Source organism: Arthrobacter sp. ISL-5 (genome assembly GCF_018613835.1).
Taxonomy (GTDB): Bacteria; Actinomycetota; Actinomycetes; order Actinomycetales; family Micrococcaceae; genus Arthrobacter.
Genome location: NZ_JAGGPM010000014.1, coordinates 1 through 93811 on the forward strand (window position 1 = coordinate 1; position 93811 = coordinate 93811).

104 protein-coding genes and 1 tRNA gene are annotated in these 93811 nt (G+C 63.2%); 62 read left to right on the forward strand and 43 right to left on the reverse strand.

The features are described from left to right. Window positions 1-197: 197 nt before the first annotated feature. The 11 genes from asd to J7I89_RS07475 all read right to left on the reverse strand — a co-directional run bounded on the left by asd (window position 198) and on the right by J7I89_RS07475 (window position 10711). On the reverse strand, window positions 198-1328 hold the full coding sequence (gene asd / locus J7I89_RS07425) for an aspartate-semialdehyde dehydrogenase (protein ID WP_214968748.1): 1131 nt from the start codon (window positions 1326-1328) through the stop codon (window positions 198-200). Window positions 1329-1412: 84 nt separating this feature from the next. Then, on the reverse strand, window positions 1413-1814 hold the full coding sequence (locus tag J7I89_RS07430; protein ID WP_214968750.1) for a hypothetical protein: 402 nt from the start codon (window positions 1812-1814) through the stop codon (window positions 1413-1415). Continuing rightward, window positions 1801-2454, reverse strand: a complete 654-nt coding sequence (locus J7I89_RS07435) for a hypothetical protein (RefSeq protein WP_214968752.1) — start codon at window positions 2452-2454, stop codon at window positions 1801-1803. The genes J7I89_RS07430 and J7I89_RS07435 overlap by 14 nt, the downstream gene beginning before the upstream one ends. Before the next feature lie 9 nt (window positions 2455-2463). Continuing rightward, window positions 2464-3537 carry a WXG100 family type VII secretion target gene (locus J7I89_RS07440; protein WP_214968753.1) on the reverse strand — a complete coding sequence of 358 codons (1074 nt, stop codon included), beginning with the start codon at window positions 3535-3537 and terminating at the stop codon, window positions 2464-2466. Window positions 3538-3678: 141 nt separating this feature from the next. After that, window positions 3679-3897, reverse strand: coding sequence for an NF038396 family protein (locus J7I89_RS07445; protein WP_056629959.1), 219 nt, complete (start codon window positions 3895-3897; stop codon window positions 3679-3681). Window positions 3898-3900: 3 nt separating this feature from the next. Further along, window positions 3901-4485 carry a dihydrofolate reductase gene (locus J7I89_RS07450; RefSeq protein WP_214968755.1) on the reverse strand — a complete coding sequence of 195 codons (585 nt, stop codon included), beginning with the start codon at window positions 4483-4485 and terminating at the stop codon, window positions 3901-3903. Next, window positions 4482-5285, reverse strand: coding sequence for a thymidylate synthase (locus J7I89_RS07455; protein WP_214968758.1), 804 nt, complete (start codon window positions 5283-5285; stop codon window positions 4482-4484). The genes J7I89_RS07450 and J7I89_RS07455 overlap by 4 nt, the downstream gene beginning before the upstream one ends. 168 nt (window positions 5286-5453) lie before the next feature. Further along, window positions 5454-6425, reverse strand: a complete 972-nt coding sequence (locus J7I89_RS07460) for an NUDIX hydrolase (protein WP_214968759.1) — start codon at window positions 6423-6425, stop codon at window positions 5454-5456. Window positions 6426-6435: 10 nt separating this feature from the next. Continuing rightward, window positions 6436-8682 (reverse strand): RNA degradosome polyphosphate kinase, encoded by a 2247-nt coding sequence (locus tag J7I89_RS07465; protein WP_214968761.1) that lies wholly within the window; start codon window positions 8680-8682, stop codon window positions 6436-6438. A gap of 105 nt (window positions 8683-8787) precedes the next feature. Further along, a complete protein-coding gene (gene mshD, locus J7I89_RS07470) occupies window positions 8788-9759 on the reverse strand; it encodes a mycothiol synthase (protein WP_214968763.1) in 972 nt (323 codons plus the stop codon). 253 nt (window positions 9760-10012) lie between these two features. Then, a complete protein-coding gene (locus J7I89_RS07475; RefSeq protein ID WP_056629983.1) occupies window positions 10013-10711 on the reverse strand; it encodes a response regulator transcription factor in 699 nt (232 codons plus the stop codon). A 368-nt stretch (window positions 10712-11079) separates the two neighbouring features. On the opposite strand from J7I89_RS07475, the gene J7I89_RS07480 reads away from it, so the two are divergent. The 6 genes from J7I89_RS07480 to J7I89_RS07505 all read left to right on the forward strand — a co-directional run bounded on the left by J7I89_RS07480 (window position 11080) and on the right by J7I89_RS07505 (window position 16590). Next, window positions 11080-11814: a permease gene (locus J7I89_RS07480; protein ID WP_214968881.1), complete on the forward strand. Its 735-nt coding sequence runs from the start codon at window positions 11080-11082 to the stop codon at window positions 11812-11814. Between the two features lie 170 nt (window positions 11815-11984). Next, the gene (locus J7I89_RS07485) at window positions 11985-12617 is read left to right on the forward strand and encodes an FABP family protein (protein ID WP_214968765.1); all 633 of its coding nucleotides are present in this window, start codon (window positions 11985-11987) and stop codon (window positions 12615-12617) included. A gap of 122 nt (window positions 12618-12739) precedes the next feature. After that, on the forward strand, window positions 12740-13462 hold the full coding sequence (locus J7I89_RS07490) for a flavodoxin family protein (protein ID WP_214968767.1): 723 nt from the start codon (window positions 12740-12742) through the stop codon (window positions 13460-13462). A gap of 89 nt (window positions 13463-13551) precedes the next feature. Then, the gene (locus J7I89_RS07495; protein ID WP_214968769.1) at window positions 13552-14637 is read left to right on the forward strand and encodes a folate-binding protein YgfZ; all 1086 of its coding nucleotides are present in this window, start codon (window positions 13552-13554) and stop codon (window positions 14635-14637) included. Beyond that, complete coding sequence (locus tag J7I89_RS07500) at window positions 14634-15068, forward strand: ankyrin repeat domain-containing protein (protein ID WP_214968770.1); 435 nt, start codon at window positions 14634-14636, stop codon at window positions 15066-15068. Before J7I89_RS07495 ends, J7I89_RS07500 begins: the two co-directional genes overlap by 4 nt. A gap of 4 nt (window positions 15069-15072) precedes the next feature. Further along, a complete protein-coding gene (locus J7I89_RS07505) occupies window positions 15073-16590 on the forward strand; it encodes a DHA2 family efflux MFS transporter permease subunit (RefSeq protein WP_214968771.1) in 1518 nt (505 codons plus the stop codon). Window positions 16591-16600: 10 nt separating this feature from the next. Here J7I89_RS07505 and J7I89_RS07510 read toward each other — a convergent pair whose 3' ends face one another. The 5 genes from J7I89_RS07510 to J7I89_RS07530 form a co-directional block, all read right to left on the reverse strand. Next, window positions 16601-17317 carry a GNAT family N-acetyltransferase gene (locus J7I89_RS07510; protein WP_214968773.1) on the reverse strand — a complete coding sequence of 239 codons (717 nt, stop codon included), beginning with the start codon at window positions 17315-17317 and terminating at the stop codon, window positions 16601-16603. A gap of 176 nt (window positions 17318-17493) precedes the next feature. Then, the gene (locus tag J7I89_RS07515) at window positions 17494-18519 is read right to left on the reverse strand and encodes an ATP-dependent 6-phosphofructokinase (RefSeq protein ID WP_214968774.1); all 1026 of its coding nucleotides are present in this window, start codon (window positions 18517-18519) and stop codon (window positions 17494-17496) included. Window positions 18520-18716: 197 nt separating this feature from the next. Then, window positions 18717-18971 carry a PspC domain-containing protein gene (locus J7I89_RS07520; RefSeq protein WP_214968776.1) on the reverse strand — a complete coding sequence of 85 codons (255 nt, stop codon included), beginning with the start codon at window positions 18969-18971 and terminating at the stop codon, window positions 18717-18719. A 3-nt stretch (window positions 18972-18974) separates the two neighbouring features. Continuing rightward, window positions 18975-19253, reverse strand: coding sequence for a hypothetical protein (locus tag J7I89_RS07525; RefSeq protein WP_214968778.1), 279 nt, complete (start codon window positions 19251-19253; stop codon window positions 18975-18977). Window position 19254: 1 nt separating this feature from the next. Then, on the reverse strand, window positions 19255-20967 hold the full coding sequence (locus J7I89_RS07530; RefSeq protein WP_214968780.1) for a PspC domain-containing protein: 1713 nt from the start codon (window positions 20965-20967) through the stop codon (window positions 19255-19257). Between the two features lie 124 nt (window positions 20968-21091). On the opposite strand from J7I89_RS07530, the gene J7I89_RS07535 reads away from it, so the two are divergent. Both J7I89_RS07535 and J7I89_RS07540 read left to right on the forward strand, forming a co-directional pair. After that, window positions 21092-22579: an ATP-binding protein gene (locus J7I89_RS07535; RefSeq protein WP_214968782.1), complete on the forward strand. Its 1488-nt coding sequence runs from the start codon at window positions 21092-21094 to the stop codon at window positions 22577-22579. Then, a complete protein-coding gene (locus J7I89_RS07540; protein WP_214968784.1) occupies window positions 22576-23262 on the forward strand; it encodes a response regulator transcription factor in 687 nt (228 codons plus the stop codon). The genes J7I89_RS07535 and J7I89_RS07540 overlap by 4 nt, the downstream gene beginning before the upstream one ends. 171 nt (window positions 23263-23433) lie before the next feature. Here J7I89_RS07540 and J7I89_RS07545 read toward each other — a convergent pair whose 3' ends face one another. Then, window positions 23434-24651: a pyridoxal phosphate-dependent aminotransferase gene (locus tag J7I89_RS07545; RefSeq protein WP_214968786.1), complete on the reverse strand. Its 1218-nt coding sequence runs from the start codon at window positions 24649-24651 to the stop codon at window positions 23434-23436. Between the two features lie 273 nt (window positions 24652-24924). Between J7I89_RS07545 and J7I89_RS07550 the strand changes: the two genes are divergently transcribed. From J7I89_RS07550 to rplL, 9 genes are all read left to right on the forward strand, one after another. Further along, window positions 24925-24997, forward strand: a tRNA-Trp gene (locus tag J7I89_RS07550). A gap of 83 nt (window positions 24998-25080) precedes the next feature. Further along, entirely contained in the window at window positions 25081-25365 is a 285-nt protein-coding gene (secE, locus tag J7I89_RS07555) for a preprotein translocase subunit SecE (protein ID WP_214968788.1), read from the forward strand. Window positions 25366-25480: 115 nt separating this feature from the next. Next, the gene (nusG, locus tag J7I89_RS07560) at window positions 25481-26332 is read left to right on the forward strand and encodes a transcription termination/antitermination protein NusG (RefSeq protein WP_214968790.1); all 852 of its coding nucleotides are present in this window, start codon (window positions 25481-25483) and stop codon (window positions 26330-26332) included. A 131-nt stretch (window positions 26333-26463) separates the two neighbouring features. After that, complete coding sequence (rplK, locus tag J7I89_RS07565) at window positions 26464-26895, forward strand: 50S ribosomal protein L11 (RefSeq protein WP_003803853.1); 432 nt, start codon at window positions 26464-26466, stop codon at window positions 26893-26895. Between the two features lie 175 nt (window positions 26896-27070). Next, window positions 27071-27778 carry a 50S ribosomal protein L1 gene (rplA, locus tag J7I89_RS07570; protein WP_214968792.1) on the forward strand — a complete coding sequence of 236 codons (708 nt, stop codon included), beginning with the start codon at window positions 27071-27073 and terminating at the stop codon, window positions 27776-27778. A gap of 185 nt (window positions 27779-27963) precedes the next feature. After that, entirely contained in the window at window positions 27964-29055 is a 1092-nt protein-coding gene (locus J7I89_RS07575) for a GNAT family N-acetyltransferase (protein WP_214968794.1), read from the forward strand. A gap of 81 nt (window positions 29056-29136) precedes the next feature. Beyond that, on the forward strand, window positions 29137-30252 hold the full coding sequence (locus J7I89_RS07580; protein ID WP_214968796.1) for a GNAT family N-acetyltransferase: 1116 nt from the start codon (window positions 29137-29139) through the stop codon (window positions 30250-30252). Between the two features lie 327 nt (window positions 30253-30579). Further along, on the forward strand, window positions 30580-31170 hold the full coding sequence (gene rplJ, locus J7I89_RS07585) for a 50S ribosomal protein L10 (protein WP_011692822.1): 591 nt from the start codon (window positions 30580-30582) through the stop codon (window positions 31168-31170). 80 nt (window positions 31171-31250) lie between these two features. Next, window positions 31251-31622 (forward strand): 50S ribosomal protein L7/L12, encoded by a 372-nt coding sequence (rplL, locus tag J7I89_RS07590; protein WP_214968798.1) that lies wholly within the window; start codon window positions 31251-31253, stop codon window positions 31620-31622. Window positions 31623-31736: 114 nt separating this feature from the next. On the opposite strand, the gene J7I89_RS07595 is transcribed toward rplL, so the two are convergent. Both J7I89_RS07595 and J7I89_RS07600 read right to left on the reverse strand, forming a co-directional pair. After that, window positions 31737-32264, reverse strand: coding sequence for an aminoacyl-tRNA deacylase (locus tag J7I89_RS07595; RefSeq protein WP_214968800.1), 528 nt, complete (start codon window positions 32262-32264; stop codon window positions 31737-31739). After that, the gene (locus tag J7I89_RS07600) at window positions 32264-33463 is read right to left on the reverse strand and encodes an acetyl-CoA C-acetyltransferase (protein WP_214968802.1); all 1200 of its coding nucleotides are present in this window, start codon (window positions 33461-33463) and stop codon (window positions 32264-32266) included. The genes J7I89_RS07595 and J7I89_RS07600 overlap by 1 nt, the downstream gene beginning before the upstream one ends. A 463-nt stretch (window positions 33464-33926) precedes the next feature. On the opposite strand from J7I89_RS07600, the gene rpoB reads away from it, so the two are divergent. The 8 genes from rpoB to J7I89_RS25570 all read left to right on the forward strand — a co-directional run bounded on the left by rpoB (window position 33927) and on the right by J7I89_RS25570 (window position 48779). Further along, the gene (gene rpoB, locus J7I89_RS07605; protein ID WP_214968804.1) at window positions 33927-37433 is read left to right on the forward strand and encodes a DNA-directed RNA polymerase subunit beta; all 3507 of its coding nucleotides are present in this window, start codon (window positions 33927-33929) and stop codon (window positions 37431-37433) included. Window positions 37434-37532: 99 nt separating this feature from the next. After that, window positions 37533-41432 (forward strand): DNA-directed RNA polymerase subunit beta', encoded by a 3900-nt coding sequence (locus J7I89_RS07610; RefSeq protein ID WP_214968805.1) that lies wholly within the window; start codon window positions 37533-37535, stop codon window positions 41430-41432. A 395-nt stretch (window positions 41433-41827) separates the two neighbouring features. Next, window positions 41828-42202, forward strand: coding sequence for a 30S ribosomal protein S12 (gene rpsL, locus J7I89_RS07615; protein WP_018773658.1), 375 nt, complete (start codon window positions 41828-41830; stop codon window positions 42200-42202). 1 nt (window position 42203) lies between these two features. Beyond that, window positions 42204-42674 (forward strand): 30S ribosomal protein S7, encoded by a 471-nt coding sequence (gene rpsG, locus J7I89_RS07620; RefSeq protein ID WP_011692813.1) that lies wholly within the window; start codon window positions 42204-42206, stop codon window positions 42672-42674. A 69-nt stretch (window positions 42675-42743) separates the two neighbouring features. Beyond that, a complete protein-coding gene (gene fusA / locus J7I89_RS07625; protein WP_214968807.1) occupies window positions 42744-44858 on the forward strand; it encodes an elongation factor G in 2115 nt (704 codons plus the stop codon). A 246-nt stretch (window positions 44859-45104) separates the two neighbouring features. Continuing rightward, entirely contained in the window at window positions 45105-46295 is a 1191-nt protein-coding gene (gene tuf / locus J7I89_RS07630; RefSeq protein WP_214968809.1) for an elongation factor Tu, read from the forward strand. 149 nt (window positions 46296-46444) lie between these two features. Then, a complete protein-coding gene (locus J7I89_RS07635) occupies window positions 46445-47884 on the forward strand; it encodes a hypothetical protein (RefSeq protein ID WP_214968811.1) in 1440 nt (479 codons plus the stop codon). Between the two features lie 769 nt (window positions 47885-48653). Then, window positions 48654-48779, forward strand: coding sequence for a hypothetical protein (locus J7I89_RS25570; RefSeq protein WP_285290191.1), 126 nt, complete (start codon window positions 48654-48656; stop codon window positions 48777-48779). 10 nt (window positions 48780-48789) lie between these two features. On the opposite strand, the gene J7I89_RS07640 is transcribed toward J7I89_RS25570, so the two are convergent. Beyond that, the gene (locus J7I89_RS07640; RefSeq protein ID WP_214968813.1) at window positions 48790-50253 is read right to left on the reverse strand and encodes a GH1 family beta-glucosidase; all 1464 of its coding nucleotides are present in this window, start codon (window positions 50251-50253) and stop codon (window positions 48790-48792) included. A 395-nt stretch (window positions 50254-50648) separates the two neighbouring features. On the opposite strand from J7I89_RS07640, the gene rpsJ reads away from it, so the two are divergent. The 32 genes from rpsJ to J7I89_RS07800 all read left to right on the forward strand — a co-directional run bounded on the left by rpsJ (window position 50649) and on the right by J7I89_RS07800 (window position 69898). After that, a complete protein-coding gene (rpsJ, locus tag J7I89_RS07645) occupies window positions 50649-50957 on the forward strand; it encodes a 30S ribosomal protein S10 (protein WP_003803825.1) in 309 nt (102 codons plus the stop codon). Between the two features lie 17 nt (window positions 50958-50974). After that, window positions 50975-51625 (forward strand): 50S ribosomal protein L3, encoded by a 651-nt coding sequence (gene rplC / locus J7I89_RS07650; RefSeq protein ID WP_056626643.1) that lies wholly within the window; start codon window positions 50975-50977, stop codon window positions 51623-51625. 4 nt (window positions 51626-51629) lie between these two features. Further along, on the forward strand, window positions 51630-52250 hold the full coding sequence (gene rplD / locus J7I89_RS07655) for a 50S ribosomal protein L4 (protein ID WP_214968815.1): 621 nt from the start codon (window positions 51630-51632) through the stop codon (window positions 52248-52250). After that, complete coding sequence (gene rplW / locus J7I89_RS07660; RefSeq protein ID WP_056626639.1) at window positions 52247-52552, forward strand: 50S ribosomal protein L23; 306 nt, start codon at window positions 52247-52249, stop codon at window positions 52550-52552. The genes rplD and rplW overlap by 4 nt, the downstream gene beginning before the upstream one ends. Before the next feature lie 29 nt (window positions 52553-52581). Beyond that, a complete protein-coding gene (rplB, locus tag J7I89_RS07665) occupies window positions 52582-53421 on the forward strand; it encodes a 50S ribosomal protein L2 (protein ID WP_214968817.1) in 840 nt (279 codons plus the stop codon). A gap of 12 nt (window positions 53422-53433) precedes the next feature. Then, the gene (rpsS, locus tag J7I89_RS07670; protein ID WP_003803803.1) at window positions 53434-53715 is read left to right on the forward strand and encodes a 30S ribosomal protein S19; all 282 of its coding nucleotides are present in this window, start codon (window positions 53434-53436) and stop codon (window positions 53713-53715) included. A 38-nt stretch (window positions 53716-53753) separates the two neighbouring features. Further along, the gene (gene rplV, locus J7I89_RS07675) at window positions 53754-54119 is read left to right on the forward strand and encodes a 50S ribosomal protein L22 (RefSeq protein ID WP_003803798.1); all 366 of its coding nucleotides are present in this window, start codon (window positions 53754-53756) and stop codon (window positions 54117-54119) included. Beyond that, entirely contained in the window at window positions 54120-54965 is an 846-nt protein-coding gene (gene rpsC / locus J7I89_RS07680; protein WP_078027237.1) for a 30S ribosomal protein S3, read from the forward strand. Next, the gene (rplP, locus tag J7I89_RS07685; protein ID WP_056626634.1) at window positions 54966-55382 is read left to right on the forward strand and encodes a 50S ribosomal protein L16; all 417 of its coding nucleotides are present in this window, start codon (window positions 54966-54968) and stop codon (window positions 55380-55382) included. It abuts the gene before it with no gap. Window positions 55383-55384: 2 nt separating this feature from the next. After that, the gene (rpmC, locus tag J7I89_RS25575; RefSeq protein WP_056626632.1) at window positions 55385-55720 is read left to right on the forward strand and encodes a 50S ribosomal protein L29; all 336 of its coding nucleotides are present in this window, start codon (window positions 55385-55387) and stop codon (window positions 55718-55720) included. Next, window positions 55717-56025: a 30S ribosomal protein S17 gene (rpsQ, locus tag J7I89_RS07695; protein WP_056626630.1), complete on the forward strand. Its 309-nt coding sequence runs from the start codon at window positions 55717-55719 to the stop codon at window positions 56023-56025. The genes rpmC and rpsQ overlap by 4 nt, the downstream gene beginning before the upstream one ends. Before the next feature lie 483 nt (window positions 56026-56508). Then, window positions 56509-56877 carry a 50S ribosomal protein L14 gene (gene rplN, locus J7I89_RS07700; protein ID WP_056626628.1) on the forward strand — a complete coding sequence of 123 codons (369 nt, stop codon included), beginning with the start codon at window positions 56509-56511 and terminating at the stop codon, window positions 56875-56877. A gap of 3 nt (window positions 56878-56880) precedes the next feature. Continuing rightward, window positions 56881-57240 (forward strand): 50S ribosomal protein L24, encoded by a 360-nt coding sequence (gene rplX, locus J7I89_RS07705; protein ID WP_078027233.1) that lies wholly within the window; start codon window positions 56881-56883, stop codon window positions 57238-57240. Then, entirely contained in the window at window positions 57240-57821 is a 582-nt protein-coding gene (gene rplE, locus J7I89_RS07710) for a 50S ribosomal protein L5 (protein ID WP_214968818.1), read from the forward strand. Before rplX ends, rplE begins: the two co-directional genes overlap by 1 nt. 82 nt (window positions 57822-57903) lie before the next feature. Continuing rightward, window positions 57904-58302, forward strand: coding sequence for a 30S ribosomal protein S8 (rpsH, locus tag J7I89_RS07715; RefSeq protein ID WP_056425243.1), 399 nt, complete (start codon window positions 57904-57906; stop codon window positions 58300-58302). Window positions 58303-58320: 18 nt separating this feature from the next. Next, window positions 58321-58857, forward strand: a complete 537-nt coding sequence (gene rplF / locus J7I89_RS07720) for a 50S ribosomal protein L6 (protein ID WP_056626620.1) — start codon at window positions 58321-58323, stop codon at window positions 58855-58857. A gap of 2 nt (window positions 58858-58859) precedes the next feature. Further along, the gene (gene rplR / locus J7I89_RS07725) at window positions 58860-59243 is read left to right on the forward strand and encodes a 50S ribosomal protein L18 (RefSeq protein ID WP_214968820.1); all 384 of its coding nucleotides are present in this window, start codon (window positions 58860-58862) and stop codon (window positions 59241-59243) included. Next, window positions 59240-59968: a 30S ribosomal protein S5 gene (rpsE, locus tag J7I89_RS07730; protein WP_214968822.1), complete on the forward strand. Its 729-nt coding sequence runs from the start codon at window positions 59240-59242 to the stop codon at window positions 59966-59968. The genes rplR and rpsE overlap by 4 nt, the downstream gene beginning before the upstream one ends. A gap of 5 nt (window positions 59969-59973) precedes the next feature. Next, window positions 59974-60180, forward strand: a complete 207-nt coding sequence (gene rpmD, locus J7I89_RS07735) for a 50S ribosomal protein L30 (protein ID WP_056626615.1) — start codon at window positions 59974-59976, stop codon at window positions 60178-60180. Beyond that, window positions 60181-60666, forward strand: coding sequence for a 50S ribosomal protein L15 (gene rplO / locus J7I89_RS07740; RefSeq protein WP_214968824.1), 486 nt, complete (start codon window positions 60181-60183; stop codon window positions 60664-60666). A 194-nt stretch (window positions 60667-60860) separates the two neighbouring features. Beyond that, window positions 60861-62171 carry a preprotein translocase subunit SecY gene (secY, locus tag J7I89_RS07745; RefSeq protein ID WP_214968826.1) on the forward strand — a complete coding sequence of 437 codons (1311 nt, stop codon included), beginning with the start codon at window positions 60861-60863 and terminating at the stop codon, window positions 62169-62171. A 5-nt stretch (window positions 62172-62176) separates the two neighbouring features. After that, window positions 62177-62746, forward strand: a complete 570-nt coding sequence (locus tag J7I89_RS07750; RefSeq protein WP_214968883.1) for an adenylate kinase — start codon at window positions 62177-62179, stop codon at window positions 62744-62746. A 125-nt stretch (window positions 62747-62871) separates the two neighbouring features. Further along, complete coding sequence (map, locus tag J7I89_RS07755) at window positions 62872-63699, forward strand: type I methionyl aminopeptidase (RefSeq protein ID WP_214968828.1); 828 nt, start codon at window positions 62872-62874, stop codon at window positions 63697-63699. Window positions 63700-63835: 136 nt separating this feature from the next. Beyond that, the gene (locus J7I89_RS07760) at window positions 63836-64771 is read left to right on the forward strand and encodes a P1 family peptidase (RefSeq protein ID WP_214968830.1); all 936 of its coding nucleotides are present in this window, start codon (window positions 63836-63838) and stop codon (window positions 64769-64771) included. A gap of 211 nt (window positions 64772-64982) precedes the next feature. Continuing rightward, entirely contained in the window at window positions 64983-65204 is a 222-nt protein-coding gene (infA, locus tag J7I89_RS07765) for a translation initiation factor IF-1 (protein ID WP_011775571.1), read from the forward strand. 70 nt (window positions 65205-65274) lie between these two features. Next, entirely contained in the window at window positions 65275-65388 is a 114-nt protein-coding gene (gene rpmJ, locus J7I89_RS07770; RefSeq protein WP_009358722.1) for a 50S ribosomal protein L36, read from the forward strand. A gap of 173 nt (window positions 65389-65561) precedes the next feature. Further along, window positions 65562-65936, forward strand: a complete 375-nt coding sequence (gene rpsM, locus J7I89_RS07775; protein WP_003803743.1) for a 30S ribosomal protein S13 — start codon at window positions 65562-65564, stop codon at window positions 65934-65936. A gap of 102 nt (window positions 65937-66038) precedes the next feature. Beyond that, window positions 66039-66440 (forward strand): 30S ribosomal protein S11, encoded by a 402-nt coding sequence (gene rpsK / locus J7I89_RS07780; protein ID WP_011692779.1) that lies wholly within the window; start codon window positions 66039-66041, stop codon window positions 66438-66440. Window positions 66441-66571: 131 nt separating this feature from the next. After that, a complete protein-coding gene (locus tag J7I89_RS07785) occupies window positions 66572-67582 on the forward strand; it encodes a DNA-directed RNA polymerase subunit alpha (RefSeq protein ID WP_214968832.1) in 1011 nt (336 codons plus the stop codon). A gap of 77 nt (window positions 67583-67659) precedes the next feature. After that, window positions 67660-68235: a 50S ribosomal protein L17 gene (rplQ, locus tag J7I89_RS07790; protein ID WP_214968833.1), complete on the forward strand. Its 576-nt coding sequence runs from the start codon at window positions 67660-67662 to the stop codon at window positions 68233-68235. Between the two features lie 31 nt (window positions 68236-68266). Beyond that, window positions 68267-69157 (forward strand): tRNA pseudouridine(38-40) synthase TruA, encoded by an 891-nt coding sequence (gene truA, locus J7I89_RS07795; protein WP_214968835.1) that lies wholly within the window; start codon window positions 68267-68269, stop codon window positions 69155-69157. A gap of 339 nt (window positions 69158-69496) precedes the next feature. Further along, the gene (locus tag J7I89_RS07800; RefSeq protein ID WP_251045053.1) at window positions 69497-69898 is read left to right on the forward strand and encodes a hypothetical protein; all 402 of its coding nucleotides are present in this window, start codon (window positions 69497-69499) and stop codon (window positions 69896-69898) included. Window positions 69899-69920: 22 nt separating this feature from the next. Here the strand turns inward: J7I89_RS07800 and J7I89_RS07805 are convergent, their stop codons facing one another. After that, entirely contained in the window at window positions 69921-70202 is a 282-nt protein-coding gene (locus J7I89_RS07805) for a DUF4190 domain-containing protein (RefSeq protein WP_214968837.1), read from the reverse strand. A 201-nt stretch (window positions 70203-70403) separates the two neighbouring features. After that, a complete protein-coding gene (locus tag J7I89_RS07810; protein ID WP_214968839.1) occupies window positions 70404-71159 on the reverse strand; it encodes a class I SAM-dependent methyltransferase in 756 nt (251 codons plus the stop codon). 222 nt (window positions 71160-71381) lie between these two features. Between J7I89_RS07810 and J7I89_RS07815 the strand changes: the two genes are divergently transcribed. After that, the gene (locus J7I89_RS07815; RefSeq protein ID WP_214968841.1) at window positions 71382-72191 is read left to right on the forward strand and encodes a response regulator transcription factor; all 810 of its coding nucleotides are present in this window, start codon (window positions 71382-71384) and stop codon (window positions 72189-72191) included. A gap of 99 nt (window positions 72192-72290) precedes the next feature. Continuing rightward, window positions 72291-72776 (forward strand): sensor histidine kinase, encoded by a 486-nt coding sequence (locus J7I89_RS07820; protein ID WP_214968842.1) that lies wholly within the window; start codon window positions 72291-72293, stop codon window positions 72774-72776. Between the two features lie 88 nt (window positions 72777-72864). Here J7I89_RS07820 and J7I89_RS07825 read toward each other — a convergent pair whose 3' ends face one another. Then, a complete protein-coding gene (locus J7I89_RS07825; RefSeq protein ID WP_308159829.1) occupies window positions 72865-74448 on the reverse strand; it encodes a HAMP domain-containing sensor histidine kinase in 1584 nt (527 codons plus the stop codon). A 328-nt stretch (window positions 74449-74776) separates the two neighbouring features. On the opposite strand from J7I89_RS07825, the gene J7I89_RS07830 reads away from it, so the two are divergent. Then, the gene (locus J7I89_RS07830) at window positions 74777-75565 is read left to right on the forward strand and encodes a response regulator transcription factor (RefSeq protein WP_214968887.1); all 789 of its coding nucleotides are present in this window, start codon (window positions 74777-74779) and stop codon (window positions 75563-75565) included. Between the two features lie 8 nt (window positions 75566-75573). On the opposite strand, the gene J7I89_RS07835 is transcribed toward J7I89_RS07830, so the two are convergent. The 20 genes from J7I89_RS07835 to J7I89_RS07930 form a co-directional block, all read right to left on the reverse strand. Then, on the reverse strand, window positions 75574-76026 hold the full coding sequence (locus tag J7I89_RS07835; RefSeq protein ID WP_214968846.1) for an Hpt domain-containing protein: 453 nt from the start codon (window positions 76024-76026) through the stop codon (window positions 75574-75576). Window positions 76027-76132: 106 nt separating this feature from the next. Continuing rightward, entirely contained in the window at window positions 76133-77017 is an 885-nt protein-coding gene (locus tag J7I89_RS07840) for a type II secretion system F family protein (protein ID WP_214968848.1), read from the reverse strand. Window positions 77018-77024: 7 nt separating this feature from the next. Beyond that, window positions 77025-77957: a type II secretion system F family protein gene (locus J7I89_RS07845; RefSeq protein WP_214968850.1), complete on the reverse strand. Its 933-nt coding sequence runs from the start codon at window positions 77955-77957 to the stop codon at window positions 77025-77027. A gap of 5 nt (window positions 77958-77962) precedes the next feature. Then, window positions 77963-79579 carry a CpaF family protein gene (locus tag J7I89_RS07850; RefSeq protein ID WP_374102006.1) on the reverse strand — a complete coding sequence of 539 codons (1617 nt, stop codon included), beginning with the start codon at window positions 79577-79579 and terminating at the stop codon, window positions 77963-77965. Next, window positions 79580-80773, reverse strand: a complete 1194-nt coding sequence (locus tag J7I89_RS07855; protein ID WP_214968852.1) for an AAA family ATPase — start codon at window positions 80771-80773, stop codon at window positions 79580-79582. Then, entirely contained in the window at window positions 80770-81489 is a 720-nt protein-coding gene (locus J7I89_RS07860; protein WP_251045054.1) for a Flp pilus assembly protein CpaB, read from the reverse strand. Before J7I89_RS07860 ends, J7I89_RS07855 begins: the two co-directional genes overlap by 4 nt. A gap of 98 nt (window positions 81490-81587) precedes the next feature. Further along, window positions 81588-82568, reverse strand: a complete 981-nt coding sequence (locus tag J7I89_RS07865; RefSeq protein ID WP_308159831.1) for a Tad domain-containing protein — start codon at window positions 82566-82568, stop codon at window positions 81588-81590. Window positions 82569-82603: 35 nt separating this feature from the next. Further along, window positions 82604-82978: a TadE/TadG family type IV pilus assembly protein gene (locus J7I89_RS07870; protein ID WP_214968857.1), complete on the reverse strand. Its 375-nt coding sequence runs from the start codon at window positions 82976-82978 to the stop codon at window positions 82604-82606. A gap of 107 nt (window positions 82979-83085) precedes the next feature. Beyond that, window positions 83086-83322, reverse strand: coding sequence for a Flp family type IVb pilin (locus J7I89_RS07875; RefSeq protein WP_214968859.1), 237 nt, complete (start codon window positions 83320-83322; stop codon window positions 83086-83088). A 67-nt stretch (window positions 83323-83389) separates the two neighbouring features. Beyond that, the gene (locus tag J7I89_RS07880) at window positions 83390-83626 is read right to left on the reverse strand and encodes a Flp family type IVb pilin (RefSeq protein WP_214968861.1); all 237 of its coding nucleotides are present in this window, start codon (window positions 83624-83626) and stop codon (window positions 83390-83392) included. A gap of 315 nt (window positions 83627-83941) precedes the next feature. Beyond that, a complete protein-coding gene (locus J7I89_RS07885) occupies window positions 83942-84571 on the reverse strand; it encodes a type II secretion system F family protein (RefSeq protein WP_308159832.1) in 630 nt (209 codons plus the stop codon). Between the two features lie 278 nt (window positions 84572-84849). After that, window positions 84850-85794: a type II secretion system F family protein gene (locus J7I89_RS07890; protein WP_214968865.1), complete on the reverse strand. Its 945-nt coding sequence runs from the start codon at window positions 85792-85794 to the stop codon at window positions 84850-84852. Further along, a complete protein-coding gene (locus J7I89_RS07895; protein WP_374102007.1) occupies window positions 85791-87167 on the reverse strand; it encodes a CpaF family protein in 1377 nt (458 codons plus the stop codon). The genes J7I89_RS07890 and J7I89_RS07895 overlap by 4 nt, the downstream gene beginning before the upstream one ends. A 65-nt stretch (window positions 87168-87232) precedes the next feature. Then, window positions 87233-88429 carry an AAA family ATPase gene (locus J7I89_RS07900; protein WP_214968869.1) on the reverse strand — a complete coding sequence of 399 codons (1197 nt, stop codon included), beginning with the start codon at window positions 88427-88429 and terminating at the stop codon, window positions 87233-87235. Beyond that, the gene (locus J7I89_RS07905; protein ID WP_214968871.1) at window positions 88426-89187 is read right to left on the reverse strand and encodes a Flp pilus assembly protein CpaB; all 762 of its coding nucleotides are present in this window, start codon (window positions 89185-89187) and stop codon (window positions 88426-88428) included. The genes J7I89_RS07900 and J7I89_RS07905 overlap by 4 nt, the downstream gene beginning before the upstream one ends. 32 nt (window positions 89188-89219) lie before the next feature. Next, window positions 89220-90197, reverse strand: a complete 978-nt coding sequence (locus tag J7I89_RS07910; RefSeq protein WP_214968873.1) for a Tad domain-containing protein — start codon at window positions 90195-90197, stop codon at window positions 89220-89222. Window positions 90198-90223: 26 nt separating this feature from the next. Beyond that, window positions 90224-90664 (reverse strand): TadE/TadG family type IV pilus assembly protein, encoded by a 441-nt coding sequence (locus tag J7I89_RS07915; protein WP_214968875.1) that lies wholly within the window; start codon window positions 90662-90664, stop codon window positions 90224-90226. Then, window positions 90664-90867 (reverse strand): Flp family type IVb pilin, encoded by a 204-nt coding sequence (locus J7I89_RS07920; protein WP_308159833.1) that lies wholly within the window; start codon window positions 90865-90867, stop codon window positions 90664-90666. Before J7I89_RS07920 ends, J7I89_RS07915 begins: the two co-directional genes overlap by 1 nt. Window positions 90868-91066: 199 nt before the next feature. Beyond that, window positions 91067-91276, reverse strand: coding sequence for a Flp family type IVb pilin (locus J7I89_RS07925; protein WP_214968876.1), 210 nt, complete (start codon window positions 91274-91276; stop codon window positions 91067-91069). Between the two features lie 267 nt (window positions 91277-91543). Then, window positions 91544-92209, reverse strand: coding sequence for an A24 family peptidase (locus J7I89_RS07930; RefSeq protein WP_308159834.1), 666 nt, complete (start codon window positions 92207-92209; stop codon window positions 91544-91546). A 307-nt stretch (window positions 92210-92516) separates the two neighbouring features. On the opposite strand from J7I89_RS07930, the gene rplM reads away from it, so the two are divergent. Next, the gene (rplM, locus tag J7I89_RS07935) at window positions 92517-92960 is read left to right on the forward strand and encodes a 50S ribosomal protein L13 (protein WP_011692756.1); all 444 of its coding nucleotides are present in this window, start codon (window positions 92517-92519) and stop codon (window positions 92958-92960) included. Window positions 92961-92998: 38 nt separating this feature from the next. Continuing rightward, entirely contained in the window at window positions 92999-93505 is a 507-nt protein-coding gene (rpsI, locus tag J7I89_RS07940) for a 30S ribosomal protein S9 (RefSeq protein WP_104136643.1), read from the forward strand. Window positions 93506-93811 lie beyond the last annotated feature (306 nt).

Below are 93811 nucleotides of genomic sequence, written 5' to 3' on the forward strand. Positions count from 1 at the left end.
AAGCTCCATTTTCCTTGAAAAGGCGGGCATTCTCGGTTTAAATCGCCGACCGAAACCCAACCAACATCGGTGGATCAAGGCTTAGGCGTCGGCTGCTGGCCACCCTGGCCCGGGCTGAAACGCAAAAGCGGCCCCGCACCGCATGAGCGGCCCCGGGCAGGGCCGTTCGTGCGGGGCAGGGCCGCCAGAGCTGGTGGCTATAGAGTGCCGGTCGCGATGTTCAGCATGCGCCGGAGAGGCTCGGCTGCACCCCACAGGAGCTGGTCGCCCACAGTGAAGGCGCTGATGTACTGCGGGCCCATCTCCAGCTTGCGGATGCGGCCCACCGGGATGTCCAGGGTGCCGGAGGCAGCCACCGGGGTGAGGTCGGCCATCGACGCTTCCTTGGTGTTGGGGACAACCTTGGCCCACTCGTTGTCTTCATCGAGCAGCTTCTCGATTTCGGCAACGGACAGGTCTTCGCGCAGCTTGAGGGTGAGCGCCTGGGAGTGCGAACGCATGGCGCCGATCCGGATGCACAGGCCGTCCATGACGATGTGGTTCTCATCGGAGGTGCCGAGGATCTTGTTGGTCTCGACACCTGCCTTCCACTCTTCCTTGGACTGGCCGTTCCCCAGGTCCGCGTCGATCCAGGGGATCAGGGAACCGGCCAGCGGAACGCCGAACTGCGTGGCGTCGATGTCGGTGCGCTGGTGGGCCAGGACCTTGCGGTCGATGTCCAGAATGGCCGACGCCGGGTCGTCCAGTTCCGTGCTGACCTCGGCATTGAGCGTGCCGAACTGGCTGAGGAGCTCGCGCATGTGCCGTGCACCGCCGCCGGACGCAGCCTGGTAGGTCATGGACGTGCCCCACTCGACGAGGCCGTTCTTGAACAGGCCGCCGAGGCCCATCAGCATGCAGGACACGGTGCAGTTGCCGCCGATGAAGTCCTTGGTGCCGTTGGCGAGGCCTTTGTCGATGACGTCGCGGTTGATCGGGTCCAGCACGATGATGGAGTCATCGTTCATGCGCAGCGTCGAGGCGGCGTCGATCCAGAGGCCGTCCCAGCCGCGGCTGCGCAGCTCGCCGTGGACCTGCTTGGTGTAGTCGCCGCCCTGGGCGGTGACGATAATCGGCAGCTTCGCCAGCGTCTCGACGTCGAACGCGTCTTCGAGCTTGCCGGCCCCGTCTGCAAACGACGGGGCGGCACCTCCTGCGTTTGAGGTGGAGAAAAATACCGGGTTGATGTTGGCGAAGTCGCCCTCGTCCTGCATGCGCTGCATCAGGACGGAACCGACCATGCCACGCCAACCGACCAGTCCAACGGACGGAGTAGCTGCTGTAGTCATTGGGCCAGTTTAGACTTTGGAACCGGCCGGGCGCAGTCGGTTACGTCACTCCCTGGCTCAGCCGGATTCGTCGGAGGGGTAAAGCTACTCAACGGGGCGGGCCAGGTTGCTGGCTTTCCGCAGCTTCTCGGCCCGCCGCTCCTTGAAATAGCTGGCCCAAGCGAAAGTGAAGGGATAGAGGCATGCGGGAAACACCCACCATACTTCGCCCAGAATGTGCCACGTACCCTGGATGGCGATCTGGACGACGCCGTAGATGAGGCCTCCCATGCAGGCGGTGAGGAGGATGGCAAGGAAGAGCAGGCCGCCGGAGCTGTTGACGGGCTTGACCAGGCCGCCGCCGTCGTCTTTGCGGACTCCGTATTCGGCCGGCGTGTAGCCGACCATCTCGCCGTTCTCCGCCCTGCGGTAGATCAGCTGGTCGTTTGAATTGCGGGACGGCACGTAGCCGGGGTCCTGCGGAACTCCCTGGCTACGCCGCGCCACGGGTATCCTCGATCGCGGCGAGCAGCCCGGCGTCGTCCAGGCCCGCGGTTTCAGCGACCTCATCCTTGTCGAAGTCCGGGATGCCGGTAGTCCAGGTGTCGTCTTCACGCCGGATCAGCAGGTGCTGTTCCGAACCCACGGTTTTGAATACGAGATACGCGGAACCGCCTTGGTTCTGCTCGACATGCTGCCGCACCACTCGAAGAGTCGCTTCCGCGGGCGTGATGGCGGGGTCTTGGGCAAAGACGAACCAGGTTCCCAGCAGCCGTGGCTGGAGCATCAGGGACACTCCCGGTGCTTCCAGGAGAGCCACGTTGTCCATGGTTTCGCCGGTCAGAAGGGAGATTTCCGTCCAACGGGTCGCTTTTCCGAGGGCTGTGGCGACTGCGGCTGCGACTCCGGTCACGCCCAGGTCCCCGTCCTCGTCGACGGTTGCCATGTCCCGCGCCATCAGCGACGAGGCGCCGGCGGTGGACAAGGTAACGTCGTCCACCATTTCCTCGGCACGGAAGACGCTGACGGATCGGTCCCGGGCCGGCCCTTCGAAAACATTGAGCAGATAGGCAAACTCGCCCACACCGAAGCCGATGACGTCGACGCCGAGGCGAGGCTCCTGCTGGGTCTGGTCCTGAACAGTCATGCTGGTCTCCTAATCGCCGAACCCGAAGAACTTACCCACGGACTTGCCCGCGTCTTTTAGCGTATCCGCCGTATCGCTGACGAACTTACCGGGATCCTTCACAGCGTTGACGATGCCCTCGCCGACGTTCTTTCCTACGCTGCTGATGGTGTCCCAGTTCTCGTATATGGCAATACCGACGCTGGCGACCTGGCAGACGGTCCCGGCCGGTGGCGGCAGGAAGCATCCGATGCCGAGGGCTGTCTTGCCCACGCCGGCAAGTCCACCCTGGACATCGCCCGTGGAAAAGCTCTTGTACGAGTCGTAGGCACTGAACCCAACGCCGGCCCAGCCAAGTCCCCGGGCGAGCCCAGACTTGCCGAGCCATTCAAGCTTCGTTCCCGCACCGATCAAGGCCTTTTCTTCCAATACCGGGGCGAGCCTCTCCAGCGGCCCAAAGTGCTTGTTGAGGTTCTTCAGGGAGGTAATGTCCGAAGCCTTCTCGGCGAGGCCGACCCCGCGGCTTGCTTTCGAGGACTCCCTCAGGAGGTCCTCGAGAGCGCGGGTCCCTTTTGTGGACTGCAGCAGGTTGCGGCTATCAAAAACGGGGCCGCCGAGCCGGTGCTGGCCCTTGGTCAGCGCCTTGATGAAGTCCGCCCGCTGGTTCTTGAGCACCCAACCGTATTGGCCTACGTGTTTGGCCACGGTGAAGGGTGCCTTGATGAGCTTGTGGATGTTCATTGCGTTGGCAAGCAACAGGCCGCCCGCTGCGCCTGCCAGCGTCCCGCCGGGGTCGCTGATGGTGCCCGGTCCGCCGCCCGAGCCGGGAGCGGCGTCACTGGCCCTTTCCTGCTCGTTGGCATTCTCGAGGAGCTTCCGGGATTCCTGTTTCAGCCGGGACGCTGTTTGCTGGATGAGGGTCCGGTGGCTGCCGTTCCAATCGGAGCGGAACTGGCTGGCGTCTTGGCCCTTCCATGAAGGGTTGTTGTTGATCTGGTTGGTCAGCTGCGTCGACGTCTGCAGCAGGTTGTCTGAGACCTTCCCGAACTGCTGAGCGAGCGTCCGCAGCTGGGCGACATCCGCGCCCCACAAGTCACCTGCCACGTGGCATCTACCCCCAAATAAGTGTGCGCCCGGTTTTGCGCGCTGGCTGCTGAATTCTTGGACCACTCTAGTTCCGGCTGGCCGAGGCCGCGATGGGCAGCGCTCCCCATCGCGGCCTTGGCCAGCCGGAACGGGCCGGGACTACTGGTGGTCGGTCTCCTCCAGCAGGGCGCTCTTGCGGGCGCGCAGCGCGAAAAAGGCTCCGAAGGCAAACACCTGTGTCACCACGACGAGCACTATGATGCCCGCTATCTTGTTTCCGCCCAGGATCATGGTCAGACCAACGATCGCGGACAGCAGGGCCAGCAGCGGCAACAGCATGTAGCCGAGCACAAAGAGGGTTTCCGGTTTCCTGAGCATGTCTCAGCCTTCCCTGCGGTTCCACTTGGTGAAGCGGTAGCGGGTGCCGTTGGCTGCCGTCAGCCAGCCTTCGCCGGGTACCGAAGCGCCCGGTTCCCAGGCGTCGTCGAGCTCCGGGGCGTGCGTATCGCCGTCGGCCTCGACGTCGATGGTGGTGACCACCGCAACGTTCGCAAGTTCTGTCGACTGCTCGAAGATTTCGCCGCCGCCCACGATCCAGACGGCCTCAAAGCCGGGCGCAAACTGAGACTCCAGCAACGCGTCGTCCAGGGATTTAACGACGACGGCGCCCTCCGCCTCGGGCGTCTCGCCCCAGCCGTCCTGGCGGGTTATGACGATGTTGGTCCGGTTTGGCAGCGGGCGGTACTTCTCGGGGAAGGACAGCCACGTCTTGCGGCCCATGATGACGGGATGCCCGCTCGTCACCTTGGTGAAATGCTTCATGTCCTCCGGCAGGTTCCAGGGCATGTCGCCATCTTTGCCGATGACTCCGGACGTGGTCTGCGCCCAGATCAGCCCGATTCCGGCCGTGTTCGCAGCGATCTCGTCGCTGAAGGTCTGCGGGTCCATGATCTCCTCGGTGCTCATACGGCGATCGGCGCCTTGATCGTGGGGTGGTGCCGGTAGCCGACCACTTCGAAGTCGTCCAGCGTGTAGTCGAAGATCGAGTCGGGCTTCCGGGTGATCTTCAGCTGCGGGTATTCGTACGGTTCCCGGTCCAGCTGCTTCAGGACCTGGTCCATGTGGTTGTCGTAGATGTGGACGTCGCCGCCGGTCCAGACGAATTCGCCGGGCTCGAGCCCGGTCTGCTGCGCCAGCATGCAGGTCAGCAGGGCATAGGAGGCGATGTTGAATGGCACGCCCAGGAACATGTCCGCCGACCGCTGGTACAGCTGGCAGGAGAGCTTGCCGCCGGCCACGTAGAACTGGAAGAACGCGTGGCAGGGCGGCAGGGCCATGTCCTTGAGTTCCGCGACGTTCCAGGCCGACACGATGTGCCGGCGTGAATCCGGGTTGGCCTTCAGGTTTTCGACGAGCTCCGCCATCTGGTCGATGTGGCCGCCGTCCGGGGTGGGCCAGCTGCGCCACTGGACGCCGTACACCGGCCCGAGTTCGCCGTCGGCGTCAGCCCATTCGTTCCAGATGGTGACGCCCTGGTCCTGCATCCACTTCACATTGGTGTCGCCCCGCAGGAACCACAGCAGTTCCACGGCAACGGACTTGAAGTGCACCCGCTTGGTGGTGATCAGCGGGAAACTCTGGCTCAGGTCAAAGCGCATCTGACGCCCGAATACGCTGCTGGTGCCCGTTCCAGTGCGGTCGGATTTGTGCGTGCCGTTGGCCATGACGTCGCGCAGAAGGTCTTCATAAGGCGTAGGGATGCTCACGCGTCCAGTCTACTAACACGTTTCGCTGGCGCAGTTTGCGCCGCGTTATGCCCGTGTCACGGTTGCTGCGCCGTGCCACGGCCCGGCGCAGAGGAGGAGTTCCGGGGCCCGTCATCGGACGCGTTCCAGGAGGGAACGGGCCAGAAAGAGGGAGTGGACCGGAAGCCCTCAGTCGTCGAACGGCTTGAACTGTTCCACGGCCACGACCTTGCTCTTGCTGCCGTGTGCCACGTGGCAGATCACCATTTCCCCCGGCGCCAGGTACGGGTCGGCGCCCGGAAGCAGGCCCTTCAGCCTCGTGTTCATGTACACGCCGATCTGGTTCAGGACGGTCGGCAGCGCGGGCCGGTGCGTGCACAGCACCACGGCGCGCTGCTTGTCGAACAGGGCCTCAACAGTCGCCGCCGTTTTCCGGGGGTTCCGGGCGTGACGGTGCTCCGTCAGCGCGTCCACGAGCTTCACCTTCGCGTCCGCGGCCTTGGCATACGGCGCGATCGTGGCCACGCACCGCTCCCAGGGGCTGCTGACCACACGCAGCGGCTTCCATACCCTCAGCAGCCGGCGCACGGCCTGGGCCTGCCGCAGGCCAGTGGCGGCCAGCGGCCGCTCGCCCTCGGCCTTGGTCCACGAGGACCTCGGCTTCGCCTTGGCATGGCGCACGATCACCAGCGGCCAGGTATGCAGTTCCTTCCGGGAATGCGCCGCCACCAGGAACTCAAGGGGCCCTATGTCGGAGGGGTTGGACAGCATCGACGCCGCCCGCTCCGGGGTGCACCACATGACGCTGTCCACTTCCTTGCCGTCGGGGCGCAGCGGAGAGCCGGTCACTTCCACGGCCCAGTAGTGCACTACCTTCAGCCCCGCCGGAACGTGATAGTGGATGGGCGGGAGCGGAATCCCCAAGGGCGCCTGCAGCCCGATCTCCTCCTCCACCTCGCGGGAAGCGCATTCGGGCACGGTTTCGCCGGCATCGAGCTTGCCTTTTGGCCAGGACCAATCGTCGTAACGGGGCCGGTGGATCAGGAGGACTTCCAGCTGGTCCTTCTTGACACGCCAAGGCAGGGCGCCGGCCGCCGTGACGGCGATCGGCTCGCCCGGGTGGTCGGTCTGATCCGCTGTGGGTGAGTCGCTGCTCTTCAAAGGCCGGGTCCTACCGCCTGGCGAGGGCGCGCTGCCGGGAGCGTGAAGCCAGGAGCCAGGACTGGACGTCGTCAAGATTCCCGTCCTCGCCAATGTGGTGGCGCGCCCATTCTCCCTGGCTGTCGAGGTGCCAGCTGGATGTCTCGGGGTCCATGTACCGGGCCAGCAGATCGGTGACGTATGCGGTGTCCTCACCGCCGGACAGCTGGACCAGCGCCTCAACCCGGCGGTCCAGGTTCCGGTGCATCATGTCCGCCGAGCCGATGTAGACCACGGGGTCACCGGCGTTGGCGAAGGCGAACACGCGTGAATGCTCCAGGAAGCGGCCTAGGACGGACCGCACCGTGATGTTCTCGCTCAGCCCGGGAACACCCGGACGCAGCGAGCAGATGCCGCGGACAATAACGTCCACCTTCACGCCCGCCTGGGAGGCGCGGTAGAGGGAATCGATGATGGCCTCGTCCACGATGGAGTTGACCTTGATCTGGACGCGGGCCGGTATGCCGGCCCGGGCGTTCCGGATTTCCCCTTCAATCCTGTCGATCAGGCCGGAACGCACCGAGCGCGGAGCCACCAGGAGCCGCTTGAACGTTGACTTCGGGGCGTAGCCGGAGAGCTGGTTGAAGAGCTTGGACAGGTCCTCGCCCACCTGCTCGTTGGCCGTCAGGAGCCCGAGGTCCTCGTAGTAGCGGGCCGTGCGGGGATGGTAGTTGCCCGTTCCGATGTGGCAGTACCGCCGCAGTCCGTCCACTTCCTGGCGGACCACCAGGGACAGCTTGCAGTGCGTCTTCAGGCCCACGATGCCGTAGACCACGTGGACTCCGGCCTGTTCGAGCTTGCGGGCCCACGAAATGTTGGCCTGCTCGTCGAAGCGTGCCTTGATCTCCACGAGCGCCAGCACCTGCTTGCCGGCCTCGGCGGCGTCGATGAGGGCATCAACGATGGGGGAGTCGCCCGAGGTGCGGTACAGGGTCTGCTTGATGGCCTGGACCTTCGGATCCGCCGCGGCCTGTTCCAGGAAGGCCTGGACGGAGGTGGAGAACGAATCGTAGGGGTGGTGCAGCAGGATGTCCCGGCGGCGCATCGCAGCGAAGACGTTCGCGGCCTTGGACGTTTCAGATTCGTTGAGGTACCGGGAAGTGTGCGGCACGTGCTTGGGATAGTGCAGGTCCGCGCGGTCAATGCCGGCAATCACCGACAGCCCGCGGAGGTCAAGCGGCGCGGGAACGGAGTAGACCTCCGATTCCTCCACACCCAGCTCGCGGATCAGCAGGGCCCGGATGTTCGGGTTGATGTCATTGGTGACCTCGAGCCGGACGGGCGGGCCGAACCGGCGGCGCAGCAGTTCCTTCTCGAGGGCCTGCAGGAGGTTTTCGGCGTCGTCTTCCTCCACCTCCACGTCCTCGTTGCGGGTCACACGGAAGGTGTGATGTTCCAGGACTTCCATGCCGGCGAACAGCTGGTCCAGATGGACGGCGATGACTTCTTCAAGGGCGATGAACCGGGCAACCCGGCCCGGCACGGACCCGGCCCGCGGCCCGTCGATCGAGATCAGGCGAGGCAACTGGTCCGGCACCTTGACGCGGGCGAAGAGTTCCTTGTCGCTGACAGGGTTCCGGACCACCACGGCAAGGTTCAGCGAGAGCCCGGAGATGTACGGGAACGGGTGCGCAGGGTCCACAGCCAGCGGGGTGAGGATGGGGAAGACCTTTTCAGCGAACATGGCGCTGAGGCGGTGCTGGGCCTGGTCGTCGAGTTCGTCCCAGTGCATGAGATGGATGTGCTCATAGGCCAGTGCGGGCCGGATCTGCTCGGCGTAGACCTGGGCGTGCCGCTGCTGGAGCCGGTGGGCGGCGTCGCCGATCTGCTCGAGGACCTGCACCGGGCTGAGGCCGGCAGGGGAGGGGACGGCCAGGCCGGTGGCGATTCGCCGCTTCAGGCCGGCCACGCGCACCATGAAGAATTCGTCCAGGTTGGACGCGAAGATGGACAGGAAGCTGACCCGCTCGAGGAGGTAGAGGTCGGGGTCTTCCGCGAGCTCCAGGACTCGGGCGTTAAAGGCCAGCCAGCTCAGTTCGCGGTCCAGGAACCGGTCCGGGCTGATTTCGCCCTCAGGCTCCAGGATGGCCGCGAATTCCGGGATGTCGATCCGGTCCTGGGTGGCGCGGGACGCCGGCACTTCGGAAGAACCGAAACGGGCGCGCGCTGGGGCCGCCGTGATTTCGGTGGTGGCTGTTCCGGCGGATTCCGGTTGCATGCGCTCTCCTTGATGCTGACGGGATTTAGCTTCAACCTTACAAGCTTTCGCCCCGGCGGGACCCGCAGATTTCAGCGGGTCCGGCCTGTGCGTCGAATGACTTGATTAATGTCCGGCCAGGGGCCCGTACATGACGTCAACGTCCCAGCGGGTGAAGCCGAGCCGCCGGTACAGCGAAACGGCCGGGGCGTTGTCCGCATCCGTGTACAGCATCACCGCGTGGAGCCCCTGCTGCTGGAGATGCCTGATTCCGGCCACGGTCAGCGCCTTGCCCAGACCCATGCCCTGCGCGGCCGGCGTAACGCCCACCACGTACACTTCGCCGATGGCCGGGTGGCTTCCGTGCCGGGGGTGCACCTTGGTCCAGTGAAAGCCAAGGAGCTGCCCCTCGCGGTCTTCGGCCAGCAGGAACCCCGCGGGGTCGAACCACGGCTCCTCCATCCGGGCCTCGAGGTCCGCCCTGGTCATGGAGCCCTGCTCGGGATGGTGCGCGAAGGCGGCGCGGTTGGCCGCAAGCCAGGCGTCTTCGTCCTTGCCCGGCACAAAGGCGCGGAGCGCCACACCGTCCGGAAGAACGACGTCGGGCAGTTCAGCGGCCGCGGTGGTGAGCCGCATCTTCCACAGCTCCCTGACGGGGCCGTAGCCGTAGCGGGCCGCCAGCACCGCTGCTCCCTCGTGGTTGCCGTGGGACCAGGCCCTGAGGCCGTCGAATCCGCGCGAGGACTTCAGGGTGCCCACGAGCCGGTCCGCGACGCCCTGGTTCCGGTAACTGGGATGGACGGCGATTTCAAGGACGCCCGTGCCGTCCGCCTCGTCCACCACCACGGCGAAACCCGCGAGGTCCTGTCCGGTTGCGGGATCGGAATCCTCATCGGGGGCGTAGAGGGCCAAGGTCAGCACCGAGTGGGGGCCGGTATCCGCGGCACGAAGCGTCACGAGGGTCTGTTCCGAGATGGAGGGATTGCCGTCGGATTCCTCGGCGGCAGCCAGCAGGGTTTTGATGTCCCGCAACAGCTCTACATCACCACCGCCTTTGACGACGAGTACGGGCCAATTCTCCGGATGCGCAGGACTCATGCTGTAAGGCTATACGCCCGGCAGGCGGGGGCGCCTGATTTGTGGCCTGCCCCGTTGGCCCGTATAGTCGTTATCTCATCCGGCTTCCCGGAGCAGTTTCCAGGAAGAAGTTTGTGAGGGGGATCCACCACTGGGGTGGCCTCGATACGTTCGACCCGTATGTCCTCCACTGAAGCGTGACGCAACGCGAAACGGCCCGGACTCGAAAGAGTCCGGGCCGTTTCGCGTTAATCCGCGTGTGGCTTTGAGGCCCTCAGGCCTCGGTGAGTTCGTCCTCCTGCTGCCGCACCAGGGTGAGCCGGTAGCCGACGTTCCTCACGGTGCTGATCAGGTTTTCGTGGTCGGCGCCCAGTTTGGCCCGCAGCCGCCGGACGTGGACGTCCACGGTCCTGGTGCCGCCGTAGTAGTCGTAGCCCCACACCTCGGTCAGCAGCTGCTGGCGCGTGAACACCCGGCCGGGGTGCTGCGCCAGGTACTTGAGGAGCTCGAACTCCTTGAATGTCAGGTTCAGGATGGCGCCGTTGACCCGCGCGGTATAGCTTGCCTCGTCAATAACGACGCCGGCGGCCCGGATTTCGGTGGGAAGGTCTTCCTTCTCCGGGACTGCCCGGGCAACGGAGAGCCTGATTCTTGCCTCCACCTCGGCGGGCCCTGCGGAGTCCAGCACGATGTCATCGACGGCCCACGCGGAGGACACGGCGGCCATCCCGCCTTCGGTGAGGATCAGCACCAGCGGAGCGCTGAGGCCCGTTGCCTTCAGAAGCTGGGTCAGGGAGCGGGCTCCCACGAGGTCTTTCCGAGCATCCAGGAGCACGATGTCGCAGGGATCCGTCTCCAGCAGGGCGGTGGGCTCGGCGGGGAGGATGTGCACCCGGTGGTTCAAGAGCTCCAAGGCAGGCAAAATGTCCACCGATGATCCGGTGCTGTTCGTCAGTAACAGGATGTGCGACATTGTTCCTCCAAGGGGCCGTCCGCGCATCATTGGGCGACTGAACCGGGCTTTCACCGGCCGGTACTGTGCTGGCTGCGGCGGGGCGGCAACGCTGGCAAACCAGCGCGTCCGGTTCCTGTCGCAGGAAGCGTAGCTGAGCTTTGAGTATACCTAACGGTCCACTGACAGACACTGATCCGCGCCCGCAGCGCGCCGCATTTGCGACATATGGCAGTCACATAGGGCAGGATTGAAACCGTCAGGGCGCGCAGCCCTGCCCGTCAACGGCACAGCCAGGATGAGGACGCAGCGAAGTTGAGTGCAGAGTCAGAGATGAGTACGCCATGGCCGCGCCTGAGGTGAGCGCTCCGGCCGCCGCCGGCCGCACGCTGAAGTCCTGGAGCATCGGTGTCATTGGCCTGGCAGGCCTGACCACCATCATCGCCAGCGTCTACCGGACGCAGGACGTCCTCCTGGCGGTGGCAATCGTTGTCGCCCTGGCTGTCGGCATCGGCTGGCCGCACTATCTGGGAATACCCGCCAAAAAAACCCTGGCCGCCGTGATCGGCCTGCCGGGTGCCGGCTCCGCCGTGGCCGCTGCCTATGTTGCCGCCCCCGGCTACCTCGACTGGACCCCCGGATTCATCGCCCTGGGCGTCACGGCAGTGTTCGTGGTCCAGCTGATTCGGGGGACCGGCCAGGCGCAGCGGCTGGAATCGATCCTGGGCTGCTGCGTGGGCGTCCTCCTCTCCTGTCTGGGAGCGGGCTGGATCGCGGGGGCACGGTTCAACGGGGTCAAGGAAATGCTGCTTGTCGCCGGCGTAAGCGCCGCCGTCGCGCTGCTCGCTGGCCTCATCCGCTGGCCTGACCGGATCATTGCGCCGCTCGGAATCGCCCTTGCCGGGCTGGCGGGACCGCTGGCCGGGCTGGTGTTTTCCGACATCGCCGTCCTCCCTGCCGCGGTGTTCGGCGTCGTAGTGGGGGCGGTCCTGGTCAGCTTCCGCCGGCTTGTGACCCTCCGCGGGACCCCGCTGAACTTCCCGGCCGCCCTGGGCATGGGCCTGGCGCCCGTTTCGGCGGTCGGTTCATTGGCTTACTTCATAGACAAACTACTCATCTCCTGACGCGTTAGGATGGCATCATGTCCGTACTTGCATATGAAATTTTCTTCCTTGTCCTGCTCGGCGTCGCCAGCCTGTCCATGGCCTGGTTTGCCGGTTTTGTGGTCTACCGCCTGTTCAAAGGCCAGAAGTAGAACCGCTTTCCCTGCTAGCAGTTTCCAGAGGTAACAGCTGTGCCGATTGAGATCCCCACAGACCTGACCCCCGAACTGGTTCCGCTTTCCTGGCTCATTGGTGAGTGGGAGGGCCGCGGCCGACTCGGGTCCGGCGACGAAGATTCAGAACACTTTTTCCAGCACGTCTCGTTCACCCAAAACGGTCTGCCCTACCTTCAGTACCGTGCGGAGAGCTGGCTGACCGACGACGACGGCACCAGACTTCGGCCGCTCACCGTCGAGACCGGCTTTTGGGCGCTTGAGCGCAAGCAAATTGAAGCCGACAGCGGCCCCGGCCTGATCCCCGGGGACATTGTTCCGGCACTCAGGAGCGCTGACGAGGTGGAGGCCCTCCGGAACACGGACGGCGGATTCGATATTTCCGTCTCCATTTCCCATCCGGGCGGGATCTCGGAGCTCTACTACGGCCAGATCAAAGGGCCGCAGATCCAGCTGAGCACCGACATGGTGATGCGCGGCAGCCACTCCAAGGAGTACAGCGCCGCAACCCGGATCTTCGGCCTGGTGGACGGAAACCTCCTCTGGCGCTGGGATGTCGCCGCCGGCTCGTCCTCGACGCGCGACGCCTCGTCGGAACCGGGCAACGGCCTCGAAGCCCACGCCTCGGCGTTCCTGAGAAAAGTTTCCTGAAAGGTTTCCCGGCAGGATTCCTGACAGTCGGAGCCGCTGGCTCTGTCCCGTCTGCCGTCCCGTCCGCTACGTTGGACTGAGGTCCCATATTCCTCTGCCCGCAGCGACCCAGGGAGCACCACGTGGATGAAGCGACAAGCCCGGCGGACTACAGCGACCTCAAGGCCGTGTACTTCAACGGCACGCTCAAGCGCTCGCCCCAGAAGAGCAACACCGAGGGGCTGATCACCGTGAGCCGGCTGATCATGGAGAAGCAGGGCGTGGCAACGCGGGTCATCCGGACGGTCGACCATGACATCGCCAGCGGCGTGTATCCGGACATGCGCGAGTACGGCTGGGAAACCGACGAATGGCCCGAGCTTTATCCCGCCGTTAAAGAGGCCGACATCGTGGTGGTCGCGGGGCCCATCTGGCTGGGGGACAACTCATCGCAGACCAAGAAACTCATCGAGCGCCTCTACGCCCATTCGGGGGAGCTCAATGAGAAGGGGCAGTGGGCGTACTACCCCAAGGTGGGCGGCTGCCTGATCACCGGCAACGAGGACGGGATCAAGCACTGTGCCATGAACGTCCTCTACAGCCTCCAGCACGTCGGGTTCACCATCCCGCCGCAGGCCGACGCCGGCTGGATCGGTCCGGTGGGACCTGGGCCCAGCTATCTGGATGAAGGGTCCGGCGGCCCGGAGAGCGACTTCACCAACCGGAACACCACGTTTATGACGTGGAATCTCCTGCATCATGCCCGGATGCTCAAGGATGCCGGCGGGATTCCCGCTTACGGCAACCTTCCGGAAGAATGGAAAGCCGGATCAAAGTTCGGTTTCGAAAACCCGGAGTACCGCTGAGTGAACCAATCCGGTGGCCGGGACCGCCGGGACCGGTCCCCGATTCCGACCAACCGGAATACCCGCCAAGCCAAGGACGTTCCCTTCATATGACTATCAAGAGCACTCTTTTGTCGCGCCCGGGAGCCGTCGAGGCGGCCGGCGCCGATGCCGGCGTCGCGTCCCACTACGGTGAGCCGCTGCGCGAGCAACGCGCCCTCGCGGCCGGTACCGCCGTCGTCGACCTGTCCCACCGCGGAGTGGTCACGGTCACCGGACCCGACCGCCTGAGCTGGCTCAACACGCTGTCCTCCCAGCAGGTCACCAACCTCCAGCCCGGTGAGTCCAGCGAGCTGCTGCTCCTGACCATCCAGGGACGCATCGAATTCGATGCCCGGGTAGTGGACGACGGCGGCACCACCTGGCTGATCGTCGAGGCCGCCGAGGCTGCCCCGCTGGCGGAGTGGCTGAACAAGATGAAGTTCATGCTGCGTGTCGAAATCGCTGACGTCTCGGACGCCTGGGCCGTGCTGGGATCCGCCAGGGCGGTGCCCGAGTGGTCCGGCCTGAAGGTCTGGCAGGACCCCTGGCCGCACGTCGGTGCCGGCGGGTACGCCTACTCGGTGGTTGACGAGGACCACCATCCCGGCGCTGAGCGCCCGTGGTTCGAATACCTGGTGCCGGCGGAGGAGCTTGAAGCAACGCTGGGCGACCGTCCGCTGGCCGGAGTCTTGGCGGCCGAGGCCCTGCGCGTCGCGGCGTGGCGGCCGCGGCTCGGCGCCGAAACCGACGACAAGACCATTCCGCATGAACTGGACCTGCTCAGGACGGCCGTGCACCTCTCCAAAGGCTGCTACAAGGGCCAGGAGACCGTCGCGCGGGTCCACAACCTGGGCCACCCGCCGCGCCGCCTGGTGTTCCTCCAGCTCGACGGCTCGCAGCACACGATGCCCGCTCCCGGAAGCGAAGTGCTGCTGGGGGAGCGCAAGGTGGGGACCGTTACGTCCGTGGCCCAGCACCACGAGATGGGACCCATTGCGCTGGCGGTCATAAAGCGTTCCGTCGCGCCGGATGAAATACTGACGGTCATGGACGGAACCGAACCGTACACAGCCGCGCAGGAAGTGATCGTGGCTCCCGACGCCGGACAGGTGGTCGGCAGGCAGACCGGATTCCTGAGGGGGACCCACAAATGACAGACTCCACCGCACCCGGAGCGGAACCCGCGCCGTCGCCCGACGCGTCGCAGCAGCCCGACGAGGAAACCCTCGCGCTGGCGCACACCCTCTTCGATGCGGCCCGCAACGGCGAGACCGAGGTGCTCCGCAGCTACCTGAACGCCGGCGCGCCGGCCAACCTGACGAACGCCGCCGGCGATTCGCTGCTGATGCTCGCGGCCTACCACGGCCACGCCGAGACTGTTCAGCTGATCCTGTACCACGGCGGTGACGCCAACAGCGCCAACGGCCGCGGACAGACTCCGCTGGCCGGAGCGGTCTTCAAGGGATACACCGATGTTGCCCGCGTGCTGCTCGACGCCGGTGCGGATCCCGACGCCGGCACCCCCTCCGCGCGCGCCGCAGCGGAGATGTTCGCCCGCGCCGACATCAAGGCCCTGCTGGGCTGAGTCCTTGGAGAATGTAGCCAGGCCCTGGCCCGCCCTCTGGTCCCTCGTCATCGGGTTCTTCATGATCCTGATCGACACCACCATTGTCTCCGTGGCCAATCCGAGGATCATGAAGGGGCTGGACACGGACATCAACGCCGTCATTTGGGTCACGAGTGCCTATCTGCTGGCCTATGCGGTCCCGCTCCTCATCACCGGGAGGCTGGGTGACAGGTTCGGCCCCAAGCGGCTGTATCTCTCCGGGCTCGTCGTGTTCACGCTGGCCTCGCTCTGGTGCGGCCTGTCCGGCACCGTTCACATGCTCATTGCGGCCCGCGTCCTGCAGGGCCTCGGTGCGGCCCTGATGACGCCCCAGACCATGGCCGTGATCACGCGCATCTTCCCGCCGGACCGGCGCGGCGCCGCCATGGGCCTGTGGGGGGCCACGGCGGGCGTGGCAACGCTGGTCGGTCCCATCCTCGGCGGCGTGCTGGTGGACGGGCTCGGCTGGGAGTGGATCTTCTTCATTAACGTCCCCATCGGGATCGTGGGCTTCATCCTCGCCTGGCGCCTGGTCCCGTCCCTCACCACCCATCCGCACAGGTTCGACATCCCCGGCGTGGTGCTCAGCGCCGTCGGGCTTTTCCTGCTCGTGTTCGGCCTCCAGGAAGGCGAGACGTACAACTGGGGCACCATCACGGGCCCCGTGACGGTCTGGGGCCTGATCGTCAGTGGCATCGTGGTGCTGGCGCTGTTCGTGGGCTGGCAGGCGGTGAACAAGGGCGAGCCGCTGCTCCCGCTTTCCCTGTTCAAGGACCGCAACTTCTCGCTCGCCAACATCGGGATCACCACGGTCGGTTTCACGGTCACCGCCTTCGGCCTGCCCCTGATCTTCTACTACCAGATGGTGCGGGGCATGACCCCCACGCAGTCGGCCCTCATGATGGTCCCCATGGCGCTGATTTCCGGCGGGCTGGCACCCGTGGTGGGCCGCATCATCGACCGCGTCAACCCGAAGTACATCACGTCCGGCGGGCTCCTCCTCATGGCCGTGGCGCTGTTCTGGAACTCCGCCCTCATGCATCCGGACACTCCGGTGTGGCTGTTCCTGCTGCCGAGTGCTGTCCTCGGTTTCTCGAATGCCGGGATCTGGGCGCCGCTCAGTTCAACGGCCACCCGCAACCTGCCGCCGCGGCAGGCGGGCGCCGGCGCCGGCGTCTACAACACCACGCGCCAGATCGGGGCGGTGCTGGGCAGCGCCGCGGTCGCGGTCCTCATGCAGGCCCGGCTCGCGGCCGAACTTCCTGCGGCGCCCGGTGCCTCGGGTGGCGGCGCCGGTCAGCCCGTGAGTTTCGGCGGCCAGCTGCCGGATGCCCTCCACGAGGGGTTCTCGACGGCGATGAGCCAGTCCATCATGCTGCCCGCGGCCGTGATCGTGCTGGGCGCCGCCGTGGCCCTGTTCTTCGCCCGTCCGAAGCCCGTGCAGGGCTGGGGCGGTCAGCAGCCTGCGGCGGCTGAGACCTCAGACGCCAAGACGCCATAGCCGGGCGTCCTCAGCCGAGCAGCACGCTGGTCTGGATGCCGCCGGTGGAGAAGCCCAGGCTACGTGCCGTTGTGAGCGAGCCCTTGTTGCTGACATCGGAGCGCCACTGCAGCGTCAGCCCGGAAGCCAGGGCCTCGTGCGCGGCGATCGAGGCCGCAAGGGAACCCAGGCCGCGGCGCCGCCACTGCGGTGCCACGAGAACGCCCATGTGGGCCAGGATCCCCTCCCATTCCGAGTACGCGCCGCAGGCCACCGGCACCTTGCGGCCGTCCTCGTCATGCATGACCGTGTAGCGGTTCTCGAGGTCGGAGAGCCCTACTTCGTTGACGTCGTCCGGCGGGCAGAGGCCCTCGAGCTCGATGGCCTCGGGGTTGCCGTGCGAGACCGTCAGTTCCGCGGAGAGCTGCAGCAGGGGGAGATCGTCCGCGAAGAAGAGCGCAGCCGAGCCCAAACCGTGCCCGCCGTGCCGGCGGGTGATGGTCAGCAGGGTGACGTGCTGTGCCATTTCCTCATCGGAGATCGCGACGGCGGCGTCCAGTGCCCACTGCGGGCCCACCAGGGCGGAGCTGCCGAAGAGGCGGACGAACTGGACGGAGCGCGCCGAGTCGTCGACCCTGGTGAGCCGCTCCCCGGTTTCCAGGGCAAGGGCGAAAGCGCCGTCGTCGAGACCCAAGCGGCGCGCCCAGGCTAGCTGGATGATGGCGGCGGAACCGGGCTCAAGACTCATGCACCAAGCCTACCGACCCCCGCCAACCCCGCCTCAATAAGCGCGAACGAACACTTAAGCCCCCGCCGGAAAGCGCGAACGGGCAGCTAATGCCCCCGCCGGAAAGCGCGAACGGGCAGTTAATGCCCTCAAAATGCGGAAATGAGGGCATTAACTGCCCGTTCGGGCCAAAGGGGTTAGCCGAAGAGGACCGCGGCTTCGTCGTACCGGTGCTGCGGGACGGTCTTGAGCTTGCCCAGGGCAGCTTCGAAGCCAACGTGGTCGATGTCTGTTCCGTTCAGCGAAACCATGGTGCCCCAGCGGCCCTCGACCACGGAGTCGATGGCGGCCATGCCCAGCCGTGTGGCCAGCACGCGGTCAAAAGCAGAGGGGACGCCGCCGCGCTGGATGTGGCCCAGGATGGTGGCGCGGGTCTCGATCCCGGTGCGGGCCTCGATCTCCGGTGCCAGCTGGTCGGCGATGCCGCCAAGCCGGGGACGGCCGAACGTGTCCAGGCCGCGTTCGGAGTGCGGCGATTCCATGTGGGCCGGAACGAAGCCTTCGGCCACCACGACCAGCGGGGCGCGGCCACGGTCGTGGGCTTCCTGCACCCATTCGGTGATCTGCTCGATGCTGACCCGCTGCTCCGGGATCAGGATGGCGTGGGCGCCGGCGGCCATTCCCGCGTGCAGGGCGATCCAGCCCACGTGGCGGCCCATGACTTCGGCGATCATGCAGCGGTGGTGCGACTCGCCCGTGGTCCGCAGGCGGTCGATGGCTTCGGTGGCGATCTGGACGGCGGTGTCGAAGCCGAACGTGTAGTCCGTGGCGTCGAGGTCGTTGTCCACCGTCTTGGGCACGCCGACGATTTTCAGGCCGGCGTCCGTGAGGCGCTTGGCTGCGGCGAGGGTTCCTTCGCCGCCGATGGCGATAATGGCATCGATGCCGAGCCGGTCCAAGTGGCCCTTGATAACTTCGGGCCCGCCGCCGTTTTCGAACGGGTTGGTCCTGGACGTACCCAGGATGGTGCCGCCCTGCTTGGCGATGCCTCGGACCACGGTGCGGGGAATGGGAATAATGTCACCCTCGACCACGCCGCGCCAACCGTCGAGGAACCCCACGAATTCGTGGCCGTGGATGGCGATGCCCTTGAGGACGGCGCCGCGGATCACGGCGTTCAGTCCGGGGCAGTCGCCGCCGCTGGTGAGGATTCCAATTTTCATTTCTCGGCTCAAATCCTGGTTCGAAGGTATACAGGCAGAGCGCCACGCTGAGCTCACCTAGAGTCTAATGGGCAGTGTGGGGCAGGACACAAACGGTTACTACGCGCCCCGCGGTGACGTATAAGTGCCCCCGTTCCGGCGGGAACGGGGGCACTTATGGTTAACGGTCGACGGCGGTCACCGGCCTTGCGGCGGTCCTACCGGTTCATGGCGCGCTTCTCGAGGAAGGTCTCGAGCGCGATGCCGTTGTTCTGGTTCGGCAGGATCAGCCACGCCAGAAGGTAAAGCACGACGGCCGGTCCGGGCAGGAGGCAGAAGAGGAGGAAACCGATCCGGACGAAGGCAACGTCCACGTTCAGTTTCTCGGCGATACCGCCGCACACGCCGCCCAGCCAGCGCTCCGGACCCCGCCTCAGGCCGAGGCCCCTGACAATGCTGAAGAATTTTTCCATGGTTCAAGACTTCCCGGTTGTTGAGCCGTTGTCACGTCCGCGGGCTGAAAGCAGGCCGCCGATCACCAGCGCGGCGCCGGCGCCGATCATCAGCCCGATCAGCACATACGTTCCGTTCAGGACCACAATCCCGAGCTGGGAGATGATGATGAGCGCGGCCAGTGCGAGCACCACAAGCCCCCAGACGATGGTGCCGACGCGGGCCGGGGCGGGCTCACGGCCGTCCGCTGGGTCGGATGCCGGCGCCGGAGAGGTCTTCGGTGTGGGGTCATAGCTGCTCATGTCAGTTGCCTTCCTGGATGGTGATGTTGCTGACGGTTCCGTCGATCTGCAGGATCAGGTGGGCGCCGGGCTTGTCGGAGTTGTAGCTGCTCTGCCTGGATGTGATCCCGCTGCGGCTGCCCGCGCCCTCGTTGAGGTTGCCCAGCGTCATGTCCGCCCTGACATCCACCGGAACCGTGCCCGGGATGATGACCGTCACGTTGCTGGCGGTTACGTCGAGGGGGACCACGACGTCGGTGCCCATCGGCGGGTTCAGGTTCAGGCCGGTCAGGTCAACAGTTCCGCGGCCTCCGGTGATCTGGAAGCCCTCCCGTGCCTGTTCGATGCTGGCGGGGTTCCAGTCCGCGTTCTGGAAGCGGAAGCGGTCGCCGTTCGGCACGGTGTTGAAGATTCCGCCGACGATCAGTGCGACCACGGCGAAGAATCCGAGGATGCCCGACGTCCTGCCCCGGAGACCGGACAGGAGGATGCCCAGGCCCAGGACGGCCGCGCCGCTCGCCCACACCACGGCGTTGGCGGAGTCGCCGAGATCGACCACGTTGCCGGCGTCGAGAGCCTTGAGGGTGCCGCCGACCAGCAGGGCCAGGCCCGCGGTGATTGCGACGGCGGGTGCCCCGGGGCCGTTCGGCTTTGACTTCGGAGCGGGTAAGGGAGCTGGCACCGGTGCGGGCCCGCGGGGCGGAACGCTCCCGAAGCCGCCGTAGGGGGAGGATGGGATGTTACCCGAGCTGGCGGAGCCGTAGGGCGGCGTGGGTGCTGACGCCGGCCGTGCACCGTGCTGGGCCGTGGCGGTCTGGGTGCCGGCCGCGAACGGTCCCGCCGCCGGTGCGCTGTCAGTGGCGGCGTATCCATAGGCAGGCTGGGTGCCGGCCTGGGTGGCATTCATAGGTGCTCCGATGCTGTTCTTATTGCGTTGGGTGAGGAAGTAGATGAGGTAGATGACGCCGCCTACCCAGAAGAGGGCCCAGAAGAAGCCGAAGCCGTCGTGCCCCCAGCCCCAGAATCCGCCGCCCATGCCGGTGAGGCCGATGATGGTGGTGATGAGCGCGCCGGTCATGCCGCTGGTCCAGCGTCCGGCACCGGCTTCCTGGGTATGGATTCGGCCGTCCGGCTCAGGCAGGAGCGCCCAGGCGAGGCCGTACAGCAGGACGCCGATGCCGGCGAACAGCGTCAGCACGATGAACACGCCCCGCACGATCAGCGGGTCGATGCCCATGCGCTCCGCGATGCCGCTCGAGACGCCGCCGATCCAGCGGTCGCGTCCCCGGTGGATGCCGTGGCTGCGGATCCAGTCGAAGAAGTTCAGCTGCTGGGGCGGCTGGCCGTTGCCGGGGTGACCGGCACCGAAACCGGGGCCGCCCGGGCTGCCGAGACCGGGACCGCCGGGACCGCCGAAACCGGGGCCGCCCGGACTGCCGAATCCGGGACCGCCCGGCGGCGGGGTGCCGGGAATTTCCTGTGTGGGACGGAGGGGCGGGGGCAGCTGCTCAGTCGGCTGCTCCGTCCGCCGCCCGGTCTTCGATTCGGCCGGCGTTTCGGCCTGGGGTCCGCCGGCCTGCGCCGCACTGGACGCAGCGGTCTGGGATTCGGCGGGACGTTCTGCCTGCGGCTCGGTCCCGGGTTCCGGCCGAGGTTCGGAGCCGGATCCTGACTGGTCGTCGGACGGGTTGGCGGGCTGTTGCCCTTCAGCTGGGGTGGGGTTCTGCGAGTTCATACTTCGATCCTGCCGCGTGGGGCCAGAAGCCTCTATTGGGGAAGACCCTGAGCCGTCCCTGACTTACCCCTGGTCCACCCTCAAAACGGGCTCCCGAAACCCTGATCCGTGTTTGGATTGATGCATGACCACAGTCCCCGTCCGCCCGCCGCTGGTCCGCAGCAGCGACCGCATTGTCGCCGGCGTGTGCGCGGGCCTCGCGGAGCACCTGGGCTGGCCGGTGCGCATGGTCCGGATCGGCATGGCGGTGGCCTCGCTCGCCGGCGGGGCAGGCCTGGTGTTCTATGGATGGCTCTGGATCATGGTTCCCACCGCAGACGAGAGCGCCAAGCGCAATGCCAGGCGGCCGGCGTCGCCGATTGCCCCCGCGGTGAGCATTGCCCCCTCGGCGAGCATGCCGCCCAAGCACGCCGCCGCCGTCGACCCCCCGTTGTGGACCGGTGCGTACTCGCCCGGCTACCCGCCCGGCGCGGTTTCAACGCCTCCGGGCGGCTCCGCCCCCGCTGCGGGGCCGGGTGGCTACACCCCTGCGGCGGGTCCCGTGCCGTCCGTACCGTACGACGCCGGGGCCCCCTCCCAGCCACAGGAACCGTCGGCTGTTCCGAGCACCGGTGCCTGGTTCCGCGTCCGCAATATGCGCTACGGCAAGGAAATCCTGCTCGGCGCAGGGCTGCTGCTCGTTGCCGCGATCCTGATCGCCAGGCTGCTCGGCGTCGAGGTGCCGCTGGGGACCCTGATCCCGGCGGCTGCCATCCTCGGCGGTGCCGCCATCGCCTGGATGCAGCTCGATGAAACGCGCCGAGCGGGCCTGGTGGACAAGACCAAAGCGGACCAGGCCGGCGGATGGGCGCGGCTGGCCGCCGGCCTCGCCCTGGTGGTGGCCGGAGTGCTGGTGATGGTGTCCGGGTCCGGATCCTGGGAGCAGACCTGGCTGGCGCTGCTGGCGTCCGTGGCTGTTCTTGGCGGAGTGGCGCTGGTGCTGCTTCCCTGGGGCCTGAAATTCTGGCGGGACCTTGAGACCGAACGTGCCGGCCGGGTGCGCGAGACCGAACGGGCGGAGATCGCCGCACACCTGCACGATTCAGTGCTGCAGACCCTCGCGCTGATCCAGCGCCGCGCCGCCAACGAACACGATGTCGTGAGGCTGGCACGGGCGCAGGAACGCGAACTGCGCGGCTGGCTCTTCAGGGACCCAGCAAGGGACGCCGGACAGCTTTCGGACCGGATCAAAGCGGCCGCCGCGGAGGTCGAGGACGGCCTCGGCAATGCGGTGGACGTCGTGAGCGTGGGTGATACGGCCATGACGGACAGGCATGAGGCGCTGGTCCAGGCGAGCCGGGAAGCCATGCTGAACGCCTCCCGCCACGGCGGCGGCCCGGTCTCCGTGTACTTGGAGGTGTCCGACGGCGGCGCGGAAGTTTTCGTCAAGGACCGCGGCTCCGGCTTCGAACTCCACGCGGTCCCGGAGGACAGGATGGGGGTCCGCGAGTCAATTATTGGCCGGATGAAACGGCACGGCGGAACGGCCGAGATCAACAGCAGTCCTGACGGCACGGAGGTCCGGCTCAAGCTGCCGGCGGCCGCGGAGGACAACGGGGAAGGGAAGTCATGAGCACTCCAGCACTGGACGGCACGGCCGGGGATCGGGGACGGACCGTCCGGGTCGTGATCGTGGACGACCACGCGATCTTCCGTTCCGGACTGAAGACGGACCTGGACCCGCGCATTGAGGTGGTCGGCGAAGCCGGAACGGTGGAGCGGGCCATCGAGGTGATCGGCCGGACCCGCCCGGAAGTCGTGCTGCTGGACGTCCACCTGCCGGGCGGTCTGGGCGGGGGAGGGCGTGAAGTCATCGCCGGCTCCGCGGCGCTTCGGGGAACCACCAAGTTCCTGGCCCTCAGCGTGTCGGACGCGGCCGAGGACGTCGTGGCCGTGATCCGTGCCGGCGCTCGCGGCTACGTCACCAAGACGATTTCAGGGGCCGAGATCACGGACGCCGTGTATCGGGTCGCGGGCGGCGACGCTGTCTTCTCGCCGCGGCTCGCCGGCTTCGTGCTGGACGCCTTTGGTACCGCCCCGGCCGACATTGCCGACGACGAACTGGACAAGCTCTCAGCCCGCGAGCTCGAGGTGATGAGGCTCATTGCCCGGGGCTACTCCTACAAGGAAGTGGCCAAGGAGCTGTTCATTTCCATCAAGACGGTGGAAACCCATGTGTCGGCGGTGCTCAGGAAGCTGCAGCTCTCCAGCCGCCATGAACTGACCAAGTGGGCGGCCGAGCGCCGGCTCCTCTAGCCCCACCCATCCGGACGCTCTCTCACTTCCTGTCGCCCAAGCACAAACGCTCTCTCACCACCTGTCGCCCAAGCACAAACGCTCTCTCACCACCTGTCGCCCCAACACAAACGCTCTCTCACCAGGTGAGAGAGCGTTTGTGTTTTTCCGGCGGAAGGTGAGAGAGCGTGCCTACTTGGCCTGGCCCAGGAAGTCCTGCAGCCGCGCCACTCCGGTGGCGAGGTCGTCGTCGCCCAGGGCGTAGGACAGCCTCAGGTATCCGGACGGGCCGAAGGCTTCGCCGGGCACGACGGCAACCTCCACCTCGTCGAGGATCAGCGCCGCGAGCTCCGCGGAGGTCGAAGGACAGACCGGACCGTTCGCCGTCGGGAATTCCTTGCCGAGCAGGGCGCGGACGTCCGCGTAGACGTAGAAGGCGCCCTTCGGCGTCGGGCATTCAACGCCGTCAATGGCATTGAGCCCGGCGACGATCGCCTTGCGGCGGCGGTCAAAGGCGACCTTCATTTCGTCGACGGCGGTGAGCGGACCCGATACAGCGGCAAGGGCGGCGATCTGCGGGATGTTGGACACGTTTGACGTGGCGTGCGACTGCAGATTGGTGGCGGCCTTGATGACATCGGCCGGGCCGATCATCCAGCCCACGCGCCAGCCGGTCATCGCGTACGTCTTGGCCACGCCGTTGAGGATGACCACTTTGTCGCCCAGCTCGGGGACGGCCGTGGCGATGGACGTGAACGGGACGCCGTCGTACGTCAGGTGCTCGTAGATTTCGTCGGTGACTACCCACAGGCCCTTGGAAGCGGCCCACTGGCCGATTTCCGCCACCTGCTCGGGGGAGTATACGGAGCCCGTCGGGTTGGACGGCGAGACGAACAGCAGGATCTTGGTGCGGTCGGTGACGGCCGCTTCCAGCTGCTCCACTGTCACCAGGTAGTCCTGCTCCGGCCCGGCGAAGACCTCCACCGGCACGCCGCCGGCGAGGCGGATGGCTTCAGGGTAGGTGGTCCAGAACGGCGTGGGGACGATCACTTCGTCGCCCGGGTCCACGAGGGTTGCGAAGGTGTTGTAGACGGCCTGCTTGCCGCCGTTGGTGACCAGCACCTGGGAGGCATCGGCCTTGTACCCGGAGTCCCGGAAGGTCTTCTCGGCAATGGCCTTCTTCAGCTCGGGCAGGCCGCCGGCGGGGGAGTACCGGTGGTACTTCGGCTGGCTGGCCGCCTCGATGGCGGCCTGGACGATGTATCCCGGGGTGGGGAAATCCGGTTCGCCGGCGCCGAAACCGATCACGGGCCGGCCGGCCGCCTTAAGTGCCTTGGCCTTGGCGTCGACAGCCAGGGTGGCGGATTCGGCAATGGCGGAAATGCGTTGGGAAACGCGGGCGGCAGACATGGCGGGTCCGTTCTTCGCTTGCAGCTGGTTAGCTGAATGGTGGAATTCGACGGAATCTACTCTATGCTGTTCACCGGATCGTTCGAGGTGGGGCATGGCTTTGTGACTGCGGCGCAGTCAGGAATCCACCGCCGCAGGACGGTCCGAAACGAGGCTGGTTCGACGTACGCGAAGTTGTTGCGTAGACTAGTTCTCCGGTGTTGAAAACACAGATGATGACGTGTGCCTCAGGAATCCTGGGTGAAGCGCGGCCTCGATCGGTTTTTGATCCATAGGGTAGTGGCGCAATTGGTAGCGCAGCGGTCTCCAAAACCGCAGGTTGCAGGTTCGAGTCCTGTCTGCCCTGCGCAAGCTGTTCCGGCGGAAAGCCGGAGCAAGCGCAGCAACCATGGTTCAGTTCAGAGCCGGGCAATCCGACATTTTGCGAGGATGAGTGAGGAACAGGTGACCGAAACAGCTGCAAGCAGCTCCAAGGGCCGCCCCGCAAAGAAGGCCGACAAGGCCCGCTTCTTCGCTCGAATCGCGCTCTTCGTCCGCCAGGTCATCGGCGAGCTGAAGAAGGTTGTCGCACCGACCCGCAAGGAACTGATTAACTACACGCTCGTGGTGCTGGTATTCGTGGTCATCATGATGGTCATCGTCACCTTGCTGGACCTGGGCTTCGGGACCGCGGTGAACTGGGTCTTCGGCGGTACAGGCGCCACGGACCGCTAAGGCGATCGGTCCGCAGACTGCGTGGGTCGTTCCGGAAATCGGAACGGACTGCGGAGTGTGCGGAATTGAGCCATTTAAATAGGCATGTTAGGCAATGAAGGAAGCAGGAGACCAAGTGTCTGAGCAGGAGCTCGAGGTAACTGAGACTGAGCTGGATGAAACCAAGGACGCAGCGGCTGAAGCCGTTGTAGGGTCTGAGGTTGAGTCTGCTGCACCCGATTCCGACGACGAAACTGACGCTGACGCCGAAACTGACGCCGACGACGATGCAGATGTAGCAGACGACGAAACTGACGCCGAGGACGACTCCGAGGAAGCTGACGCCGAAGAGGCAGACGCCCTCGCAGCCGCGGCCGCAAAGGCCGACGTCGATCCCGCCGAGGAGTTCAAGGGCAAGCTGCGCCGCCAGGAGGGTGACTGGTACGTCATCCACTCCTACGCCGGTTACGAGAACCGCGTGAAGGCCAACCTTGAGACGCGCATCCAGACCCTGGACATGGAAGATTACATCTTCGAAATCCAGGTTCCGATGGAAGAAGTCGTTGAGATCAAGAACGCCCAGCGCAAGGTCATCAACCGCGTCCGCATCCCCGGCTACGTGCTGGTCCGCATGGACCTGACCGACGCCTCATGGGGCGCCGTCCGCCACACCCCGGGTGTCACCGGCTTCGTGGGCAACGCCCACAACCCCGTCCCGCTCCGCCTCGACGAGGTCTTCTCCATGCTCGCCCCCGTCTTCGAAGAGGAGCAGGCCGAGAAGGGCAAGCCGGTCAAGCACGCCGCCGCCCCGGTGGACGTCGACTTCGAGGTCGGCGAATCGGTCATCGTCAAGGAAGGTCCGTTCGAGACGCTCCCCGCCACGATCTCCGAAATCAAGGTGGACTCGCAGACCCTCGTGGTGCTGGTGTCCATCTTCGAACGCGAGACCCCGGTCACGCTGGCCTTCAACCAGGTCACCAAGATCTAGCACCACCCACAGAATTCGCTCCGGGGCTGCCCGCTTAGCAGCCACGAAGCGGCAGACCGCCTCGCCATGGCGGTCAACCACCTGAGGCACGCTCCTGTGTCCCAGGACGCAATTGAGAGAAGGACCCTACATTGGCTCCCAAGAAGAAGGTCACCGGCCTCATCAAGCTGCAGATCCAGGCAGGTGCCGCCAACCCGGCCCCGCCGATCGGTCCTGCGCTTGGCCAGCACGGTGTCAACATCATGGAATTCTGCAAGGCGTACAACGCTGCGACGGAAGCCCAGCGCGGCAACGTTATTCCTGTTGAAATCACGGTTTACGAAGACCGTTCATTCACGTTCATCACCAAGACCCCGCCGGCTGCAGAGCTCATCAAGAAGGCTGCAGGCGTCGCCAAGGGTTCAGCTACCCCGCACACCGTCAAGGTTGCCAAGCTGACCCAGGCCCAGGTCAACGAGATCGCCTCCACCAAGATGGAAGACCTCAACGCCACGAGCCTCGAAGGCGCAGCGAAGATCATCGCCGGCACCGCCCGTTCCATGGGTATCACCGTCGAGGGTTAATTCCCTCACCGCTGATGCGGCGCCGGGTTCGGGAAACCGACGACGACGCCGGGCAGCACCGCCGGGAAACCGGCACCACGAAACATTGAAATGTTGGTAATCCACGCCGGACTACTGACTGTGGCAGGGCCCAGCGCGGTCCGCAGACCACAACTGCACAAGGAGAATAAGCAGCATGGCAAAGCGCAGCAAAGCATATGAGGCAGCCGCCGCCAAGATCGACGCGGAGAAGTTCTACGCGCCGTTCGAGGCAGTGACGCTCGCCAAGGACACCAACCCGTCCAAGTTCGACGCCACCGTTGAGGTCGCTTTCCGCCTGGGTGTCGACCCTCGCAAGGCCGACCAGATGGTTCGTGGCACGGTCAACCTGCCGCACGGTACCGGTAAGACCGCCCGCGTCCTCGTCTTCGCAACCGGCGACAAGGCAGAGGCAGCAATCGCTGCCGGCGCCGACTTCGTTGGTTCCGATGACCTGATCGAAAAGATCGCAGCCGGCTGGACCGACTTCGACGCCGCCGTCGCCACCCCTGACCTCATGGGCAAGGTTGGCCGCCTCGGTAAGGTCCTCGGCCCGCGTAACCTGATGCCGAACCCGAAGACCGGTACCGTGACCGCTGACGTCACCAAGGCCGTCAACGACATCAAGGGTGGCAAGATCGACTTCCGCGTCGACAAGCACTCCAACCTGCACTTCATCATCGGCAAGGTTTCGTTCGACGCCATCAAGCTGGCCGAGAACTACGCAGCCGCTCTCGAAGAGGTGCTTCGCCTGAAGCCGTCCGCTTCCAAGGGCCGTTACATCCAGAAGGCGACTGTTGCCACCACGTTTGGTCCCGGCATCTCCGTCGACCCCAACGTCACCAAGGTGCTGACCGAGGCCTAAACCTCGCGAAACAGCCGCCGGTAATCCGGCAGGCATGAAAGGACCGCCCGGCACTGCGCCGGGCGGTCCTTTGCTTTGCTGCAGGACGCCGCCCGACGCGCACGCTGCGCCCGGAACCCTGCGGGACCCTGCGGGACCCTGCCGGACTCTGGAGGGTGGAAGGGCCATGAGGCTAGGCTGATCCGGTGACGACACCCGCGTACCGCATAGAGCCGCTGGTTTTGCCTGCTTCCCTCGATTCTCCGGACGCCGCAGATTTCCTCGAGTTCAGCGATCTGAGCGATGCCCTGGTGCTGCAGACCTGGGGGAACCTTGACCGGGCCAGGCCGTGGAGTGCCCGGCTCGAAGCGTGGCGCGACGATGACTACGCGCAGCTCCGTCTCTTCTTTGTGCGGCTGGACGGCCGCATGGTGGCGACCTCCTGGGTCAGGCTGCCGCAGCAGGAAAACCTCCAGGACGCCATGGTGCGTGTGGTCGTCCTGAACGAGTTCACGGGCAGGGGCATCGGCCAGGCACTCTTGCGGCACGCCGAGGCCCTTGCCGCTGGCCACGGCCGCAGCACCCTGCAGAGCTTCACCGAGCATGTTGCAGGGTTTGATCCTGACGGCGCCGGCATCCTGAAACCAGGAACCGGGACGGGCGGGATTCCGTCCGATTCGCGTGCAGTGAAGTTCGCGACGGCGGCCAGCTACACGCTGGAGCAGGTGACGCGTTTCAGCGCACTGGACATGCCGCCGTCGGAAGCGGTCCTGGACGCGCTCGAGCGCGACGCGTACTCCATAGCCGGCGACCGGTACGAGCTCCTCGCCTGGACGGACAGCTGCCCGGACGAATATGTGGACCAGCTTGCCGTGCTCATGTCGCGCATGAGCACCGACACCCCCGCCGGGGCGCTCCATTACGACCCCGAGGTGTGGGACGCCAAACGCGTCCGGCACGTCGAGGACGAGTGGAAGCAGACCGGCCAGGAGTCGCTCGTGGCGGCGGCGAGGCACAGGGCCAGCGGCGAGCTCGCCGCGTATTCGGTCCTGCAGTACTCGGCGTCGAAGCCCTGGCTGGCGGAGCAGGACGACACCCTGGTCGCCAAGCCCCACCGGGGCCGCCGCCTGGGCATGCTGGTCAAGGTGCTGAACCTTCGGCGCATGATGGAAGCGCATCCCTCGGTGGAACGGATCCTCACGTTCAACGCCGCGGAGAACGACCACATGCTCGCCATCAACATTGCCCTGGGGTTCCGCCCGGCAGGGTACGACGGCGAGTGGCAGCGCCGGTGCTAACCGGCATATGCTGGCGACGGATGCACCGCGTGGACTCGAGCCCGCAGCCCGGAAGGGCGAGCGGCGGAAACGGCTGGGATGATGGCAAGTGAAGTGCGGATCGAGCAGCTGTGGATCCCGGATTCCATTGACGCTCCCGACGCAGCGGACTTTCTGGCCGCCGTCGAGGTAGGGCGCAAGGTCCGGATGCAGACGTGGGGCAGCGACGACCTCGCGTACGCGCCCTTGGAGAAGCTCCTCGAACTGGATGATCCCTACGAGCGGCAGGTCATCCTGGTGGCCAAAATCGATGGCACCATAGTGGGCGCGGTGGACATTGCCCTGCCCCTGACCGACAATCTGGACCTCGCGGAGTTCACCCTGGACATCCTGCCGGAGTATCAGCGCCAGGGCGTGGGCAGGCAGCTGCTGGAGGCGGCCGAACAGTTTGCCCGGGACGAGGGCCGCTCGATGATCCTGGTGGACACCAACCATCCCGGGGCCTCGCTCCATGAATTTGACCCCGAGCAGCTGGTGCCGGGCTCGGGGCTGGGCTTCGTGCCGCTCGGCAGCCGCGAAGTGGAGTTCGCCCGGCGCACCGGCTACACGCTCCAGCACATCGAACAGTTCAGCTCGTGCGCCCTGCCGCTGGACAGCAAGCTCGTGGCGGAGCTCGAAGCCGAGGCCGAGGAAGCGAACAACGGCCGTTACCGCCTGCACCACTGGACGGACCGCTGCCCCGAACGGTGGCTGGAGGCCGTTGCCGTGCTCGAAAACCAGGCCGGAGGGGATGTCGAGCCCGCCGCCGTGGGCGAAGAGGACACCATGGTGTTTGACGCGCGGATCCTGCGTGAAGCGGAGGAAGTCACCATCGCGCAGGGACGGCGCACGGTGGTGACCGCCGTCGAGCATATTGCCACCGGCATCCTGGTGGGGCTGACCACCATCAGCGTCCTGGCGCAGCGCCAGGACGTTGTGTTCCAGGACGACACCGTGGTGCTGCAGGCACACCGGGGCAACAAGCTCGGCCTGCTGATCAAGGTGGCCAACATGGAGCGGCTGACGGAGCAGTTCCCGGACGCGCGCGTGATCTACACCTGGAACGCCCCGGAAAACCGGTATCTCCTCACGGTCAACCGGCAGTTGGGATTCACGACGGCGGGCGTCACCGGAATCTGGCAGAAGGAACTCCCGGACCTGGGGCCCAGCACCAGCTGAGCCGTGCCGGTTGGAAGGCTGCCGCCGGGCCGCCGATTTGGCGGACCGGTGCGGCGTCCCGTAAGCTTGAGCTACCAAAGACCGTCGGTTGTTGGAAATCCACTCTCTCGAGCTCAGCTCAACTCTGCAGTTGTGTGCGGGAGGGTCAGTGGATTTCTGGACGAAGGACCCTGAACATAGGGCGGCCGGCGCAGGTGAACGAAGCAGAAGCTCCGCGGTGATGAACCGTGTTGAGCCAAGCCCCGTGCATCTGCGCGGGGCGTTTTTAGTTTTTAGCTCACCTGAGCGGGGACCCGGAATACCGGCACTATCCCCGGAAGGAGGGTTATGGCAACGCCTACCAAGGTTTCAGCAGTAGCTGAGATCACTAACGATTTCAAGGAATCGAACGCCGCTGTCCTGACCGAATACCGTGGGCTCACCGTTGCACAGCTCAAGCAGCTGCGTGTTTCTCTCGGCCAGGACACCAAGTTCGCGGTCGTCAAGAACACCCTGACCGCCATTGCAGCCAAGGAAGCTGGTGTCGAAGCATTCGACGGCCAGCTCGCCGGCCCCACTGCAATCGCGTTCATCAAGGGTGACGCAGTTGCAGCTGCCAAGAGCCTGACGGATTTTGCCAAGACCAACAAGCAGCTGGTTATCAAGACCGGTTACTTCGAGGGCAAGGCACTGAACGCCAGCGAAGTTGCTGCCCTGGCAGCACTCGAGTCCCGCGAGCTGCAGCTCGCCAAGGTTGCAGGCATCCTCAAGGCTCCTGCTGCCGCTGCTGCACGCATCATTGACGCCCTGCGCCTCAAGCTTGAAGAAGAGAACGGTGCACCGGCAGCTGCCGAAGCGCCCGCCGCTGAAGAAGCCCCGGCCGCGGAAGCAGCAGAGACCGAAGCTCCGGCCGAAGCCGCAGCCACCGAAGAGAACTAATTTTCTCTTTCAAACCAGACTCCGGTGTGAAGGCACGGCACAACGCCGCCAAGCACCACCTATAGGAAGGACGCCACACCATGGCGAAGCTCACCAACGAAGAGCTCATTGAAGCTTTCAAGGAACTGACCATCATCGAGCTCTCCGAGTTCGTCAAGCTCTTCGAAGAGACCTTCGAAGTTACCGCTGCCGCTGTTGCCGTTGCTGGCCCGGCTGCCGCTGCTGAAGAAGCCGAAGAGAAGACCGACTTCGACGTCATCCTCGAAGCTGCTGGCGACAAGAAGATCGCAGTGATCAAGGAAGTTCGCGCCATCACTTCCCTGGGCCTCAAGGAAGCCAAGGACCTGGTTGACAGCGCTCCCAAGGCTGTCCTCGAAGGTGCCACCAAGGAAGCTGCCGAGAAGGCCAAGGATCAGCTCGAAGCTGCCGGCGCCCGCGTTACCCTCAAGTAATACAGGCTCTGCCTGGAATCCCCGTCCACTCCGGTGGGCGGGGATTCCTGCATTTAACCCAACTGGGTAGCAGCAGGCGCCCTTTTGACGGCTGAAAACGACGCCTGCTGCGACCTAGTTGGGATCGCTGATGTCCGCGATGACTGCGCCGAGCGCCGCGGTCAGGGCGTCGGCGTCCACGAAGGCGCTGTAGCCGTGCTGGCCCGCACCCATGGAAATGCGCTTGCCCGAGATGTTCTTGTCCGCGTAAACGGGCCACGCCGTGGTGCTGCCGAGCGGCGTGATGGTCCCGCGCTCATAGCCGGTGGCTTCGAGGGCGACGTCGGCCGCGGGCATGGACAGCTTGTTGACGCCCACCAGGCTGCGCAGCTTCGGCCAGGAGATCTGGCGGTCGCCGGGGATGAGGGCGAACAGGAAAGTCCCGTCCTTGTGCTTGACCACGAGGGACTTCACGATGTCCGCCGGGGCGATGCCGAGGATCCGCGCCGCTTCCTCGAGGCTGTGGGCGGCAAGCCGCTCCACGATCTCGACGTCCAGGCCGCGGGCGGCGGCGTCGGCAAGGAATCGCTCCCTGCCGGCGCCGCCCGCTCCGGCGCCGCCCGCTCCGGTACCGGCCGTGCCGGCAGCGGCTGGGCCGGTCATTAGTCCCGGAACAGCAGGAGGGCTTCGCCTTGCCCGCCGCCGCCGCAGAGCGAAACCGCGGCCTTGCCTTGGCCGCGCCGTTTCAGCTCATGCGCGGCGTGCAGTGCCAGCCTCGCGCCGGATGCGCCGATGGGGTGGCCCAGGGCGATCGCGCCGCCGTGGATGTTGCACTGCTCCAGCGGGTAGTCCAGGTCCTTGAGGGATTGCACGGCCACGGACCCGAACGCCTCGTTGATTTCGATGAAGTCCAGATCGGCCGTGGTCCAGCCGGCACGGTCCAGGGCGTTCCGGATTGCGTTGGAGGGCTGGGAGTGCAGGGAATTGTCCGGACCCGCCACCTGCCCCGGCTTGCCGACCACCGCCAGGTACTCGAGTCCGTTCTCCTCGGCGAATTTGCGGGAGGTCAGGACGAGGGCGGAGGCGCCGTCGGACAGGGGAGAGGAGTTGCCGGCCGTGATGGTGCCGTCGGTGACGAACGCGGCCCGGAGGCCTGCCAGTGTTTCGACGGATGTGTTGGGGCGGACGCCTTCATCAGTGGCCACGACCACCGGATCGCCCTTGCGCTGCTTGACGCTGATGGGGGCGATCTCGTCGTCGAAAACCCCGTTCTTTGCGGCGATGGCCGCGCGCTGGTGCGACTGTGCGGCGACGTTGTCCTGCGATGCCCGGTCGATGCCCAGCGTGAGGTTCTTGGCTTCGGTGGACAGGCCCATGGACTGGCCGTCGAAGGCGTCGGTCAGGCCGTCGTGCGCGGCAACGTCGAGGGCCTGGATGGCGCCGTAGGTCCAGCCCTGGCGCGAGCCCGGAAGGACGTGCGGGGCCCGTGTCATGGACTCCTGGCCGCCGGCGACGACGACGGCGGCATCGCCGCTGCGGATCATCCTCGCGGCGTCGATCACCGCGGTGAGACCCGAAAGGCAGACCTTGTTGATGGTCACCGTGGGGACGTTCCAGCCGATTCCGGCACCGATCGCGCTCTGCCTTGCAGGGTTCTGGCCTGCACCGGCCTGCAGCACCTGGCCCATGATCACGGCGTCGACCTGCTCCGCCTCAACCCCGCTCGCAGCAAGGGCCGCCTTGATGGCGTGCGCCCCAAGTTCGACGGCGGTGAAGCTCGCCAATTGCCCGTTCAGCCGGCCCTGCGGTGTGCGCGCGCCGGCCAGGATGACAACATCGTTGTTGTCCGCGGAGTTGCCCATGGTTTATCTCTTCCGATCGTGTCGATATACGCCTAGGTTATCGTGAGCCCGATCACCTATCCATTCAAACGCTGCGGCGGCGGGCTGAATTCCGGCGCGGCCGCATTCCGGGACTTGTCCCTCGGGACCCCGCACGGCGACCGTCGGCCGCGGGACCGAGGTGGCGTACGATAGATGCCCTCGGCAACGGTGCTTGCAATCTGCTGGGAAGTGGGGTAGACACGCGGGAAGTTTTGCCGTATCGTGGATATTTGCGTCTTCCCTGTTTACCTTCAGCCTTCATATAGCGGTGGGCTTCGCCTGGCAGCTGCTCCATCAATGTGCCGTATACAACGTCACCAGCATGGGCAGACCAGGTCCCGGGTCATATAGCGGAACCGGATGGTAGCACTGCGGAGTCACTCCGCAGGGTACATAGCGGGGGAGATCTGAAAACGCCTGAAGGTCTGTGGAAGGATCCCTCTTGGTCGCCTCGAGCACCTCTAATAACGAAACCGCTAACACGGCAAGCACCGATGGTGCCACTCGCCGGCTCTCATTCGCAAAGATTCACGAACCTCTTGACGTTCCGAATCTGCTTGCCCTGCAGACGGACAGCTTCGACTGGCTGGTCGGAAATGAACGCTGGCAGGCAAGGGTAGCGAAAGCCGTCGAAGAAGGCGACCTCAGCGTCGCCACCACCTCCGGTCTTTCCGACATCTTCGAAGAGATCTCCCCGATTGAGGATTTCCAGGGCACCATGTCCCTGAGCTTCTCCGATCCGGAGTTCGCTGATCCCAAATACACCATGGCTGAGTGCAAGGACCGGGACGCTACGTACTCGGCTCCGCTGTACGTTAAAGCCGAATTCATGAACAACAACACGGGCGAAATAAAGCAGCAGACCGTGTTCATGGGTGACTTCCCGCTGATGACCGAGAAGGGCACCTTCGTCGTCAACGGCACCGAGCGTGTCGTTGTCTCCCAGCTGGTGCGTTCCCCGGGCGCCTACTTCGAGCGCACGGCCGACAAGACCAGCGACAAGGACATCTTCACCGCAAAGATCATCCCGTCCCGCGGTGCATGGTTCGAGCTGGAGATCGACAAGCGCGACCAGGTCGGCGTTCGCCTCGACCGCAAGCGCAAGCAGTCCGTCACCGTGCTGCTGAAGGCCCTCGGCTGGACCGAAGGCCAGATCCTCGAGGAGTTCGGCCAGTACGACTCCATGCGTGCAACGCTGGAGAAGGACGCCACCGAAACCCGCGAAGACGCGTTGCTGGATATCTACCGGAAGCTCCGTCCGGGCGAGCCGCCCACCGTCGAGGCTGCCCAGTCGCTGCTGGACAACCTGTACTTCAACTCCAAGCGCTACGATCTGGCCAAGGTCGGCCGTTACAAGATCAACCGCAAGCTCGGCATCGACCGCTCCCTTGGTGACAAGGAAGCGTCTGTCCTGCACGTTGAAGACATCGTCGCCATGATCAAGTTCCTGGTTGCGCTGCACGCCGGTGAGAAGACCCTCACGGGCAAGCGCGACGGCCAGGACCACGAACTGCGCGTCGAGATCGATGACATCGACCACTTCGGCAACCGCCGCATCCGCGCCGTCGGCGAGCTCATCGAGAACCAGGTCCGCACCGGCCTGTCCCGCATGGAGCGCGTCGTCCGCGAGCGTATGACCACGCAGGACGTCGAGGCCATCACGCCGCAGACGCTGATCAACATCCGCCCGGTGGTGGCAGCCATCAAGGAGTTCTTCGGAACGTCCCAGCTGTCCCAGTTCATGGACCAGAACAACCCGCTCTCGGGTCTGACCCACAAGCGCCGCCTGTCTGCGCTTGGACCGGGCGGTCTGTCCCGTGACCGTGCAGGCATGGAAGTCCGAGACGTTCACCCGTCGCACTACGGACGTATGTGCCCCATCGAAACCCCTGAAGGCCCGAACATCGGTCTGATCGGTTCGCTGGCTTCCTACGGACGCATCAACCCGTTCGGCTTCATCGAGACCCCGTACCGTCTCGTGGCCGAGGGCGTCGTGTCCGACGAAGTCCAGTACCTGACGGCCGATGACGAAGCAGAGGTCCTGATCGCACAGGCCAACGCTCCGCTCGACGCCAACAAGAAGTTCGCTGAAGAGACCGTCCTGGTCCGTGCCCGCGGTGGTGGAGGCGAGCCCGTTCTCGTTCCCGCAGCCGACGTGCAGTTCATGGACGTCTCCCCGCGCCAGATGGTGTCCGTGGCAACCGCCCTGATTCCGTTCCTCGAGCATGACGATGCTAACCGCGCACTCATGGGTGCCAACATGCAGCGCCAGGCTGTGCCGCTGGTCCGTTCCGAGGCACCGTTCGTCGGTACCGGCATGGAACGCGCCGCTGCTGTCGACGCCGGTGACGTTGTCATCGCGAAGAAGGCAGGTGTGGTTACCGAGGTCTCCGCTGAACTCGTCATCATGCTTAACGACGACGGCACGGAAACCAACTACCGCATCAACAAGTTCGCCCGTTCCAACCAGGGCAACTGCTACAACCACCGCGTTCTGGTGAGCGAAGGCCAGCGCCTGGAAGTTGGCGGCATCATTGCTGACGGCCCGGCAACGGACCAGGGCGAGCTCGCCCTCGGTAAGAACCTGCTCGTGGCATTCATGTCATGGGAAGGCCACAACTTCGAGGATGCCATCATCCTGTCCCAGCGCATCGTGGCTGAGGACGTTCTTTCCTCCATCCACATCGAGGAGCACGAGATCGATGCCCGCGACACCAAGCTTGGTGCCGAGGAAATCACCCGTGACATCCCCAACGTGTCCGAGGAAGTCCTGGCTGGCCTGGACGAGCGCGGCATCATCCACATCGGTGCTGAAGTTGAAGCCGGCGACATCCTGGTCGGAAAGGTCACCCCGAAGGGTGAAACCGAACTGACCCCGGAAGAGCGTCTGCTCCGCGCCATCTTCGGCGAGAAGTCCCGCGAAGTGCGCGACACCTCCCTGAAGGTTCCGCACGGCGAGTCCGGCACCGTCATCGGCGTGCGCGTCTTCGACCGCGACAACGACGACGAACTGCCCCCGGGCGTCAACCAGCTGGTCCGTGTCTACGTGGCCGCCAAGCGTAAGATCACCGACGGCGACAAGCTCGCCGGCCGCCACGGCAACAAGGGTGTTATCTCCAAGATCCTGCCGATCGAGGACATGCCCTTCCTTTCCGACGGTACCCCCGTTGATATTGTCCTGAACCCGCTGGGTGTTCCGGGCCGTATGAACGTCGGCCAGGTGCTCGAAACGCACCTCGGCTGGGTCGCCAAGACCGGCTGGAAGATCGAAGGCGAGCCTGAATGGGCCAAGCAGCTGCCGAACCTGCCGCGCGAGAGTGGCCAGACCACTGTTGCAACGCCGGTCTTCGACGGTGCCCGTGAAGAGGAAATCACCGGTCTGCTGGACTCCACCAACGTGACCCGCGACGGTGACCGCCTGATCAACTCCTCGGGCAAGACCCGCCTGTTTGACGGCCGCTCCGGCGAGCCGTTCCCGGATCCGATCTCGGTCGGCTACATGTACATCCTGAAGCTCCACCACCTGGTGGACGACAAGATCCACGCACGCTCCACCGGCCCGTACTCCATGATCACGCAGCAGCCGCTGGGTGGTAAGGCACAGTTCGGTGGCCAGCGCTTCGGTGAAATGGAAGTGTGGGCGCTCGAAGCTTACGGCGCCGCCTACACGCTCCAGGAGCTCCTCACGATCAAGTCGGATGACATCCACGGTCGTGTGAAGGTCTACGAAGCCATCGTCAAGGGCGAGAACATCCCGGAGCCGGGCGTTCCTGAGTCCTTCAAGGTCTTGATCAAGGAAATGCAGTCGCTGTGCCTGAACGTGGAAGTACTTTCCACGGACGGAACCACAATTGAAATGCGTGACTCTGATGACGCAGTCTTCACGGCTGCGGAAGAACTGGGCATCGATCTGTCTCGTGCAGAGCCCAGTTCCGTAGAAGAGGTTTAGCAGGGCGTCCGACGGCGGGTGACCACCCGCCGTCGGGCCCTCGCCTCTTCCCGTAACCAAGACTTCAGAATTTAGAGAACAAGAGAGAACAGGGACCCTATGTCCAGCGAATCCTCCTTCGGCCTCATGCAGATCGGCCTCGCCACCGCGGAAGACATCCGTGGCTGGTCGTACGGCGAGGTTAAGAAGCCGGAAACCATCAACTACCGCACGCTCAAGCCCGAGAAGGACGGCCTCTTCTGCGAGAAGATCTTCGGCCCGTCCCGGGACTGGGAATGCTACTGCGGCAAGTACAAGCGCGTGCGCTTCAAGGGCATCATCTGCGAGCGGTGTGGCGTTGAGGTCACCCGTGCCAAGGTGCGCCGTGAGCGCATGGGCCACATTGAACTGGCTGCGCCCGTAACCCACATCTGGTACTTCAAGGGTGTTCCCTCCCGTCTGGGCTACCTCCTTGACCTGGCACCGAAGGACCTCGAAAAGGTCATCTACTTCGCTGCCTACATGATCACGAGCGTCGACACCGACAGCCGCCACGAGGAACTGCCCAACCTTCAGGTTGAGCACGACATCGAGAAGAAGCAGCTGATCGACAACCGCGACTCCGACATCGCCACGATCGCCCGCGACCTTGAGAACGAGCTTGCCCGTCTCGAAGGCGAAGGCGCCAAGGCTGCCGACAAGAAGAAGGCCCGCGACTCCGCCGACCGCCAGATGGCCAACGTGCGCAAGCGCGCCGACGCCGAGATCGAGCGCCTCGAGCAGGTCTGGGACCGGTTCAAGAACCTGAAGGTCGCTGACCTCGAAGGCGACGAAGGCCTCTACCGCGAACTGCGCGACCGCTACGGCATGTACTTCGAAGGCTCCATGGGTGCCGAAGCCATCAAGAAGCGCCTTGAGAACTTCGACATGCAGGCCGAGTCGGACTCACTGCGCGACATCATCGCCAACGGCAAGGGCCAGCGCAAGACCCGCGCCCTGAAGCGCCTGAAGGTTGTCAACGCGTTCCTGACCACCAACAACAGCCCGCTCGGCATGGTGCTGGACGCCGTCCCGGTGATCCCGCCGGAACTGCGCCCGATGGTCCAGCTGGACGGTGGCCGCTTCGCGACCTCCGACCTCAACGACCTCTACCGCCGCGTGATCAACCGCAACAACCGGCTCAAGCGACTGCTTGACCTGGGTGCTCCGGAGATCATCGTCAACAACGAGAAGCGCATGCTTCAGGAAGCTGTTGACAGCCTCTTCGACAACGGCCGCCGCGGCCGTCCGGTCACCGGACCGGGCAACCGTCCGCTGAAGTCCCTGAGCGACATGCTCAAGGGCAAGCAGGGCCGTTTCCGCCAGAACCTCCTCGGCAAGCGCGTCGACTACTCCGGCCGTTCGGTCATCGTCGTCGGCCCGCAGCTGAAGCTGCACCAGTGTGGCCTGCCCAAGCAGATGGCGCTGGAGCTCTTCAAGCCGTTCGTGATGAAGCGCCTGGTTGACCTCAACCACGCGCAGAACATCAAGTCGGCCAAGCGCATGGTCGAGCGTTACCGTCCGCAGGTCTGGGACGTGCTCGAAGAGATCATCACCGAGCACCCTGTGCTGCTGAACCGTGCACCTACCCTGCACCGCCTCGGCATCCAGGCGTTCGAACCGCAGCTTGTTGAAGGTAAGGCAATCCAGCTCCACCCGCTGGTCTGTGGCGCCTTCAACGCTGACTTCGACGGCGACCAGATGGCAGTCCACCTGCCGCTGAGCCCCGAAGCCCAGGCCGAGGCACGCATCCTGATGCTCTCCTCGAACAACATCCTGAAGCCGTCCGACGGCCGTCCGGTGACCCTGCCTTCGCAGGATATGATCATCGGCCTCTACCACCTGACCACCAAGCGTGTCGGTTCAGCTGGCGAAGGCCGGAACTTCGGTTCGGTTGCGGAAGCCATCATGGCCTACGACCTGCACGAGCTGCACCTGAACTCCAAGGTCAAGATCCGCCTTGAGGGCTTTGTCCCTTACGCCGGCTGGGAAGCCCCGGAGGGCTGGGAGCCGGGTCAGACCGCGCTCGTTGAGACCTCCCTCGGCCAGGTCCTCTTCAACGAGACCCTGCCCGACGACTACCCCTGGGTTGAGGACGTTGCCGACAAGGGCGAACTGTCCCGGATCGTCAATGACCTTGCAGAGCGCTACCCGAAGGTCGTCACAGCAGCAACGCTGGACAACCTGAAGGATGCCGGTTTCTACTGGGCCACGCGTTCAGGCGTCACGGTCGCCATCTCCGACATTGAGGTGCCCAAGGACAAGCCGGTGATTCTGGCTGGTTACGAGGAGCGCGCCGCGAAGATCCAGGGCCAGTACGACAAGGGCCTGATCGACGACGACGAGCGTCGCCAGGAACTGATCGAGATCTGGAACAAGGCGACCAACGAAATTGCCCAGGCAATGCGTGACAGCCTCTCGCCGATGAACACCATCAACCGCATGGTGTCATCCGGTGCACGTGGTAACTGGATGCAGGTCCGTCAGATCGCGGGTATCCGTGGCCTGGTGGCCAACCCTAAGGGTGAGATCATCCCGCGTCCGATCAAGTCCTCCTACCGCGAGGGCCTGTCGGTGCTGGAATACTTCATCGCCACGCACGGTGCCCGTAAGGGTCTGGCCGACACCGCCCTGCGTACCGCCAACTCGGGTTACCTGACCCGTCGTCTGGTGGACGTTTCGCAGGACGTCATCGTCCGCGAAGAGGACTGCGGCACCGAACGCGGCCTGGTGACGCCGATCGCGGTCGCCGACGCCAACGGTGAGCTGGTTCTGGACGAGAACGTCGAGAACAGCGCCTACGCCCGAACGCTGGCCGTGGATGTCGTTGACTCCAAGGGCAACGTCCTGGCAGCCGGCGGCACCGACTGCGGCGACGTCGTGATCGCCGAGTTGTTCGCAGCCGGCATCACCGAGGTCAAGGTCCGCTCCGTGCTCACCTGTGAGTCCAGCGTCGGCACCTGCGCCCTGTGCTACGGCCGTTCACTGGCCACGGGCAAGACCGTCGACATCGGTGAGGCAGTGGGCATTATCGCCGCGCAGTCCATCGGTGAGCCGGGCACCCAGCTGACCATGCGTACGTTCCACACCGGTGGTGCTGTTTCCGCCAGCGGTGGCGACGACATCACCCAGGGTCTGCCCCGTATCCAGGAGCTCTTCGAAGCCCGTACTCCGAAGGGTGTGGCGCCGATTGCGGAAGCAGCCGGACGCATCGCCATCGAAGAGTCCGAGCGCCAGATGCGCCTGGTCATCACTCCGGACGACGGTTCCGAAGAGATTGCGTACCCGGTACTGCGCCGTTCACGTCTCCTGATCGAAGACGGCCAGCACGTCACGGTGGGCCAGAAGCTCATCAACGGCCCGGTCGATCCGAAGCAGGTCCTGCGCATCATGGGTCCGCGTGCGGCACAGAAGTTCCTCGTGGACGAAGTGCAGGGCGTGTACCGCAGCCAGGGCATTGGCATCCACGACAAGCACGTGGAGGTCATCGTCCGCCAGATGCTGCGCCGCGTCACGGTCATCGAATCCGGCGATTCGGATCTGCTGCCCGGCGAGCTCGCCGAACGCAGCCGCTTCGAAGAGGCCAACCGCCGTGTTGTCTCCGAGGGCAAGACGCCGGCTTCCGGCCGTCCTGAGCTCATGGGCATCACCAAGGCGTCGCTGGCCACCGAGTCCTGGCTGTCCGCGGCTTCCTTCCAGGAAACCACCCGCGTCCTGACGCAGGCGGCCATGGAAGGCAAGAGCGATCCGCTGCTCGGCCTCAAGGAAAACGTCATCATCGGTAAGCTCATCCCGGCCGGCACGGGTCTCCCGCGCTACACCGAGATCGCTGTGGAACCGACTGAAGAAGCAAAGGCCAACCTGTTCACCGGCCCGAGCGCGTTCAGCGACTTCTCCTACGACACCCTGGGCGGCGACGGAGCTCCTGAGTTCCACGCCATCCCGCTGGATGACTACGACCTCGGCAACGACTTCCGCTGACGAGTCGGTCTCCTGAACTGACGGGCCCCGTTTCCACAACTGTGGGAACGGGGCCTTTCAGTCCCCGGATTCCGCGCCGATTAAGGTCTGGCGGCAGTCCATGTTAGACTTGTGACCAATTGTTATTGTGGCAGTGGATGAGAGCGCCGGACCAGCCGAAAGGCCGGTCCAGAGCGACGTTTCCGGTTTGCAGGGTTCTTGTGCAACGTATGCCACATTTTTGCATGCCTAGGGACCTTTGAAGACGAGAGTCAGGTCATTCCCCATGTGTGCGATCCGACTATTAAGGCTTCGCCTCAGCTGCTCTGGAGACTTCTTCAAAGCTCGGGCGGCGGGGCAAAGCAAAAGGAGAGCGGCCGTAAGAGGCCGCTCCGGATAAAACGGAGAACACGAAAGTGCCTACGATTAACCAGCTGGTCCGCAAGGGCCGCACGCCGAAGGTCAAAAAGACCAAGGCTCCCGCGCTTAACGGCAGCCCGATGCGCCGCGGTGTTTGCACCCGCGTGTACACCACCACCCCGAAGAAGCCGAACTCGGCTCTGCGTAAGGTTGCACGTGTGCGCCTTAACGGTGGCATTGAAGTCACCGCCTACATCCCCGGTGTAGGCCACAACCTCCAGGAGCACTCCATTGTGCTCGTTCGTGGTGGTCGTGTGAAGGACCTCCCCGGTGTCCGCTACAAGATCGTCCGCGGCGCCCTCGATACCCAGGGTGTCAAGAACCGTAAGCAGGCCCGCAGCCGCTACGGCGCAAAGATGGAGAAGAAGTAATATGCCTCGCAAGGGTCCGGCCCCCAAGCGGCCGCTCGTACTAGATCCCGTTTACGGCTCCCCGCTGGTCACCCAGCTGATCAACAAGGTGCTGGTTGACGGCAAGAAGTCCACCGCAGAGCGCATCGTTTACGGTGCCCTTGAAGGTGCACGCGCCAAGTCCGGCGGCGACCCCGTTGCCGCCCTCAAGAAGGCCATGGAGAACGTCAAGCCTTCCCTCGAGGTCCGCTCCCGCCGTGTCGGTGGCGCAACCTACCAGGTTCCCGTTGAGGTCAAGCCGGGCCGCTCCACTGCCCTCGCCCTGCGTTGGCTGGTCGGCTACTCCAAGGCCCGCCGCGAAAAGACGATGACCGAGCGCCTCCAGAACGAAATCCTGGATGCCTCCAACGGTCTCGGTGCCGCTGTGAAGCGTCGCGAAGACACCCACAAGATGGCCGAGTCCAACAAGGCCTTCGCACACTACCGCTGGTAATACTTCCCGGACGCCGCCGGCTCAGACGAGCCGGCGGCGAACGTGCAGTCCATCCGAAAGGGAGACACCGTGGCACAGGACGTGCTTACCGACCTTAGTAAGGTCCGCAATATCGGCATCATGGCCCACATCGATGCCGGCAAGACCACCACCACCGAGCGCATCCTGTTCTACACGGGTGTGAACCACAAGATCGGCGAAACGCACGACGGCGCTTCGACCACCGACTGGATGGAACAGGAAAAGGAACGCGGCATCACCATCACGTCTGCCGCCGTGACCTGCTTCTGGGAAAACAACCAGATCAACATCATCGACACCCCCGGCCACGTGGACTTCACGGTTGAGGTTGAGCGGTCCCTGCGCGTCCTCGACGGTGCAGTTGCCGTCTTCGATGGCAAGGAAGGCGTTGAGCCGCAGTCTGAGACCGTTTGGCGCCAGGCTGACAAGTACAACGTTCCGCGTATCTGCTTCGTCAACAAGATGGACAAGCTGGGCGCTGACTTCTACTTCACCGTAGACACCATCATCGGCCGCCTCGGTGCCAAGCCGTTGGTCATGCAGCTGCCGATCGGTGCCGAGAACGACTTCATCGGCGTCGTGGACCTGCTCTACATGCGTGCATTGGTGTGGCCCGGCGACTCCAAGGGTGACGTCACCATGGGTGCGAAGTACGAGATCCAGGAGATCCCGGCTGACCTCAAGGAGAAGGCCGAGGAGTACCGCGCGGCACTCGTTGAGACCGTTGCCGAGGCTTCCGAAGAACTCATGGAGAAGTACCTCGAAGGCGAAGAGATCTCGATCGATGAGCTCAAGGCCGGCATCCGCAAGATGACCATCAACTCTGAGCTGTACCCGGTGTTCTGTGGCTCCGCGTTCAAGAACCGGGGCGTTCAGCCGATGCTCGATGCTGTCATCGACTACCTGCCGAACCCGCTCGACGTCCCCCCGATGATCGGTCACGATCCTCGCGACGAAGAGAAGGAACTGACCCGCGCGCCTTCATCCGAAGAGCCGTTCTCGGCTCTGGCGTTCAAGATTGCGGCTCACCCGTTCTTCGGCCAGCTCACCTTCATCCGCGTGTACTCCGGTCACGTGGAAGCAGGCGCCCAGGTGGTCAACTCCACCAAGGGCAAGAAGGAGCGCATTGGCAAGCTGTTCCAGATGCACGCCAACAAGGAAATGCCTGTTGAGGGCGCTACCGCCGGCCACATCTACGCAGCGATCGGTCTGAAGGACACCACGACGGGTGACACCCTGTGTGATTCCAGCAACCAGATCGTCCTCGAGTCCATGAGCTTCCCGGAGCCCGTGATCTCGGTTGCCATCGAGCCCAACACCAAGGGTGACCAGGAGAAGCTCTCCACGGCCATCCAGAAGCTCTCCGCTGAGGACCCCACCTTCCAGGTGTCCCTCAACGAAGACACGGGCCAGACCATCATTGCCGGCATGGGCGAGCTCCACCTGGACATCCTGGTGGACCGCATGCGCCGCGAGTTCAAGGTTGAGGCCAACGTCGGCAAGCCGCAGGTCGCTTACCGCGAAACCATCAAGAATGTTGTTGCGCGTCACGACTACACGCACAAGAAGCAGACCGGTGGTTCGGGCCAGTTCGCAAAGATCCAGATTGCCATCGGGCCGTTGGACACTTCCGAAGGCGAGCTGTACGAGTTCGAGAACAAGGTGACCGGTGGCCGTATTCCGCGCGAATACATCCCGTCGGTTGACGCCGGTATCCAGGATGCACTGAACGACGGCGTCCTGGCCGGTTACCCGGTTGTTGGCATCAAGGCAACGCTGATTGATGGCGCTTACCACGACGTTGACTCTTCGGAAATGGCGTTCAAGATCGCCGGCCGTATGGCTTTCAAGGAAGCTGCACGCAAGGCGAACCCCGTCCTGCTCGAACCGCTGATGGATGTCGAGGTCCGCACCCCTGAGGAATACATGGGTGAAGTAATCGGTGACCTCAACTCCCGCCGTGGCCAGATGCAGTCCATGGAAGATGCACAGGGTGTCAAGGTCATCCGTGCACACGTCCCGCTGTCCGGCATGTTCGGCTACATCGGCGACCTGCGTTCAAAGACCCAGGGCCGCGCTGTGTACTCCATGACGTTCCACAGCTACGCCGAGGTCCCGAAGGCATTTGCCGACGAGATCATCCAGAAGAACCGCGGCGAGTAGTCCACCGGACTTTCAAAGCGACAAACTCGGGTGCGTTTCCGGTTCCGGAAACTAGCCCGGTGCAGATGGTCGGTCCCAGGCCAGCCCGGTTTCCGGCCATCTGCACGAACAGGCTCGAGGGACTAGTATTAGTTCCTGAATCTGCAATTTCACCAATCCAAGCCCCCCAAGTAGACTTACTGGAGTTTCGGCCGCGACAAGCGCGACTGAAGGGTAAGTCATTTGAAAACGTTCTAGGAGGAACCTGTGGCAAAGGCAAAGTTCGAGCGGACTAAGCCGCACGTTAACATCGGTACCATTGGTCACGTTGACCACGGTAAGACGACGTTGACGGCCGCCATTTCCAAGGTGCTGTACGACAAGTACCCGACTCTCAACGAGCAGCGCGACTTCGCGTCTATTGACTCTGCTCCCGAAGAGCGTCAGCGCGGCATTACCATCAACATCTCCCACGTTGAGTACCAGACCGAGAAGCGCCACTACGCACACGTAGACGCTCCGGGTCACGCTGACTACATCAAGAACATGATCACCGGTGCTGCACAGATGGACGGTGCAATCCTCGTGGTTGCCGCCACTGATGGCCCGATGGCTCAGACCCGCGAGCACGTTCTGCTCGCCCGCCAGGTTGGTGTTCCCTACCTGCTGGTCGCGCTGAACAAGTCCGACATGGTCGACGACGAAGAACTCCTGGACCTCGTTGAAATGGAAGTTCGTGAGCTGCTTTCGGCTCAGGGCTTCGATGGCGACGACGCTCCGGTTATCCGCGTTTCCGGTCTGAAGGCTCTCGAAGGCGACCCCGTCTGGGTCAAGTCCGTCGAGGACCTCATGGCAGCAGTCGACGAGTCCGTTCCGGACCCCGTACGTGACCGTGACAAGCCCTTCCTGATGCCGATCGAAGACGTCTTCACCATCACCGGTCGTGGCACCGTTGTGACGGGTCGCGCCGAGCGCGGTACCCTCGCGATCAACTCTGAGGTTGAGATCGTCGGCATCCGTCCGGTTCAGAAGACCACCGTTACCGGTATCGAGATGTTCCACAAGCAGCTCGACGAAGCATGGGCCGGCGAGAACTGTGGCCTCCTGCTCCGCGGTCTGAAGCGCGATGACGTAGAGCGTGGCCAGGTTGTCGTCAAGCCGGGTTCCATCACCCCGCACACCGACTTCGAGGCTAACGTCTACATCCTCTCCAAGGACGAAGGCGGACGTCACAACCCGTTCTACTCCAACTACCGCCCGCAGTTCTACTTCCGCACCACGGACGTAACCGGCGTTATCACCCTGCCGGAAGGCACGGAAATGGTTATGCCTGGCGACAACACTGAGATGACCGTTGCGCTCATCCAGCCCATCGCTATGGAAGAGGGCCTCGGCTTCGCTATCCGCGAAGGCGGCCGCACCGTTGGTTCGGGACGCGTTACCAAGATCAACAAGTAGTACTTGCTGATCAGAGGTCGAGGGCCCGCAACGGCCTGACATGATCTTCTAAAACAGCCCCGCTGCACTAGCAGCGGGGCTGTTTTTTCAACGCCCTGTCGGGGCGAGCCCTGCAACGCGCAGAGTTCGACTCCGGTATTGTGCCTGATATGGCCGAACCACGAAGCGTCCAAGCAGGGAAAAGCACTCTGTCGCCTTCCGCTATCGGGCATCAGACACCCACAAAATTGTGGATCTTTGCGTGGCTCGCGTTCTTGCCAGTTGCACTTGGCAGGGCAGAAAACTTCGGTGAATCAGACACTTTTTGGCAGATACGTACCGGCCTTCGCACCCTGGAGGACTGGCAGATCCCTGCCGTCGATCCCTTTTCCTGGACGGCGGCCGGTGAACCCTGGACCCTGAACTCTTGGGGCTTCAATATCATTCTGGCCACGGTATACAGAATGGGTGGCCTTGTCGGAGTGGCCCTTGCCTGTGCCTTGCTCGTGGTCGCCATTATCGGCCTTGTTTTGTTCTTGGCCCGGGATCTTCAAGCTTCCCCGGTCGTCGCCGGTTGGGTGCTGCTGCCCACGGCCGTGTTGCTCATTATGTGGTTGTCAGCCCGTCCTCACCTGGTGGACTATCTGGCCGTGCTGATACTAGTAATCATCCTCAGGCGCATGCTTGAAGGACCTTCTATATGGCAACTGTGCGCTCTGGCCGTACTCACGGCCGTGTGGGTCAACTTGCATGCGGCGTCCCTGCTGGGCGTGGCCATAGCCGGCGCTACATTGGTGCTGGCCAGCCTGCAAAGAACTATACGAAGTCGTATCGGCTGGTTTGCCGGCGCACTGGCCGTAGCGCTGTTGTGCAGCCTGGCCAATCCTTATGGCATCGCAATCTTCTCCCAAACAGCACAAGTGAAGCATGCCTCAACAGTCATCACAGAATGGCAACCCCTTAACGTGGCTGACCCGCTTCAGCTAGTTCAATTTGTTCTAGGGCTGGCTGCGCTCATTGTTGCCGCACGCCGGCGTGAAGTGGTGTTCTCCGCTGCACTTCTGGTGACCCTAGCAGGGTCTGTCGCCGCCATGAGGATCCTTCCCATCCTTGTTCTCGTGTCCATGCCGGTCCTGATGTCCGCCGCCTCACACCCGGTCGTACTGCGCTACTTTTTGAGCCGCCGCAAGATGTTCGCCCAGTGCGGCATGCTGACTATCAGCGCCGTGACGGTGCTGGTGGCAATTAATCTTCACGCCGTCGGCCGCCCGGATCCAGCGGTCTATCCGTCCAGTGTGATTCGAGCCATTCCAGAGGGCTGCACATTGTTCAATGACTACATGGTGGGCGGTCTCGTCATTCTGGAGCGCCCGGACGTGCAGGTGTCGATGGATTCCCGCAACGACCTGTACGGAGCTGAGCGCGTCAACAATTTCATGCGATTCATTGAACAGGGGGACGGTGATCTTGCCTCTCGTCTGGCCGGGGCTGACTGCGTTTTAGTTCCGCCTTCCAGCGGGTTGGCTCGGAGCCTGCGGGCAAATCCCAATTGGAAGCTGGAGGCCACCGAAACCGTGTCGGTGCTGTTTACACGGGTCCAAGGGTCGTGAGCTCCGGCGCCGTCGGCGCTTCATTTGAAGTTTGGAGCGGCATCGCTGCTGGTCCAGCGGGGTTGTTCTTTCCCCAAGGCTAATCCAATTATTAGATTAATGGCGTGTGATGCGCCTGCCCGGGGTGCAACCCATGAGGGACAAGTCGTACAAAGCCGGTCACTTTCAAGGGCTGGATGCGATGGCCAAACAGGCTACATCACCGCACACGGCTGCGCGGACCTGACGGCCCTGCGCCGGCCGCGCCGTCAGTCTTCCCGACGGCGGTGAGGACCCAATTGCCTGCCCGGCGTCGCCTCCGCTTGCGATAGCGGCCTATACGCCGGTGCCGCTGGCGTCACTGAGTCCGGCATCAGTGTGACAGGCCACGACAGCCCGTCCCACTGTCAACCCAGTTCCCGGCGGGGCTGCGCGTTCCGCGCGGCGTGGGACGGTTTCGTCGATGCCAGTGTTCGGCGCCTATCCGGTGGAAACACCGGCAGGGCAGCAGGCACGGCGCAAAAACGGGACCGCCAGAAAATCAACATCATCCTGTACGTGGCCAGCCTGCTGCTAGTGGCGACCGCTCTCTTCATCGGAACCACCCTGCCGCCGGAGTGACGCTCTGCATCATGTGGGCGATGCGCCAGTACACGTATGTGCTGCTGGCCCTGATCGCCGTCGGGCTCATCGCGCTGGCACTGTGGCGGCTCACCCGGAGCAAGCCTGCCGGCACGGAATAGCGGGGCCGCTGCCCTGATATCGTTACAACCAAAGAGAGGGGCACATCATGGAATGGCTGATTTTCCTGATCGTGGTTGTAGCGGTTGTGGCCGGCGTCTTCTGGGCGAAGAAGAATTTCCGCAACGAGATTGAACGCGCAAAGCGCATCAACAGGGCCAACAAGAACAAATAGCGCGCCGTATTCAGGCCAGGGCCTTTCTGGCCCGGCTGAGGGACTGTAGCCAGTAGAAGGACTTCTTGGGCGTTCGTTTCAGCGTTTCGAAGTCCACGTGCACCAGGCCGAAGCGCTGCGAGTACCCGGCGGCCCATTCGAAGTTGTCCATCAGCGTCCAGACGTAGTAGCCGAGCAGTTCCACGTCATGGGCAATGCCGCCGGGAGCAGTGGAAATCACGGCCTGGTCAAGGTGATGGGCAATATAGTCGATGCGCCCCGAATCGGCGATGGGGCCGGTCACGTGTTCGGGTTCGGGAAAGCTCGCGCCGTTTTCCGTGATGTACACCGGCGGAAGGGCGGCACCGTACCGGTCCTTGAGTTCGCGCAGCAGAATGCCCAGATGGTCGGGTGCCACCGGCCAGCCGAATCCCGTGGTGGTGTACTCGGGGAAGGGCACCATATGGAACGGCACGCGCATCACGGCATGGGCGGTGCCTGCCGGGGTGTCGGGCGGGCCCTTCCCGGCAGCGACCTTCACCGGGTAGTAGTAGTTCACACCATAGAAGTCGAGCGGCTGGCTGATGATGCGGAGGTCGTCGTCGGACGCCCTGGACAAGGACTTGAACCAGTGCCGGGCGGCCAACGGTGGCTTCGGGTAGCGGCCCAGGAGGATGGGATCGGCGTAGACGCGGTTGAGGACAAGGTCAAACACCTTGGCCAGCAGGCGGTCCGCCAGCTTCCGGGATGCCGGTCGCACCGGAGAGTGCAGGTTGGTGACGCCGATGCCTCCGGTCACGCCCCCTGCCCGCAGCGCCTGGACGGCGAGCCCGTGGCCCAGCAGTTGGTTGTGGACCGACGGCAGCGCGTCGAACAGCAAATCCCGCCCCGGCGCATGGACGCCCAGCGCATAGCCGTTGAGCGTCACTGACACCGGCTCATTGAGCGTGACCCACTGCGCCACGCGGTCGCCGAGCCGCTGTCCCGCCGCCCCGGCGTACGCCGCAAAGCGCTCCGCCGTGGCGCGGTTCATCCAGCCGCCGCTGTGCTCGAGGGGGAGCGGCGTATCCCAGTGGTACAGGGTAGCCATGGGGGAGATGCCGGCTGCCAGCAGCTGGTCCACCAAGCGGTCGTAGAAGTCCAGGCCCTGGGTGTTGAACGGGCCGCGCCCGTCTGGCTGGATCCTCGGCCAGGAGATCGAGAAGCGGTAGGAGTCGATGCCCAGTTCCTTCATTAGGGCGACGTCCTCGGCGGCGCGGTTGTAATGATCGCAGGCGACAGCGGGCGAATGGCCGTTCATGATGCTTCCGGGTTTCTCCGCGAACGCGTCCCAGCCTGAAGGCCCGCGGCCGTCAGCGGCCAAGGCGCCTTCGATCTGGAACGCCGCCGCCGCAACGCCCAGCGTAAAATCGGGCCTGAGGCGTCCGGCGAGATCCTGCACGGAGGCAGTATTGGCGGATGCAGTGTTAAAGGCGTCAGCATTTTGCACGGCCATTCAACTATCATCCAATCGAAGATTGCCGAAGGCAATGACCGCGGATCCAGCGGCAATGACCGCGGATCCAGTCGGATTCGCATTGGCCCACAAAATCCGGCATACTAGATGAGTTGTTCAAGCGCTTCTTCGCGTCCCGATCCGGATAATGCCGGGTGTCAGGGTCCAGGTCGAAGTCCAAACATAACCCACTCCCCAAGGAACTGCGGGCTCGCACGCTTCGAAGGTGCGACACGCCCGACCGCGGGGGTCGGTTACGCCGGCAGGTTGAGGAACCCGGATTCATCCGGATTCAGCTTGTGCGGCGGGTGGTAGTTACGACTTCAAATGCTTCGGCAGCCACATACAACAGGTAAGTAAACAGAGCAGCATTTACTGAAAGAGAGTCAGGCGACATGGCGGGACAAAAAATCCGCATCCGGCTGAAGTCATACGACCACGAGGTCATTGACGTTTCAGCACGGAAGATCGTTGAGACGGTCACGCGCGCAGGCGCAACGGTAGTGGGCCCCGTGCCGCTGCCTACGGAGAAGAACGTGTACTGCGTTATCCGCTCTCCGCACAAGTACAAGGACAGCCGCGAGCACTTCGAAATGCGCACGCACAAGCGTCTGATCGACATCATCGACCCCACGCCGAAGGCTGTTGACTCGCTTATGCGTCTCGACCTGCCGGCCGACGTGAACATCGAAATCAAGCTGTAGGGAGGTGCTGAGAGACTATGACCGCAACCCGTAACGTAAAGGGCCTGCTGGGCACGAAGCTCGGCATGACCCAGGTCTGGGACGAGAACAACAAGCTCATCCCCGTCACTGTTGTCCAGGCTGACTCGAACGTCATCACCCAGCTGCGCAATGCAGAGACTGATGGCTACGTCGCCGTTCAGATCGGCTACGGCCAGATCGATCCCCGCAAGGTCACCAAGCCGCTGGCTGGTCACTTTGAAAAGGCAGGCGTCACGCCTCGCCGCCACGTCGTCGAACTGCGCACTGCAGATGCTGACTCTTACGAGCTGGGCCAGGAGCTCTCCGTAGAGCTCTTCGAAGCCGGCCAGAAGATCGACGTCATCGGCACCACCAAGGGTAAGGGCTTCGCCGGTGTTATGAAGCGTCACGGCTTCCACGGCGTTGGAGCTTCCCACGGTGCCCACAAGAACCACCGTAAGCCCGGTTCAATCGGTGGCGCATCCACCCCGAGCCGCGTCTTCAAGGGCATGAAAATGGCCGGCCGCATGGGCGCCGTTCGTCACACCACGCTGAACCTCACTGTTCACGCGGTTGACGTCGAGAAGTCGCTGCTCCTGATCAAGGGTGCCGTCCCCGGCGCCCGCGGCCAGGTCGTACTCGTACGCACCGCCGTGAAGGGAGCCTAGTTAAATGACTAGCACTGTCAAGGTTGACCTGCCTGCAGAGATCTTCGACGTTCAGACCAACGTGCCGCTGCTGCACCAGGTCGTCGTTGCACAGCTCGCTGCTGCTCGCCAGGGTACCCACAAGACCAAGACCCGCGCCGAAGTTTCCGGTGCAGGCCGCAAGCCGTTCAAGCAGAAGGGTACCGGCCGCGCCCGTCAGGGCTCGATCCGTGCTCCTCACATGACCGGTGGTGGCGTTGTCCACGGTCCCACCCCGCGTGACTACAGCCAGCGCACCCCCAAGAAGATGATTGCTGCTGCACTGCGCGGCGCACTGTCTGACCGCGCCCGTAACGGACGCATCCACGTCATTGCTGACCTGGTTGCCGGCGACAAGCCGTCCTCCAAAGAAGCACTGGCAACGCTGCGCGGCGTCTCCGAGCGCAAGAACCTGCTCGTTGTCATTGAGCGCGCCAACGATGTTGCTGCACTGTCCGTGCGCAACCTCGAGGATGTTCACGTTCTGTACGCAGACCAGCTGAACACCTACGACGTTCTCGTTTCTGACGACGTAGTCTTCACCAAGGCTGCCTACGAAGCATTCGTTGCTGACAAGGCTGCAAAGAACGAGGAGGATGCCAAGTGAGCGCAGCCACCATCAAAGACCCGCGCGACGTTGTGCTTGCACCCGTTGTTTCGGAAAAAAGCTACGGCCTGATCGATGAGGGCAAGTACACCTTCCTGGTGGACCCCCGCTCGAACAAGACCGAGATCAAGCTGGCCGTGGAGAAAATCTTCTCCGTCAAGGTCGAATCGATCAACACCATCAACCGTGCCGGTAAGCGCAAGCGCACCAAATTCGGATGGGGCGTCCGCAAGAACACCAAGCGTGCAATTGTGACCCTCAAAGAAGGCACTATCGACATCTTCGGCGGTCCGCTCGCGTAGCGGAGACCACTTTAACGAGGAAATAAATTATGGGAATCCGTAAATACAAGCCGACTACCCCGGGCCGTCGCGGCTCGAGCGTAGCTGACTTCACCGAAATCACGCGGTCGACGCCGGAAAAGTCGTTGGTACGTCCGCTGCCCAAAAAGGGTGGCCGTAACAACTCCGGTAAGATCACGACCCGTCACAAGGGTGGTGGACACAAGCGCCAGTACCGTCTGATCGACTTCCGTCGCCACGACAAGGACGGCGTCAACGCCCGCGTTGCCGAAATCGAGTACGATCCGAACCGCACGGCTCGCATCGCCCTCCTGCACTACGTTGATGGCACCAAGCGTTACATCATCGCCCCGAACAAGCTCTCACAGGGTGACTTCGTGGAGGCCGGCGCCAACGCTGACATCAAGCCTGGCAACAACCTGCCCCTGCGCAACATCCCCGTAGGTACCGTTATCCACGCAGTTGAACTGCGTCCGGGTGGCGGCGCCAAGATGGCACGTTCCGCTGGAGCTTCTGTTCAGCTCGTCGCCAAGGAAGGCCGTTTCGCCCAGCTGCGTCTGCCTTCCGGCGAAATCCGCAACGTCGACGTGCGCTGCCGCGCCACGATCGGCGAGGTCGGCAACGCTGAGCAGTCGAACATCAACTGGGGTAAGGCCGGCCGTATGCGGTGGAAGGGCGTTCGCCCGACCGTCCGTGGTGTCGCCATGAACCCGGTCGATCACCCGCACGGTGGTGGTGAAGGTAAGACCTCCGGTGGACGTCACCCGGTCAACCCGAACGGTAAGCCTGAAGGCCGTACCCGCCGCCCCAACAAAGAGAGCGACAAGCTTATTGTTCGTCGCCGTCGTACTGGCAAGAACAAGCGATAGGAGCCTGGACACATGCCACGCAGCCTGAAAAAAGGTCCTTTCGTTGACCAGCACCTCTTTGTGAAGGTAGCCAGGGAAAACGAAAAGGGCACCAAGAACGTCATCAAGACCTGGTCCCGCCGCTCGATGATCATTCCCGACATGCTCGGGCACACGATCGCCGTGCACGACGGACGCAAGCACATTCCGGTGTTTGTCACCGAGTCGATGGTCGGGCACAAGCTCGGCGAATTCGCTCCCACGCGGACATTCCGCGGCCATGTCAAGGACGACCGTAAGGGCAAGCGCCGCTAGGCGCCTGCACTTACGTCAAAGACGAGAGAAGGAAAGCAATGGAAGCCAAGGCAATTGCGCGTCACATCCGCGTAACGCCTATGAAGGCCCGGCGCGTCGTCAACCTTGTTCGTGGTAAGCAAGCGAACGAGGCTCTGGCAATTCTGAAGTTTGCCCCCCAGGCAGCTTCTGAGCCGGTATTCAAGGTAGTTCAGTCGGCAATCTCCAACGCCCGGGTCCTCGCGGACCGCGACGGTGTGGCGTTTGACGAAGGTGACCTCATCATCAGCGAAGCGTTTGTTGATGAAGGCCCGACCATGAAGCGGTTCCAGCCGCGTGCTCAGGGTCGTGCATTTCAGATCAAGAAGCGCACCAGCCACATCACCGTGGTAGTCGCTACCCCGGAGAAAGAGGAGGCTCGCTAAGTGGGACAGAAAGTAAACCCGCACGGGTTCCGACTCGGCATCACCACCGATCACGTATCGCACTGGTTCGCTGACAGCACCAAGGCCGGCCAGCGGTACAAGGACTTCGTTCGCGAAGACATCCGCATCCGCCAGCTCATGTCCGTTGGCATGGAGCGCGCCGGTATCGCCAAGGTCGAAATCGAGCGCACCCGTGACCGTGTCCGCGTGGACATCCACACGGCACGTCCGGGCATCGTCATCGGCCGCCGCGGCGCAGAAGCAGACCGCATCCGCGGCGAGCTCGAAAAGCTCACCGGCAAGCAGGTTCAGCTGAACATCCTCGAGGTCAAGAACCCCGAGATGGAAGCTCAGCTTGTTGCCCAGGGCGTTGCTGAGCAGCTGACTTCCCGCGTGGCTTTCCGCCGTGCGATGAAGAAGGCCATGCAGTCCGCACAGCGTGCCGGTGCCAAGGGTATCCGTATCGCTTGCTCCGGTCGTCTGGGTGGCGCAGAAATGTCCCGCTCGGAGTTCTACCGCGAAGGCCGTGTGCCCCTGCACACCCTCCGCGCGAACATCGACTACGGCTTCTACGAAGCCAAGACCACCTTCGGCCGCATCGGCGTGAAGGTCTGGATCTACAAGGGTGACGTCACCTCCAAGGAACTGGCTCAGCAGGCAGCTGCTGCTCCGTCCCGTGGCCGTGGCGGCGACCGTCCGGGCCGCCCGGGCGGCGCTGACCGTGGTGACCGCCGCCGTCGTACCGACCGTCCGGCAGCCGAAGCAGCACCTGCTGCTGCAGAGGCTCCGGCAGCCGAGGCAGCTTCTGCCGCACCGGCACAGGCAGCAGAAGGAGGACAGGCTTAAATGCTTATCCCACGTCGAGTCAAGCACCGTAAGCAGCACCACCCGGGTCGTTCCGGCGCTGCTACGGGCGGCACCAAGGTCTCGTTCGGTGAGTACGGCATCCAGGCCCTGAGCCCGGCATACGTCACCAACCGTCAGATCGAATCTGCCCGTATTGCCATGACCCGCCACATCAAGCGTGGCGGTAAGGTCTGGATCAACATCTATCCGGACCGCCCGTTGACCAAGAAGCCTGCCGAAACCCGCATGGGTTCCGGTAAGGGTTCGCCGGAATGGTGGGTCTCAAACGTCAAGCCGGGCCGGGTTCTCTTTGAGATCTCCGGTGTCGAAGAATCGGTTGCTCGCGAGGCACTGCGCCTGGCAATCCACAAGCTTCCGTTGAAGGCACGCATTCTGCGTCGCGAAGGTGGTGAATAGAAATGGCAGTAGGATCCAAGGAACTTGCATCCGCACAGCTGGACGGTTTCGACAACGAGCGACTCGTTGAAGAACTCCGCAAGGCCAAGGAAGAGCTGTTCAACCTGCGTTTCCAGTCCGCCACCGGTCAGCTGGAGAACCACGGTCGTCTGCGCGCGGTAAAGAAGGACATCGCACGCATCTACACCGTTCTCCGTGAGCGCGAGCTGGGCATTCGTGCTGAGGTTGCCGCACCGGTTGTGGAAGCCAAGGAAGAAAAGAAGTCCAAGAAGTCCGCAGCCAAGGCTGAGAAGGCTGAAGAGCCGGCCGAGGCTGAGACTGAGGAGGACGCCAAGTGAGTGAAAAGGACGAGAACGTGACGGAAACTGCTTCCGCAACGGCTACGGCCGCCGAGCGCGGTTACCGTAAGACGCGTCGCGGCTACGTGGTCTCGGACAAGATGGAAAAGACCATCGTTGTCCAGGTTGAAGACCGCGTGAAGCACGCCCTGTACGGCAAGGTCATTCGCCGCACCTCGAAGGTCAAGGCTCACGACGAAGAGAACAGCGCCGGCATCGGCGACCTGGTTGTCATCGCCGAGACCCGCCCGCTGTCCGCCACGAAGAACTGGCGGCTCGTGGAGATCCTCGAGAAGGCCAAGTAACACCTGCAGCATCGCTGTTTTAGCAGCTGCGCCGGAAACCCCCGTTCCCTTTGGGAGCGGGGGTTTCCGCGTTTCCGTCGCACAGCGTCACGTGGTGCCGGGTCTTGGGGGCTGCCCGACGGCGGCGGCCCGGCTTTGCGGGGGAGTGGCGCCCCAGGCGCGCCAAAAGACTGCGGTGCGGAACGCCGTCGTGGTTTAGCGGAGCCCCCACGGCTGTGATATGGGGGTGGGGCCGGAATGTGCTAGGATATTGAGTTTGTATGGCGCCTTCTGTGCGCCGTCAGCTCGTAAACAATCGTGCCACGGCATAGTGCCCCCTTGCGCCTGGATGGGCTTGGGAAGCAAATGTTTTTGGCACGGGCGTTTAGGCCTGGTCTGGCAAAATCCAGGCAGGTCAAGAGACACCCCGATCAACCGTTCCGCAAGGCTCATTCCGTAGGAAGAATTTCGGTCTGAGAACCGGCGCGACGCAAGGAGTAAATAGTGATTCAGCAGGAGTCGCGACTCAAGGTCGCCGACAACACGGGTGCTAAGGAAATCCTTACCATTCGCGTTCTCGGTGGATCTGGCCGTCGCTACGCAGGCATTGGCGACGTCATCGTCGCTACCGTCAAGGACGCAATTCCGGGCGGCAACGTAAAGAAGGGCGATGTAGTCAAGGCTGTCATCGTCCGTACCAAGAAGGAACGCCGCCGTGTGGATGGTTCCTATATCAAGTTTGACGAGAACGCGGCCGTGATCCTGAAGGCTGACGGTGACCCCCGCGGTACCCGTATCTTCGGACCGGTTGGACGTGAACTTCGCGACAAGAAGTTCATGAAGATCGTTTCTCTGGCTCCGGAGGTGCTTTAGTCCATGGCTAAGATCAAAAAGGGTGACCTGGTTCAGGTCATCACTGGCGCCAAGGCTGAGCGCGGCGGCGACCGTGGCAAGCAGGGCAAGGTTCTGCGCGTCTTCACCGACACCAACCGCGTGCTCGTCGAAGGCGTCAACCGCGTAACCAAGCACACCAAGGTCGGTCAGTCGCAGCGCGGCACCAAGACCGGTGGCATCGAGGTCGTTGAAGCCCCGATCCACATCTCCAACGTGGCTCTGGTTGACCCGTCCACCAAGAAGCCCACCCGCGTCGGCTTCCGCACTGAAACCGTTGAGCGCAACGGCAAGCAGCGCGAAGTGCGCATCCGCGTGGCTAAGAGCTCAGGGAAGGACATCTAATGACTGAGACTCTCGAGACTCCGGCAAGCAAGATCGTTCCTCGTCTGAAGACTAAGTACGCGGATTCCATCAAGAACACGCTTCTTGAGGAATTCAAGTACCAGAACGTTAACCAGGTTCCCCGTCTGGTCAAGGTTGTTGTGAACATGGGTGTTGGAGATGCCGCCAAGGACTCCAAGCTGATCGACGGCGCTGTCCGCGACCTCACCCTGATCACCGGCCAGAAGCCGCAGGTAACCAAGGCCCGTAAGTCGATCGCACAGTTCAAGCTGCGCGAAGGCATGCCCATCGGCGCACACGCAACCCTGCGTGGCGACCGCATGTGGGAATTCGTGGACCGTCTGGTCACGCTGGCTCTGCCGCGTATCCGTGACTTCCGCGGCCTCAGCGGCAAGCAGTTCGATGGCAACGGCAACTACACCTTCGGTCTGACCGAGCAGGTTATGTTCCACGAGATCGACCAGGATTCCATTGACCGCGTTCGCGGTATGGACATCACGGTTGTGACCACCGCCAAGACCGACGACGAAGGCCGCGCGCTGCTCAAGGCGCTTGGTTTCCCGTTCAAAACCGAAGCTTAATTAGCTACGTAAAAGGTCCGGCTGCCCTGGTTCCTCAGGAACAGGGTGGCGGAAACCGTTACGAGGAAGGGCAAGAGCCCAAATGACTATGACAGATCCTGTCGCAGATATGCTTACGCGTCTGCGCAACGCAAACTCGGCATACCACGATTCCGTGTCTATGCCTTACAGCAAGCTCAAGGCACGCGTTGCCGACATCCTGAAGGCTGAAGGTTACATCGCCTCCTGGAAAGAAGAAGACGCTGAAGTCGGCAAGAAGCTGACTCTCGAGCTCAAGTTCGGTCCGAACCGCGAGCGTTCAATCGCCGGTGTTCGTCGTATTTCCAAGCCGGGACTGCGCGTATACGCAAAGTCCACCAACCTGCCGCACGTGCTCGGTGGCCTGGGTGTCGCAATCCTGTCCACCTCTTCCGGCCTCCTGACTGACAAGCAGGCCGGCAAGAAGGGCGTGGGCGGCGAAGTCCTCGCTTACGTCTGGTAACGGGAAAGGAAGAGAATAATGTCACGTATTGGACGTCTCCCCATCACCGTTCCTGCCGGCGTTGAGGTCAAGGTTGACGGCTCTGTCGTCAGCGTCAAGGGTTCCAAGGGCGAGCTGAGCCACACTGTGGCCAGCCCGATCGAGGTCACCCTGGAAGAAGGCACCCTGACTGTCGCCCGCCCGAACGACGAGCGCGCCTCCCGTTCACTCCACGGCCTGACCCGCACCCTGATCTCCAACATGATCCAGGGCGTCACCGCAGGCTACGAGAAGAAGCTTGAAATCGTCGGTACCGGTTACCGCGTTCAGGCCAAGGGATCTGACCTTGAGTTCGCTCTCGGTTACAGCCACCCGGTCAACGTTTCGGCTCCGGCCGGCATCACCTTTGCAGTAGAGGGGCCGACCAAGCTCTCTGTCTCAGGTATCAACAAGCAGCAGGTCGGCGAGGTTGCTGCCAACATTCGCAAGCTGCGTAAGCCGGACCCCTATAAGGGCAAGGGCATTCGCTACGCCGGCGAAGTCATCCGCCGCAAGGTCGGAAAGGCTGGTAAGTAACCATGGCCATCGCAATTAACAAGAAGCGTACGAACAAGAGCAAGTCTGCTTCGCGCAGCCGCCGCCAGCTTCGTATCCGCAAGCGCATCTCCGGAACGGCTGCACGTCCTCGCCTGGTCGTCAACCGCTCCGCACGCCACGTATTCGTCCAGGTTGTCGATGACACCAAGGGCCTGACCGTAGCGAGCGCGTCCACACTGGAAGCCGACCTTCGTGCATTCGACGGTGACAAGACCGCCAAGGCCAAGCGCGTTGGCGAGCTCGTAGCCGAGCGCGCCAAGGCTGCCGGGATCGAAGCTGTTGTCTTCGACCGTGGTGGTAACAAGTACCACGGCCGGATCGCCGCCGTCGCCGACGGTGCACGTGAAGGTGGGCTGTCACTGTGACGGAAGCAAACAAGGAAAAGGACACTGTGTCTGCAGATCAGAAGGCACCTGTTGCCGTAGCTGCTGAGGCCACTGAGACCACTGCCCCCGCTGCTGCCGATGACCGCCGTGGTGGCGCTCGTCGTGGCGAGCGTGGCGACCGTGGCCAGGGCCGCGGCGACCGTGGTGGCCGTGGTGGCCGCGATGGCGGCCGTGAAGCCGAGAAGAGCCAGTTCGTAGAGCGCGTTGTCACCATCAACCGCGTTTCCAAGGTCGTCAAGGGTGGTCGTCGTTTCAGCTTCACCGCACTCGTCGTCGTTGGTGACGGTAACGGCATGGTCGGCGTCGGCTACGGCAAGGCCAAGGAAGTTCCCGCCGCAATCGCGAAGGGCGTCGAAGAGGCCAAGAAGTCCTTCTTCCGCGTTCCCCGCATCGGCAGCACCATCCCGCACCGCGTTCAGGGTGAGGCCGCCGCAGGCGTCGTCATGCTGCGTCCGGCTTCCGCCGGTACCGGTGTTATCGCCGGTGGCCCGGTCCGTGCAGTACTGGAGTGCGTGGGCATCCACGACATCCTCTCCAAGTCGCTCGGTTCCTCCAACGCCATCAACATCGTTCACGCGACCGTTGATGCCCTGAAGCGCCTCGAAGAGCCGGCAGCAGTGGCAGCACGCCGCGGCCTCCCGCTCGATGAGATCGCTCCGCCGGCAATGGTGAAGGCGCTCATGAACCAGAAGGCAGGTGTCTGAGAGTCATGGCTAAGAACCTGATTCCGTCCGACGCTCAGTTGGAGATCACTCAGATCAAGTCCGCCATTGGCGGCAAGCAGAACCAGCGCGACACCCTGCGGTCCCTCGGCCTGAAGCGGATCGGACACACCGTTGTCCGCACCGCCGACGCCGTGACCGTGGGAATGCTCAACACGGTTCCGCACCTGGTAAAGGTAGAGGAGGCGAAGTAAATGGCAGAGAAGAAAACCGCCGAGAGCGCTGCTGCTGAAAAGCAGAGCGCGCTGAAGGTTCACCACCTGCGTCCCGCCCCGGGTGCCAAGACCGCCAAGACCCGTGTTGGTCGTGGTGAAGGTTCCAAGGGTAAGACCGCTGGTCGCGGTACCAAGGGTACGAAGGCCCGCTACCAGATCAAGGCTGGCTTTGCCGGCGGCCAGCTGCCGCTGCACATGCGCCTGCCGAAGCTGCGCGGCTTCAAGAACCCGTTCCGGGTTGAGTTCCAGGTTGTAAACCTGGACAAGCTCAACGAGCTGTTCCCGGAAGGTGGCGCTGTCACCGTGGAGAACCTGGTTGCAAAGGGTGCCGTTCGCAAGAACCAGCCCGTGAAGGTGCTTGGCACCGGCGACATCACCGTCAAGGTCGACGTCACCGTCCACGCCTTCTCAGCCAGCGCCGCTGAAAAGATCGCTGCAGCAGGCGGAACCACCACCGCCCTCTAAGGGATTCATCCCTCAGGGCGATGGGCAGATGCCCGTTGCACAAACTCCCGGCACGGGGGCCGAGGCCCCCGTGCCGGGAGTTTTCCATATCCGCAGGTCGTCCGGATTGTTCGCATGGCGCAATCAACCGTTAGACTCGGTTGTTGGGTTTATTGACCTGCATCACCACACTTATTAACTACTGAGGAGGACGCTTGCTTAGCGCATTCGGCCGGGCTTTTCGAACGCCTGATCTGCGACGCAAGTTGTTGTTCACGCTGGGAATCATCACAATCTTCCGCTTGGGAGCCTTCATCCCCTCGCCTGGTGTGAACTACCAGAATGTCCAGCAATGCTTGTCGACCGGGCAGACCCAGGGCGGGATCTACCAGCTCGTCAATCTTTTCAGCGGCGGTGCATTGCTGCAGGTCTCCATCTTCGCGTTGGGAATCATGCCGTACATTACGGCCAGCATCATTGTGCAGCTGCTCCGGGTGGTCATTCCCCGTTTCCAGCAGCTGTATGAAGAAGGCGCTTCGGGCCAGTCAAAGCTGACGCAGTACACGCGTTACCTGACCATCGCCCTGGGCCTGCTGAACGCCACCACGCTGGTTTCCCTGGCACGCTCCGGGCAGCTGCTGCCCGGCTGCAACCTGCCCATCATCCCGGACGACAGCGTCATCACCACGATCCTCATCATCATCACGCTGACGGCCGGCACCGGCCTCATCATGTGGATGGGCGAGCTCGTGACCGAGAAGGGCGTGGGCAACGGCATGTCGCTGCTCATCTTCACGGCCATCGCAGCCGGCTTCCCCACGTCGCTGGGCGCCATCTGGACCGCGCAGGGCCCGGGCACGTTCTTCCTCGTCCTCGCCATCGGCCTGCTGACCGTCGCGCTGGTTGTCTTCGTTGAACAGTCCCAGCGACGCATTCCGGTCCAGTACGCCAAACGGATGATCGGACGCCGCACAGTGGGCGGCACCAGCACCTACATTCCCATCAAGGTGAACATGGCCGGTGTCATTCCCGTCATCTTCGCTTCGTCCATGCTTTACCTCCCGGCGTTGATCTCCCAGTTCAACCAGCCGAAGGCAGGGGAGCAGATGCAGCCGTGGGTTGAGTGGATCAACAACAACCTGACCCGCGGGGACCACCCCATCTACATGGCGCTGTACTTCGCCATGATCGTTTTCTTTACCTACTTCTATGTCGCGATCACCTTCAACCCTGAAGAGGTCTCGGACAACATGAAGAAATACGGCGGCTTCATTCCGGGTATCCGTGCCGGCAAGCCGACCGCGGATTACCTGCAGTACGTCCTGTCGCGGATCACGCTGCCCGGCGCCATCTACCTTGGCTTCGTGGCACTGATCCCGCTGGTGGCGCTCGTGCTGATCAACGCAAACCAGAACTTCCCGTTCGGTGGCACCTCGATCCTGATCATGGTGGGCGTTGGCCTGGAAACCGTCAAGCAAATTGACGCGCAGCTACAGCAGCGTCACTACGAAGGGCTATTGCGATGACCAGAATGTTGATTATCGGACCTCCGGGCTCCGGCAAGGGTACCCAGGCGGAACGCATCTCGGAGCGCCTCGGCGTCGTTGCGATTTCCACCGGCGACATCTTCCGTGCGAACGTCAGGGGCGAAACCCCGCTGGGCGTGGAGGCCAAGAAGTACATGGATGCCGGGGACTTTGTTCCCGACAGCGTGACCAACAAGATGGTCCGCGACCGCCTCAGCGAAGCCGACGTTGAGGACGGCTTCCTGTTGGACGGCTACCCGCGCACCACGGCGCAGGTTGACTACCTCGACGAGATCCTGGCCAACGGTGACCAGAAGCTCGACGTCGTCCTCCAGCTGACCGCGGACGACGAGGAGCTCGTTGCGCGCCTCCTGGGCCGTGCCAAGGAAACCGGGCGCAGCGACGACAACGAGGGTGTTATCCGCCACCGCCTGGATCTCTACCACGAGCAGACCGAGGCCGTTGTGGCCAAGTACGCCGAGCGCGGCATCCTGACCCAGGTTGACGGCATCGGCGGCATTGACGAAGTCACCGACCGCGTCATGCAGGCCATCAAAGAGGCTCAGGCAGCCTGATCTTGTCCTAACGCTACGAGGCTCCTCCCGGTTCATTGGGAGGGGCCTCCGGCTATTTGGCCCGCAGGGGCCAGCGCCGCACGGCTGTTCGGCCGGCGGCGGCACATTGAGAGGAAAAACCGCAGATGGCATTCGGCCAGCCCCGGATTGAATACAAGACCAACGCGCAGATGCGGACCATGCACGAGGCCGGGCTGGTCCTGAGCCGCGCCTTGGACGCGGCTGTTGCCGCCGCCGCCCCGGGAGTCACCACGAAGCAGCTCGACGATGCGTTCGCGGCGGTGCTCCTCGAGGCCGGAGCCAAGTCCAACTTCCTGGGCTACCACGGCTTCCCGGCCACCATCTGCACGTCGGTCAACGAGGAAGTGGTCCACGGCATCCCCGGGTCCAAGGTCCTGCAGGACGGCGACATCATCTCGATCGACGGCGGCGCGATCGTGGACGGCTGGCACTCCGATTCTGCCCGCACGGTGATCGTGGGAACCGCGGACCCCGAGGACCAGCGGCTCTCCGACGTCACCCAGGCTGCCATGTGGCGGGGGATCGCAGCGCTGGCCACGGGCAAGTTCGTGGGCGACGTCGGCTGCGCCGTGGACGACTACGTCTCCTCAGTGCCAGGCAAGCCGCTGGGCATCCTGGAGGACTACGTGGGGCACGGCATCGGCTCCGAGATGCACATGGCCCCGGATGTGCTCAACTACCGCACCAACCACCGCGGCCCGAAGATCCGTCCGGGCCTGTGCCTCGCGATCGAACCCATGCTGGTCCGCGGCAGCATCGAGACGGCGGTGCTGGACGACGACTGGACAGTGGTGACCACCGACGGCAAGCGTTCCTGCCAGTGGGAGCATTCCGTGGCTGTCCACGAGAAGGGCATCTGGGTGCTTTCGGCGCCCGACGGCGGCGCGGCCCGGCTGGCGCCGCTGGGTGTGGTCCCGGTCCCGATCCCCTAACTCGCCCAGTTTCTCCCAACTGACTCGCAGTTGTTGTCGTTTTGGGGGCTCAAAACGACAACAACTGTGAGCTAGTTGGGTGGAGCGGGGTTTGTAGGTGGCCACGGGGGAGTCGCCAGGGGGCAGAATGGTGGCCATGGGAGCGACGGGATCCATCACTGATGTGCCGGGCCTGCGGGTCGGGCAGCGGCAGAAGAACGACGGCGGCTGGCTGAGTGGCGTGACGGTGGTCCTGCCGCCGCCGGGGACGGTGGGCTCGGTGGACGTCCGCGGGGGAGGCCCCGGCACCCACGAGACCGATGCGCTGGACCCCACGACGCTCGTTCCCACCGTCGACGCCGTGGTGCTCACCGGAGGCAGCGCCTACGGACTGGTTTCGGCCCACGGCGCCCAGCGCTGGTGCGAGGAGCAGGGCCGGGGCTTCGAGGTCCAGGGCGGCGTGGTGCCCATCGTCCCGGCCGCGGCCATCTTCGACATCGGCAGGGGAGGCGACTTCAGCGCCCGCCCGGACGCCGAGATGGGCTACGAAGCGGCCGCCGCCGCCGGTGCCGAGAAGGAGGGGCACGACGTCGAACGCGGCAACGTGGGAGCCGGCACCGGAGCGGTCATCGGGCGGGGAAAATTCAAAGGCGGAGTGGGAACGGCTTCGGTCACGCTCGAGAACGGCGTGGTGGTCGGCGCCCTGGCAGTAGTGAACGCACTGGGCCTGCCGTTCACTGCGCCGGGTGAGCCTGGGACGGACCCCGGGCCGCAGCTCAACACCACGCTCGTGGTGGTCGCCACGAATGCGGCGCTCGACCCGGCCGAGTGCAAGCGCACCGCTTCCGCCGCCCACGCCGGACTGGCCAGGGCACTGAACCCTAGCCACACGCTCGCCGACGGGGACACCGTGTTCTGCCTGGCCACCGGGGCGGGCACCTTGGACCGCAGTACGGAAGCTGCCCGGCAGGTGAGTCTCATCACCTTGCAGAGTGCGGCAGCCGACGTCGTACGCCTGGCGATCCTGGATGGGATCGCCAGCGCAGAGGCCGTGACCACCGCGGCTGGCACTTTTGAGGCCTACAGGTTCTGAGGCGTTCAGATTTTGATGCGCACGGCGGCGATCTGCGCTAACATGGCTGGATTTAACATTCTGGGCCAAATGCCGTAATGTTGCTTGTTGGTTGTCTGCCCTGCCACGCCCATTTGCGGCCGGAGGGCGACGGTCAATCAAATCAAAAAACGTCCGTAGTCATGCCCGGTGCAATCCGGAGGGCTGCGGCAAACAACAGTTAGCGGAGGATATGGCCAAGAAGGACGGGGTCATAGAGATCGAGGGCGTAGTGACTGAGGCGCTGCCCAACGCGATGTTTCGTGTTGAGCTCACCAACAAGCACGTCGTTCTGGCACACATCTCTGGAAAAATGCGTCAGCACTACATCAGGATTCTCCCTGAGGACCGGGTAGTGGTGGAGCTGAGCCCTTACGACCTGACACGTGGTCGTATCGTCTACCGCTACAAGTAAACGTTGGGCGGCCAGAGCAACTGCCGAAGGCCGGTCCATCGGACCAACTGCTATCACGCAAAGGAACGCCATGAAGGTCAAGCCGAGCGTCAAGCAGATCTGCGAAAAGTGCAAAGTGATCCGCCGTAATGGCCGGGTCATGGTGATCTGCGAGAACCCGCGCCACAAGCAGCGCCAGGGCTAATTCCCTTCCGGGAACCCCTGGGTTGCTAACCCACGCAAGTAAATAAAAGGCAGCACAAGCTGAACTGGGACGTATGAGCCCGGACAGCTAACCCCTGGTCGGAGGCTGGGGCCGCACTGAAAGTGCGGGTGTACTGCCTACGACCTCCGGTTTATTCAAGGAGCACTGCCACTATGGCTCGTCTCGCTGGCGTAGACATTCCCCGCGAAAAGCGGCTGGAAATTGCGCTTACTTACATCTACGGCGTGGGTAAGACCCGTGCACACGAAACCCTGGCTGCCACCGGCATCAGCGCAGACGTCCGGGTCAAGGACCTGACGGATGCGCAGCTGGTAGAGCTGCGTGACTACATTGAAGGCAACTACAAGGTTGAGGGTGACCTTCGCCGCGAAGTAGCAGCAGATATCCGCCGCAAGGTTGAGATCGGCAGCTACGAAGGCCTGCGTCACCGCAAGGGCCTGCCCGTACGCGGACAGCGTACGAAGACCAACGCCCGTACCCGCAAGGGCCCGAAGCGTACCGTCGCCGGCAAGAAGAAGGCCCGTTAAGTCCTCATTTGCCCCCTGAAATCGCTGGCGCGATTTCAAGGAACCCGGCAAATGTGGGAAATAGCGATCGCTTTCCCCCGATAACTTTCTGTAGGAGAAAAAATGCCCCCGAAGACTCGTGGCGCGGTTCGCAAGCCGCGTAAGAAGGACAAGAAGAATATCGCGCTTGGCCAGGCGCACATCAAGAGCACCTTTAACAACACCATCGTGTCCATCACGGACCCGAACGGTGCTGTCATCTCCTGGGCTTCCGCCGGTGAGGTTGGATTCAAGGGCTCGCGTAAGTCCACCCCGTTCGCTGCACAGATGGCCGCCGAAGCTGCCGCCAAGCGCGCACAGGAGCACGGCCTGAAGAAGGTTGACGTGTTCGTCAAGGGACCGGGATCCGGACGGGAGACCGCCATCCGTTCGCTGCAGGCCGCTGGCCTTGAGGTCGGCTCCATCCAGGACGTCACCCCCGCCGCTCACAACGGTTGCCGTCCGCCGAAGCGCCGCCGCGTCTAAGCCTTTTCCGCAGTCGGAGCTTGCCCGGACCCTTACCGGGTCCGGGCAAGCCCGCCGCGTTAAGTCTTCAGACCGATTTTCCACCACCTGTGTTGCGTCATATAGCGGATGCTCGCCGAAAGGAAACCTAAGTGCTCATTGCACAGCGCCCCACCCTCTCCGAAGAGGTCGTCTCCGATAACCGCTCCCGTTTCATCATTGAACCGCTGGAGCCGGGCTTCGGTTACACCCTCGGAAACTCCCTCCGCCGTACCCTGCTCTCCTCCATCCCCGGTGCCGCTGTAACCAGCCTCCGGATCGATGGCGTGCTGCACGAGTTCACCACGGTTCCGGGTGTCAAGGAAGATGTCACCGAGATCATCCTGAACATCAAGAACCTGTCCGTGTCCTCCGAGCACGACGAGCCGGTTGTTGCTTACCTGCGCAAGCAGGGCCCCGGAGTCGTCACCGCCGCGGACATCGCTCCGCCGGCCGGCGTCGAGTTCCACAACCCGGATCTGCACATTGCCACGCTGAACTCGAAGGGCAAGTTCGAGCTCGAACTGACCATCGAGCGCGGCCGCGGCTACGTTTCGGCAGCTCAGAACAAGTCCGGCGACGCCGAGATCGGCCGCATTCCGGTCGACTCGATCTACTCGCCGGTGCTGAAGGTTACTTTCCGCGTGGAAGCCACCCGTGTTGAGCAGCGCACCGACTTCGACAAGCTCATTGTCGACGTCGAGACCAAGCAGGCCATCGCCCCGCGCGATGCCGTTGCTTCGGCAGGTACCACCCTGGTGGAACTGTTCGGTCTGGCCCGCGAGCTGAACACCGCAGCTGAAGGTATCGAGATTGGCCCGTCGCCGACGGATGCTGCCCTGGCAGCAGACATGGCCCTGCCGATCGAGGATCTGGACCTCACCGTCCGTTCCTACAACTGCCTCAAGCGTGAGGGCATCCACACCGTGGGTGAACTCGTTGCCCGCTCCGAGGCTGACCTGATGGACATCCGTAACTTCGGTGCGAAGTCCATTGATGAGGTCAAGGCAAAGCTGGTTGAACTGGGCCTGTCCCTCAAGGACTCGCCTCCCGGTTTCGACCTGGCCGCCCGCGCCGCAGCCATCGAAGAGGACGACGCCGCGTTCAGCGACGACGAGCTCTAACAAGCAGATCTTGGCCGGCGGGCTGGATGCACCACGTTGTGCGCAGCCCACCGGCTTCCATATGAGGAGAAACAATTATGCCTACCCCCACTAAGGGTCCGCGCCTCGGAGGCGGCCCGGCTCACGAGCGTCTCATGCTCGCGAACCTGGCAGCAGCACTGTTCGAGCACAAGCGGATCACCACCACGGTGACCAAGGCCAAGCGCCTGAAGCCGTACGCAGAGCGTCTGGTCACCTTCGCCAAGCGCGGCGACCTCGCTTCCCGCCGTCGTGTACTCGGCCTGATCAGCAACAAGGGCGTCGTCCACGAGCTGTTCACCGACATTGCTCAGGCAGTGGAGAACCGCGATGGCGGCTACACCCGCATCACCAAGATCGGCAACCGCAAGGGCGACAACGCTCCCATGGCTGTCATCGAACTGGTCCTCGAGCCGGTTTCCGCCAAGCAGGCCGTTGTAGCCGAGGCTACTGCTGCTGCTAAGCGCGATGCAGACAAGGCTGCTCCGGCCGCCGAGGAAGCTGCTGCTCCTGTTGCAGAAGAAGAGGTCGTCGAGACCGAAGCTGCTGCAACCGAAGAGGCTCCGGCCGCTGAGGAAGCTCCCGCTGAGGAAGCTGCTGACGAGTCTGCTGCTGAGGAAAAGGACGCGAAGTAATTCGCTGATTCCTTCGCATAGACTTAAGTCTATGAACGACCAAAAACCCGCGGCCCCCGTTTTGAGGGGCGGCGGGTTTTTGCGTATCCGGCTTGATTTGGCGTACGACGGCGGCCCCTTCAGCGGGTGGGCCCTGCAGCCTGGCCTCCGCACAGTCCAGGGAACCCTCGAGGAGGCGCTGGAACTGCTCATCCGGCGTCCGGTCCGCGTCACGGTCGCGGGACGGACCGATGCCGGCGTGCATGCCCGAGGCCAGGTTGTCCACCTCGACCTCACGGAAGCCGAGTGGCTGGGACTGAACCGCGGTGCGGAACTCGATCCCGCCGTCGCGCTCTTGCGTCGGCTGCGCGGAGCGCTCAGCCGGGGCCTGGGGGACCTGACCGGTGCGATCGTGGTTCACCAGGTGTCCATCGCCCCGGAGGGCTTCGACGCCCGGTTCTCGGCGCTGTGGCGGCGCTACAGCTACCGCATTGCCGATGGCCCTGCGCTCTGGGATCCGCTGGGCCGCTACGACACGCTATGGCACAAGAGCCCGCTGGACGTTGACCTCCTGAATGAGGGTTCGGTGCAGCTGCTGGGCCTGCAGAACTTCCTGTCCTACTGCAAGCCGCGGGAGGGCTCCACCACCATCCGCGAACTGCAGCGCTTCGAGTTTGCCCGCGGCGAGGACGGCGTCATCGTGGCCACGGTCCAGGCGGACGCGTTCTGCCACAACATGGTGCGTGCGCTGGTGGGGTCGGCGCTGTACGTGGGGGAGGGGCTGGAACCTCCGGGCTGGCTGCACGAGCGGCTGCTGGCCAGGAAGCGCGATGCCCGATCGGTGCTGGCGGCGCCGCACCCGCTGGTGCTGGAAGAGGTGGCCTATCCGTCCGATGACGAACTGCTGGCCCGGGCCGAGCTGACGCGGGCCCTGCGGGAGTAAGTCGTTAAGTTAGTTCCTTACCGCGATTGGGTCTGGATCGGGGGCGTTGTAGGCTCTCGACCAACCCAGGGGCGCCGGGTATGGCTAAAGCTAGCTCGCTGGATTGCCTTCCCACCTCCGTGCAGGTCGAATGCCCCACCAACACGCCAGTCAGTACAGCGGACCCTACGACGACTCCCGGGGTCGGAACATTGAGCTACGACGAAGCCACCCAGGGGTGTGGAAGACTGAGGACAGCTGGGCCGGAACACGTCGGACGTTCGATATGACGCTGAACGACGGCGGCTCACGCCAGGCGATGTTCAGGTTTGTCCGGTGACGGAGAAAGGTGCGCCGGCCATGAGTCAGGAACGTGCTTCAATCCGCCGTCGGGGCTGGCCTGGCGTCATGCTCTGGTCGATCCTGGTCGTCTCATCCATCGTCCTGATGGTCATCGGCTTGCTGAGGTCATTTTTCATCGGCTATACGGCGATACCGGAATTTGTAGAAGACGCACGAGTCGGCAGCCTCTACCTGCTAGCTGGTTCCGCAGCCTCGCTCGCAGCTGCACTTTGGTCGTTCTTGCGAGGCTACCCGCACTGGGTAACGGCCTGCGTGGCAGCTCCCGCCGTCCTAATCGGGGGAGTCGCCCTCGTGTGGCCTTACAGCTTGCTGCGGCATATCGTGGCCGTCGTGGCCCTGCCGGGAGCGATCGCAGGAATCATCGGCGGAATGGTGGACCGCGGCTACCGCCGAACCTGATAGAGGGGGAACCTCACGAGTGTCAGGCGTTGCGGCCCTCTGACGAAAAAAGGGCGATGGTGATGTACGTGAAGATGGCCATGTAGGCGCAGCCGACGACGACAGCGGCAATGGCCAAGCCGCGGCCGCGTTCACCTGTGGTCTTGATCTGATTCAGGGCGATGAACCCAAGGATGATGCCGGTTACTCCGATAAGGAACGATGAGGCAAATGCGGCGACAGCAAGTGTGTTGGTCCTGGCGGGGGCGGATCCGGCGCCGCCCTGGTGCTGTGGTGGTGGCGCTTGGTATTGGGGAGTGCTCATCGCTAATGCCCTTTCAAGTTCAAAGTCGGTCGTCCGCAAGATGCTGAGATGCACAAGGTATCAAGTGCGCCGGGCCCTTTGTACTTGGTCAGAAGGACTTGCCTCAGGGGCCTATCCGCGTTGTGTTGGCGATGGGCAGGGAAACAGTGCCGACGTCGGTCCCTTCAACCCTCGCGGCCCCCTGCCGCCGAAGACCATCCCTCAGCGTGCAGTGAGCTGGTACACCGACACGTGACTGCGCGATTCGACGGTGAATTCGCTGCGGTCCCAGTCCGCCCACCTGGATTCCAGCGCAAACCCGGCTAGCCGCGCCATGAGATCGAGCTCGCTGGGCCAGATGTATCGGTGTGGTGTCCGTCCGATCCGTGCATCCCGCCCATCCGATAGTTCTGGGCCGAATCGCACGTGGTGCGAGATGACGTGCTGGTGCAGCACGTCATAGGTATCGACTAGCAGATACCCGGGCTGACTCACCTCGACCGACCCGCCGCGTCCGGGTGGTAGCGAACGCAGTTGTGGCACCCAGAGCTCAATGACGAAGCGCCCGCCAGGTGCAAGATGGCGAGCAGCGTTCTGGAAACACCGGACCTGTTCGTCCTGGGTCAAGAGGTTGGCGATGGTGTTGAACACCAGGAACGCAAGCGAGAAGTTGTCGCCCGCCGCTGCCTCGGTCATGTCGCCCTGCACGACTGGTATGTGGTCCTCTCCGACCTTCTCACGTAGACGGGAGATCATCGCGTGAGACAGTTCGATGCCGCTGACCTGGACCCCGGCCTCTGAGAGGGGGATGGCGACACGACCCGTGCCAATGGCAAACTCAATGGCCGGACCGTCGCCCGCGAGCTTTGACAGTACCTCTACCGTGGGGGCCAGTACCTCGGGGGAGAACATTCCCTCTCCGGGCGTGTCGTACTGATTCGCGGCGTCGTCGTCCCAGAGCTGTTGCTGGTTGATCATCCCGCCACTATTGCACGCGACTGAGCAGCAGCTGCTGAAATCCCGAAGGCTGGCACCTCGAAAAGGTGCCGGCCCTCGCTGCGTCGGCAGGTCCGGAGCTCCGTGGTGGGCCTTGACAATTCCGATTGAGATTCCTTCTGAGGGTCATGACTCAATTTCGCGAACGCAGATAGTAGGCTGAGGCGCAGTCTTTAGTCATGCGGTCCTTACAGGGGGTAAGGGATGAATGATCGACGCGTCGTCGTCGTTATTGAACAGGATGAGGCAGTCCGGGCTCTTTTGCGGGCCACCCTGGGTGATGCCGGTTTCGAGGTGCACTTCGCCGCCACCGGGGAGTCCGGGGTTGAGTTGGTGCGTGCCAAGCGGCCGGATACTGTCACGCTGGATGTGGTGCTGCCGGACATGAACGGGTATGAGGTGGCGCGGCGCATCCGAGAATTCAGCCACACCTACATCATCATTCTCACGGCCCGCAGCGACCTTCGTGCCACCATCAAGGGTTTCGAAGCCGGGGCTGACGACTACATCGTCAAGCCGATCCGTCCGCGAGAGCTCCGTGCACGCGTCGACGGGATGCTGCGCCGGCCCCGGCAGCTTCGAACGGTAGCACCGGTCCGGACGGCGCCTGGGCGGACGGCAACGGCAACGGCAGCGGCTGCGGCCGCGAAGGGAGCCGCCGCACCGACGGCGACGGCCGGCTCCAGTTTCGAGCACAACGGACTGCGGATCGACAGCGCCACTCGAGCCGCCAGCATCGGCGGCCGGTCCCTGGCGCTCACCCGGACCGAGTTCGATCTGCTGCGCATCCTGCTGGAAAGGGGCACCGGCGTGGTCACCAAGGCGGAACTGGCCGCGCTGCTTGGGCTGATGCAGCAGGAAGCCGTGCAACCCGGGGCCGCCCCTGCCGGCACCCGTGACGCCGGACGAATCATCGAAGCCCACGTGGGCAACCTGCGGCGCAAACTGGGGGATGACGCCCGGCGGCCCCGGTGGCTCAAGACGGTCCGCGGGTCCGGCTACACGCTGGCCTGACGGGCGCGTCCCCCGACGCTCCGGATGCGCCCCTGCAAACGGGGGAGTGCCTCGGAAAAGCCTAAGAAAATGCCAAGGGCGCAGGCGCACCTTAGGAACATGAAATCACTATCAGGCGACGAAGTTGTCGCGGTCCGAGGCGTCCTTACCGACACGCAGCCGGTGGATTTCCATGCGCTGGGCGTCGCCGGTGCGATAGACCGTTTGACTCTTCCGCTGCGGGAACGGGGGATCACCGTGCACCTGGAAGTGCCGCACCACGGGATGGAAGTGGACCGGCAGTCCGCGTTACTGCTGTACCGGGCCGCGCAGGAGCTCTTGAGCAATGTCCACAAATTCGCTGAAGCGTCCGCCGTGACGGTTCGGTTGGGCTGCGTCAGCCATCCCGCTGACAGGCACGCCGTTCAGCTCAAAGTGACCGACGACGGCACCGGGTTTGATGTGCACGCAGCCACCCACGGCAGGCATTCCGGGATGGGGCTGCGGCTCATGCGGCTGGCCGTGGGCTCGGCGGGCGGCCAGATGGTCATCGACTCGTGCTTGGACGAAGGAACGTGCGTGAGCGTCACGCTGCCCCTGGACTGAGCATTCAGCCGGACTGAGGAATTAGCTGAACTGAGCATTCAGCTGGACTAGGCACCAAACCGGACTCTGCGCCTGGGGTGGAGCCGCCTCAGAGTGCAGCGGCGCCTTCCACCGGAAGGATGACCGTGAACGTGGTGCCGGCACCGGGTGTGCTGGTGCAGGAGATTTTCCCGCCATGCCGCTCCACGATGGTCTTGGTGATGGAGAGTCCGAGGCCCACGCCGGGGATCTCCGCCTTCCGGGCGGCCTGGGTGCGGAAGAACCGCGTGAAGATCCGGGCGGACTCCTCTTCGCTGATGCCCATCCCGGTGTCCTGAACCTGCAGCTGGACCCAGCGATCGTTGCTGTTGGCGCGGACGGTTACTGCCCCGCCGTCCGGCGAATATTTGATGGCATTCGATACCAGGTTGTCGAGTGCCTGGGCTATGCGGAGCGGGTCCGCGTGCGCCCACAGGGGAACCGGAACATCGGCGCTGAGCGAGACGTTGGTGGCATCGGCCTGTGCCTGGGCGGACCCGATGGTGGTCTCGATCAAACCGGCCAGGTCAGTCCGCCGGGGGTGGACGGCAAGCACGGTTGAGGCCGACACCAGCAGGTCCGACACAAGGGAGAGGAGGCGCTCGGCGTTGCGCTGCACCACCTCGAGCCGATGCACGCCGGTGGAAGACAGGCCGTCCGCTTCATCGAGCACCAGGTCGACGTTGCCGAGGACGGACATCAACGGGCTCCGGAACTCGTGGGAAACGTTGGAGATCAGCTCCTCCTTGGCGGCCAACGCTTCCACAAGGCCTGTGACATCGCTGTAGACGACGACGGCGCCACTGGACCCGCCGTCGTCGTTCTTGATAATCCGCGCAGCCGTTGAGACGGCGCGCCTCGCCGGCCCCTCGCCGATCCACACCAGGTAGTCCGCGAATGTTTCACCCGCCACCGCCCGGCGGATGGGCCGCTTATCGGCAGGCAGCGGCGTCACCTTGTCCTGACCGAACATGAGTTGCTGTGATTCCTCCGGCACTGGGCCGGATGCGGCAGGGGAGGCTGTCCGCTGGAAATCCTTCTGCTGGCCGTTGACCAGCACGTTCTGGCCGCCGGCGTCCACGGCGACAATGCCGACGTCGATCGTGTCCAATACCGTTTTGAGCAGCCGCTCGCGGTTCCTGCTTTCAATGAGCAGTTCCCGGAGTTCGGCGTCTTTTCTTTCGAGCCGTTGGCGCTGCACACGGATATTGGCGCTGGCGAACCGGATTGCCAGGGAGACGGCCAGCATCATGAGGGGCAACAGGGATGCAGTGGCAATGTCCGAAGGTGAAATTCTGGGGAACTTTTGCAGCAGTGAAGGCAGCCCGATGAGCAAGGGCCCAAAGAAACTGAGCAAAATGCTGGTCTTCACGAAGGAACCTGATGCCGACAGCCAGATCACCGGAAATATTGCCAGCACTCCGAGGCCGGCTACGGCCGGAACGGCGCCGTTGCGTGCGAGGCCGATTACCAGGAGGTCAAGAATAGGTATTACCAAGTGGGCATTGACGGGAAGCCGTTCCCAGGGAACCAGGAAGCATGCCAGGAACAAGGCGCCCATCAGGACTATGGATGCAATAAAGACGGCATTCTCGATAAGCGTGGGCCATACCGCAGGCGCCGCGATGGCCAAGGCAGCGAGAATGAGCGTCACCGGCAGTTGGCAAAGCGCCACCTGGACTCTCGGCTTAAGCCGTCTGAAAAAGCGGTCAGTGTCACGGACCAGCACGTGTTCACCCATGGGCGCAGCCCCCGCCCTTGGGGTCGATTATCGAAACGTGAGACCATATTCTTTTGTCCCCACCCATAGTGCCATTATGCACATCAATTCTCCTGCGGCTGCAGTCCCGACCGGCTTTTGAGTGTTGCTTGCAAAACATATGCAGAATTTAGGGTTTCTCTCCCCCCGCAGGTTGTAGCCTGATATTGCTTCCCGCGTTGCGCTGGGCAATGCGGTGGTGTTATTGGATATGGGGATGGTCTTGGGCGATCTTGGTGTGGCCGTGGTGATTGAGGATGATGATGACGTCCGCAACCTCCTTGACGCGGTACTTCAGCAGGCCGGCTTCGAAGTGCACTCTGCAGCCACGGGCCGCGACGGCGTGGACGTGGCCCGGCTGCGCCAGGCCAACGTGATCACGCTCGACGTCGGTCTCCCGGACATTGACGGCTTCGAGGTGCTGCGGCGCATCCGGCAGTTCAGCGACGCCTACGTGGTGATGCTGACCGGCCGGAACGAGGAACTGGACACCATCACGGCGCTTCAGGGCGGCGCGGACGACTACATCATCAAACCGTTCCGGCCGCGCGAACTGCGCGCGCGCATTTCAGCGATGATGCGCCGGCCGCGGCAGGGCGCAGTCGGTGAGCCTGAGGCACCGGTCGGGTCGCCGCCGGAGCCGGGTTCCGCTGCAGCAGGCAGTGCCCGCCGTGCGGGAACAGTGCTGCATCACAACGGACTTGCCCTGGACACCGAAACCCGGACAGTGGCCCTTCGCGGGACGCCGTTGGGGCTGACCCGGAGCGAATTCGACCTTCTGCATGAACTGCTGCGCGGAACGGGGGCCGTCCGCACGCGGGCGGACCTGGTGCGTGTGGTGCGCGGCGAGTACTACCGCGAGGACACCTACATCAGTGAGGCCGATGAGCGGGCCGTCGAAGTGCATATCGGCAATTTGCGCCGCAAGCTCCGCGAGGATCCGCAGGACCCCCGGTGGCTGGTCACCGTGCGCGGGGTGGGGTACCGACTGGCGCCGAAGCGGGCGGAGTAGGTTCGGTCTTAGTTCTTCGGTGGCAGGTAACCGAGTTTCAGTTCCCTGACCGTTAGCGCGCCAGCGCGTGCAACCGCCGGCAGCAACTGCTGCACGCCAGCGAGGTCTCCGCTTTTGACGAGGCGCTGCACCTCGATGGCCAGCTTGGCCAGGCGGGTGGCGCCCACCATCAGGGCGGAATTCTTCAGGCTCAGGGCAGCATCCATGGCGGCGTCGGGGTCGTTGTCTTCAACGGACCGCTCCAAGTACCGGAGGCGCTTTTCCCAGATGCTGATGTAATCCCGGGCGAAATTGTGGGCGACGCCGGAGCCGCCCAATTCTTCCTCCAGCTCGTGAAGGACGCTGAGGTCCAGCACGGGTTCCTGCGATTCGTCCTGCTGTCCGTTCTCTGGGTCTCCGGCCGCAGGGAAGCACACGCCGTTGGCGCTGCCGTCACCTGCACCGGAACCTGAAATGGACATGAGTTAAGGCTACTTTCTGACCTTGGGAAAAGCCTGATGAAGCTTGGATCCTGTGGAAACCCTGCGGGTTCCTTGTGGTGCGCGGTAAACCTGCGGAATCTCGACCTTACTGGCCGCTGAAGGTTTCGATGGTGTTGATGACGGCTGGGCCCAGGATCGCAATAAAGAGGACCGGGAAGATGAAGAACAGCAGCGGGAAGAGGATCATGACGGGAAGCTTCATGGCCTTCTCTTCTGCTCGTTGACGCCGCTTGACGCGCATCACCTTTGCCTGCACCCGGAGGACGCGGCTGATGGCGATGCCGTAGGTGTCCGCCTGCACCACTGCCTGAACGAAGCTCCGCAGCTCAGGGATGTTGGTGCGCTCGGCCAGGGCAAGGTAGGACTCGCGGCGGCTGCGGCCCACCTGCATGTCCTGCAGGGTGCGGACCAGTTCTTCCGCCAGTGGGCCTTTTCCGTTTTCGCCGGCACGGGCCATGGCACCCTCGAACCCGAGACCGGCTTCCACGGAAATGAGCATCTGGTCCAGGGTGTTGGCGAGCTCCAGCTGCATTGCCTTCTGCCGCTCCATGCCCTTGCTGTAGAGCATCAGGTCAGGGATAAAGTACCCCAGGAACAGCACGAACAGCCCTACGAGCTTGATGATTGGCGTCGTTGCAATGGAGCTGATGTACAGCCCCATTAGCCCGCCCACGAGACCCAGTGCGGGTTTGGCGGCAAGCAGACGGCCGAGCGGCATGTTCACCGGTCGACCGGCGAGGGAGAGCAAGTGATCGAGCTTGAGGACGTACGCGGCCGGAGTAAGCCGGTGGCCGATCTTCTCAATGAGTCCTGAGCTTGTCTTCTTCTCCACTTCGGCACGGTGGCTGCCCCTGGACAGGATGTCGCGGGCAACCGCCTGGCCCTTCTTGTCAGTGGAGAGCAGCGACCAGGCAAGGTAGCTGATGGGCAGGCAGATCAGGAGGAGTGCAAGGAGAACGAGGGGATCCATAATGGCCTCAGAACTTCAGGTCGATGATCTTGCGCATCCAGAGACCACCAATGGTCATCAGGATGACGGAAGCCACAACCAAGATCCAGCCCAGTGGCGTTGTGAACATCTTGTTCATGTAGCCGGGATTGACAAGCATAAGCATGGCGACGATACCAATGGGCAACGCCATGAGAATGTAGGCAGAGAATTTTCCTTCAGCGGCCAAGGCCTTGATGTGACCCTTGATTTCACTGCGCTCTCGGATCGTTTCGTTCACCTGGTCCAGCACTTCGGCCAGGTTTCCGCCCACCTCACGGTTGATCTGGATGGCTTGGGAGACCCAAACGAAATCCTCGTTCCTCATGCGCTCAGCAGTGTCGTTGAGCGAGGAAAGCAGATCCCGTCCCAGACTAGTCTCCGAGACGACGCGGCGCATTTCTTCTGAGGTCGGGGCCTGGGATTCATTGGCGGCTGCATCAATGGCGCGGAGAATACTGTGGCCGGCCCGCAGGCTGCCGGATAAGAGTTGGAGAGTGTCACCCAGTTGCTCGTCGAACTTGGCACGTCTCTTGCCTGCCAAGAACCCCAGAACAAGATGTCCAACGAGCGGCGCGGCGAGCACGAAGAGTAAGGCCAGTAGTGGTCCAGCGACGACCAGCCCCACGAGCGCGCCCACGAAGGCGCCAATGATTACGAGGAGCAGGAAGTCGGCCTGGCTCAGCCGTAGGCCAGCGTTCTCAAGCGCCTCCCGATTGAACAACCTGACGTTCCGGCTGGCAAGGAAGCGCTCAATGGTTTGTACGGCCGATCCGGCAAAGCGGGTCAGTTGAGAGTCCGACTCCGTCCGGAAGGGCTGGCGACGGTCCAGCGGCACGGTGGGCGTGCGTGGAATCAGCGCAGCCACACCGGCCAGAATGGCGGAGGCAACGACGAGGACAACTCCCATGGTCAGAAACATTGACGTCAGTGCTTTCCGGTCGAGGCAAGGGGCGCGCCGAAGACCCCGGCCGAAACGTGGATTCCCATGTCTTCAAAGCGGTCGATGAACCTGGGGCGGATGCCAGTAGGAATAGGGCTTCCCAAAAAGCGCCCGTGCTGGTCAACGCCCGCCGAGTAGTCGAACACGAAGGCGTCCTGGAGGGTGACGATGTCGCCTTCCATGCCTTGGACCTCGGTTACGTGCGTAATGCGCCGTGTGCCGTCCCGGAGGCGTGAGATTTGAATGATTAGGTTGACCGCGGAGGCGATCTGCTCGCGGATGGCCCGCAGCGGCAGATCCATTCCCGCCATGAGGACCAGCGTTTCAAGACGGGCGACGGCGTCGCGGGGCGAGTTCGAGTGGACGGTGGACAGCGAGCCGTCGTGGCCGGTGTTCATGGCCTGGAGCATGTCCAGGGATTCTCCCCCACGGACCTCGCCCACCACGATGCGGTCCGGGCGCATACGGAGCGAGTTGCGGAGCAGTTCGCGGATGGTCACTTCACCCTTGCCCTCGGTGTTGGGCGGGCGGCTTTCCAGCCGGACCACGTGCTCCTGTTGGATCTGGAGTTCCACGGCATCCTCGATGGTCACGATGCGCTCGTTGGCCGGCAGGAAGGAGGAGAGGACGTTCAGCAGCGTGGTCTTCCCTGTGCCGGTGCCGCCGGAGACGATGATGTTCAGCTTGGCCTTTACGCAGGCGTTGAGCAGTTCAGCCATTTCCGGAGTAAGCGTGCCGAAGTCGATGAGGTTCCGCACGGTCAACGGCACCTTGCTGAACTTACGGATTGTGAGCGAGGAGCCACCGACGGCCAGCGGCGGAATCACGGCGTTGACGCGGGAGCCGTCCTCCAGACGCGCGTCAACCAGTGGTGAGGATTCATCGATGCGCCGACCTACTTTGGATACGATGCGTTCGATAACCTTGCGGAGGTGGTCTTCGGAGCTGAACCGGGATTCGGTCAGCGTCAACTGGCCTTTGCGCTCTACGTAGATCTGGTCCATCCGGTTCACCATGATTTCGGTGACAGCGGGATCGTCCAAGAGCCGCTGCAGCGGCCCGTAACCGAGCACGTCGTCAGCCACGTCCGCTACCAGCCGGGAGCGCTCATCTGCGGTCAGGGGCACCTGTTCGGCATCGATGATGCGGATGAGCTCTTCTCTTGCAGAGCTTCGCAGTTCACTCTCGGTGAGGCCGGAGTCGTTGAAGCGGGCTCCCATGCGTTCGAACAGGGCTGTGGCTGCCCGCTGCTTCAGGGCAGCGAAGACGTCCACTGGCTGCTGGGTTTTGGGCTTGAACAGCTCAGCCTGCACAGCGGCGGTCGGCTGCACCGGCTTCGCGTGCGAGGATTTCGTTGGCGCCGTAGTCGGCCGCACTGGCGCTTGGCCTACGGGCGGAGCCGCATGTGGCGCGGGCGCCTGACTGGGCGGGGCGTGACGCGCCGAACGGGGCCGGAACGTCGGCGCAGGCGGTGCCGTTGCGGCAGAAGAAGTCGAAGCGACGGCGGATGCAGCGCTCGGCACAGCCGCCACGGCCATGGCCGGGGCGGCCACTAGCTGGGACTTTTCCTGAGCGGCCTGGATGCGTTCCGAAAGTTTCATTTAGACCACTACCCGTCGGTGTGTTTTCCGCTGAGCCTTGGCCTGCCATGCCGGGCTAAACCGTTCCACGAGCTGGCTGAGGCCTTTGACAGCCGGATCTTTCTTGGCTTCCTGCAGGACGGGTACGCCACGGTTGGTGGAGAACGCTACGGCGCGGGAACGCGGAACGCTGACATCCACAGGGGCACCAATGGTCGACTCGACATCCTGCACCGTTAGGCCGCATTTTGCGTCAGCCATGTTGAGCACAACGTGCCGACCTTCCGGCAGGATGTCCAACTGGCGGAGAATATCCAGGCCGGAACGGAGGCCGCGGACGCTGGGGATGTCCATGGCACTCACCCATACCACGTCGGTGCATGCTTCCATGGCCGCGAGTCCTATCTCCGGCAGCCCTGGGGCCGTATCCACCACTACGTACTGGAACTCGTCCGCCAACTGCTCCAAGAGCCTTGTGATCTGTTCCGGGGTGATGTGGTCGGCCTCGACGGGGCTGATCGGCGCGCACAGGGCGTAAATGCTTGAGGCGTGGACGGTGAGGAAGGCCTTAAGCACCAGCGTGTCCTGGCTTGCGGCCGGGGAGACAGCATCGGTGACCGTGTGTTCCGGATTCAGGTACAGCCCGGAGGCAACGTCGCCGAACTGCAGGTCCAGGTCCACAATCACCACGCTCATCGGAGCTATCTTGCCTAGGCCGACGGCGATATTAGTCGCGATAGTGGTCTTGCCGACGCCGCCTTTGGGGGAGAAGACACCGATCACTGTGCCTTTGGGGTTGCCCGCCTGATTGGGCTGCTCAACGCGGTGCCGGCTGGCAAACGACTGGCACGCACGTTCAAGGAGTACGCGGAGCTGCGCCGGATCGGCTGACGGGCTCAGGATGTCCCGGACGCCTGCACGCATGGCATGCAGAATGAATTCGGGATCAGGCTCGCCGACGAGGAGAACCGTAAGGTCCGGCACCTGGACGTCAAGTACGGTCGCGAGGCGCAGGGCCTCGTCGATGGGAACGTCCGGACCCAAAATGAGTACCTCAGGCTGTTCCTGGTTCAGCTGGGCGAAGAGGTCGTAGGGGCCGGCCGGCAGAACATTAGTGAAGAACGTCTGCACGCCGCCCTGCAGCCCGCCCGCAACAGCCTGCCGCAAACGGCCGTCGAAGTCCGCGCTCGGAGTGATCAGGACGAAGCGGCTCACTTGTAGACCTCACTCCGCTGAATGATTCGGGGCCCACTGTCCTTGGCGTTGAGGGGCTCCTTGCTGAGCCAAATTTTCCCGAATTCTGTGGCGAACACGATCTTGGCCGCGTCCACGTCGCTGACCGCCACCGTCACCATAAGGAGCCCAACCGGGAGCGTGGTGTCGCGCGGATCCGCGCTGCTTGCGCCGGGGGCGGCGGATGGCGTGGGTTGGGTGGTGGGCGTAGCCTCCGCTGTGCGCTGAACAGCGGTCACTAACGTCTTGCGGACCGTCAGCTTGGTAGTTTCGACGCCCGGCTTGTCCTCCAAAGCGCCCTTGTCGAGGGAAATGAAGATGCCGACATGCTCACCGGCGGTCAGGCGACCGCCGACAACGCGATCGGGCTGGAGCTGGAACGTGACTTCCTGAAAGCCCGCGGGGACCTTCACCGCACCGTCGACTTTAAGCTCTTCGGGCGCAATGAGGCGTTCTTCGACGAGCTGCTCACCGGGCACCAGGCCCACAGCTGCAACCTTGCCCTTGGACTTTTCGAGTGACTTTAGTGCGGAAGCTGCCACCGCAGATCCCGGCAGTCGTTCAGTAACCAGCGATGCACCCATCAATTCCACGGACGTGCCAGCCGGAATGGCTGTCTTCACAACAAGGACATCCACAGGGTCAAGGTTCTTGACGGCCCGCTGATCCGCGTCTTGGGCGTAGGAAACGACTAACATGGCTCCGACTATGGCCAGTACCACCGCAGCCGCACCTGCCAATAACCGAGACTTCACGAACTGCTCCTGAGGGTTTGGAAATTCTGAACTGCATGGAACTAACTGGTGAATTCGACGACGGTGTCGCCGTATGGGCTGACCGGCCCAAGCTTGTAGCCGTCAGCCAAAGAGACGTATTTGACGAACTTTCCCATAATGCCGCGGCAGTTGCCTTTGCACTCCAGGCTTTGGTCCGCCCCGGCAGGCGCATTGTTGTAGACCAGCGGAAGCCTGTCGGAGCCGCTGAATGCCCAGCCTTGGACGCTGAATGCGACGAAGGAGATCAACTTGTAGGACGCTCCGGAGCCGGTGCCATTCACGTCTTCGTAAACGGGTAGGAGCACGATGACAGGCCTGCCGGCTCCCAGCTCAGCGGCCCATTTGTTCAGGACAGTATCGCAATTCGAAGGCCCGTCGTTGCCGGTTTCACTACCACTTTGGTTGACGGCGAGGTTCACCAATCCGCCGCACTGGCCGGAGCTTTGTGCCGTCCAAGCGAAGCCGCCGGGCACCGTCTTTCCCGCCGGCCCGAGGGGGCAGTCCGTGTTCGCGTCTGCCGAGTGGTTTTGGAGCAACTGGGCTGTGCCGTCAACCATTCCCGAGACTTGGCAAATCGAAAACGCAAGTGGGAACGGGGTGGTTCCTTCCACGGGGCTTCCCCATCGGACACTGGACGTGGCGTTGACCTCTGCGCTGGGGATGCCCAATACCCTCGCAAAGAACAGCGATACTGTGTTGGGTGCGCTTCCGTTTTCTTTTGCCCCGGTCGTAATCTGGACTGTGCGGTTGGGCTTGTCCAGCGCAATTGATTTCACATTGCTCAGACCATCCACGGCGTTCTTGTCGGCCAGGTCGGTAGCCATCGGAGATGTGACGGAGCATTCTGTATCAGCCTCGTTCTTGGCGCATTTCTGCGCCACCATCAATGCAGCGGCATCCGAACCACCCTGAAGCTGGGCTCGCTCGGAGTAAAGCCTCGCGACGTCGATGGCTAGAGCGGCGAAGCCAAGCAATGCCACCATCAGGATGGCGACGATCACAGCGATTCCACCACGCTCACTGTCCGCATCCACCGCTAACCCCCGCAAAGCATGGTTCCTTTTCCTGTCATGGCAAAGGGGCCAGCGATGCCGGTCATTGTGCTTAGTGAGTAGCTGATGGTCACGGTCATCTGGGAGCCGACCACACAGCTTGCGGCACCAAACGTGACGTTTCCGTCCGCCAAGGGCGGATTGAGGGGGCCCGCCGCGTTCTTGGCCGCGGTCCTTGCATCGCTCTGGCTATTGTTGATGGCCATTACGCGGACGCCTTCGCGGGCGGCGTTTGTCAGGGAGGCCTGCGCGTTATACGCCCGACCGAACTCCATAATGCCGAGCAACAGCATGACGAGCACGGGGGCCAGCAACGCGAACTCAACAGCCACGGCGCCGCGCTCGGATGCCTTGGCCATTCGATGCCTTTCGTCGGGCAGACGCACTGAAGCGTCGAAACAGACTGGTGAAAGCGAAGCCGGGTAGCGATGGCTTAGCCAAATCGCTACCCGGCCTGGCATCGGGCCTACTTGGAGCAGGTCGCCGCGGTGCCCGCTGGTGCGCCGGCGGCAACTGCCATGGTGCCGCCCTTAACGCTGCACGCAACACTGTCAAACGTGGACGTCAGGTTGCCACCGAGAGTCGTGACGGCGACGATGATGACAACGGCAATGAGGGCGACCATGATGCCGTATTCAACTGCGGTCGCGCCTTTCTCGCCGCGGCGGGCACGGGCTGCGGTGTTTGAAAGGAAAGCAAGCATTTTGATACTCCTGAGCGAATGGAAGTGGAGCCGGCTCGCATGGAATACTTGCCCGGCTTTATGAGTGCTACTTGGAGCAGGTTGCTGCGGTGCCGGCCGGCGCGCCGGCGGCAACTGCCATGGTGCCGCCCTTGACGCTGCATGCAACGCCGTCGAAAGTGGTCTTCAGGTTGCCACCCAGAGTAGTGACGGCGACGATGATGACTACGGCGATGAGGGCGACCATGATGCCGTATTCGACGGCGGTGGCGCCCTTCTCGTCGCGGCGGACACGAGCTGCGGCGTTTGAGAAGAAAGCAAGCATTTTGGGACTCCTGAGCGAGTGAAGGGAAGCTGGCCCTACACCAGCTCTGTAAAAAAGTTAGCAACGTAAAACGCCCAGGGTTACGGATCTTGCACCATCCTGTGCCAACCCTGACCAACCTGCGCGTTTCCTGCGTTACCGCTGTGCCAACCTTGCATTTTGTGGGCAATTCGCAAGATGCGCGGGCGCACAAAGGGACCCCCTCGGCTCTGGGTACCGAGGGGGTCCGGTCTTTGAGGCTCACTCACTGAATTGGAAAATGAGCGGCCAGGAGGATTCCAGTCACGGTGTAACGGTGAACTGGCCGGGAAAGCGCTAGAACGCTCCCATATAGTTGTCCATGACATTGATAACGGCTGGACCAATGATGACGGTGAAGAGGACTGGAAGGATGCATAACATCAACGGAAAAAGCACTTTAACCGGTAGCTTCATTGCCTTCTCTTCGGCGCGCTGACGTCGCCGAACGCGCATCTGTTTGGCTTGCGTGCGCAGGACTGCCGCAATTGCGATTCCGTAGGTGTCGGCCTGAACGACTGAACGGACGAAACTCCTAAGCTCAGGGGAGTCCACCCTTTCTGCCATCGCCAGGTAGGCGTCTTTGCGGCTGCGGCCGACCTGCATGTCCTGCAAGGCTCGTCCAAGTTCCGCTGCAAGTGGACCCTGACCGTTTGAGCTTGCACGGGCCATCGCCGATTCGAAGCCAAGGCCGGCCTCCACGGAGATCAGCATTTGGTCCAGGGTGTTGGGGAGCTCCAGTGCAATTGCCTTTTGACGTTCAGCACCCCTGCCGTGAACGATGATGTCCGGCGCAAAATAGGCCAGGGCCGTCAGGAACACCGCCAGCAGCATGCTCGGCGCGGACTGGGAACGGACCAGCACCAGTAGGGAAAGTAGGGCCACGACCAGCGCCGCCGCGGGCTTAACCACCAGGAGCCGCTCCAAGGGAAGACTCGCGGGACGGCCTGCCCTCGCAAGAAGCTTGTCTAGCCATCCTGCATACCCCTTAGGCGTGAGTCGGCGGCCGGCGGCGGCCAGGGAAGGGCGTGCAGCAGTGGCTGCCGCGGAGGCCGTCGCGACGCTCTTAACGACGCGTCCCAGGTTGCCTTGTACGGCGGCCAGTCCCCGCCGGTCCACAGCTATTAGGGCCCAGACCATATAGGTGACGGGCGCGATGATGAGACCGATGATCAGCCAAGCTATGGGATCCATGGGTATTCTCCTTAGAACTTAATCTTGACGACACGGCTGAGCCAGAAGGCGCCGACGGCCAGCTCTATGACTGCGCTGGCAATCATTCCCCAGCCGAGGAGGCTGCCGTACAGTGTGCCGATGTATGAGGGACTGGCGAAGCTGAGGTAAATAAACATGCCCACAGGCAACGCGATCAGGATGTAGGCGGACAACCTGCCCTCAGCACTAAGCGCTTGCACCTGTCCCTTGATTTCGGCGCGTTCACGAATGGTTTCCCCCACGTGGTCAAGGACGTCGGCCAAGTCGCCGCCGACTTCCCGATGGATTTCGATCGCTTGAGAAGTCCAGTCAAAGTCTTCGCTCTTGAGGCGGAGCGCAGCATCCGCCATCGAATCCCTGAGGTCCCTGCCGAGCCGTGTCTCGGTGACGATTCGGGCGAATTCCTCGGACGTAGGGGCTTCCGCCTCCTGGGCCACTGCATCCACGGACCTCAACAGACTGTGCCCTGCGCGCAGGCCGCCAGCCAGCATTTGCAGGGTTTCCCCGAGCTGGGATGCGAACTTTGCACGCCGGCGGGCAGTGAGGAATGCCAACCACAACGATGCGGCAACTGGGGTAAAGGCCAGCAAAAGCAACCCCAGGATAATTCCTCCGAGTATGAAACCCACGAGTCCGACGGTCACAGCAGCACAGGTAACAGCCAGGATGAAGTCGCCTTGCTTGAGACGCAAACCGGCTTGTTCCAAGGAATCCTGCGTGCCGAATTTGGCATTCTTTCCGACGCCGCGGTCGATAAATGAAACCGCGCTGTTTGTGACTTGAGTCAAAAGGGATTTCTTATCAACGGCTTCCGGCCTTCGCCGGGAAAGCGGAATCGCAGACCCGGGGCGCAGCACCAATAAGAGTCCAATCGTGAGGGCAGCAAAGCAGAGACCAACGCCGAAGGCCAAAAAGAGAGGACTTGTGGCATTCATCGGTATCCGCCTCCCATGGGCATTGCCCCAAAAACGGCCGGCGAGATCGCTATGCCCATGTCAGCAAAATGGTCGACAAACCGGGGCCGGACTCCCGTGGGAATGGGCTGGCCGAGGAATCGCCCGTTCGCGTCGACGCCCGCACTGTAGTCAAAGGCAAAGGCGTCCTGGAGCGTAACGATGTCACCCTCCATTCCCTGGACTTCAGTGATGTTGGTTACTCGACGTGTGCCGTCGCGCAGGCGGGAAATATGCACGATAAGGTTCACGGCCGAAGCGATCTGCTCACGGATTGCGCGCAAGGGGAGGTCCATGCCGGCCATGAGGACCAGTGTTTCCAGGCGGGCAATGGCATCCCGTGGGGAGTTCGCGTGGACCGTCGAGATAGAACCATCATGGCCGGTATTCATAGCCTGCAGCATGTCGAGGGATTCGCCGCCCCGGACTTCGCCGATCACGATTCTGTCGGGCCGCATGCGGAGGGAGTTCCGAACAAGGTCCCGGATGCTCACTTCGCCTTTGCCTTCGATGTTGCGCGGCCTGCTCTCCAGCCGGACGACGTGCTCCTGCTGGAGCTGGAGTTCAACGGCGTCCTCGATGGTGACGATTCGTTCGTCAGAAGGCAGGAAGGAAGACAGCACATTCAGCAGGGTGGTCTTACCTGTGCCGGTTCCGCCGGACACAATGATGTTCAGGCGGGCCGTGACGCAGGCGTGGAGCAGTTCGGCCATTCCGGGTGACATTGTGCCGAATTCGATCAGGTTGTTGACGTTGAGCGGTACCTGCCCGAACTTCCGGATGGTCAGCGTGGATCCGCTGACTGCAAGAGGCGGGATGATGGCATTGACGCGGGAGCCATCGGCCAGCCTGGCGTCCACGAGAGGTGATGACTCGTCGATACGGCGGCCGACACGGGTCACGATACGCTCGATGATCCGACGCAGATGCTCTTCGGAGCTGAACTTGGCGGTGGTCAGCATCAGCTTGCCGCCGCGCTCCACGTACACGCTGTCCGGCCCGTTGACCATGACCTCCGTCACGGAAGGGTCATCCAGGAAGCGCTGTAGGGGACCGTGACCCAGGACGTCGTCCATGATTTCCTGGATGAGGCGCTGGCGCTCACCGGGTGAAAGGGGAATGTCGTCTTCCTCGATCACGGCGCGAAGCTCGTCCTTGACGTACGCGGTGAGTTCCGCTTCATCAAGTGAAGCGTCGCTGATGCGGTTGCCAAGCCGCTCGTAGAGTGCTGCGGCGGCTCTCTCCTTGACCGCACCAAGAGCGTCGCTGGATTCCGCCGCGTTGGCTCTTGCTTCCTCGACGCCGGAGGCCGGCGCTCCGAACGGAGCTCCAGGCCCGCCCCATTGGCTTGTCACAACCGGTTCCGGCGGAGTTTCCAGATTTTCGTGTCCTCGAACAACATTGAGACGCTTGGACAAATTCACGACACTACCGCCCTTCGGTGGAGTTTCTTGTGTGGTCTTGCTTCCCAGCTTGGCCCCAGCCGGTCAACAAGTTGCCGGAGGCCTTTCGTGGCTTGGTCCCTCGATCCGTCCTGGAGTAAGGGGATGCCCTTGTTTGTGGAGAAGGGGACTGTCCGCGACCGTGGCAGGACGACGTCAACGGGGCAGCCGATGGTGGCTTCAACGTCCTGCAACGAAAGCCCGCTTCTTCGGTCCGCGAAGTTAAGGACAACATGACGGTGTTGAGGCAGCAGATCGAGTTCCTTGAGAATGCGGAGGCCAGTCCGCAACCCCCTGATGCTCGGGATGTCCATTCCACAGACCCAAACGGCATCAGTGGCGGTTTCCAAAGTGGCCAGAACGTGCTCGCCGAGACCCGGCGCAGTGTCCACAACGACGTACTCGAATTCGCTGGTTAGCTGGCTTAGCAATTGCGTGATGTCGCCGCCCGAAATACGGTCAATGTCGGCCGGATCATGCGGGGCGCACAGGGCGTAGAGTCCGGCAGGGTGCACCGTCAAATACGATTTAAGCACCATGGTGTCGTGCGCTGCTGCTCCGGTCACAGCCTCCGAGATGGTTCTTTCCGGGGCAAGCATGAGCCCCGAGGCCACGTCTCCGAATTGCAGATCAAGGTCGACTACTACAACTGCCATCGGCTTGTCCTTTGCCAAGCCCACGGCAATGTTGGTTGCGACCGTGGTCTTGCCTACCCCGCCCTTGGGCGACATGACGGCGATGACGCGGCCGCCCTGTCGTTGCCCCTCTACCGAATTGCCCAGTCCCCGACGGCGACCGGCCGATGCCAGGCTCGCCCGTTCAAGCAGGATCCTGATGGTGTCGACGTCCGCTTGGGGATCAAGAAGATCACGTATCCCTGCCCGCATCGCCGGCAGGGCGAGCTGCGCATCCGCGGACGCAACGAGGACCACGCTGATCTCCGGATATTGGAGATCAAAGAGACTGGCCAGTCTGAACGCATCATTGGGAGGGAGGCCAGGACCCAGAAGCAAGACTTCGGCTGGGTCGCCGGTCAACAGGCGAAGGATGTCATCAGGCCCGGGAGGCAGATAATCAGCCTGGATAGCATGCAAGGTACCGTGGACACCTGCCGTTGCCAGCCTGACGCGGCGTTCGAAATCTGTATCGGATGTGATCAGAACGAAGCGGCTCATCGGAACAACTCAGCTTTCTTGATCACTGTCGGCGTGTTTTGAGTAGCCGTGCGCGGTTCTTTGGTCAGCCACATTTCTCCGAACTCGGCACCTACCGCGATCTTCGTGGCATCGGTGTCGTTACGGGCAAATGTCACGATGAATGAACCCGTCGGCAGTTGCGTGTTGGTCTTCTCATCCGGGTCAGTCGCGGTTGTAGATTTTGCGGTCGTCTTCGGCAGGGCGCGCTGGACACTGGTCACCAGAACCTTATGGAAGACCATTTGCCCTGATTCCGGGGCGGCACCTCCAGGTCGGGCACCCTGGTCGAACAACATCACGATTCCGACCGTGTCACCCGCTACCAGCCGGCCACCAATCACCCGTTCGGCGGCCAACTCAACCGATATCTCCTGCATGCCGGCGGGAACCGGAACGGAGCCGGGCGCGGACAGACTCTCCGGGTCAACCAGGCGTGCACCGAGGAGTGCTTCTCCAGGCAGGAGATCGACGCCGGCGACCTTCCCCTCCAGTCCTTCAAGGTTCTTGAGGGCGCCGTTGGGAATCGATCCCGACGGCAACGACGCGAGCTTCACGGCGTTTTTGATGTCTTCGAGGCTTGCACCCTCGGGAATCTGGTTCTGAACGACCAAGACTTCGAGGGGGTGTAGGTCCTTTTGAGCACGCAGCTCCGACCCTTGAACGTATGAGACCAGAAGCAGAGTGCCGACTATTGCCAGCACGAGTGCGACGGCGCCTCCCAGAAGGCGAGTTTTCATTTTGGTTTTTCCAATCTGTTAGCTGGTTGGATCTAGCCGATGAGTCGGGCAGTGGTTCCGCCCAGGTTTGGTCCGGTACCGGTGAACTCATCCAATGTGACGAAACGGACGAAGTGGCCTTTGATGCCTAAGCAGTCTTTTCCGCACTCAGCTTTGGTGATGTTCCACTGAGCCCCGGGGAACTTCCAGCCTGTAGCCTGAAAGGCAGCAAAACCATAGATGGTGTATTCGGCATTGGCTCCTTCTAGACCGTTGGTTTCCTGGAAGATGGGGATCAACGTGGGACTGGTCTTGAGGGCCTCCAGCCTGGCCTTACAGTCCTTTGAGATGCTCGCACCGGGGGCACTACCGGCCTCGGGATCGTCAGTACTCACATCGGCTGAGCAGGGCTCGGTGCCGTCTTCTTTCAGCCAGCCAAAGCCGCCAGGAACAGCGTGGCCGGTTGGCCCATTGCACGTAGTTGTCAGCGCCTTTGTGTCATACCGGATGAGTACGTCGGTCAGAGATGGGTCGCCGGTGAAATCGCCGGTTGACAGGAGATCCTCGAGCTGCACCTCGCTAAGCGCCTGCTCAAAAACGCACCAGGAAAAAGTCCAGGGAAGCGATGCTCCCGCACCCGGGCCTCCCCAGCTAGCCCGGGCGGATGCGGCGATGTCAGCGGTGTCGATTCCCAAGGCGCGGGCGAAAGTCAGTGAAAAGTGATTGTTACCATCGGTGTCCCTCGACTGAGTGGTGACGTCGACAGTGCCGGCAGTTGCATCAACCACGAGGTTTTGGATATTGGTCGCGTTGTCCAGCGCATTGCCGTTACCCATGGTCTCGGCCAAGGTGTCGGGCGCGGTGCATTCTGCGGACGAAGAGTCATTAGCGCAGGCTTGGGCAATCGCTAGTGCCGCGGAATCGGCGCCATTTTGCAGTTGGGAGTGCTCGGAGTACATCGTTGCAACATCGACGGCGAACGCTGTTATGCCGAGCATTGCCACGATGAGGAGAGCGGTCAGCGGCGCCACGGCGCCCCGCTCGGAATTGTCGTGCGTTAGCCGCCACATCGCATTACGCCCCTTCCGGTGAGTGAGACGTCTGCCGGCATTCCCGGAATCAGTCCCGGTAGCCCTGTCAGATACGTCGTGTTGAAAGTTACTGTCACCACTACGTTGTCGCCGGGCGAGCAGGCGCCGGCGTCGTGGGCAACGTCCACGTTGTCCGCCACCAGGTCAACGGATGGCGCGGCCACGACGCCGGCATTTTGCGCGTCTTCATCGCTATAGCCGGCGTCGGCATAATGGACTGCTGCGTAGCGGGCAGCCTCCCTGGCTGCTTCCGACAAGGCAACTTGGATGTTGAAGGCCCGGCCGAATTCAAAGATTCCCAAAACCAGCATGAGAAGGATGGGCAGGATGAGCGCAAATTCGACGGCCGCGGCGCCCTTTTCGCCAATCCGCGATGCGCTGCACTTTGGCTGGAGTAGTTTGTGCATCAGAGACCGTCGATGACTGCTTGGAACCCTGGAATGAGTTGCTCTCCCAGAGCTATGACTGCGCCAATGATGACAGTGGCAATAAATGCAACCAGCAGGCTGTATTCGACGGCCGTCGCTCCAGCCTCAGATTCGGGCAGCCGGCCGATTCTCGCCAGCGCGTTCGAGAATAGTTGTATTCGACGAGAATGGGTTCTAGCCACGAGATTCCCCCCTGGAGAAACAAAAGGCCTAAATATAGAAAGGGCCTTGAGGAATGAAAAGGGCGTCGAGGAACGAAAAGCCCTATGAAGTGAAGGGACCTTGAAAAAAGGCAGGAAACGAAAAACCTAGGGACGGTCTGCCGGTTGAGGCGGGTAGTCCGCTTCCGGCAGACCGCCCCTGGGTCTTGGTCGTGAACGGCTACGGTGTTACGGCGCCACCAAGCTCGGTTGTGATTTTCACGAACGCATCATTGATCTGTCCGCCGAGGGTGACGACGGTGCCGATGATGACGGCTGCGATCAGGGCCACGAGCAGGCCGTACTCAACGGCGGTTGCGCCTTTTTCGGATTCCAGCCGATCCTTGATTCCGGAAACGAATGCAAGAACCGAGACCATGAGAGTAGTCATTGTATTTTCCTTAATTATCGATGGAATAAATTACCGACCACCTGCTCCCCCCATTGCGAAGGGCCGGTGCTTCGATAGCTAAAAGAATTCCACTGGGGCACGCCGGCAACAATGCGTAGGCATACTCGAGTTTCTAAGGGGGCCTATAGCTACCCCCCAGAAAAGGTACTCAGATTAGAAATTCACAAGCAGAAAACTACTTGGATTGCTAAGCCTGGCTTAGCTTTATTTCCCCAGATCGGACTGGTCGAGGGGCCGTGGCGTCAGCTAGGACGTGAAGAGAACCAGTCCCAGGGTGGCGGCCAGCATGGAGGGGCCGAAGGCCACTTCGGACGTCTTTTCCGCGCGGTTGAGCCTAATCAAAACGAAGGAGAAAATACCGCCCACAACGAACCCGAGGGCACCGCCGTAGAACAGCTGGCTCCAACCCAAGTAGCCCAAGTACAGGCCCACTGGTGCGGCCAGTTTCACGTCGCCCATTCCGATGCCGCTGGGCGAAATAATCGCCAGAATCAGGTAGACAACGAACAAAATGGCTGCGCCGGCGGCCGCGCGAAGCAGCTCGGTCCAGCCTGCCGTGGCCGTGCTGCTGACGACGAAGAGCGCCAGGCCGGCCACCAGCAAGGCCAGTACTAGGGGATTCGGCAATAAATGGTGGGCAAAATCAATGCGGGCCAGTTGCACGCCGAGCACGCCAAGGACCAGAAATGCCGGCAATGACCAGTCCATTCCGAACCGCAACGCCAATGCTGCGCAGAGAACACCGGTGAGTGCCGCCGTCGTAATTCTTGTCCATATTCCCGGGAGTCCGCCGAGGCGGGGCATGGTGCGGGTGATCAGCAGTTCGGCGAGCACGCCGAGAAGGGCACCGAGCAGCCCGATGGCAAGGGCGAAGAGCGGGTCGGCGCTGGCGGCAATACCTGCTGAAGACACATGGACTCCCTGATTGGAACGGTCCGGCGCCTGCACGGGCGTCCAAGCCCCCGCCACCGGATACCCCATTTTGACCCTGACGCCCGGTTCGCGCTATTCTTGGTAGTCGTTGTGCGTGTCCTTTCTCGATGATGCGTGCCCGCTGAGAATCCGGTTGCAGGATAACTACTCCTCGGGCACATTCGGGACTCCGGGACCACTGGATTCATAGAGCCCTCACCTCTGTTCCGGTAGCGCATAGATAGTAGGTGCACACCCTTACGTGACACCTAAACAAGAACGCCAGAACAAGAACGAGGCAAACACCGTGCGTACGTACACCCCGAAGCCCGGCGATATCAACCGCCAGTGGCACGTCATTGACGCCACAGACGTTGTCCTTGGTCGTCTTGCCAGCCAGACCGCAATCCTGCTGCGCGGCAAGCACAAGGCCACTTTTGCGCCCCACATGGACATGGGCGACTTCGTCATCATCATCAACGCTGAGAAGGTCGCCCTCACCGGCGCCAAGCTCGAGCAGAAGCGCGCTTACCGGCACTCCGGCTACCCGGGCGGCCTGACCTCCGTCAACTACGCGGAGCTGCTGGAATCCAACCCGGTCCGCGCCGTGGAGAAGGCCATCAAGGGCATGCTCCCCAAGAACTCCCTCGCTGCACAGCAGCTGGGCAAGCTGAAGGTTTACCGCGGTGCAGAGCACCCGCACGCCGCTCAGCAGCCCAAGACTTTCGAAATTTCCCAGGTCGCCCAGTAGTCCTGGCCACCAAACAACTTATCTATACAAGGAGAACCGTGGCTCAGAACGAAGAGACCACCGAAGCCGTTGAGGCAGAGGAAACCCTGACCAGCTACACCTCGGAAAGCGGAGCTGCTGAAGCTGCTGCGCCGAAGAAGGAGCGCCCGGCACTGACCGTTGCCGGCGCAGCTGTTGGCCGCCGCAAGGAAGCCGTTGCACGCGTTCGCGTTGTGCCGGGCTCCGGCAAGTGGACCATCAACGGCCGTGCGCTGGATAACTACTTCCCGAACAAGCTGCACCAGCAGGACGTCAACGAGCCCTTCAAGATCCTCGATCTTGACGGCGCCTACGACGTCATTGCCCGCATCCACGGTGGAGGCATTTCCGGTCAGGCCGGCGCGCTGCGCCTCGGCATCGCCCGTTCACTGAACGAGATCGACGTTGAAAACAACCGCGCCATCCTGAAGAAGGCTGGCTACCTTTCACGTGACGCCCGCGTCATCGAGCGTAAGAAGGCCGGTCTCAAGAAGGCCCGCAAGGCTCAGCAGTACTCCAAGCGCTAAATCCGCTTACGAAGCGTTCAGTCGCTTTACAGAAGCCCGTCCCGCCATTGGTGGGGCGGGCTTCTGCGTGTACGCCCAGCATGGGCATTTGCTTGAAGGGTGAAAGTCCTCTGGAGGAGAAGGTGGTTTAACTTCTAGCCAATGGCAACTGCGTCATCGTGAGGTGGGGTGGGAAGGAAGCCGGAGGCAAATCCCTGCACCGAGGGACACGAACCGTATAGAAGGCATGCTGGTCGGGGTGAGCCAGCACGTGATGGTGAAGCCCGTTCCACCGAAACGGCCAGTGTGTAAATGCGGCGGCGGCAG

Bases quoted from the DNA above. Each gene is read 5' to 3' on its own strand.
- asd (WP_214968748.1), bottom strand. From the start codon at position 1,328: ATGACTACAGCAGCTACTCCGTCCGTTGGACTGGTCGGTTGGCGTGGC.
- J7I89_RS07435 (WP_214968752.1), bottom strand. From the start codon at position 2,454: ATGACTGTTCAGGACCAGACCCAGCAGGAGCCTCGCCTCGGCGTCGAC.
- J7I89_RS07445 (WP_056629959.1), bottom strand. From the start codon at position 3,897: ATGCTCAGGAAACCGGAAACCCTCTTTGTGCTCGGCTACATGCTGTTG.
- J7I89_RS07450 (WP_214968755.1), bottom strand. From the start codon at position 4,485: ATGAGCACCGAGGAGATCATGGACCCGCAGACCTTCAGCGACGAGATC.
- J7I89_RS07465 (WP_214968761.1), bottom strand. From the start codon at position 8,682: ATGCAACCGGAATCCGCCGGAACAGCCACCACCGAAATCACGGCGGCC.
- mshD (WP_214968763.1), bottom strand. From the start codon at position 9,759: ATGAGTCCTGCGCATCCGGAGAATTGGCCCGTACTCGTCGTCAAAGGC.
- J7I89_RS07475 (WP_056629983.1), bottom strand. From the start codon at position 10,711: ATGTCGCACATCCTGTTACTGACGAACAGCACCGGATCATCGGTGGAC.
- J7I89_RS07495 (WP_214968769.1), top strand. From the start codon at position 13,552: ATGACTATCAAGAGCACTCTTTTGTCGCGCCCGGGAGCCGTCGAGGCG.
- J7I89_RS07500 (WP_214968770.1), top strand. From the start codon at position 14,634: ATGACAGACTCCACCGCACCCGGAGCGGAACCCGCGCCGTCGCCCGAC.
- J7I89_RS07510 (WP_214968773.1), bottom strand. From the start codon at position 17,317: ATGAGTCTTGAGCCCGGTTCCGCCGCCATCATCCAGCTAGCCTGGGCG.
- J7I89_RS07515 (WP_214968774.1), bottom strand. From the start codon at position 18,519: ATGAAAATTGGAATCCTCACCAGCGGCGGCGACTGCCCCGGACTGAAC.
- J7I89_RS07520 (WP_214968776.1), bottom strand. From the start codon at position 18,971: ATGGAAAAATTCTTCAGCATTGTCAGGGGCCTCGGCCTGAGGCGGGGT.
- J7I89_RS07525 (WP_214968778.1), bottom strand. From the start codon at position 19,253: ATGAGCAGCTATGACCCCACACCGAAGACCTCTCCGGCGCCGGCATCC.
- J7I89_RS07530 (WP_214968780.1), bottom strand. From the start codon at position 20,967: ATGAACTCGCAGAACCCCACCCCAGCTGAAGGGCAACAGCCCGCCAAC.
- J7I89_RS07535 (WP_214968782.1), top strand. From the start codon at position 21,092: ATGACCACAGTCCCCGTCCGCCCGCCGCTGGTCCGCAGCAGCGACCGC.
- J7I89_RS07540 (WP_214968784.1), top strand. From the start codon at position 22,576: ATGAGCACTCCAGCACTGGACGGCACGGCCGGGGATCGGGGACGGACC.
- J7I89_RS07545 (WP_214968786.1), bottom strand. From the start codon at position 24,651: ATGTCTGCCGCCCGCGTTTCCCAACGCATTTCCGCCATTGCCGAATCC.
- secE (WP_214968788.1), top strand. From the start codon at position 25,081: ATGAGTGAGGAACAGGTGACCGAAACAGCTGCAAGCAGCTCCAAGGGC.
- rplA (WP_214968792.1), top strand. From the start codon at position 27,071: ATGGCAAAGCGCAGCAAAGCATATGAGGCAGCCGCCGCCAAGATCGAC.
- J7I89_RS07580 (WP_214968796.1), top strand. From the start codon at position 29,137: ATGGCAAGTGAAGTGCGGATCGAGCAGCTGTGGATCCCGGATTCCATT.
- rplJ (WP_011692822.1), top strand. From the start codon at position 30,580: ATGGCAACGCCTACCAAGGTTTCAGCAGTAGCTGAGATCACTAACGAT.
- rplL (WP_214968798.1), top strand. From the start codon at position 31,251: ATGGCGAAGCTCACCAACGAAGAGCTCATTGAAGCTTTCAAGGAACTG.
- J7I89_RS07595 (WP_214968800.1), bottom strand. From the start codon at position 32,264: ATGACCGGCCCAGCCGCTGCCGGCACGGCCGGTACCGGAGCGGGCGGC.
- J7I89_RS07600 (WP_214968802.1), bottom strand. From the start codon at position 33,463: ATGGGCAACTCCGCGGACAACAACGATGTTGTCATCCTGGCCGGCGCG.
- J7I89_RS07610 (WP_214968805.1), top strand. From the start codon at position 37,533: ATGTCCAGCGAATCCTCCTTCGGCCTCATGCAGATCGGCCTCGCCACC.
- rpsG (WP_011692813.1), top strand. From the start codon at position 42,204: ATGCCTCGCAAGGGTCCGGCCCCCAAGCGGCCGCTCGTACTAGATCCC.
- J7I89_RS07635 (WP_214968811.1), top strand. From the start codon at position 46,445: ATGGCCGAACCACGAAGCGTCCAAGCAGGGAAAAGCACTCTGTCGCCT.
- J7I89_RS25570 (WP_285290191.1), top strand. From the start codon at position 48,654: ATGGAATGGCTGATTTTCCTGATCGTGGTTGTAGCGGTTGTGGCCGGC.
- J7I89_RS07640 (WP_214968813.1), bottom strand. From the start codon at position 50,253: ATGGCCGTGCAAAATGCTGACGCCTTTAACACTGCATCCGCCAATACT.
- rpsJ (WP_003803825.1), top strand. From the start codon at position 50,649: ATGGCGGGACAAAAAATCCGCATCCGGCTGAAGTCATACGACCACGAG.
- rplC (WP_056626643.1), top strand. From the start codon at position 50,975: ATGACCGCAACCCGTAACGTAAAGGGCCTGCTGGGCACGAAGCTCGGC.
- rplD (WP_214968815.1), top strand. From the start codon at position 51,630: ATGACTAGCACTGTCAAGGTTGACCTGCCTGCAGAGATCTTCGACGTT.
- rplB (WP_214968817.1), top strand. From the start codon at position 52,582: ATGGGAATCCGTAAATACAAGCCGACTACCCCGGGCCGTCGCGGCTCG.
- rpsS (WP_003803803.1), top strand. From the start codon at position 53,434: ATGCCACGCAGCCTGAAAAAAGGTCCTTTCGTTGACCAGCACCTCTTT.
- rplV (WP_003803798.1), top strand. From the start codon at position 53,754: ATGGAAGCCAAGGCAATTGCGCGTCACATCCGCGTAACGCCTATGAAG.
- rplP (WP_056626634.1), top strand. From the start codon at position 54,966: ATGCTTATCCCACGTCGAGTCAAGCACCGTAAGCAGCACCACCCGGGT.
- rpmC (WP_056626632.1), top strand. From the start codon at position 55,385: ATGGCAGTAGGATCCAAGGAACTTGCATCCGCACAGCTGGACGGTTTC.
- rplX (WP_078027233.1), top strand. From the start codon at position 56,881: ATGGCTAAGATCAAAAAGGGTGACCTGGTTCAGGTCATCACTGGCGCC.
- rplE (WP_214968818.1), top strand. From the start codon at position 57,240: ATGACTGAGACTCTCGAGACTCCGGCAAGCAAGATCGTTCCTCGTCTG.
- rpsH (WP_056425243.1), top strand. From the start codon at position 57,904: ATGACTATGACAGATCCTGTCGCAGATATGCTTACGCGTCTGCGCAAC.
- rplF (WP_056626620.1), top strand. From the start codon at position 58,321: ATGTCACGTATTGGACGTCTCCCCATCACCGTTCCTGCCGGCGTTGAG.
- rplR (WP_214968820.1), top strand. From the start codon at position 58,860: ATGGCCATCGCAATTAACAAGAAGCGTACGAACAAGAGCAAGTCTGCT.
- rpmD (WP_056626615.1), top strand. From the start codon at position 59,974: ATGGCTAAGAACCTGATTCCGTCCGACGCTCAGTTGGAGATCACTCAG.
- rplO (WP_214968824.1), top strand. From the start codon at position 60,181: ATGGCAGAGAAGAAAACCGCCGAGAGCGCTGCTGCTGAAAAGCAGAGC.
- J7I89_RS07750 (WP_214968883.1), top strand. From the start codon at position 62,177: ATGTTGATTATCGGACCTCCGGGCTCCGGCAAGGGTACCCAGGCGGAA.
- map (WP_214968828.1), top strand. From the start codon at position 62,872: ATGGCATTCGGCCAGCCCCGGATTGAATACAAGACCAACGCGCAGATG.
- J7I89_RS07760 (WP_214968830.1), top strand. From the start codon at position 63,836: ATGGGAGCGACGGGATCCATCACTGATGTGCCGGGCCTGCGGGTCGGG.
- infA (WP_011775571.1), top strand. From the start codon at position 64,983: ATGGCCAAGAAGGACGGGGTCATAGAGATCGAGGGCGTAGTGACTGAG.
- rpmJ (WP_009358722.1), top strand. From the start codon at position 65,275: ATGAAGGTCAAGCCGAGCGTCAAGCAGATCTGCGAAAAGTGCAAAGTG.
- rpsM (WP_003803743.1), top strand. From the start codon at position 65,562: ATGGCTCGTCTCGCTGGCGTAGACATTCCCCGCGAAAAGCGGCTGGAA.
- rpsK (WP_011692779.1), top strand. From the start codon at position 66,039: ATGCCCCCGAAGACTCGTGGCGCGGTTCGCAAGCCGCGTAAGAAGGAC.
- rplQ (WP_214968833.1), top strand. From the start codon at position 67,660: ATGCCTACCCCCACTAAGGGTCCGCGCCTCGGAGGCGGCCCGGCTCAC.
- truA (WP_214968835.1), top strand. From the start codon at position 68,267: ATGAACGACCAAAAACCCGCGGCCCCCGTTTTGAGGGGCGGCGGGTTT.
- J7I89_RS07800 (WP_251045053.1), top strand. From the start codon at position 69,497: ATGAGTCAGGAACGTGCTTCAATCCGCCGTCGGGGCTGGCCTGGCGTC.
- J7I89_RS07805 (WP_214968837.1), bottom strand. From the start codon at position 70,202: ATGAGCACTCCCCAATACCAAGCGCCACCACCACAGCACCAGGGCGGC.
- J7I89_RS07810 (WP_214968839.1), bottom strand. From the start codon at position 71,159: ATGATCAACCAGCAACAGCTCTGGGACGACGACGCCGCGAATCAGTAC.
- J7I89_RS07815 (WP_214968841.1), top strand. From the start codon at position 71,382: ATGAATGATCGACGCGTCGTCGTCGTTATTGAACAGGATGAGGCAGTC.
- J7I89_RS07820 (WP_214968842.1), top strand. From the start codon at position 72,291: ATGAAATCACTATCAGGCGACGAAGTTGTCGCGGTCCGAGGCGTCCTT.
- J7I89_RS07835 (WP_214968846.1), bottom strand. From the start codon at position 76,026: ATGTCCATTTCAGGTTCCGGTGCAGGTGACGGCAGCGCCAACGGCGTG.
- J7I89_RS07840 (WP_214968848.1), bottom strand. From the start codon at position 77,017: ATGGATCCCCTCGTTCTCCTTGCACTCCTCCTGATCTGCCTGCCCATC.
- J7I89_RS07845 (WP_214968850.1), bottom strand. From the start codon at position 77,957: ATGTTTCTGACCATGGGAGTTGTCCTCGTCGTTGCCTCCGCCATTCTG.
- J7I89_RS07850 (WP_374102006.1), bottom strand. From the start codon at position 79,579: ATGAAACTTTCGGAACGCATCCAGGCCGCTCAGGAAAAGTCCCAGCTA.
- J7I89_RS07860 (WP_251045054.1), bottom strand. From the start codon at position 81,489: ATGTTAGTCGTTTCCTACGCCCAAGACGCGGATCAGCGGGCCGTCAAG.
- J7I89_RS07870 (WP_214968857.1), bottom strand. From the start codon at position 82,978: ATGGCCAAGGCATCCGAGCGCGGCGCCGTGGCTGTTGAGTTCGCGTTG.
- J7I89_RS07875 (WP_214968859.1), bottom strand. From the start codon at position 83,322: ATGCTTGCTTTCCTTTCAAACACCGCAGCCCGTGCCCGCCGCGGCGAG.
- J7I89_RS07880 (WP_214968861.1), bottom strand. From the start codon at position 83,626: ATGCTTGCTTTCTTCTCAAACGCCGCAGCTCGTGTCCGCCGCGACGAG.
- J7I89_RS07890 (WP_214968865.1), bottom strand. From the start codon at position 85,794: ATGAATGCCACAAGTCCTCTCTTTTTGGCCTTCGGCGTTGGTCTCTGC.
- J7I89_RS07900 (WP_214968869.1), bottom strand. From the start codon at position 88,429: ATGAGCCGCTTCGTTCTGATCACATCCGATACAGATTTCGAACGCCGC.
- J7I89_RS07905 (WP_214968871.1), bottom strand. From the start codon at position 89,187: ATGAAAACTCGCCTTCTGGGAGGCGCCGTCGCACTCGTGCTGGCAATA.
- J7I89_RS07915 (WP_214968875.1), bottom strand. From the start codon at position 90,664: ATGCACAAACTACTCCAGCCAAAGTGCAGCGCATCGCGGATTGGCGAA.
- J7I89_RS07925 (WP_214968876.1), bottom strand. From the start codon at position 91,276: ATGACTACTCTCATGGTCTCGGTTCTTGCATTCGTTTCCGGAATCAAG.